This is a genomic window from Pseudomonas sp. TH21, from assembly GCF_016651025.1.
Lineage (GTDB): Bacteria > Pseudomonadota > Gammaproteobacteria > Pseudomonadales > Pseudomonadaceae > Aquipseudomonas > Aquipseudomonas aylmerensis.
Genome location: NZ_JAEKEQ010000001.1, coordinates 4,071,474 through 4,186,816 on the forward strand (window position 1 = coordinate 4,071,474; position 115,343 = coordinate 4,186,816).

The 115,343-nt window shown below is 62.6% G+C and carries 95 protein-coding genes and 2 pseudogenes (2 of these 97 cut by a window edge); 41 read left to right on the forward strand and 56 right to left on the reverse strand.

Going from position 1 to position 115,343, the window contains the following annotated elements; all coding sequences use genetic code 11:
* The 6 genes from bufB to JFU04_RS17950 form a co-directional block, all read right to left on the reverse strand.
* Positions 1–290, reverse strand: the beginning of a protein-coding gene (bufB, locus tag JFU04_RS17925) for an MNIO family bufferin maturase (protein WP_201145187.1). It extends 535 nt beyond the left edge of the window; 290 of the gene's 825 nt are visible here — the first part of the coding sequence; its start codon is at positions 288–290; the stop codon falls past the left edge of the window.
* A gap of 55 nt (positions 291–345) precedes the next feature.
* Positions 346–618: a BufA2 family periplasmic bufferin-type metallophore gene (bufA2, locus tag JFU04_RS17930; RefSeq protein ID WP_016979675.1), complete on the reverse strand. Its 273-nt coding sequence runs from the start codon at positions 616–618 to the stop codon at positions 346–348.
* A 25-nt stretch (positions 619–643) separates the two neighbouring features.
* Entirely contained in the window at positions 644–1,405 is a 762-nt protein-coding gene (locus JFU04_RS17935; protein ID WP_201145189.1) for an alpha/beta fold hydrolase, read from the reverse strand.
* A 13-nt stretch (positions 1,406–1,418) separates the two neighbouring features.
* Complete coding sequence (locus JFU04_RS17940) at positions 1,419–1,832, reverse strand: DoxX family protein (protein WP_065900948.1); 414 nt, start codon at positions 1,830–1,832, stop codon at positions 1,419–1,421.
* A complete protein-coding gene (locus JFU04_RS17945) occupies positions 1,829–2,101 on the reverse strand; it encodes a BufA1 family periplasmic bufferin-type metallophore (RefSeq protein ID WP_106803409.1) in 273 nt (90 codons plus the stop codon). Before JFU04_RS17945 ends, JFU04_RS17940 begins: the two co-directional genes overlap by 4 nt.
* 327 nt (positions 2,102–2,428) lie before the next feature.
* Positions 2,429–3,304 (reverse strand): Dyp-type peroxidase, encoded by an 876-nt coding sequence (locus JFU04_RS17950; protein ID WP_201145191.1) that lies wholly within the window; start codon positions 3,302–3,304, stop codon positions 2,429–2,431.
* 266 nt (positions 3,305–3,570) lie between these two features.
* Between JFU04_RS17950 and JFU04_RS17955 the strand changes: the two genes are divergently transcribed.
* A complete protein-coding gene (locus JFU04_RS17955; RefSeq protein WP_201145193.1) occupies positions 3,571–5,187 on the forward strand; it encodes an NADP-dependent glyceraldehyde-3-phosphate dehydrogenase in 1,617 nt (538 codons plus the stop codon).
* A 138-nt stretch (positions 5,188–5,325) separates the two neighbouring features.
* Positions 5,326–6,387, forward strand: a complete 1,062-nt coding sequence (locus JFU04_RS17960) for an FUSC family protein (protein ID WP_201145195.1) — start codon at positions 5,326–5,328, stop codon at positions 6,385–6,387.
* A gap of 867 nt (positions 6,388–7,254) precedes the next feature.
* Here the strand turns inward: JFU04_RS17960 and JFU04_RS17965 are convergent.
* Positions 7,255–11,805 carry an Ig-like domain-containing protein gene (locus JFU04_RS17965; RefSeq protein WP_201145197.1) on the reverse strand — a complete coding sequence of 1,517 codons (4,551 nt, stop codon included), beginning with the start codon at positions 11,803–11,805 and terminating at the stop codon, positions 7,255–7,257.
* 401 nt (positions 11,806–12,206) lie between these two features.
* Positions 12,207–12,965 (reverse strand): TetR/AcrR family transcriptional regulator, encoded by a 759-nt coding sequence (locus tag JFU04_RS17970; protein WP_065900958.1) that lies wholly within the window; start codon positions 12,963–12,965, stop codon positions 12,207–12,209.
* A gap of 357 nt (positions 12,966–13,322) precedes the next feature.
* Here JFU04_RS17970 and JFU04_RS17975 point away from each other — a divergent pair, with 357 nt between their 5' ends.
* From JFU04_RS17975 to JFU04_RS17990, 4 genes and pseudogenes are all read left to right on the forward strand, one after another.
* Entirely contained in the window at positions 13,323–14,030 is a 708-nt protein-coding gene (locus JFU04_RS17975) for an ABC transporter ATP-binding protein (protein ID WP_120448988.1), read from the forward strand.
* A complete protein-coding gene (locus tag JFU04_RS17980; protein WP_106803405.1) occupies positions 14,027–15,244 on the forward strand; it encodes an ABC transporter permease in 1,218 nt (405 codons plus the stop codon). Before JFU04_RS17975 ends, JFU04_RS17980 begins: the two co-directional genes overlap by 4 nt.
* Positions 15,237–16,714, forward strand: a pseudogene (locus JFU04_RS17985) (TolC family protein). The gene JFU04_RS17980 and the pseudogene JFU04_RS17985 overlap by 8 nt, the downstream one beginning before the upstream one ends.
* Positions 16,704–17,945 carry an efflux RND transporter periplasmic adaptor subunit gene (locus JFU04_RS17990; RefSeq protein WP_201145199.1) on the forward strand — a complete coding sequence of 414 codons (1,242 nt, stop codon included), beginning with the start codon at positions 16,704–16,706 and terminating at the stop codon, positions 17,943–17,945. Before JFU04_RS17985 ends, JFU04_RS17990 begins: the two are co-directional and overlap by 11 nt.
* 879 nt (positions 17,946–18,824) lie before the next feature.
* On the opposite strand, the gene JFU04_RS17995 is transcribed toward JFU04_RS17990, so the two are convergent.
* From JFU04_RS17995 to JFU04_RS18045, 11 genes are all read right to left on the reverse strand, one after another.
* A complete protein-coding gene (locus tag JFU04_RS17995; RefSeq protein WP_201145201.1) occupies positions 18,825–20,219 on the reverse strand; it encodes an FAD/NAD(P)-binding protein in 1,395 nt (464 codons plus the stop codon).
* Positions 20,220–20,231: 12 nt separating this feature from the next.
* Positions 20,232–20,999 carry an ABC transporter ATP-binding protein gene (locus JFU04_RS18000; RefSeq protein WP_201145203.1) on the reverse strand — a complete coding sequence of 256 codons (768 nt, stop codon included), beginning with the start codon at positions 20,997–20,999 and terminating at the stop codon, positions 20,232–20,234.
* Between the two features lie 3 nt (positions 21,000–21,002).
* Positions 21,003–22,343 carry an ABC transporter substrate-binding protein gene (locus JFU04_RS18005; RefSeq protein WP_065900974.1) on the reverse strand — a complete coding sequence of 447 codons (1,341 nt, stop codon included), beginning with the start codon at positions 22,341–22,343 and terminating at the stop codon, positions 21,003–21,005.
* Positions 22,344–22,364: 21 nt separating this feature from the next.
* Complete coding sequence (locus tag JFU04_RS18010) at positions 22,365–23,414, reverse strand: branched-chain amino acid ABC transporter permease (protein ID WP_120448993.1); 1,050 nt, start codon at positions 23,412–23,414, stop codon at positions 22,365–22,367.
* A 4-nt stretch (positions 23,415–23,418) separates the two neighbouring features.
* Positions 23,419–24,300, reverse strand: coding sequence for a branched-chain amino acid ABC transporter permease (locus JFU04_RS18015; RefSeq protein ID WP_065900978.1), 882 nt, complete (start codon positions 24,298–24,300; stop codon positions 23,419–23,421).
* Entirely contained in the window at positions 24,300–25,070 is a 771-nt protein-coding gene (locus tag JFU04_RS18020) for an ABC transporter ATP-binding protein (RefSeq protein WP_065900979.1), read from the reverse strand. The genes JFU04_RS18015 and JFU04_RS18020 overlap by 1 nt, the downstream gene beginning before the upstream one ends.
* Positions 25,067–25,969, reverse strand: a complete 903-nt coding sequence (locus JFU04_RS18025) for an AMP-binding protein (RefSeq protein ID WP_120448994.1) — start codon at positions 25,967–25,969, stop codon at positions 25,067–25,069. Before JFU04_RS18025 ends, JFU04_RS18020 begins: the two co-directional genes overlap by 4 nt.
* 122 nt (positions 25,970–26,091) lie before the next feature.
* Entirely contained in the window at positions 26,092–27,471 is a 1,380-nt protein-coding gene (locus tag JFU04_RS18030) for an LLM class flavin-dependent oxidoreductase (RefSeq protein ID WP_201145205.1), read from the reverse strand.
* The gene (locus tag JFU04_RS18035) at positions 27,471–27,797 is read right to left on the reverse strand and encodes an acyl-CoA dehydrogenase (RefSeq protein WP_065900990.1); all 327 of its coding nucleotides are present in this window, start codon (positions 27,795–27,797) and stop codon (positions 27,471–27,473) included. The genes JFU04_RS18030 and JFU04_RS18035 overlap by 1 nt, the downstream gene beginning before the upstream one ends.
* Positions 27,798–27,809: 12 nt before the next feature.
* Positions 27,810–29,006 carry an SfnB family sulfur acquisition oxidoreductase gene (locus JFU04_RS18040; protein ID WP_201145207.1) on the reverse strand — a complete coding sequence of 399 codons (1,197 nt, stop codon included), beginning with the start codon at positions 29,004–29,006 and terminating at the stop codon, positions 27,810–27,812.
* A gap of 154 nt (positions 29,007–29,160) precedes the next feature.
* On the reverse strand, positions 29,161–29,724 hold the full coding sequence (locus tag JFU04_RS18045; protein WP_065900993.1) for a helix-turn-helix domain-containing protein: 564 nt from the start codon (positions 29,722–29,724) through the stop codon (positions 29,161–29,163).
* A 93-nt stretch (positions 29,725–29,817) separates the two neighbouring features.
* On the opposite strand from JFU04_RS18045, the gene JFU04_RS18050 reads away from it, so the two are divergent.
* The 7 genes from JFU04_RS18050 (at position 29,818) to JFU04_RS18080 (ending at position 36,961) form a co-directional block, all read left to right on the forward strand.
* Positions 29,818–30,747 (forward strand): DMT family transporter, encoded by a 930-nt coding sequence (locus JFU04_RS18050; protein WP_201145209.1) that lies wholly within the window; start codon positions 29,818–29,820, stop codon positions 30,745–30,747.
* Positions 30,748–30,921: 174 nt separating this feature from the next.
* On the forward strand, positions 30,922–33,843 hold the full coding sequence (locus JFU04_RS18055; protein WP_201145210.1) for a monovalent cation/H+ antiporter subunit A: 2,922 nt from the start codon (positions 30,922–30,924) through the stop codon (positions 33,841–33,843).
* Complete coding sequence (locus tag JFU04_RS18060) at positions 33,843–34,187, forward strand: Na+/H+ antiporter subunit C (RefSeq protein ID WP_003192163.1); 345 nt, start codon at positions 33,843–33,845, stop codon at positions 34,185–34,187. Before JFU04_RS18055 ends, JFU04_RS18060 begins: the two co-directional genes overlap by 1 nt.
* Positions 34,184–35,866 (forward strand): monovalent cation/H+ antiporter subunit D, encoded by a 1,683-nt coding sequence (locus tag JFU04_RS18065; RefSeq protein WP_201145212.1) that lies wholly within the window; start codon positions 34,184–34,186, stop codon positions 35,864–35,866. Before JFU04_RS18060 ends, JFU04_RS18065 begins: the two co-directional genes overlap by 4 nt.
* Positions 35,863–36,351 carry a Na+/H+ antiporter subunit E gene (locus tag JFU04_RS18070; RefSeq protein WP_106803394.1) on the forward strand — a complete coding sequence of 163 codons (489 nt, stop codon included), beginning with the start codon at positions 35,863–35,865 and terminating at the stop codon, positions 36,349–36,351. The genes JFU04_RS18065 and JFU04_RS18070 overlap by 4 nt, the downstream gene beginning before the upstream one ends.
* A complete protein-coding gene (locus JFU04_RS18075) occupies positions 36,348–36,626 on the forward strand; it encodes a K+/H+ antiporter subunit F (RefSeq protein ID WP_003211751.1) in 279 nt (92 codons plus the stop codon). The genes JFU04_RS18070 and JFU04_RS18075 overlap by 4 nt, the downstream gene beginning before the upstream one ends.
* Positions 36,623–36,961 (forward strand): Na+/H+ antiporter subunit G, encoded by a 339-nt coding sequence (locus tag JFU04_RS18080; RefSeq protein ID WP_065901007.1) that lies wholly within the window; start codon positions 36,623–36,625, stop codon positions 36,959–36,961. Before JFU04_RS18075 ends, JFU04_RS18080 begins: the two co-directional genes overlap by 4 nt.
* Before the next feature lie 126 nt (positions 36,962–37,087).
* Here the strand turns inward: JFU04_RS18080 and JFU04_RS18085 are convergent, their stop codons facing one another.
* Positions 37,088–37,546 carry an HIT family protein gene (locus tag JFU04_RS18085; protein ID WP_065901211.1) on the reverse strand — a complete coding sequence of 153 codons (459 nt, stop codon included), beginning with the start codon at positions 37,544–37,546 and terminating at the stop codon, positions 37,088–37,090.
* Positions 37,547–37,596: 50 nt separating this feature from the next.
* Positions 37,597–38,265: a signal peptidase I gene (gene lepB, locus JFU04_RS18090; RefSeq protein WP_065901009.1), complete on the reverse strand. Its 669-nt coding sequence runs from the start codon at positions 38,263–38,265 to the stop codon at positions 37,597–37,599.
* Positions 38,266–38,377: 112 nt separating this feature from the next.
* Between lepB and JFU04_RS18095 the strand changes: the two genes are divergently transcribed.
* Both JFU04_RS18095 and JFU04_RS18100 read left to right on the forward strand, forming a co-directional pair.
* Positions 38,378–38,941 (forward strand): dihydrofolate reductase family protein, encoded by a 564-nt coding sequence (locus JFU04_RS18095; protein WP_201145214.1) that lies wholly within the window; start codon positions 38,378–38,380, stop codon positions 38,939–38,941.
* 24 nt (positions 38,942–38,965) lie between these two features.
* Entirely contained in the window at positions 38,966–39,472 is a 507-nt protein-coding gene (locus JFU04_RS18100) for a dihydrofolate reductase (RefSeq protein WP_201145217.1), read from the forward strand.
* A gap of 454 nt (positions 39,473–39,926) precedes the next feature.
* On the opposite strand, the gene cysS is transcribed toward JFU04_RS18100, so the two are convergent.
* Both cysS and JFU04_RS18110 read right to left on the reverse strand, forming a co-directional pair.
* A complete protein-coding gene (gene cysS / locus JFU04_RS18105; protein ID WP_065901022.1) occupies positions 39,927–41,315 on the reverse strand; it encodes a cysteine--tRNA ligase in 1,389 nt (462 codons plus the stop codon).
* 15 nt (positions 41,316–41,330) lie between these two features.
* On the reverse strand, positions 41,331–43,031 hold the full coding sequence (locus JFU04_RS18110; protein WP_106803390.1) for a glutamine--tRNA ligase/YqeY domain fusion protein: 1,701 nt from the start codon (positions 43,029–43,031) through the stop codon (positions 41,331–41,333).
* A 248-nt stretch (positions 43,032–43,279) separates the two neighbouring features.
* Between JFU04_RS18110 and JFU04_RS18115 the strand changes: the two genes are divergently transcribed.
* Complete coding sequence (locus JFU04_RS18115; RefSeq protein WP_003211783.1) at positions 43,280–43,783, forward strand: peptidylprolyl isomerase; 504 nt, start codon at positions 43,280–43,282, stop codon at positions 43,781–43,783.
* Positions 43,780–44,529 carry a UDP-2,3-diacylglucosamine diphosphatase gene (lpxH, locus tag JFU04_RS18120; protein ID WP_106803389.1) on the forward strand — a complete coding sequence of 250 codons (750 nt, stop codon included), beginning with the start codon at positions 43,780–43,782 and terminating at the stop codon, positions 44,527–44,529. Before JFU04_RS18115 ends, lpxH begins: the two co-directional genes overlap by 4 nt.
* 934 nt (positions 44,530–45,463) lie before the next feature.
* Here the strand turns inward: lpxH and JFU04_RS18125 are convergent.
* The 7 genes from JFU04_RS18125 to JFU04_RS18155 form a co-directional block, all read right to left on the reverse strand.
* Positions 45,464–46,993 (reverse strand): DHA2 family efflux MFS transporter permease subunit, encoded by a 1,530-nt coding sequence (locus JFU04_RS18125; RefSeq protein ID WP_065901037.1) that lies wholly within the window; start codon positions 46,991–46,993, stop codon positions 45,464–45,466.
* Positions 46,993–48,213, reverse strand: a complete 1,221-nt coding sequence (locus tag JFU04_RS18130; protein WP_065901042.1) for an HlyD family secretion protein — start codon at positions 48,211–48,213, stop codon at positions 46,993–46,995. The genes JFU04_RS18125 and JFU04_RS18130 overlap by 1 nt, the downstream gene beginning before the upstream one ends.
* A 15-nt stretch (positions 48,214–48,228) precedes the next feature.
* On the reverse strand, positions 48,229–49,680 hold the full coding sequence (locus JFU04_RS18135; RefSeq protein WP_201145219.1) for an efflux transporter outer membrane subunit: 1,452 nt from the start codon (positions 49,678–49,680) through the stop codon (positions 48,229–48,231).
* Positions 49,677–50,150, reverse strand: a complete 474-nt coding sequence (locus tag JFU04_RS18140; protein WP_065901046.1) for a MarR family winged helix-turn-helix transcriptional regulator — start codon at positions 50,148–50,150, stop codon at positions 49,677–49,679. The genes JFU04_RS18135 and JFU04_RS18140 overlap by 4 nt, the downstream gene beginning before the upstream one ends.
* A 213-nt stretch (positions 50,151–50,363) precedes the next feature.
* Positions 50,364–54,035, reverse strand: coding sequence for a translocation/assembly module TamB domain-containing protein (locus tag JFU04_RS18145; RefSeq protein ID WP_201145221.1), 3,672 nt, complete (start codon positions 54,033–54,035; stop codon positions 50,364–50,366).
* The gene (locus JFU04_RS18150) at positions 54,035–55,762 is read right to left on the reverse strand and encodes an autotransporter assembly complex protein TamA (protein WP_106803386.1); all 1,728 of its coding nucleotides are present in this window, start codon (positions 55,760–55,762) and stop codon (positions 54,035–54,037) included. Before JFU04_RS18150 ends, JFU04_RS18145 begins: the two co-directional genes overlap by 1 nt.
* A gap of 64 nt (positions 55,763–55,826) precedes the next feature.
* A complete protein-coding gene (locus tag JFU04_RS18155; RefSeq protein ID WP_065901053.1) occupies positions 55,827–56,477 on the reverse strand; it encodes a GNAT family N-acetyltransferase in 651 nt (216 codons plus the stop codon).
* 169 nt (positions 56,478–56,646) lie between these two features.
* Between JFU04_RS18155 and xthA the strand changes: the two genes are divergently transcribed.
* Positions 56,647–57,459 (forward strand): exodeoxyribonuclease III, encoded by an 813-nt coding sequence (gene xthA, locus JFU04_RS18160; protein ID WP_065901056.1) that lies wholly within the window; start codon positions 56,647–56,649, stop codon positions 57,457–57,459.
* Between the two features lie 114 nt (positions 57,460–57,573).
* Positions 57,574–58,905, forward strand: coding sequence for a substrate-binding domain-containing protein (locus JFU04_RS18165; protein ID WP_201145223.1), 1,332 nt, complete (start codon positions 57,574–57,576; stop codon positions 58,903–58,905).
* On the opposite strand, the gene JFU04_RS18170 is transcribed toward JFU04_RS18165, so the two are convergent.
* Together JFU04_RS18170 and JFU04_RS18175 are read right to left on the reverse strand one after the other, a co-directional pair.
* Positions 58,871–59,671: a hypothetical protein gene (locus tag JFU04_RS18170; RefSeq protein ID WP_201145225.1), complete on the reverse strand. Its 801-nt coding sequence runs from the start codon at positions 59,669–59,671 to the stop codon at positions 58,871–58,873. The two genes, JFU04_RS18165 and JFU04_RS18170, sit on opposite strands and share 35 nt — an antisense overlap.
* Positions 59,672–59,970: 299 nt before the next feature.
* Entirely contained in the window at positions 59,971–61,200 is a 1,230-nt protein-coding gene (locus JFU04_RS18175; RefSeq protein ID WP_029298342.1) for an acyl-CoA dehydrogenase, read from the reverse strand.
* A 151-nt stretch (positions 61,201–61,351) separates the two neighbouring features.
* Between JFU04_RS18175 and JFU04_RS18180 the strand changes: the two genes are divergently transcribed.
* From JFU04_RS18180 to JFU04_RS18190, 3 genes are all read left to right on the forward strand, one after another.
* The gene (locus tag JFU04_RS18180; protein WP_197627627.1) at positions 61,352–62,287 is read left to right on the forward strand and encodes a LysR family transcriptional regulator; all 936 of its coding nucleotides are present in this window, start codon (positions 61,352–61,354) and stop codon (positions 62,285–62,287) included.
* A gap of 135 nt (positions 62,288–62,422) precedes the next feature.
* The gene (locus JFU04_RS18185; protein ID WP_106803382.1) at positions 62,423–62,815 is read left to right on the forward strand and encodes a MerR family transcriptional regulator; all 393 of its coding nucleotides are present in this window, start codon (positions 62,423–62,425) and stop codon (positions 62,813–62,815) included.
* 16 nt (positions 62,816–62,831) lie between these two features.
* Positions 62,832–63,731: a hydroxymethylglutaryl-CoA lyase gene (locus JFU04_RS18190; protein ID WP_106803381.1), complete on the forward strand. Its 900-nt coding sequence runs from the start codon at positions 62,832–62,834 to the stop codon at positions 63,729–63,731.
* Positions 63,732–64,281: 550 nt separating this feature from the next.
* Here JFU04_RS18190 and JFU04_RS18195 read toward each other — a convergent pair.
* Both JFU04_RS18195 and JFU04_RS18200 read right to left on the reverse strand, forming a co-directional pair.
* Positions 64,282–69,441: an NEL-type E3 ubiquitin ligase domain-containing protein gene (locus JFU04_RS18195; protein WP_201145227.1), complete on the reverse strand. Its 5,160-nt coding sequence runs from the start codon at positions 69,439–69,441 to the stop codon at positions 64,282–64,284.
* A gap of 81 nt (positions 69,442–69,522) precedes the next feature.
* Positions 69,523–71,157: an AMP-binding protein gene (locus JFU04_RS18200; RefSeq protein ID WP_201145229.1), complete on the reverse strand. Its 1,635-nt coding sequence runs from the start codon at positions 71,155–71,157 to the stop codon at positions 69,523–69,525.
* A 150-nt stretch (positions 71,158–71,307) separates the two neighbouring features.
* Between JFU04_RS18200 and JFU04_RS18205 the strand changes: the two genes are divergently transcribed.
* From JFU04_RS18205 to JFU04_RS18220, 4 genes are read left to right on the forward strand one after another with little or no spacing between them, the layout of a single operon-like run.
* Entirely contained in the window at positions 71,308–72,471 is a 1,164-nt protein-coding gene (locus tag JFU04_RS18205) for an isovaleryl-CoA dehydrogenase (protein ID WP_065901070.1), read from the forward strand.
* 12 nt (positions 72,472–72,483) lie between these two features.
* A complete protein-coding gene (locus tag JFU04_RS18210) occupies positions 72,484–74,091 on the forward strand; it encodes a carboxyl transferase domain-containing protein (protein ID WP_201145231.1) in 1,608 nt (535 codons plus the stop codon).
* Between the two features lie 15 nt (positions 74,092–74,106).
* Positions 74,107–74,913: a gamma-carboxygeranoyl-CoA hydratase gene (locus JFU04_RS18215; protein WP_065901076.1), complete on the forward strand. Its 807-nt coding sequence runs from the start codon at positions 74,107–74,109 to the stop codon at positions 74,911–74,913.
* Positions 74,910–76,835 (forward strand): acetyl/propionyl/methylcrotonyl-CoA carboxylase subunit alpha, encoded by a 1,926-nt coding sequence (locus tag JFU04_RS18220; protein ID WP_201145232.1) that lies wholly within the window; start codon positions 74,910–74,912, stop codon positions 76,833–76,835. Before JFU04_RS18215 ends, JFU04_RS18220 begins: the two co-directional genes overlap by 4 nt.
* On the opposite strand, the gene JFU04_RS18225 is transcribed toward JFU04_RS18220, so the two are convergent.
* Positions 76,832–77,467 (reverse strand): LexA family protein, encoded by a 636-nt coding sequence (locus JFU04_RS18225; protein ID WP_201145234.1) that lies wholly within the window; start codon positions 77,465–77,467, stop codon positions 76,832–76,834. The genes JFU04_RS18220 and JFU04_RS18225 overlap by 4 nt on opposite strands.
* A 131-nt stretch (positions 77,468–77,598) precedes the next feature.
* On the opposite strand from JFU04_RS18225, the gene JFU04_RS18230 reads away from it, so the two are divergent.
* Together JFU04_RS18230 and JFU04_RS18235 are read left to right on the forward strand one after the other, a co-directional pair.
* Entirely contained in the window at positions 77,599–77,949 is a 351-nt protein-coding gene (locus JFU04_RS18230) for a DUF6124 family protein (RefSeq protein WP_065901086.1), read from the forward strand.
* Between the two features lie 464 nt (positions 77,950–78,413).
* Entirely contained in the window at positions 78,414–79,565 is a 1,152-nt protein-coding gene (locus JFU04_RS18235) for a M14 family metallopeptidase (RefSeq protein WP_201145236.1), read from the forward strand.
* 66 nt (positions 79,566–79,631) lie between these two features.
* Here the strand turns inward: JFU04_RS18235 and JFU04_RS18240 are convergent, their stop codons facing one another.
* From JFU04_RS18240 to JFU04_RS18255, 4 genes are all read right to left on the reverse strand, one after another.
* A complete protein-coding gene (locus JFU04_RS18240; RefSeq protein ID WP_065901089.1) occupies positions 79,632–80,171 on the reverse strand; it encodes a cytochrome b in 540 nt (179 codons plus the stop codon).
* Positions 80,168–81,250, reverse strand: a complete 1,083-nt coding sequence (locus JFU04_RS18245) for a catalase family peroxidase (RefSeq protein ID WP_120449015.1) — start codon at positions 81,248–81,250, stop codon at positions 80,168–80,170. The genes JFU04_RS18240 and JFU04_RS18245 overlap by 4 nt, the downstream gene beginning before the upstream one ends.
* Positions 81,251–81,374: 124 nt before the next feature.
* The gene (locus JFU04_RS18250) at positions 81,375–82,661 is read right to left on the reverse strand and encodes a hypothetical protein (RefSeq protein ID WP_201145238.1); all 1,287 of its coding nucleotides are present in this window, start codon (positions 82,659–82,661) and stop codon (positions 81,375–81,377) included.
* Positions 82,654–84,243 carry an amino acid adenylation domain-containing protein gene (locus JFU04_RS18255; RefSeq protein WP_201145240.1) on the reverse strand — a complete coding sequence of 530 codons (1,590 nt, stop codon included), beginning with the start codon at positions 84,241–84,243 and terminating at the stop codon, positions 82,654–82,656. The genes JFU04_RS18250 and JFU04_RS18255 overlap by 8 nt, the downstream gene beginning before the upstream one ends.
* Positions 84,244–84,441: 198 nt before the next feature.
* On the opposite strand from JFU04_RS18255, the gene JFU04_RS18260 reads away from it, so the two are divergent.
* Together JFU04_RS18260 and JFU04_RS18265 are read left to right on the forward strand one after the other, a co-directional pair.
* Positions 84,442–84,948, forward strand: coding sequence for an RNA polymerase sigma factor (locus JFU04_RS18260; protein ID WP_065901106.1), 507 nt, complete (start codon positions 84,442–84,444; stop codon positions 84,946–84,948).
* The gene (locus JFU04_RS18265) at positions 84,945–85,682 is read left to right on the forward strand and encodes an anti-sigma factor family protein (RefSeq protein WP_201145242.1); all 738 of its coding nucleotides are present in this window, start codon (positions 84,945–84,947) and stop codon (positions 85,680–85,682) included. The genes JFU04_RS18260 and JFU04_RS18265 overlap by 4 nt, the downstream gene beginning before the upstream one ends.
* On the opposite strand, the gene JFU04_RS18270 is transcribed toward JFU04_RS18265, so the two are convergent.
* From JFU04_RS18270 to JFU04_RS18305, 8 genes are all read right to left on the reverse strand, one after another.
* Positions 85,679–86,653, reverse strand: a complete 975-nt coding sequence (locus JFU04_RS18270) for a spore coat protein U domain-containing protein (protein WP_201145244.1) — start codon at positions 86,651–86,653, stop codon at positions 85,679–85,681. The genes JFU04_RS18265 and JFU04_RS18270 overlap by 4 nt on opposite strands.
* A 16-nt stretch (positions 86,654–86,669) precedes the next feature.
* Complete coding sequence (locus JFU04_RS18275) at positions 86,670–88,979, reverse strand: fimbria/pilus outer membrane usher protein (RefSeq protein ID WP_201145246.1); 2,310 nt, start codon at positions 88,977–88,979, stop codon at positions 86,670–86,672.
* Positions 88,980–89,037: 58 nt separating this feature from the next.
* Positions 89,038–89,814 (reverse strand): fimbrial biogenesis chaperone, encoded by a 777-nt coding sequence (locus JFU04_RS18280; protein ID WP_065901113.1) that lies wholly within the window; start codon positions 89,812–89,814, stop codon positions 89,038–89,040.
* Between the two features lie 48 nt (positions 89,815–89,862).
* A complete protein-coding gene (locus tag JFU04_RS18285) occupies positions 89,863–90,363 on the reverse strand; it encodes a Csu type fimbrial protein (RefSeq protein ID WP_201145247.1) in 501 nt (166 codons plus the stop codon).
* Between the two features lie 5 nt (positions 90,364–90,368).
* Positions 90,369–90,905, reverse strand: a complete 537-nt coding sequence (locus JFU04_RS18290) for a spore coat protein U domain-containing protein (RefSeq protein ID WP_065901120.1) — start codon at positions 90,903–90,905, stop codon at positions 90,369–90,371.
* A gap of 20 nt (positions 90,906–90,925) precedes the next feature.
* Entirely contained in the window at positions 90,926–91,450 is a 525-nt protein-coding gene (locus tag JFU04_RS18295; RefSeq protein ID WP_065901122.1) for a Csu type fimbrial protein, read from the reverse strand.
* Positions 91,451–91,551: 101 nt separating this feature from the next.
* Positions 91,552–92,064 carry a Csu type fimbrial protein gene (locus JFU04_RS18300; protein WP_201146424.1) on the reverse strand — a complete coding sequence of 171 codons (513 nt, stop codon included), beginning with the start codon at positions 92,062–92,064 and terminating at the stop codon, positions 91,552–91,554.
* A gap of 117 nt (positions 92,065–92,181) precedes the next feature.
* Positions 92,182–92,445, reverse strand: a complete 264-nt coding sequence (locus tag JFU04_RS18305; RefSeq protein WP_201145249.1) for a hypothetical protein — start codon at positions 92,443–92,445, stop codon at positions 92,182–92,184.
* A gap of 199 nt (positions 92,446–92,644) precedes the next feature.
* Between JFU04_RS18305 and zapE the strand changes: the two genes are divergently transcribed.
* Positions 92,645–93,745: a cell division protein ZapE gene (zapE, locus tag JFU04_RS18310; protein WP_201145251.1), complete on the forward strand. Its 1,101-nt coding sequence runs from the start codon at positions 92,645–92,647 to the stop codon at positions 93,743–93,745.
* 39 nt (positions 93,746–93,784) lie between these two features.
* Positions 93,785–95,089 carry a protein kinase gene (locus JFU04_RS18315; RefSeq protein ID WP_201145253.1) on the forward strand — a complete coding sequence of 435 codons (1,305 nt, stop codon included), beginning with the start codon at positions 93,785–93,787 and terminating at the stop codon, positions 95,087–95,089.
* Positions 95,090–95,173: 84 nt separating this feature from the next.
* Here the strand turns inward: JFU04_RS18315 and JFU04_RS18320 are convergent, their stop codons facing one another.
* Both JFU04_RS18320 and JFU04_RS18325 read right to left on the reverse strand, forming a co-directional pair.
* Positions 95,174–95,881 (reverse strand): YebC/PmpR family DNA-binding transcriptional regulator, encoded by a 708-nt coding sequence (locus tag JFU04_RS18320; RefSeq protein WP_065901129.1) that lies wholly within the window; start codon positions 95,879–95,881, stop codon positions 95,174–95,176.
* A 109-nt stretch (positions 95,882–95,990) separates the two neighbouring features.
* A complete protein-coding gene (locus JFU04_RS18325; RefSeq protein WP_201145255.1) occupies positions 95,991–97,316 on the reverse strand; it encodes an MFS transporter in 1,326 nt (441 codons plus the stop codon).
* 257 nt (positions 97,317–97,573) lie between these two features.
* Here JFU04_RS18325 and JFU04_RS18330 point away from each other — a divergent pair, with 257 nt between their 5' ends.
* Positions 97,574–98,470 carry a LysR substrate-binding domain-containing protein gene (locus tag JFU04_RS18330; RefSeq protein ID WP_106803360.1) on the forward strand — a complete coding sequence of 299 codons (897 nt, stop codon included), beginning with the start codon at positions 97,574–97,576 and terminating at the stop codon, positions 98,468–98,470.
* On the opposite strand, the pseudogene JFU04_RS18335 reads toward JFU04_RS18330, so the two are convergent.
* A pseudogene (locus JFU04_RS18335) lies at positions 98,440–99,299 on the reverse strand (LysR substrate-binding domain-containing protein). The gene JFU04_RS18330 and the pseudogene JFU04_RS18335 overlap by 31 nt on opposite strands.
* A 113-nt stretch (positions 99,300–99,412) precedes the next feature.
* Between JFU04_RS18335 and JFU04_RS18340 the strand changes: the two are divergent.
* The 3 genes from JFU04_RS18340 to JFU04_RS18350 all read left to right on the forward strand — a co-directional run bounded on the left by JFU04_RS18340 (position 99,413) and on the right by JFU04_RS18350 (position 102,176).
* Complete coding sequence (locus tag JFU04_RS18340; protein WP_201145257.1) at positions 99,413–100,567, forward strand: 2-aminoethylphosphonate--pyruvate transaminase; 1,155 nt, start codon at positions 99,413–99,415, stop codon at positions 100,565–100,567.
* Between the two features lie 50 nt (positions 100,568–100,617).
* Positions 100,618–101,445, forward strand: coding sequence for a phosphonoacetaldehyde hydrolase (gene phnX, locus JFU04_RS18345; RefSeq protein ID WP_065901139.1), 828 nt, complete (start codon positions 100,618–100,620; stop codon positions 101,443–101,445).
* 170 nt (positions 101,446–101,615) lie between these two features.
* A complete protein-coding gene (locus tag JFU04_RS18350; RefSeq protein WP_201145259.1) occupies positions 101,616–102,176 on the forward strand; it encodes a cytochrome b in 561 nt (186 codons plus the stop codon).
* A gap of 17 nt (positions 102,177–102,193) precedes the next feature.
* On the opposite strand, the gene JFU04_RS18355 is transcribed toward JFU04_RS18350, so the two are convergent.
* On the reverse strand, positions 102,194–103,108 hold the full coding sequence (locus JFU04_RS18355; RefSeq protein ID WP_201145261.1) for a 1-aminocyclopropane-1-carboxylate deaminase/D-cysteine desulfhydrase: 915 nt from the start codon (positions 103,106–103,108) through the stop codon (positions 102,194–102,196).
* Positions 103,109–103,165: 57 nt separating this feature from the next.
* Positions 103,166–105,205 (reverse strand): NADPH-dependent 2,4-dienoyl-CoA reductase, encoded by a 2,040-nt coding sequence (locus tag JFU04_RS18360; protein WP_201145263.1) that lies wholly within the window; start codon positions 105,203–105,205, stop codon positions 103,166–103,168.
* A 212-nt stretch (positions 105,206–105,417) separates the two neighbouring features.
* Here JFU04_RS18360 and JFU04_RS18365 point away from each other — a divergent pair, with 212 nt between their 5' ends.
* From JFU04_RS18365 to JFU04_RS18375, 3 genes are all read left to right on the forward strand, one after another.
* On the forward strand, positions 105,418–106,548 hold the full coding sequence (locus tag JFU04_RS18365) for a carbon-nitrogen hydrolase family protein (protein WP_201145265.1): 1,131 nt from the start codon (positions 105,418–105,420) through the stop codon (positions 106,546–106,548).
* The gene (locus tag JFU04_RS18370) at positions 106,545–107,579 is read left to right on the forward strand and encodes an AraC family transcriptional regulator (protein ID WP_065901145.1); all 1,035 of its coding nucleotides are present in this window, start codon (positions 106,545–106,547) and stop codon (positions 107,577–107,579) included. The genes JFU04_RS18365 and JFU04_RS18370 overlap by 4 nt, the downstream gene beginning before the upstream one ends.
* A gap of 329 nt (positions 107,580–107,908) precedes the next feature.
* Positions 107,909–108,916, forward strand: a complete 1,008-nt coding sequence (locus JFU04_RS18375) for a transketolase-like TK C-terminal-containing protein (RefSeq protein ID WP_120449031.1) — start codon at positions 107,909–107,911, stop codon at positions 108,914–108,916.
* 37 nt (positions 108,917–108,953) lie between these two features.
* Here JFU04_RS18375 and JFU04_RS18380 read toward each other — a convergent pair whose 3' ends face one another.
* The gene (locus tag JFU04_RS18380) at positions 108,954–109,424 is read right to left on the reverse strand and encodes a MarR family winged helix-turn-helix transcriptional regulator (RefSeq protein WP_120449032.1); all 471 of its coding nucleotides are present in this window, start codon (positions 109,422–109,424) and stop codon (positions 108,954–108,956) included.
* A 146-nt stretch (positions 109,425–109,570) separates the two neighbouring features.
* Between JFU04_RS18380 and aceE the strand changes: the two genes are divergently transcribed.
* Positions 109,571–112,231, forward strand: coding sequence for a pyruvate dehydrogenase (acetyl-transferring), homodimeric type (gene aceE / locus JFU04_RS18385; protein ID WP_120449033.1), 2,661 nt, complete (start codon positions 109,571–109,573; stop codon positions 112,229–112,231).
* Position 112,232: 1 nt separating this feature from the next.
* On the opposite strand, the gene JFU04_RS18390 is transcribed toward aceE, so the two are convergent.
* The gene (locus tag JFU04_RS18390) at positions 112,233–113,015 is read right to left on the reverse strand and encodes a DUF2242 domain-containing protein (RefSeq protein ID WP_120449034.1); all 783 of its coding nucleotides are present in this window, start codon (positions 113,013–113,015) and stop codon (positions 112,233–112,235) included.
* Between the two features lie 89 nt (positions 113,016–113,104).
* Positions 113,105–114,004 (reverse strand): LysR family transcriptional regulator, encoded by a 900-nt coding sequence (locus JFU04_RS18395; protein WP_120449035.1) that lies wholly within the window; start codon positions 114,002–114,004, stop codon positions 113,105–113,107.
* 119 nt (positions 114,005–114,123) lie between these two features.
* Here JFU04_RS18395 and JFU04_RS18400 point away from each other — a divergent pair, with 119 nt between their 5' ends.
* Complete coding sequence (locus tag JFU04_RS18400) at positions 114,124–115,329, forward strand: MFS transporter (RefSeq protein ID WP_120449036.1); 1,206 nt, start codon at positions 114,124–114,126, stop codon at positions 115,327–115,329.
* Here the strand turns inward: JFU04_RS18400 and JFU04_RS18405 are convergent.
* Positions 115,276–115,343, reverse strand: partial view of a GNAT family N-acetyltransferase gene (locus JFU04_RS18405; RefSeq protein ID WP_240435240.1) — the end only. Its footprint extends 457 nt past the window's final position; 68 of the gene's 525 nt are visible here — the last part of the coding sequence; its start codon lies beyond the right edge, outside the window; it ends in the stop codon at positions 115,276–115,278. The genes JFU04_RS18400 and JFU04_RS18405 overlap by 54 nt on opposite strands.

The following is a 115,343-nucleotide window of genomic DNA, read 5'->3' on the forward strand; positions in this document are numbered from 1 at the left end:
TCGGAGACGAACAGCGGGTCAATCTCGTCCACCAGCGCCTTGAGGCGCCGCAGGTAGTCCGGGTCGAGCCCTTCGGCGCTGCCAATCGACATCGATACACCGTGCAGCGCCACCGGGTGCCGCTCGCGAACCTGGCGCAGGATATGCCGTGGCTGGCCGCCTGCGACCATAAAATTTTCGGAGATCACTTCGACGAAATCCACCGGCACCGAGGTTTCCAGGAAGTCGCAGTAGTGCTCCTTGCGCAGCCCCAGGCCGTAGCCTGCAAAGTGCGCGGTCGAATTCGACATGATCGCTTCTCCATCAAAAACGGTGGCGAGGGAGCTGACTCGCCACCCGGGGGCGTTACTTCGGCTCAGTCAGGGTGCCGCCGGCCTTGAGGCATTCGGAAGGGGTCTTGACGATCACGCCTTCGCCCTTGCAACTATTGAGGCCCTTGCAGTCGTTCTTGGCGGTGGCGCACAGGCTGGTGCCCTTGCAGGTGTTGACGCCGTAGCAGCGGCCGGGTTTTTCCTGCTGGTCGGCGGCGCTGGCGGCCGTGGCGAATGAAGCAGACGCCATGGCGATCAGGGCGGCGGCAGCGGCAAGGCTCAAGCGGGATTTGAGTGCAGTGTTCATGGTGTTTTCCTTTTGGGGGTGTGGGTTATTTGATGACCGCAGCCGCGTCTTCGATGACCTTCGCCACGGCTTCGGGCTGGGAGATGTACACCGAATGGCTGGCCTTGATTTCCGTGACCTTGGAGCCGGCACGCTGGTACATCCAGCGCTGCAGCTCGGGGCTCAGGGCGCGGTCTTCGGTGGAGACCACCGCGTAGCTCGGCTTCTTGTGCCAGGCCGCAGCCCACACGGTGCCGCCGAACAACGCCGTGGTCGCCGGAACCTGGGAGGCGGCCATGAAATCGGTGCGGTTGGTGGTCAGGTCGGCGGCAAAGTCGGCATTGAACCGGGCGCGATCAAAGAACAGGTGACCGTCGCGACTCGGCTTGATGTCATCGCTCGGCGCCGGCATCGAGCCGATCAACTGGGCCATGTTTTCGCCGACTTCCGGCTGCAGGGCCGCGACGTACACCAGCGACTTGACCTTGTCGCGGTCGCCGGCAATCGAGATCACCGCGCCACCGGAGCTGTGGCCCACCAGCACCACCGGGCCGACCTGCTGCTCCAGCACTTCACGGGCTTCGGCCACATCGGCGGCGAGGTTTTCGTGGCCCTGGTGCACCACGGTGACCTTGTAGCCCTTGTGAATCAGGATGTCGTGGACCACGCGCCAGCCAGAGCCGTCGACGAACGAGCCGGGCACGATCACCACGCTCTTGCCGGTGCCGGGTTGAGGTGCGTCGGCCGCCTGGGCCAACAGCGGAACAGTCATGGCCATGGCAATGGCCAGGGAAGAAAGCATACGCATCAGGATGTCTCCATTAAGGGTTGCAACGTTTAGCCCGGATCACGCGGTCCAACGACCAGGCCCCACCGCCATACGCCAGCAGCGGCAGCAACAGGCCCGCCCAGGTCAGGTGCACCGGCCAGGCGTCGGGGTACACGAAGACCTCGATCACCAGGGTCATGCCCAGCAGCGCGGCGGCGGCCGGACGGGTCAGCAGGCCCAGTACCAGCAGCAGCGGGAACAGGTGCTCGGCGTAGGTCGCCAGGTGGGCGGCCCACTCCGGCGGGATCAACGGCAAGGCGTATTCCGAGCGAAACAGCGTGTAGGTCGAAGGCTTGAGTTCAAGAAAACCTGTGACCTTGGTGCGTCCCGACAGGAAGAACACCGCCGCGATCCCCAGCCGCGCGACCAGCAACAGCAGTGCCGGTGGCAGCAGGCGCTGGATCACGGCTGCTCCGTCAGGCTGCCGTAGCCTTTGGGCGTCTTGATCTGGGTGCAGGTGCCTTTGTCCACCAGTACCCAGGCGTTGCCCTGGTAGTCGGCGGTGGCGGTGCCGGCGCACGAGGTGCCTTTGCCGGCGGCGCAGTCGTTGGCCCCGGCCAGGGACACGCCGAAGCATTTTTCCTGGGGCTTGGGTTCATCGGCGTGGGCCACCGCCGCAAAGGCGCTGAGGGACAGCGCAAGGGTGGCCGCGAGGGCTGCGTAGGAACGCTTCATCGGTGTATCTCCTGGCTTGACTGAGTGTGACCAGGGCGCGAGTGGCGGTACGTGACCGCCGGCGCCGGCTGGTGGACAGAGTTAAAGCCAGGCGTGTATCCGCTCTGTGTCGCGAACACGCCAGAACGTCATGCCGGTGTATCACCAAGGTCCAGGGATACAGTGGGATACACGGCAGCAGTCATTGCCGTGGTGCGGGGCTGAGGCCGGCGTTTGCGCAGAGGGGGAATCTGCTGGGCGGACGGCCTGCAGAGGCAAGGCCCGGCACACTCAAGGTGTGAACGGGCCTGGCGAATGCGCAGGGTCAAACCCGCCGGCAGCGCCTTTTCAGAGCGGCGCGGTAACCGCCATCGCACTCAGGTCCAGGTGCCCGTCCTTGACCGGCGGGCACCAGTAATAGCCGCCGGTCAACGGCGTGCTGATGCGGTACAACCCGTCGACAATGCCATCCTCCAACCCGCTCATGCGGCGCAGTTGCGCTTCAAACGCATCGAAGGAATGGCCGAACGCGAGGAACATCAACCCCGCCTGGCCGTTCTCGGCCCATGGCATCGAGCGGCGCACCACGAATGCTTCCGGGGTGAAGCTTTCCTGGGCAGTGCGCTTGGTGTGGGCGGATTCGGGGGCGTCCTCCAGCTCTTCGTTGTCGCCATGGCGACGGCCGATGATGTAGTCGCGCTCCTGGGCGGGCAACGCGGCAAACCCATCAAGATCGTGCTGCCATTGCTGGATCGCGGCAAAGCTGGCACCGCTGTCGGTCAGGGCGGCGTCAACGGCGGCGTCGTCGTGTGGGTTTTCGGTGCCGTCCTCGTAGTCGGTGAGGTCAAAACCGGTCTTGAAGCGGAACCCCTCCGTCGATTGCTCCAGGCGAAACGCCGGCGCCAGGGCCTTCTCCAGCGCACGGCTGCGCAACAGCAACTCACCGCGATCCACGCCGTGCAACCACACCCACAACGCCTGCTGGGTCGACGGGTTATGCGCCCCCGGACCACTGACCGCCGGGAATGCACGCAAGCCGTCAATGCGCGCGCCCAGCGCGTTTACCAGCGGTTCACCCAACCCGACCACTGCCGCCGAATCGGCCAGTTGCACCAGCGCGTCAAGCGCAGCGGGCACGGCTGCCAGGGTATCCACGGCAAAAAACAGGTGGCGCGCCTGCAAAGGCACCGGTGCGGCAAGAATGCCCGGCTGGTACTGACTCATGTGAACTCCTTCTGAAAAGCCGCGCAGTTTACCCCAACGCGCGGGGCCAGCGCGGGCTTGTGCTCGAGGTTTTCCAGGCGGCGCGGATCGAGACCCAACTGCGCCTTCAACTGCGCCCACCCCTTGGGCGTGACCTGCACTGCACGGGATGCTTTCGCCCGGCGCAGCCAGCCGGCGGGCTGTTGTAACGCGTCTGGCCCTTGCCATACAGACCTTGGATGGGTGACTCTCTAGTCATGTTTTGCAACTATTCCAGGGGTAGTGACATGACCACCAGCAACCTGCTCGCCCAGTTGTTTCCCGCCTCCGCCACGGACATTCCCGAACAGTTTCGCCTGGCGGCGCCCATTGAACAGCGTGATTACCTGGTAGATGGCCAGTTGCAGGTATGGAACGGCCCATTGGCCCAGGTGCTCAGCCCGGTGCAACTGGGGGACGAGCGGGTGCATATCGGCAGCACGCCGCTGCTCGACGCCGACACCGCCCTCCTCGCCCTCGACGCCGCCGTGCGCGCCTACGACCGGGGCCAGGGTGAATGGCCGACGATGCGCGTGGCCGACCGTATCCAGCACGTCGAAGCGTTTTTGCGGCGCATGCGCGAACAGCGGGATGCGGTGGTCAAGTTGCTGATGTGGGAGATCGGCAAGAACCTCAAGGACTCGCAGAAAGAGTTCGACCGCACCTGCGACTACATCACCGACACCATCAATGCGCTCAAGGAACTCGACCGGCGCAGCAGCCGCTTCGAGCTGGAACAGGACACGCTCGGGCAGATCCGCCGCGTGCCGCTGGGCGTGGCGCTGTGCATGGGGCCTTACAATTACCCGTTGAACGAGACGTTCACCACGCTGATCCCGGCGCTGATCATGGGCAACACCGTGGTGTTCAAGCCGGCCAAGCTCGGCGTGCTGCTGATCCGGCCACTGCTGGAAGCGTTCCGCGACAGCTTCCCGGCCGGGGTAATCAACGTGATCTACGGCAGCGGCCGTGAAACCGTGAGTGCGCTGATGGCCAGCGGCAAGATCGATATCTTTGCGTTCATCGGCACCAACAAGGCCGCCAGCGACTTGAAGAAGCTGCACCCCAAGCCGCACCGCTTGCGTGCCGCGCTGGGCCTGGATGCGAAAAACCCCGGCATCGTGCTGCCCGATGTGGACCTCGACAATGCCGTCAGCGAAGCGGTCACCGGCTCGCTGTCGTTCAACGGCCAACGCTGCACCGCGCTGAAGATCCTGTTTGTGCACGAGGACGTGGTCGAGCGTTTTATCGAGAAATTCAACGCCAAGCTGGCCACCCTGAAACCGGGCATGCCGTGGGAAGACGGCGTCGCCCTGACCCCGTTGCCGGAAGCCGGCAAGGTCGACTACCTCAACGCGCTGGTGGCGGATGCGACCCAGCACGGGGCCCAGGTGGTGAATGCCAATGGCGGCACCTCGCGCGGCACATTCTTCTACCCGGCCGTGCTGTACCCGGTGAACCCGCAGATGCGCGTGTACCACGAGGAACAGTTCGGCCCGGTGGTGCCGATCGTGCCTTACCGCGACCTGGACAGCGTGATCGAGTACGTCCTCGACTCGGACTTCGGCCAGCAACTGAGCCTCTTCGGCACCAATGCCGTGGAAGTCGGGCGCCTGGTCGACGCGTTCGCCAACCAGGTCGGCCGTATCAATATCAACGCCCAATGCCAGCGCGGGCCGGACACCTTCCCGTTCAACGGGCGCAAGAACTCGGCCGAGGGCACGCTGTCGGTACATGACGCGCTGCGCGTGTTCTCGATCCGCACCCTGGTGGCCACCAAATTCCAGGAAAGCAACAAGGCGCTGGTCAGCGACATCCTGCGCAACCGTGACTCAAGCTTCCTGACCACCGACTACATTTTCTGACAGCAGGCTTCTGTAGGCGCTTGGCCTGCGATGCAAACACCTCGGTGCTGCAGACACACCGGGTGGATGCTACGCAGGCAAGCCAACGCCCACAGTGGATCGAGTTAACCCTGACTTTTTGAGGCCCCTTCAATACCGATGAACCTGCCCCTGTTTGCCCGGCGCCTGCTGCGCCCCCTGCTCGACCCCTACCGCCGCTATCGGCATGCCAAGCTGATCCACGCCGTGCGCGTGTCCATCGGCCTGCTGGCAACGATCCTGCTCACCACCGGCATCAACCTGCCCCACGGTGAGTGGGCCTCGGTGACCATGTTGATCGTGATCGGCGGCCTGCAGCACCACGGCAATATCGGCAAGAAAGCCGTGGAGCGCGCCTACGGCACCCTGATCGGCGCCAGTGTCGGCTTGCTGCTGGTGGTGCAACAGGCCTACTTCGGCCTGCCGTTGCTCACCTACCTGTTGATGTCAGTGGTGTGCGGGTTCTTTTCCTACCACGCCATCGGCAAGGGCGGGTACATCGCGCTGCTGTCGGCGATCACTGTGTTTATCGTCGCGGGGCATGGCGACAACCCGATCTCGGACGGTTTGTGGCGCACGGTCGATATCCTGATCGGTATCGTGCTGGCCCTGGCCTTCTCGTTCGCCCTGCCGCTGTATGCCGTGTACTCATGGCGCTACAACCTGGCCAGCGCCCTGCGCGACTGCGCCGCGATCTATAGCCGCATCATCAATGGCCAGTCGGTGACTGACGATGAACACCTGAAACTGCTCAACCGCCTCAACGCGGCGATGCTGCAACTGCGCTCGCTGATGCCGTCGGTGTCCAAGGAAGTGCGCATCTCCATGACCGAGCTGGACGCGATCCAGCGCCACCTGCGCATGTGCATCAGCACCCTGGAGATCCTCGGCAACACCCGGCCCGACCCACGCGATGAACAAGCGATGGCGCGCATGCAGGTGATGTTGAAAGCCGAGCACCGGCAGATCCGGGTGCAACTGGTGGGAATGGCGCGGGCGTTGAAGTCGGGGGTGACGGAACGGCTGGAACGGCCGAGCCACATCACCGGCAACGAACCTGCGCTGGATGCGCCGGTGTACAGTGCGCTGGATGGGTATCGGTTGTTGACGGTGCAGTTGGCGACGAACGTGGATGCGATGCGGGGGCGGCTGGCGAAAAGCGCGAAGCGGTGGGGGATTTGAGGCGATTAAAAAAGGCCGACTCAGGTATGAGTCGGCCATATGATTTTTTCGTGACGTAAAAAAGGGACAGTTCATTGGAAATCGAACTGTCCCGGCTTTTACAGAGTTAAGAGGTAGAGGTCAGATCCTCTGTAGACACCAAGCGCCAAAATTAGCGTTAGCGTCGTAAATGTATTGGCAGAGTGCCGCACGCGCAGTGCTGTCGTAGTAAATTGAATAATTAGCGGCGCAGCCTACTCCTCGGTCATCGCAATACCAATAATTTCTAACGGCTGGCCAAGGTGCATGATATCTACGCTTCATATCATTCTCAGCGGTAATATCCACGGCGAGAGCTTGATTAGTATTCCTCCACGCCAAGGCGGCACCGAAAGAAAGTGCCAAACCATTTTGAAGCAGGCGATAGACATTGCTTACCTGAACAACATAGGAGGCAGTCGAATTGTTTCGATCGCGAGCAGTAATCGTTGATGACCCGTTTGCGTTTCCGATCACGTACCCGGTTGCAGCGTTAACGGCGGCGACATCTGTTTGATGGAGTTCACGCTTGACACCTACTAAATTTCCAGACTTCCACATCCGATCGCTGATATGCAGCGACGAAGCGAAGGCTAGACATTAGAGTGAGCAGGCGTTAGGCCGTGGGATTGTCTAGGAAGCGGTCTGCAAGTTAAGGAGATATGGATTGCTGGTCTTTGAGCGTTTGTAGTGAGGTACTAAAAGCGGATGAAATTGTCGATTAAATAAGCCGTCGCGTTTGTCCGCAATATGAAAGCGGGATATCCCTTGGCTTGTGTAGAGACAAGGTTCTGGGTCTCCCGCTCTTGCCGCACTGTCTCTTTTTTACTTCTCCGTGAGTCTTTTAGTTTACGTGATAGCGATACCATCGTAGACCGCTGTTGCAACCGCTCTTACTTCGGTGCCAGTTTGTATTCCGAGGAGAAAATGTATATTCGGCGGCAAGTAGATTTCTGAGCTCCAAGTTATATCGCGGATAGGCCAGTTGCTTCCAAATATAGCCGTTAGATCATACAGTTCATGGAGCCCTGGAATTCTGCCGTATGGTAGGGCTGCGGCTCGCATTGCGCTATATGTACCTGTCCCAAGAGTATAGCAACTTCTATAAGTACCCATGATCTGGATGTTATAACTAGCGGTCTGTTGAGCGCTATCTATCACAGTGATAGTGGCAGTCCCCAATCCCTTGATCGTTACTCTGCCATTTGTGGCATCTACTGAAGCAATGCTTGAGTCACTGGATGAGTATGTATAAGGTTTAACGCCTCCGCTGGGTAGGCGCACGGAGCCAAAGTAAGCAATGTCTGTGGGCCCGAAATTAACCAACAGAAAACGCAGGTTGGGAATGATTCTGGGTGTTGTATCAAGCACCAGTGCCGGGGGGCGAATGGCAATGAGGCTGTAACGGGTATCAGGAAATGACAGTGCCTTCGCCTTATCCGCACTACCATCAAACGCCACCTCGCACTTGACAGTGACCTCACTGTTATTCGACAAACCGGCCAGCCAACTGCGTAACACCACCTTGTCGACCAATCCATTTGCAGCCTCTGTTGCGTTGATGGCAACGCCATTGAGCACAGGCAAATCGGCCGTCCCGGCACTGCTGCAAGTAATCCACACCCGCTGCCCCGTAGCACTGAAATGCCATTTCGCCACTGCAGCCAGCGCGTTGCCAGTAAATGTGTTCAGATCCAATCTTCCCCCCGTAGCGATGTTATTAATGATTGCGCGTGGCAAGTTCGCCGCAGAAATCGGTGTGACCGTCACGGTGACGGTATCGGATGGTGTGGTCGCGCCGCTACGCGTTACCTCGTACCTGAGGGTGAACGTCCGGTTACTGCTGCCGATATTGGCCGCGATGGCGCCGGAGGGAATCGTGAAGTCAACGGAGCCACTTGTGCTGCCGTCCTTGGCTGCAATGTCGGGAGAGCCCGCAGCACCGTTACCCACCATGAAGACTTTGATACGGTCGGTTCCCTGCATGTCGGGGTAGGACACCCGCACCGTACCGCCATTCAAGGCGCTCAACGGAGCCAGGGTCACCGAGGCACCACTGCCGGCCGCTTGAATCAGCACGGGCAGGGGCAAGTCCCTAAGTGCTAAGCGCACCGTGTAGATGGACTGCTGGAACAGTTGGGCGTTGGCCTCGACAGCGCTGCCGTCAAAGGTCACTCTGCAGGTGACGGTGATCTGTTGATTGTTCGGCAATGCCGCGAGCCAACTGCGCAGGACTGCCTTGTTCGCCAGCCCGTTCTGCGCTTCCGGCGCCGTAATCGCGACGCCATCGAGCACGGGCAAATCAGCTGAACCAGCACTGCTGCACCTCAACCAGACGCGCTGGCCGGCCACACTCAAGCGCCACTTGGCGACAGCAGCCGTCGGGTTGCCGGTAATGGTGCTGAGATCAAGTATGCCGCCACTGGCAACATTGTTGATCAACACTGGTGGAAGGTCTGATGCGTTGATTCGCTGCACGGTTAACGTCTGAATAAAGGAGTCCACCGGTTCGCCATTGATGGTGGCGATATAACGCAATTCGATGGTCTTGCCCACGCTGTCGGCGAGGATCTTCTGGCTGATGGCAAAGTCAACACGACCGCCGTCCAGGCCGTCCTTGGCGGCGATGCTGGCCATGGTGCCATCAGGGTAGATCCAGTGGGGTTGAATTCGGTGCGAGCCATTCATCCCCCCATAGGCGACCGTCACCGAGGCGGTATTTTCGTAGTCCAGCGGGTAAATGCTCAGGTTAGCGCCGATACGGTTGGCGAAGGCCGGCGCCGGCAATGTCGAAGGAATCGCCTGCACAATATGCTCGCGTACTCCAAACAACACCGCCTGATCCTTGCTCAAGCTTTCGGACAAGGTCACCCAGAAGCGGATGGTCAGCCGCGAGCCATCCTTGAGCCGGCGCAGTTTGTCTACCGGCGCAGGCGGGGAAATACCATTCGTCTCGCCAATGGTGGTGACCAGATTGGCCGTGTAGGTGTTCTCGATAAACGGCGTGTCATCAGCATAAGTGCCCTCGTAGGTCATCCACATACGCTGGTTGGCCGCGATGAAGTTCCACACGGAAACACGCGTGCGGGCGGCATCGTTGATTTGCGACAGTTGCAACACCATGCTGTCGCCCACCCCGTCAATGGTCGGCGTAGGCAATCCGGTCAGTGGCAGCAGTTCCAGGTTCAATACATCTGACTCGTAGGGAATGGCACCGCGGAAAAAATGGTACTGCACGCTGATGAGATTGCCGTCCTGGCGAATACCCTTGGCGATAAACTCGCTTGGAATCGGAACGCTCACCTCGTTGGTGGCGGGGTTGCCCTGCACTTCTGTGGCGTAGCTGCCGTTGCCATCGGGGCTGAGCCAGTCGATAAAAATCCGATCGGTCGCATGCATCGGCCGGAATTTCACGATTACGTGGGCGCCCGACAAAACTGCCAACGGGTCGAGACGATCCGGGAAGCGCTGGGCTTCGGCGACTTCCGGACGGTCCAACTCCACACCCACGCCAACGGTGAGGTTCAGCACTTCCGAGCGCAATACCTGCCGGGGTGGTCCGACGCGTTCCAGGCTGTAGCTGATGCGCAGGCTGCCGTTGAGGTTGAAGTCGAGGATGGTGCGGCTGACCGGGAATGTCAGCGGCCGGCCCTGGGTCGCCGCATTGACATGAATGGTGCCATTGGCCGAGCCGCCCAAGGCTGAACCGACGCAAATCCAGTGGTACACGTCACCGTCTCGGGCATCGAGGTAGGGCAAGGTCAGCAGCACGGTCGGGCCGGGAATGCGATCGGGGTTGATATTGTTGCCTTCGGTGCCCTGAAGCTGCGGCTGCGGCATGTCGACAACACGTTCGCCCACTTGGGCACCCACCTCTGCCGATTTGCGCGTGGTGACACCGTCGGTCACCACGTAGTAGAAATAAATCAGGCCCTGGCCGTTGAACTGTTGCAGGTCCTCCTTGCTGACATAACGGCTGCCACCCTGGGTGCCCGCCAGTTGGGAGTCGATATAGGGTGTACCACCGCCGCCGGGTATGCGGTGCTCGATGTACAGGGTTTCCAGCCAGTCGGGGTTGTGCGGTTCGTAGAAAGGTATGGTGACGGTGATGTCATCCTCAGGGTCAATCAAGCCCAGTTCGATTGGGTTGATCGTCACTCCCGGCATTGACACTGGTGTGCCGATCACGGTGACGGTGATGCTGCCGGATTTCCCGATGAAGACGCCGTGGGCATCTTCTATCACGAATGAAACCCGGAAGGAGCCGCCGACGATCTGCTTGATGACATCGTTACTGACCGGGACAGTGGTCAGGTATGTATTGGTCGCGTTCACCGCAGGCAGGGTAAATGGCGGGGTCGAACCATCCGCCAACGTGGCATACAGGGTGGCGATGACCTTGTGTGGCGGATTGGGTGCGGGAATCTGGCGGCCAGTGAAGCACGAGAGGGTAAAGACTGCGTCGCTCTGGGTATCGACATCAACCTGGGTTGATTCAACACTATCGACCATAAAGATCGGCGCTTCCAGCAGGCTGGGGTCCAGTTCGCTCATCAGGATGTAACGCTTGGAGTACGCGTATTTTTCCCCGGACATGTTCTCCACCACGTCCTGCACCCGAAAGCGCAAGGTCAGGGGCCCCAGCTGGCCGCCCTGGAGGATGATGTCTTTGCTGACGAACACCCGGATCGGTCCGCTGCCGGCCGCCTCTGCGGGGCTGACGATGTGTATGACGAAGATGCCGTCCCAGGACAGTTCGATACGGTCGTTCTGGCGGATATGTTCATACGGTTCGATCAGGCACCAGACGCCGCCCTCGGCAATCAACCGGTCAATCGTCGACCCTTCCGGCAAGCCCTCGACGGTCATCACCAGGCCGGTATGCCACTCACTGCCCGGGTCAGTATCAGTGCCGCCGGGGCGAGTGGTCTTGATCAGGATGGTCTGCAACGGCGAGGTGCTCTCCTGAAAGGTGCCGGCGCGCAATACCCGGCCGTACATCGGTATCTCGCCTTCAGGAACATGCTCTCTGGGCACGAACAGACCGTATCTCGGCTCGTCCTCAAGGGCAATATCGGCCGCTACTGCGTTAAGCAGATCATCCAGGTAAAGGCCGTAAAAGTCGGAAAGGCTCCACCCGGTCCACTTTTCAAACACGAAGTAGGCATACGGGGTGACATGGCGGATGGCCAGGCCGTACACGGCGTTTTCCGGGTAAAGGGTGGCGTGCAGTGGGATATGGGGGTAGGCAGAAAAAGGCGGGTCGAGGTCTTCGATCCGCCGGGGGCTGTTGGCCGTTGGGTTGGGGGTGTTGTAGACCACCATGTCCTGTGACAGCAGCAGCGGTGGGGCTTCATCACCGCGGGAATCGGCGGCGGGATCAACGAGTAGATTGGACATGGAACGGACTCCTTGCTGGAGGGGATGCGCGCGGAAGTAGGCGCGCATGAGGCAAGGAAAATCAGACACCCGCAGGGAGTGAGCGTCTACCTGTCAGAATTGACAGTAGCGACGGACGGCAAATCGCTCATGGAAAAATCAGAAAAGCCTCACTGGACAAAACTTCAAACCTTCACACTTTTTCTTACATATTTTTCACGTTTTATTCACATCCCAAGACGTAGGGTAAAGCCTCATCCGTTACAAACGTTGCACATCAAGCCCGCCGCCCCAGCGGGCTTTTTTTGCGCGTTTTTTGCCAGGATCGACTCCCCGGCGAAAAACCCAGGCGCCGCGTTCAGTTTGAAATTGAACGTTATCGCTTTGAGTTTTTCGCCGGCAAACCGGCGTCTACAGGACTATCAGCGCGTAGCCTTGGCGGCCGGGGCTGCCGCTTGCTCGCGAATGGCACGCTGGGTATCCAGCACCTTGGCCAAGGCGTTCTCGGCTTCCGGGCTTTGCTGGGGCACGCGAATCGCCGCGGACACCAGGGTGATCAGCTTGGCCATGACTTCGGCGTCAGTGGCCGGGCGTCCCAGGCTCATGGAGTTCATCAGCAGGCGCAATTCGGTGCCGGCCATGACCCCGGAAATAGCCTTGAGCGCAAATTGCAGGCGCACGCCCAGCTCATTGCGCGGCAGGTCCGGCAGCGCCAGGGCAAAGGCTTCGAAAAAGCGCTGGAACACCGGCTGGTAATGGACCTTGAGGTATTCCTGGATAAACGGCGACGTGTCGCTGTAGACCCGCCCCAGGAACCGGATGAACGAGCGCCCTTCCCCGCTGGCGCTCGCCGGGTCACTGCGCTCCAGGCCCATGGCCGGCGCAAACAGCACCCCGAGCAACGTGTCGCAGTCCAGCGGCCCGTCGGATTCGGCTTCGCAACGCGCCAGCAGTTCCAGGCGCTGCTCGTTGAGCGGCTCGAGGCGCTGCATCAGCAGGGTTTTCATCAGGGAATCCTTGTCCCCGAAGTGATAATTCACCGCGGCCAGGTTCACCTGGGCACGCTCGGTGATCTGCCGCAGCAGCACGGCGTCGTAGCCGTATTTGATGAAGAGAGCCTCTGTCGCATCCAGCAGTCGAGTCTTGGTTACATTTGGAGCGCTGAGTTTCTTCGCGACCATACAAGTTCCACGTGGGAAATATTGTTTTAAAAAATAATTTGATTTTTTATACCGGGGCCGCTGATCGAAAGCAAGTAGTGACACTGCGCCATATGATTGAAAGCCTTTGCCGGCGGGCTCGTTGAGGGTAGTTGAAGGGTTTTTGCCGGGCCTGCAGGCCTGCCGGGGAAATCATTTCAAAGGGTAAAACCGCTCTATATCCATGGCTGGCGAAGCGCGTAGAACACGGTTAGTATTCAAACAATATTTTAAAAACAAGAAATAAAACCAGTCCGTGACGCGTTCCAGGCAGCTCCCGAACTTGTTACAAGGATTTACCGGGGGCAGTGCGGCCGCGTCGAGACTGAAGGCGTAGTCATGATGACAGATACCCCCGCGCACCCAGGCTTGATTTCCCTGCAAGGCATCGGCAAAAGCTATCAGCTGGCCGGTCAACACCTGTCCATTCTCAATGATGTGTGCCTGACGATCGCCAGCGGCGACAGTTGCGGCATTCTCGGCGCTTCCGGGTCCGGCAAAAGTACCCTGCTGAATATCCTTGGCCTGCTCGACCTGCCCAATTGCGGGCAGTACCACTTTGCCGGTCACGATATTTTCAGCGCCAGCCCCGATCAGTTGGCGGCGATCCGCAACCAGCAGATCGGTTTTGTGTTCCAGAGCTTCAACCTGCTGCCCCGCCTGAGTGCCCTCGACAATGTCGCCCTGCCCCTGAGCTACCGCGGTGTGTCGCGTCACGAATCGGTGGAGCAGGCCCTGCGCATGCTTGAACAGGTCGGCCTGGCTGAACGCGCCCATCACCGCCCTGCCGACCTCTCCGGCGGCCAGCGCCAACGCGTGGCGATTGCCCGCGCCCTGGTGGGCAACCCTTCGGTGATCCTCGCCGACGAGCCCACCGGCAACCTCGACAGCACCACCGCCCAGGACATCATGGACCTGCTCCTGGAGTTGAACCGCGAGCAGCAGGTGACGCTGATCATCGTCACCCACGACCCTCACATCGCCGAGCGCCTGGAACGCAAGATCCTGGTACGCAATGGCGTGGTGCAAGAGGCCGGTCGCCTATGAGGGGGCAGGCACAGAGCAGCCTGCGGGTCGAACAGAGTCTCGGCCAACTGCTGCATGAAGCCTTGGTGAGCCTGCGCACCCTGGGTAAACGCTCGATCCTGGCCCTGCTCGGCATCGTGATCGGCAGCTCCTCGGTGGTCGCGTTGATCAATATCGGCCACAACGCGGCGGTGGATGCCGCGATGATTTTCAAGGACATGGGCACCGACACGCTGGTCGCCCAGTTTGCCACCAAGGGCAGCAATACTGCGCCGATGCGCGCCCGCCTGGATCTGGAGGCAGTGCGCCAGGCGGCACCAGGGATCGAACATATCGGCGCATTGACGCTGTTCAGCGGCCCCCTGCTGTTCCATGGACGTACCGTCAATGCCAACTTCGTCGGTAGCACCGACGATATCAAGGACGCGATGCGACTGGTGGTGCGCGAGGGACGGTTCCTGACGAGCTTCGACGCCAATGAGACCTACGCCGTGATCGGTGACCAGCTGTTCCAGGCGTTGAGTACTCCGGGCGATCCGCTGAAATTGGGTGATCGCGTGCGCATCAACGACTACCTGTTTCTGCTGGTCGGCATCCTGCAATCCCAGCCCCGCGCAATGCTGATGCCGGTACAGGCCAACGAATCACTGTTTCTCCCCGCCGAGGGCATGCGCCGCATCTACGCCACCCCGCAAATTGGCAATGTGATCATCCGCGCCGCCCCCGAACAGAACATGGACCTTATTGCTAAGCAGGCGGCAGCAGCCTTGCAAACGCAAACGCCCAATCATGAAGTCGCAATCACGGTGCCCCAGCAAATGATCGATGGCATGACCCGCCAAAGCCGTACGTTCGCCTACCTGCTGCTGGCACTGGGGGCGATCTCCCTGGTGGGCGGCGGCGTGGGGGTGATGAACGTGATGCTGATGAACGTCTCGGAACGCCGCCGCGAGATCGGCATTCGCATGGCCCTGGGTGCGCGCCGGCGCGATATCCGCAACCTGTTCCTGCTCGAAGCCGTGACACTCACGGCAGTGGGGGCCTTGTGCGGCGCGGTGTTGGGTATGACCTGCGCCTGGCTGTACGCGTGGATGTCGGGCTGGACATTTGCGCTGGCCACCGCCGCGCTGCCCTTGGGGGTGGGCAGCACGTTGCTGGTGGGCTTGTTCTTCGGTATCTATCCGGCGGTCTCGGCCTCGCGGCTGCAGCCGGTGGAGGCCTTGCGCGATGAGTAAATGGCTGTGGTTGCTCGCCTTGATCAGCCTGCACGGCATGGCCGCCGACATTGTCATCAAGCCGTCCGCCCCCAGCACCACCCGCAGCGGCTACGACCGGGGCGTGTCGTTGAAGGCCCAGGCCACCGACATGACCCTCGGTGACGCCGTGTACCTGGGCCTGCGCAACAACCCCGCGATTCGCAGTGCGTATCTGCAACGGGTGGCGCAGAAGTTCGATCTGCGCGTGGCCGAGGATGTGTTCAACCCCAAGCTCACCCTCAACAGTTATTACCGCAGCAACCGTGGCTCGGCCGACAACGCGCGCAATGCCAGCGTCGCCCCGGCCACCAGCCTGCTCGGCGAATACGGCACCCGCCTGAGCATGGCCTGGACCCAGCAACTGAACAACGCCGACCGCGCCGGCCGCTACCGCAGCGACGGTCTCGACCTGGCGATCATCCAGCCATTGATGCGCGGCGCCGGCTGGGACGCCACCACCGCGCCGCTGCGCCTGTCTCGCCTGTCGGAACAGGCCAACCGCCTGAACCTCAAGGCCACCGTGGCCCAGACCATCAGCCAGATCATCGCCACCTACCGCGAATTGCTGCGTGCCCAGGAGCAACTGAGCATCGTGCAGGACGCCCTCAAGCGCTCCGGCACGTTGCTGGAGGTGAACAAGGCGTTGATCAGCGCCGGACGCATGGCCGAGTTCGAAATCGTGCAGACCGAAGCCGATATCGCCACCCAGCAACTCGGTGTCGAGGAAGCCCAGAACCAGCTCGACACCAGCCGCCTGGCCCTGCTGCGCTTGCTGGCGCTGGACCTGTCCACGCCGATTCGCGCCACCGAAGCCCTGGAGGCCAGCCCCTGCAGATCGACAAGCGCCAGGCCTTCAACCTCGCGCAGAACCAGCAACCGGAATACCTCGCCGCCCTGCTCGGCAGCCAGCAGGCCGACCTCAACCTGGTGATCGCCAAGGACTCCGGGCGCTGGCAGGTGGACCTGGTGGCCGGCGCCAATCAGGTCCGCGACGCCTACGACAACGATGCCGGCCGCTCCAACAACCGCACTTGGGACAGCTACGCTGGAGTGCAGGTGCAGATCCCCATCGGCGACATCAGCACGCGCCAGGCCGAAGTGCGTGCGCGGGTGAATGTGGAGGATCAGGAGATCCGCATCACCGATGCGCGCCAGGAACTGGAACGCAGCGTCAACGACGTGGTGCGTGACCTCGGCACCCGCTGGCGGCAATACCAGATATCCCAGCGCGCGGTGGAATTGTCGCGGCGCAAGATCGAGATCGAGCGCGAAAAACTCAGCGCCGGACGCTCCACCAACTTCCAGGTGCTGAGCTTCGAGACTGACCTGCGCAACGCCGAGAACGCGCAACTCAATGCGCTGATCGCTTATTTGAACGCCCAGACCCAGCTTGACTTGACCCTGGGCATGACGCTGGAAAGTTGGGAAATCGCCCTCAATGACTACTAAACACAAAGGCCTGTTGGTTGTATTGATCGTGCTGCTGGCCGGCGCGGGGCTGGCCCTGCGCAACCAGACTGAAGGTCCGGCCACCGCCGGCGAGCAATGGTTGGCGGTGAAGCCCGACCCGCTGGTGCACCAGATCGGCCTGGTAGGCAAGATCGAACCCGACACCACCCTGACCCTCACTGCGCCCTTCGATGGCACTGTGCAGGCCAATCTGGTGGAGCAAGGCCAGCAGGTCGAAGCCGGGCAGGTGCTGCTGCGCATGGACCCGGCCATCCTCGAAGTGCAATTGCGCGAAGCCCTCTCCGCGCAGCTCAAGGCACGGCGCACCGTGCAAGAGATGCAGGACTGGGACAGCGGCCCCACCGTCAGCCGGGCCCGGCGCAGCTTGCGCACGGCCGAAATGAGCGCCGGCAACACCCAGCGCAAGCTGACCGAAAGCGAAAACCTGTTCCAGCGCGGCATCATTCCGCGCAACGAACTGGACGACCTCAGGCAGCAGACCCAGCAGCAACAGCTTGACCTCGCTTCAGCGCGCAGTGAGCTGCAACAGGCACTGGACCAGGGCAAAGGCGAATACCGGCAGATCGCGGACATGGAGCTGACCAACGCGACGGTGAAATACGATGCCCTGCACACACTGCTCGAAGGCAAGGAGCTCAAGGCACCGTTTTCCGGGATCGTAGTGCCGCCGCCCGGCAACAACGCCACTCAGGGCGGCGGCGGCAACAACGCACCGGTGCAGGCCGGCAGCAGGGTCAACCAGGGGCAGGTGCTGTTTGGCCTGGCCAATATCGAACGGCTGAAAATCGTCGCCAAAGTCTCGGAGCTGGACATCAACCAACTCCATCAGGGCCAGGCGGTGGAAGTGATGGGCGACGGCTTTGATGGGGAGCGGCTGAGCGGCTCGGTGAGCGTGGTCAGCGGCCTGGCGATTTCCAGCGACGGCCAGGGCAGCGCGCAGTTTCCGGTGACCCTGTCGATCCCCAAGCTGACACCGCAGCAGTTGCAGCGAGTGCGGCTGGGGATGAGTGCGCGCTTGACCATCGTCACGTACAACAATGAACAGGCGATGGTGATTCCAAGCCAGGCGCTCCAGGCGGACATGACCGTGGAGTACCGAGCGGCAATGGATAAACCGGTGGAGCGCGTCAAGGTCACCACCGGGCAATCGACCCCGCAGGGGGTTGAGGTGTTTGGCCTGAAACCTGGGTATGTGAAGATCCCGGGATAAATGAACATTCAAATGTGGGGGGCTGGCTTGCGGTTATCTGCTGATACAGGGGTGGCTGACCCGTCGCTATCGCAGGCAAGCCAGCTCCCACAGTGGAGCTGCGCCAGGTACAGGAATCAGGCCTGCCATAAACCAGTGTGGGAACTGAGCCAGACACAGAATTCAGTCCCGCCACAAATCAGTGTGGGAGCTGAACCAGGCACAGGATTCAGTCCCGCCACCAACCAGTGTGGGAGCTGGCTTGCCTGCGAAGGCGGTGGATCAGCTGCATCATGGTTGACTGACACTGCGCCTTCGCGAGCAAGCCCGCTCCCACAGTGGAGCTGTGTCAGGCACAAGAATCAGGCTAGCCCCTCCAAAACCTGTGGGAACTGAGCCAGGCATAGAATTCAGTCCAGCCCCGCCAAAAACTGTGGGAGCTGAACCAGGCACAGGATTCAGCCCCGCCACAAATCAGTGTGGGAGCTGGCTTGCCTGCGAAGGCGGTGGGTCAGCTGCATCATGGTTGACTGACACTGCGCCTTCGCGAGCAAGCCCGCTCCCACAGTGGAACTGTGCCAGACACAGGAATCAGGCCCGCCACAAATCAGTGTGGGAGCTGGCTTGCCTGCGAAGGCGCCAGACACAGGAATCAGTCCAGCCCCGCCAAAAACTGTGGGAACTGAGCCAGGCACAGGATTCAGTCCCGCCACAAATCAGTGTGGGAGCTGGCTTGCCTGCGAAGGCGGTGGATCAGCTGCATCATGGTTGACTGACCCACCGCTATCGCAGGCAAGCCAGCTCCCAAAGTGGAACTGTGCCAGGTACAGGAATCAAGCCAGCCACAAACCAGTGTGGGAACTGCGCCAGGCACAGGAATCAGGCAAGCCAGCTTCCACATCAGAGCTGTGTGAGCTTGGCAGCCAGCGCCTTGGCCTGGATCGCCACGTCGGTCACTGCCGTGCTCTCCCACCACATCCCGCGCAACGGCGGGCCCATGGCGAACAGGCGCTGGCTGACATTGCCCTCGGCATCCAGCACCGCCCCCGACGCATCCGCCGCAATCCCCAGCGCCAAGGGTCCGGGCTGGATCAACCCGCGTTCGAGCAGCTGCCGCGGCAACGGCCGGGCCACGCGGCGCCAGTCGTATTCGATGCCGCTGGAGTTGATCAGCGCCGCCCCCGACACCTGGCGGATCGCCTGCTCGCCACGCGCGCGCAGGCGGATCGTCACGCCCTCGCCGCCAGGCTCCAGCCCTTTGAACGATGCCGCCCGAATGCGCAACCGCCCTTCCTCCCGCAATCGCGCCACCAACTGCGCGCTCAACGGCGGTGAGCGGTGGTGATGGCTCTCCCACCATGGCCGCACATGCCGCACGAACTGGCGCTTCTCGCGCTCACTGGCCTGGCTCCACAACCGCCCGATATGCGCACGCACCGTGTCCAGCGGCGCCTGCCAATCGATGCCCTGCGCCAGCGCGAGACGGCATTGACGACGGACCTCGCGCAGCAATTGCAGAGGGCTGCGCAGGCTGTGGTCGGCGGCGAGAAAATCCTCCCAGCTCGGCGGCTGGCGGCGCGCATGGGGCAACAGTCCGTGGCGGGAAAAAATCTCGATCGGCCCGCGATGCCCGGCCTGCTCCAAAGACACCACGGCATCGACCATGGTCAACCCGGAGCCGATGATCAGCACGGGGGCCTGCGCGTCGATCAGGGTCATCGCCTGCACATCCCACGGGTCGACCGCAGCGGCATTCAAACCGCTGGACTCGGTCTGTGGCGTACGCGCCGCCGGGAACATGCCGGTAGCCAGCACCGCGCGGGCGCCGCGCAGTTGCTGGCCGTTATCGAGGGTCAGCAGGGTTGAATCGGCGCTCACTTGCAGGTCGACCACTTCCCCGCGCACATGCTCGACAGTCGACGCAGACAAGGCCTTGGCCTCGGCCAGGCGTTGCTGTGCGTACACGCCAAAAAGCCCGCGCGGCGGGAACAGTTCACTGACGGGCACCGGTTGCTCGGCCGACTCCGGCCATCCGCCGGCGGCGATGTAATCGGTGAGCCACTGGGTCAGGTCGTCGGCATTGTCGGGGTCGACGCTCATGCGCGCCGCATTGCCGTTCAGGGTGTGGCCCAGCTCGACCGCGCTGTAGGCCTCGCCACGCCCGAGTTCGGCGCGCGGCTCGATCACCAGGATCCGGCGCTGGCCCGGCAGGCGCAGCAGTTGCACGGCGAGCATCGTGCCGCTCAGGCCGCCGCCGATGATCAGGACATCGGCGTTGCGGATGGTTTCAGTCATGCAGGTTGGCCCTTACTGTTTACCCAGATAAATGTCATGCAAATCGCCCCGCGCCAGCAGTTCAGCGGCGCTGCCACTCACGGCCACGCGCCCAGTATCCAGCACATAGCCATGGGACGCATAGGTGAGCGCGACGTTGATGTTCTGCTCGGCGATCAGGAAGCTCACCTGCTGTTCGCGATTGAGCTGCGCGATGATCTCGAAGATTTCCTGCACGATCATAGGCGCCAAACCCATGGACGGCTCGTCGAGCAGTACCAAAGTAGGACGGGTCATCAACGCCCGGCCGATGGCGACCATCTGTTGCTCGCCGCCGGAGGTGAGGCCGGCGCGGGTGTGGCGTTTGGTCTTGAGCCGGGGGAACCAGGCGTAGATGCGCTCCAGATCGCGCTCCAGGTCCTTGCGGCTCGGGCGCCGCACGAAACCGCCGCTGCGCAGGTTGTCCTCGACGCTGAGCTGGCCGAACACATGGCGGCCCTCCAGCACATGCACCATGCCATCGCGCACGCGCTGGCCGGGCTCGACACCGGCCAGGTCGGCGCCGGCGTACTCGATCGTGCCCCGGCTGACTTCGGCCCGTTCGGCGCGCACCAGCCCGGAGATCGCCTTGAGCGTGGTGCTCTTGCCGGCGCCGTTCGCGCCGAGCAAGGCGACGATACCGCCCTTGGGCACCTCCAGCGACACCCCGGCCACCGCGAGAATCGCACCGTCGTAGATCACTTCAATGTCGTTGACCGTCAGCAGTGACGGGCGTGCGGCGTCGGCGGCGGGCTGGCTCATGGTTTATTCATCCCCGGTGCAGGTACGCGGCGTCAGGCCTTTTTCCTTGGCGAACGCGGCCGACTTCTCATCGATCAGCGGACGCAACAGCGCGCGGTCGGCGGCGATCCACTCGCTGACCAGCGTCCAGTTGGCGCCGTCCCACTGCTGCACCCGCGCCGAACCGCCGCCTTCGTGGTCGCGGCATGACAGCTTGAGGTTCTGCATCAGGCCCAGGTAGCCCATGTCCTTGAGGCGCGCATCATCGATATTCAGGTGTTCCAGGCCCCAGCGGCCTTCTTCGCCATTGAGTGGGCGCTTGCCGAACTTGGCCTGGCCGGTGCGGATCGCTTCCACGGCCACGGCGGCGTTCACCAGGCCGGAGTTGTAGTAGACGCTGCCGAAGTTTTTCAGGTCCTTGAGGTCGCTGTGGCCTTTATCGAGGATGTATTGCTTGAGGCGTTTGTGGATCTCGAAATCCGCGCCGGCCGGGTACGGCGTGAGCGCCAGGTAGCCTTTGGCGGAGGCACCGGCCGGCAGCACGTCTTCGCTGGAGCTGGCCCAGATATCGCCAATGATGTGGTCGACCGGGAAGCCGAAACGCGCGGCGGTCTTCACCGCCACCGGGGTGGACACGCCCCAGGTGCGCAGGAATACCCAGTCCGGGTTGGCCTGGCGCACCTGGCGCCATTGCGCCGACTGCTCGTTGCCGGGATCGGCGACCGGAATCTGGATATTTTCGAAGCCGTATTTCTCTGCGAGCAACTTCAGCGGGCCGAGCGTTTCTCGACCGTAGGCCGAGTCGTGGTAGACCGTGGCGATCTTCTTGCCCTTGAGTTTGTCGAAACCGCCTTCACGCTGGGCGATGTAATTCACCAGGGTCGAGGCTTCGCTGTAGAAGGTCAGCATCACCGGGAAGTTATAGGGGAACACCGTGCCGTCAGTGGCTTCGGTGCGACCGTAACCGAGGGTGATGAGCGGGATCTTGTCGACCTCGGCGCGCTCGCTCAAGGCATAGGCCGCCGGGGCGCCGTTGGGCTGGTACACCGCGACCGGCGCGCCGTCCAGGCCATTCTTGAAGCGCTCGTAGCACTCGATGCCCTTCTCCGCCGTCCACTCGGTCTCGCATTCCTGCCACACCAGCTTCACACCGTTGATGCCGCCTTCGACCTCGTTGATATAGCGCAGGTAGTCGATCATCCCGGCCCACACCTGCACCCCGCTGGACGCGTAGGCGCCCACGCGGTAGGTCGCCAGGGGAATGAATTGCTGGTCAGGCGAAGCCATCGCCGGGGGCACAGCGCCGGCCAGGGCAGCCAGCGCGAAGGCGGCGCCGGCCAGGGAACGTTTCAAGGATGCACGCATGGGAATTCTCTTGAGGGAATGTTAGAAACGCAGCGGCCACTGCCGCACACGGTCACGCAGGTTGTGCAACAGGCGAATCAGCCCCTCGGGTTCCTTGATCAGGAACACGATGATCAACACGCCAAAGATGATTTTCTGCAGGTTCTGCAACTGCCCTGCATCCACCGACCCACCGAACAATGCTTGCCCGGCATGACTGAGGAAGATCGGCAGCAAACTGATGAAGGCCGCGCCGACGAAGTTGCCGGCGATGCTGCCCATGCCGCCGATAATGATGATGAACAGGATCTGGAACGAGCGGTTGATATCGAAGCTGCTGGCACTCGCCGTGCCCAGGTAGGCAAAGGCCCACAGCGCGCCGGCGATCCCCAGGTAGAACGAGCTGACCGCAAACGCCAGGCGCTTGTAGCGCACCACCGGGATGCCGACCACGGCGGCGGCGGTGTCCATGTCGCGGATCGCCATCCAGTTGCGCCCCACCTGGCTGCGCACCAGGTTGATTGCGGTCCAGGTCAGCAGCAGCACCGTCACCAGGGTCAGCAGGTAACGGCCCAGCGGCGTATTGAGGTCGTACCCGAACAACGCCAGCTTCGGCGCCGAGATCGTGCCCGACGAGCCGTAGTTGTAGAACCAGGGGAATTTGACGAACAGCCACTCCAGGAAAAACTGTGCGGCCAGGGTGGTGACCATCAGGTAGAAGCCCTTGATCCGCGAACTCGGCAGGCCGAACAGCAGCCCGACCAATGCGCTGATAATCCCGCCGCCGAGCAGCGCCACCGGCAAGCCCAGTTCCGGCAGGCGCAGCAGGAAGCCATAGGTGGCGAAGGCGCCGACTGCCATGAAGCCGGCCGCGCCCACGGAGGTCTGCCCGGTATAGCCGGTGAGCAGGTTCAGGCCCAACCCGGCGAGGGACAGCACCAGGAACGGGATCAGGATCGCGTTGAGCCAATAGTCATTGCCCCACAGCGGCACGCCGATAAAGGCGACTGCTAACAGGCCGAGCAGGCCCCAGGGCACGCGCCGTTGAACCAGCAACAGCGGCGCGGTGAGTTGAGCAACAGGGGTCGACATGGTTTCAGACTCGCTCGATGGCGCGCTCGCCGAACAGGCCGGCGGGACGGATATACAGGAAGGCCAGGGCCAATACATAAGCGAACCACGGCGTGATGCCGCCGCCGATCAACGGGCCGATGTACACCTCGGCGAGGTTCTCCGCCGCGCCGACAATCAGCCCGCCGACGATCGCCCCGCCAATCGAGGTAAAGCCGCCGATAATCAACACCGGCAAGGCCTTGAGCACCACCAGCGACAGCGAGAACTGCACGCCCTGGCGCGCGCCCCACAGCAACCCCGCCACCAGCCCGACCACGCCGGCCACGGCCCAGACGATCTGCCAGATACGGTTGAGGTTGATGCCGATCGACAGCGCCGCCGTGGTGTCATCCGCCACCGCGCGCAACGACACGCCGATGCGGGTCTTGTTGAACAGCAGCGCGAGCACCGTGACCAGCACCACGGCCACCGTCGCGGCGATCAGGTCGAACTGGCTGAGCATCAGCGGCCCGACAAACAGCGGCACGTCGTCGATGCCCAGGTCCAGCGCGCGCACTTGCGAGCCCATCAAACCCTGGGCCAGGCCTTCGATAATGAACGACAGGCCGAGCGTGGCCATGAACAGGGTGATCTGAGAACGGTTGACCAGCGGGCGCAGCACCAGGCGCTCGATGAGCAACGCGCCGACGATCATCACGATCACCGTGAGCAGCAATGCCAGGGCAAAGGGCACGCCCTGATCGTGCAGGCTGACGAAGGTCAGCGCGGCAAACAGCAGCATCGAGCCCTGGGCGAAATTGAACACGCCGCTGGCCTTGTAGATCAGCACGAAGCCGATGGCGACCAGCGAGTACATGGTGCCGGCGAGCAGGCCGCCGAGCAGGGTTTCGAAGAAGAAGGTCATCAGTGTGCGACTCCCAGGTAGGCCGCGATCACCTCGGGGTTGGCTTGCACGTCCGCCGGCGTGCCGTCGCCGACCTTGCGCCCGTAGTCGAGCACCACCACATGATCGGACAGGCCCATGACCACGCCCATGTCGTGCTCGATCAACACCACGGTGGTGCCGAGGTCGCGGTTTACGTCGGCGACGAAACGCGCCATTTCCTGTTTTTCCTCGGCGTTCATCCCGGCCATGGGCTCGTCGAGCAGCAACAGGCTGGGCCCGGCGATCAGCGCGCGCCCCAGTTCCACACGTTTTTGCAGGCCGTAGGACAGGTTGCCCACCAGCACATCGCGGTGGGCCTGCAGCTCCAGGAACTCGAGGATGCCCTGCGCCCGCTGACGGAACGCTTCGGCTTCACGGCGGGCGCGGGGCAAGCCCAGCGCCTGCTCGATCAGGCTGCTGCGCATGTGCCGCGACAGGCCGGTGAGGACGTTGTCGAGCACACTCATTTTCTTGAACAACGCATTGTTCTGGAAGGTCCGGCCAATGCCTCGGCGCGCTGCACCCAGCGGATCGATGCGGTGCAAGTGCTGGTCCTCGAAGACGATCTCGCCGGCATCGAAGCGATACACGCCGTTGAGCACATTGAGCAACGAGCTTTTGCCGGCGCCGTTGGGGCCGATCAATGCGCAGATCTCACCGCGCCGCACCTCGAAGGACAACGCATTGATCGCCTTCACGCCTTTGAACGACAGCGAGATATCCCGCACCTGGAGAATGGCCTGGGTCATGCGCTTTCCCGTTTGAATTCGGCAAGCCATGTCGGCTCTGTCGTGGAAGTGAGGGGCTGCCAGATGTAGGTGAGGCGCTGGAAGCCGAGCAGTTTGCGTACGCGATTTTTCAGCAGGCGGCGCAGGCCGCTGTGGGGGTGGGCGATGGCCCAGTCGCACAGGCGCCGGCGCCAGGTGCCGTGGGGTGCCAGGCGGCTTTCGATATCCTCGGCCAAAGATTGCAGGCGCGCGGGCGACAGCAGCAGGCCGGTGGGAGCGACTTCACTGCGATCGCGCCGCGCCGAGGCCGGGCTTTCCGGGAACGCCAGGCCGTGCCCGCTGTTCAGCCATTGCTCGAGCACCACCGCCAGGCCGCCCTGCCACTGGGTACCCTCCTCGCTCCACAGCGCGGTTTCGCCGCTGGGTTGCCACCAGCGCTGCACCTGCTGCGCCGGGTCGGTGGGGCCCAGCAGCTGGGCAAAATCGAGTCGATTGGCGGCTGGCCAATGCCGTGCCTGTTGGCGGTCCTGCACATAACAATGGGTGGGACGAATGCGCCATAGCTGCTGGTGCAAGGCTTCGGTGTCGAGGTGATCGGCGAGGGTCAGCACCGGCCCGCCCACGGACTGCGCCGCCAGGGCCAGCAGCAACAGGTTGGGCTCAAATGCACCGCTGAGGGCCAGCCGCGACGACTCGCCGAAACCCTGCTGGCGCAAGCCATCGGCCAGGCGCTCGACATCGCGCAGCGCGTCGATCCAGCGCCAGGCATACCACTGGCCCTGGCGCTTGTGGCGAAGCGCGGTGTGCAGCGGTGTGATCTGCGCCCAATGCTGCAGTTGCTCCAGGGCCTTGGGCAGATTGCCGAGCAGTTCGGCAGGCCATTCCAGGGCCAGCGGACGCTTGAGTTCGTGCACGCTCATAGGGGTGATGCTCCTATTCAAGGGGTGTGCGTGCGGTGGTCCGCTGGCTGAATTATTTGACTCGACACCGCTCTCCTATGGGCGCTGGCTTGCCGGCGCCCACGGGGATCGGCTTGAGTCAGTCAGATTGCGCTGGCCTTAAGGTCGCGATAACCGGCCCCCGGATGGTTCGGCGCCAGCCGTGCACCGTCGCCGAAGAGCTTCTCGCGCAAGGTGCCCTGGGCGTATTCGGTCTTGTACACGCCGCGTTTCTGCAGTTCCGGCACCAGCAGGTCGACGGCGTCGATAAAGGTTTCGTGGGTCAGCGCGTAGGCCAGGTTGAAGCCGTCGACGTCGGTCTCTTCCACCCATTCCTGCAACAGGTCCGCCACGGTTTCCGGGCCGCCGACAAACAGCGGGCCAAAGCCGCCGATGCCCACCCAATCGGCCAATTCATTCGGGGTCCAGACCTTGTTCGGGTCCGCCGTGGAGAAGGCTTCCACCGCCGACTGAATGGCGTTGGTGTGCACGTGCTTGAGTGGCTCATCGGGTTTGAACTGGCTGAAGTCGATGCCGGTCCAGCCGGAAATCAGCGCCATCGCGCCTTCATAGCTGACATAGGATTTGTACTCCTCGAACTTGGCCTTGGCAGCGGCGTCGGTCTCGCCGACGATCACCGTCTGCAGGTTGAAGATGAGGATTTTCTTCGGATCGCGCCCCGCCTCGGCTGCACGCCGGCGGATGTCGGCGACGGTCTTTTTCAGCAGCACTTTGGACGGCGCGGCGACGAACACGCACTCGGCCTGCTCGGCGGCGAACTGCTTGCCACGACTCGACGCGCCGGCCTGGTACAGCACCGGCGTGCGCTGCGGCGACGGTTCACACAGGTGAATGCCGGGCACCTGGAAGTGCTTGCCGACGTGGCGGATCTCGTGGATTTTGCTCGGGTCGCTGAAGATCCGGCGCTCGCGATCACGCAGCACCGCGCCCTCCTCCCAGCTGCCTTCCCAGAGTTTGTAGCAAACCTCCAGGTATTCCTCGGCGTAGTCGTAGCGCGCATCGTGTTCGGTCTGGGCTTTCTGGCCCAGGTTCTTCGCACCACTTTCAAGGTAGGAGGTGACGATGTTCCAGCCGACGCGGCCCTTGGTCAGGTGATCGAGGGTCGAAAGCCGGCGCGCGAACGGGTACGGGTGTTCGAACGACAACGACGCCGTCAGGCCAAAACCCAGGTGTTCGGTGACCAGTGCCATCGGTGCGATCAGCGACAGCGGATCGTTGACCGGCACTTGTGCCGCCTGGCGAATCGCCGCGTCGCCGTTGCCGTTGTACACGTCGTAGATGCCCAGCACATCGGCGATGAACAAGCCGTCGAACTTGCCGCGCTCGAGGATTTTTGCGAGGTCGGTCCAGTACTCCAGGTCCTTGTACTGCCACGAACGGTCACGCGGGTGCGCCCACAGGCCAGGGGATTGGTGGCCGACACAGTTCATGTCGAAGGCGTTCAAGCGGATTTCACGGGACATCAAAGCACTCCGTTGAGGTGGTAGTTGCCGACAACCTGGTATTTGTGGCGCAGCGGGTCATCGAGGCTCGGCGGCAATGCGGTGCGTTGGCCGGTCAGTTCGAATTCGGTGGCGCTGGCAAAAAGCAGGGCTTCGGCGGCAGCGATCTGTGCTTCGGTGATGGCCACCGGGCTCGGGTGGGTCTCGGCGCGTTCGAGCAAGGCGGCGGCCACGTCTACGCGGATCTGCAGGTCGCCGAAGCGGCTGATCACGTAGGGGTCGTCACTTTTCGCGACGGCGCGGCGGGTGCTGTCCAGCAGTTGGCGCGCTTGATTCAGTGCAGTCATGGGTCAGGCTCCTCAGTTCCAGGCGTGGCGTGCGGGCTTCACGCCGTTGAGCACGAAGTTGCCGATCAGGTGGTATTTCCAGCGGGCCGGGTCGTGCAGGGTGTGGGTGCGCGCGTTGCGCCAGAAACGGTCGAGGTTGTGTTTGCCGGTGACCGAGCGAGTGCCAGCCAGTTCGAAGAGTTTGCTGCTGGCGAGCAAGGCGGTTTCCGTCGACAGCACCTTGGCCTGGGCGACGACCAGTGAAGCGTTGGCGACGTTGTCTTCATTCGGCTCGGCCAGCGCCTGGTCCACTGCTTTGCCGGCCTTGGCGAGGATCGCTTCGGTGCCGTGCACGCGCCATTCCAGATCGCCGATGGCGGCGATGGTGAACGGGTCTTGCCAGCCGTGATCCTGTTGGCTGTCGATCCATGGCCGCGCCTGGCGTGCGTAAATCTTCGCCTGCTCCAGGGCACCGAGGGCGATGCCGGTGTCGACGGCAGCCTGGATGATCTGCGAGATCGGGCCGTTGGCGGTGGGTTGGTCGAAAGCCTGGTGGGCGGGGATCACCGCGCTGAGAGGGACGGTGACGCCGTCGAGGGTCACGCCGCCGCTGGCGGTGGTGCGCTGGCCAAAGCCGTCCCAGCTGTCGATCACACTCAAGCCCGGCGCGTCACGCTCGACAAAGGCGATAAACGCCTGGCCGTGTTCGTTGTTGCCGACGGTGGGCACGATATGCGCGAACAGCGCGCCGGTGCAGTAGAACTTCTCGCCGTTGATTTGGGCGGTGTCGCCGTGCACGCGGATCTGCGTGTCGAAGGTGCCGGCGTTTTTGCTCTTGGCTTCGGAGAAGGCGTTGCCGAAACGGTAGCCGGCCAGCACCTTGCCGAAGTAATGGCGTTTTTGTTCCTCGGTCGCGGTTTGCAGCAGGATGTCCACCACGCCCAGGTGGTTCTGCGGGATTTGCCCCAGGGACGGGTCGGCGGCGGAGATCAACTTGATCACTTCGGCCACGGTCACGTAGGACACTTCGGCGCCGCCGTAGGCCTTGGGAATGGTGATGCCCCACAGGCCGCTGGCGGAGAATTCGTCGAGTTCGGCCACCGGCAGGCGGCGCTCGCGGTCACGCACGCTGGCGTCGACGGCGAAGCGTTCGGCCAGGCGCTTGGCGACCTCGATGGCTTCGGCATCCGAGCGGATGATATGGGCAGGGTGTTGAGGATGGGCTGACATGGGCCGACTCCAGGCTCCGATGGGATGCCGGAGTGATTGCAGGAGTCGTGCCTGAATTTAATCGCCAATAAAATCAGCGAGTTGCTGGTGAATCAGGGCGCCAGGGCGGGTTTCAAACCAGCAAAGTGTCCATCCACTGTTGCCTGGCAGACAGTTAGATCACCACGTTGCGCACAAAGCGCACGGCCACATCACCCTGATTGCAATAGGCGTGGACCTGGCGGCTGGCGAACATATAGAACTCGCCGGCCGCGACGTGCCGTTCTTCCTCGTCCAATAGCAGCGTCAGGCTTCCCTCGAACACGAACAGCTGCACACTCCAGCCTTCCGGATCCGGCTCAGGGCTGTAGCGATCTCCCGGTTCAAGGCGCATTTCCCACAGCTCGACTTCGCGACGGGCGTGGGCCCTGGCCAGCAAGACCGCCTTGCTGCCGGGGATATCGCCGGCCCAGGCCAGCTCGTTGATGCGGCTGTGGTCGGGCGCATCCGGGGCCTGGATCAGGTCGCTGAACGCCACGTCCAACGCTTCGGCCACGCGGTCGAGGGTCGACAGGCTGACGTTCTTCTCGCCCGCCTCAATGGCCACCAGCATGCGCCGGCTCACCCCGGACTTTTCCGAGAGCGCAGTCTGGCTCAGGTCGGCGGCATGGCGCAGGCGCCTGACGTTCTGGCTGACGTGCTGCAGGACCGAGGCCCGTTGCGGATTTTCTTTGTGCACTATATTGCTCATAAGGTGGGTGTGCGCAGTATACTGCCCAGCAGTGCGGCGCATTGTGCGGTCCGTGCCTTTCCCTTGCAAGACCGAGCCGCCATGACCGCCGCGAATACCGCCCCACGTTTCAACCGTTTCAGCAAAGCCGAATGCCTCCTGGTGTTTATCACCATGATCTGGGGCGGCACCTTCTTGCTCGTGCAGCATGCAATGACGGTCAGCGGGCCGATGTTTTTCGTGGGCCTGCGCTTCGCCGCAGCGGCCATCGTGGTGGGCTTCTTCTCCCTGCGCACCCTGCGCGGCCTGACCCTGTTCGAGTTGAAGGCGGGTGCCTTCATCGGCACCTCGATCATGTTCGGCTACGGCATGCAGACCATCGGCCTGCAAACCATTCCAAGCAGCCAATCGGCCTTCATCACGGCGCTGTATGTACCGTGCGTGCCGCTGTTGCAGTGGTTGGTGCTGGGGCGCCGTCCGGGACTGATGCCCAGCATCGGCATCATGCTGGCCTTTACCGGGTTGATGCTGCTGACTGGCCCGACCGGGGCCTCGCTCAACTTCAGCCCTGGCGAGATCGCCACGCTGATCTGCGCGATCGCGGTGGCGGCCGAGATCATTCTTATCGGCGCCTATGCCGGGCAGGTGGACGTGCGCCGGGTGACCGTGGTGCAACTGGCCACGGCGTCGCTGCTGTCATTTTTGATGGTGGTGCCGATGGGCGAAGCGTTGCCGGGGTTTTCATGGTTGCTGCTATTCAGCGCCGTGGGCCTGGGCTTGACCAGCGCGGTGATCCAGGTGGCGATGAACTGGGCGCAGCAGAGCGTCTCGCCCACCCGTGCCACGTTGATTTATGCCGGCGAGCCGGTGTGGGCCGGGGTTATCGGGCGGATCGCCGGGGAACGCTTCCCGCCGCTGGCGATGCTGGGCGCGGCGTTGATTGTGGTGGCGGTGATTGTCAGTGAACTGAAGACGCGCGGTTCGAAAGTTGTCGACGCCAAGGCCGAGGTTGAACCGGAAAGCCAGGGTTGATGATTTAAGCGGCAAACGGCAAACGGCAAGAAATATACCCTCGGCTATCCTCTTGTAGCTTGCCGCTGATAGCTGCCGTCTCCGACCTCTGTAGGATCCTGCCACATCTTGCCGTTTGGTGATCGAGAAAGCGGCACGTATGATGCATCCCAAACTCCCGCAGATTAGAAGCCTATGTCCCTGATAGTTCTACTGCTTCTGCCTTTTATTGGCAGCTGTCTGGCGGCCTTGCTGCCGCACAATGCACGTAACACCGAATCCCTGCTGGCGGGCCTTGTGGCCTTGGTCGGCACGATTCAAGTCGCCCTGCTCTACCCCCAGATCGCCCACGGTGGCGTGATCCGCGAAGAATTCATGTGGTTGCCCAGCCTCGGGCTGAACTTCGTGCTGCGCATGGATGGGTTCGCCTGGCTGTTCTCGATGCTGGTGCTGGGCATCGGCACGCTGGTGTCGCTGTACGCCCGCTACTACATGTCACCGGAAGACCCAGTGCCGCGTTTCTTCGCGTTTTTCCTGGCTTTCATGGGGGCCATGCTGGGCCTGGTGATTTCCGGCAACCTGATTCAGATCGTGTTCTTCTGGGAACTGACCAGCCTGTTCTCGTTCCTGCTGATCGGCTACTGGCACCACCGCGCCGATGCACGCCGGGGTGCCTATATGGCGCTGATGGTCACCGGTGCGGGCGGTCTGTGCCTGCTGGCCGGGGTGATGCTGCTGGGGCATATCGTCGGCAGCTATGACCTGGACCAGGTGCTGGCGGCGGGCGAGCAGATTCGCGCGCATTCGCTGTACCCGGTCATGCTGGCGCTGGTGCTGATCGGCGCCCTGAGCAAGAGCGCACAGTTCCCGTTCCACTTTTGGCTGCCCCACGCGATGGCGGCGCCGACCCCGGTTTCCGCCTACCTGCACTCGGCGACGATGGTGAAGGCCGGCGTGTTCCTGCTGGCCCGCCTGTGGCCGTCGCTGTCCGGCAGCGAAGAATGGTTCTGGATCGTCGGCGGTGCCGGCGCCCTCACCCTCCTCCTCGGCGCTTACTGCGCCATGTTCCAAAACGATCTCAAGGGCCTGCTGGCCTACTCCACGATCAGCCACCTCGGGCTGATCACCCTCCTGCTGGGCCTCAACAGCCCGCTGGCCGCCGTCGCCGCCGTGTTTCACATTCTCAACCACGCGACCTTCAAGGCCTCGCTGTTCATGGCCGCCGGCATCATCGACCACGAAAGCGGTACCCGCGATATCCGCAAGCTCAGCGGCCTGGTGCGGTTGATCCCGTTTACCGCGACCCTGGCGATGGTCGCGAGCGCCTCCATGGCCGGCGTACCGTTGCTCAACGGGTTCCTGTCCAAAGAGATGTTCTTCGCCGAAACCGTGTTCATCACCTCGACCGCCTGGGTGGAGTTCGCCCTGCCATTGATCGCGACCATTGCCGGTACGTTCAGCGTGGCCTACGCCCTGCGCTTCACTGTCGACGTGTTCTTCGGCCCGACCGCCACCAACCTGCCGCATACCCCACACGAACCGCCGCGCTGGATGCGCGCGCCGGTCGAGCTGCTGGTGTTCACCTGCCTGCTGGTGGGGATCTTCCCGGCCCAGGTGGTCGGTTCGATTCTCGCCGCCGCCGCCCTGCCGGTCGTGGGCGGAGTGCTGCCCGAGTACAGTCTGGCGATCTGGCACGGCTGGAATGCGCCGATGATCATGAGCCTGGTGGCGATGTCCGGTGGCGTGGTGCTGTACCTGCTGCTGCGCAAGCAGCTCAAGCGCGGGCGCTTCAAGTACCCGCCGATCATCAGCTACTTCAACGGCAAGCGCGGCTTCGAGCGCAGCCTGGTAGTGATGATGCGCGGCGTGCGCAAGATCGAAAAACGCATCAGCACCAAACGCCTGCAGACCCAGCTGTTCCTGCTGGTGCTGGCGGCAGTGATCGCCGGCCTGATCCCGATGCTGCACAGCGGCATCAGTTGGGGCGACCGCCCGAAAATCCCGGGGTCCATCGTGTTCGTGACCTTGTGGCTGCTGGCGATTGCCTGTGCCCTCGGCGCTGCCTGGCAGGCCAAGTATCACCGGCTGGCGGCCCTGACCATGGTCAGCGTGTGCGGCCTGATGACCTGCATCACCTTTGTGTGGTTCTCGGCGCCGGACCTGGCGCTGACGCAGCTGGTGGTCGAGGTGGTGACCACCGTGCTGATCCTGCTGGGCCTGCGCTGGCTGCCACGGCGGATCGAAGAAGTCTCGCCACTGCCCAGCTCGCTGCGCAAGGCACGTATCCGTCGCCTGCGTGACTTCCTGCTCTCCACTGTGGTGGGCGGCGGCATGGCGCTGCTGTCCTACGCGATGCTGACGCGCCAGACGCCCAACGACATTTCCTCGTTCTACTTGAGTCGCGCCCTGCCCGAAGGCGGCGGCAGCAATGTGGTGAACGTGATGCTGGTGGACTTCCGGGGTTTCGACACCCTGGGCGAAATCACCGTGCTCGGCGCCGTGGCGCTGACGGTGTACGCCCTGCTGCGCCGCTTCCGCCCGTCCAAGGAAAGCATGCAACTGCCGGCGCAACAGCGCCAGCTCGCGCCGGACGTGGCCACCGACCTGGTCAACCCGCGCCAGGCCAGCGACACCGCCCTGGGCTTCATGATGGTGCCGGCGGTGCTGGTGCGCCTGCTGCTGCCGATTGCGCTGGTGGTGTCGTTCTACCTGTTCATGCGCGGCCACAACCAACCGGGCGGCGGCTTCGTCGCCGGGCTGGTGATGTCGGTGGCGTTTATCCTGCAATACATGGTCGCCGGCACCCAGTGGGTCGAGGCGCAGATGAGCCTGCGGCCGATGCGCTGGATGGGCTTCGGGCTGTTCTCGGCGACCCTCACCGGGCTCGGTGCGCTGTTTGCCGGGTACCCCTTCCTGACCACGCACACCTGGCATTTCAGCCTGCCGCTGCTGGGCGACATTCATATCGCCAGCGCGTTGTTCTTCGACGTCGGCGTGTACGCCATGGTCGTCGGCTCGACGCTGCTGATGCTCACCGCCCTCGGTCACCAATCCGTACGAGCGCATAAACCGAGCAACCAGGCCAAAGTGGTTGCCGCAACGGAAGGAGCCGCCTGATGGAAGAAGTCATCGCAATCGCCATTGGGGTCCTGGCGGCCTCCGGCGTCTGGTTGATCCTGCGACCACGGACGTTCCAGGTGGTGATGGGCCTGTGCCTGCTGTCGTACGGGGTCAACCTGTTCATCTTCAGCATGGGCAGCCTGTTTATCGGCAAGGAGCCGATCATCAAGGACGGCGTGCCGCAAGACCTGCTCAACTACACCGACCCGCTGCCCCAGGCGCTGGTGCTGACGGCCATCGTGATCAGCTTCGCCATGACCGCCTTGTTCCTGGTGGTGCTGCTGGCCTCCCGGGGCCTGACCGGCACAGACCATGTGGACGGCCGGGAGCCCAAGGAATGACGTGGATGAATCAACTGATCGTCGCGCCGATCCTGCTGCCGCTGCTGACCGCCGCGTTGATGCTGATGCTCGGCGAGAAGCACCGCCCGCTCAAGGCGCGCATCAACCTGTTCTCCAGCATGATCGGCCTGGGTATCGCGATTCTGCTGCTGTACTGGACGCAAAAAGGCGGCCCTGGCTCGATTGGCGTGTACCTGCCGGGCAACTGGCAGGTGCCGTTCGGCATTGTGCTGGTGATCGACCAACTGTCGGCACTGATGCTGGTGCTGACGGGGATCATCGGGGTGAGCGCGCTGCTGTTCGCCATGGCCCGCTGGGACCGTGCCGGCACCAGTTTCCATGCATTGTTCCAGATCCAGATGATGGGCCTGTACGGCGCGTTCCTGACCGCCGACCTGTTCAACCTGTTCGTGTTCTTCGAGGTGCTGCTGGCGGCGTCCTACGGCTTGATGCTGCACGGCTCGGGGCGGGCGCGGGTATCGTCGGGGCTGCATTACATTGCGATCAACCTGCTGGCGTCGTCGTTGTTCCTGATTGGTGCGGCGATGATATACGGCGTCACCGGCACGCTGAACTTCGCTGACCTGGCGCTGAAAATCCCGCTGGTGCCCGAGGCTGATCGCGGCTTGCTGCACGCCGGTGCGGCAATCCTCGCCACCGCGTTCCTGGCCAAGGCCGGCATGTGGCCGCTGAACTTCTGGCTCGCGCCCGCCTATTCCTCGGCCAGCGCACCGGTGGCGGCGATGTTCGCGATCATGACCAAGGTCGGCGTGTACACCGTGCTGCGGTTGTGGACCCTGCTGTTCTCCGGCCAGGCCGGGGCCTCGGCGCTGTTTGGCGGCGACTGGCTGGTGTACGGCGGCATGGCCACGATCATCTGCGCGGCGCTGGCGATGATCGCTGCGCAGCGGCTGGAGCGCATGGCGAGCCTGAGCATCCTGGTTTCGGCCGGGATCCTGTTGTCGGCGGTGGGCTTTGCCCAGCCAAGCCTGACTGCCGGCGCGTTGTTCTATCTGGTCAGTTCCACGCTGGCGCTGAGCGCGCTGTTCCTGCTGGCCGAATTGATCGAACGCTCGCGCTCGGCCAATGACCTGCCGCTGGACGAGGAAATCGACGCGCTGCCCAAGGCCATGGAGTCCTTGCACCCGCGTCCGGGCGTCAACCTCGATGACGAGCAGAAAGCCGTGATCGGCCAGGTCATCCCCTGGACCATGGCCTTCCTCGGCTTGAGCTTCGTGGCGTGCGCCTTGCTGATCATCGGCATGCCGCCGCTGTCGGGGTTTATCGGCAAGCTCAGCTTGTTGAGTGCGCTGGTCAATCCGCTGGGCCTGGGCGTCAGTGTCGATGAGCCGATTCGTCCTGCGGCCTGGGGCCTGGTGGCGCTGCTGATCCTGTCCGGCCTGGCCTCGCTGATCGCTTTCGCCCGCCTGGGCATCCAGCGGTTCTGGACCCCGGAGGAGCGCCCCTCGCCGCTGCTGCGTCGCTATGAGTGCGTGCCGATCTTCTTCCTGCTGGGCTTGAGCATTCTGCTGACCTTCAAGGCCGAACCGTTGATGCGCTACACCCAGGCCACCGCCGAGAGCCTCAACAACCCGGAACACTACGTGATGGCCGTCATGGCAACGCGCCCGGTACCCAGCCCTGAAGCCAAGTCCGCCGCGCTGGAGGTGCAGCCATGAAGCGTCTGTTCCCTGCCCCGTGGCTGTCCCTGGCGTTGTGGGTATTGTGGCTGGTGTTGAACCTGTCGGTGAGCCCCGGCAACCTGCTGCTGGGTGCGTTGCTGGGCGTTCTTGCGCCCTTGCTGATGGCGCCGTTGCGGCCGTTGCCAATCCGTATCCGTCGCCCTGGGGTGATCATTCGCCTGTTCTTGCGCGTGGGCCGGGATGTGATCATCTCCAACCTGCAAGTGGCCTGGGGCGTGCTGACGTGTGGGTCACGCCCGCCGCGCTCGCGTTTTATCAAGATCCCCCTGGACCTGCGCGACGCCAACGGCCTGGCCGTGCTGTCGATGATCACCAGCGTCACGCCCGGCACCGTCTGGTCTGAACTGGCGCTGGACCGCAGCATCCTGCTGCTGCACGTGTTCGACCTGGATGACGAAGCGCACTTTATCCAGCACTTCAAGGATGCCTATGAACGGCCCCTCATGGAGATCTTCGAATGAGCGCCCTGCTTTCCAATGCGATCCTGTTCAGCCTGTTCCTGTTCTCGCTGGCCATGGTGCTGACCCTGGTCCGCCTGTTCAAGGGCCCGTCGGCCCAGGACCGGGTACTCGCGCTTGACTACCTGTACATCCTGGCGATGCTGATGATGCTGGTGCTGGGCATTCGGTATGCGAGTGACACCTACTTTGAAGCGGCGCTGCTGATTGCACTGTTCGGCTTCGTGGGCTCGTTTGCCCTGGCGAAATTCCTGCTGCGTGGGGAGGTGATTGAATGATGCCGTTGTGGATGGAAATCGTTGTCGCAGTGCTGCTGGTGCTCAGCAGCGTGTTTGCGTTGATTGGCGCGCTTGGCTTGCTGCGGATGAAGGACTTCTTCCAGCGCATGCACCCGCCTGCCCTGGCTTCGACGCTGGGCGCCTGGTGCGTGGCGTTGGCGTCGATTATCTATTTTTCGGTGCTCAAGTCCGGGCCGGTGTTGCACGGCTGGCTGATCCCAATCTTGCTCTCGATCACGGTGCCGGTAACCACGTTGCTATTGGCGCGCACCGCGCTGTTTCGCAAGCGCATGGCGGGCGATGATGTACCCGCCGAAGTCAGCAGCCGCCGCTGATTCATCAAGCGAACACAGTAAAAAATGTGGGAGCGAGCTTACTCGCGAATGCGGTTTTTCAGTCAGCACATCAGCGACTGACCTACCGCATTCGCGAGCAAGCCCGCTCCCACATTTGGTTTTGCATCAGACAAATGATCTGATGTGCGCCGCCAACTCCGCTAGCTCGGCATCATCCGCCCGCACAAAATCGTGGGACGAGATATAGCCCTCATAGGCTTCGAAGAACTTCTCCACCTTGGAGCTGATGGGCTTGAAGGTACTGTCCCCGCCCGTCCCATGCATGGGAAACAACTTCGCATGCAGATGATCCACTCCATACCCTTCCAGCATCATCCCCGTACGGGCCACATCCGGAAACGCGCGGTCGATCTGTTGCGCAGTCTTCTTCGCGGCGATAGCAAGCCCGGCCAACACCTCATCCGACTGCGCAAACGCATAGCTGCCGTAGTGCTGCTTGGGGATTACCACGCTGAAACCCGGTGTGTTGGGAAAGATCGAAAGAAACGCCATATGCTGGTCGTCTTCCCACAAGATGTGCGCCGGGGAAGTCTTTTGAACGATGCTGCAGAAAATACACGTCATTTGAATCTCCATCAGTGGCTCTTGTTGCCCTTCAGATAGCACAGATTCCGTTACAAGATCGACGCGCCGAACCTGCGAAACCGTGGCATCCAATCATCGAGAATCTGCGCCGACGCCAGCACGTGATGCGCCCGCCCGATCAATAGCCGACGTGGCACAAAGCCGATGTATCGCGAGTCATCGCTGTTATCGCGGTTATCCCCCAGCATGAAATAGCTGTCGGCCGGCACCACCACTGGCGCGAAATTGCGCATCGCCCGCACCGTCGGCATGAACTGCACAGTACGCTGGCGGTTGGCGGCCAATTCGTTCAGCTTGATCCCAGGTACCGTATGACCTGGGACAATTGGCTCGCTGATGTCCTGCGCATCGCTGTAGGTGGCTGGCGTACCGTTGACCCACAGCACTTCATCGCGCATTTCCAGGGTGTCACCGGGAACGCCGACAATCCGCTTGATCAGGCGCATGCCATCCTTGGGTGACGAAAACGTCACCACATCGCCGCGCTGGGGGTTATCGAGGTGGGCCAGGGAAATATCCGTGAGCGGGACCTTGAGGTCATACGCTACGCGATTGACCAGCACCACATCGCCTTCCAGCAAGGTCGGGCGCATGGAGCCGGAGGGAATCGGATTCCAGTCGGCCAGGGAGGTACGGAAAACGCCGAAGCATATCCAGAAAATGATTGCGTAACGGTAACGGATCAACCAACTTCGCATACATCCTCGCGCGACAGAAAAGGGCATCAGGATTGTTTCTCAGACGCCCGGTTGTGGCACGCGAGGATTAAATGAGTATTAGCGTCAAAGCGCACTAAAAGGAGTTTTCGCCATGGATATCCGCTGTTCCGTTTTTATCGCAACCAGCATCGACGGTTTTATTGCCCGTCCAGACGGTGATATCGAATGGTTGCACCGACCGGAATACGAAACCGCCGAGCTGAACGGCGTGACCTATGAACGCTTCATCGCCACGGTCGATGCACTGGTAATGGGTCGCAAAACCCTGGAGAAAGTCTTGTCCTTCCCGGACTGGCCCTACGAGGACACCCCCGTCATTGCCCTCTCCCTTCAGCCTCTGCAGATCCCTGCGCATCTGGAGGGCAAGGTCGAGGTCTTGGCAGGAGACGTCACCTCACTCGTGGCAACGTTAGCCGAACGCGGTATGAAGCACCTCTATATCGACGGTGGCCAGACGATCCAGGCGTTTCTTGAAGCGGGCTTGGTCAATGAGCTGATCATTACGCGTATCCCGGTTTTGCTGGGGCAAGGCATTCCACTGTTCAGCCAGGTTGGCAGTGAGCAGGAGCTGCAGCATGTTGGCACCTACGTGTCGGACAATGGTTTTGTGCAAAGTCGGTATCAAGTAATGTCAGGCGCTCACGCCGCGCAATAATGGATTTCTCTGAAGGAACAGACCATGAACCCACCCCTCGCATTGGTCGCAGGCATAGGCAGCCGTAATCGCTCCATCGGCAAAGCCGGCGGGCTGTTGCGAATGGTGCCGGATGATCTGCGCAGATTCGCTGCCAAGACGATTGGCAAGCCGGTCATCATGGGCCGAAAAACCTTCGAGTCGGTCATTGCCCTCAGCGGTAGGCCATTGGCCAATCGGCCCAACATCGTGCTGTCCAGAAACCCCGACTATGTGCACGAGCACGCGATCGCCTGCCAATCCCTGGCAGCGGCACTAGAACGCGCAGCCCTCTACACCCCCGAGGAAATTCATATCGGTGGCGGGCCAGAGCTTTATGACCAAGCGATACACCTTGTGGACAGGCTGTACCTGACCCTGTTCAACGATGATCACGAGGGTGAAGCCAGGTTTCCGCGTTTTGAGGATGAGTTCGTTGAGGTCTGCCGCCATGGCGTCCGACAGCACGAGGGCCTTGAGTATGAATGGGTGGACTACGTCAGGCGTAGATAACGACGGCATGAAGCGGCCACGCTAAAAACTGTAGGGGCTGGCTTGCCAGCTCCCACATTTGGATCGGGGACATCTGCGGATCGGCCGCGTCTGCCAACAATCCATTGACTAAATCCTTCTGAAAAACCATAGCCGTCCGTTGAAGGCTATGGCGTGTTTATCGTACCCAGACGCTGCCGGTCAACGCTACGGAGGACCTGGCGTCAGCTCAAGCGCTGGCAAGCATTTGGCTTTTCACAGAAAAATCGGAAACCGAAGAATTCGCGAAGTGGACACGGTAAAAATGTGGGAGCGGGCTTGCTCGCGAAGGCGGTGTGTCAGCCACTGCAGCTGTGACTGACACACCGCCTTCGCGAGCAAGCCCGCTCCCACAATGGATCGAGTGAGCCGTTAAACCGGCATGCAAAAAAACGCCCCGAACCAGTCGGGGCGTTTTCCATTCAGCGTTTACCAATCAAGCCTGATCAGCCAACCGCCACGTCGTCCCACCCTTCCCGTCTTCCAACACCACACCCATCGCGGTCAGTTGGTCACGGATACGGTCGGATTCCGCCCAGTCCTTATTGGTACGGGCGGTCAAGCGCGCCTGGATCAACGCATCGACTTCAGCCGCATCCACACGCCCTTCGGCGCCGGCTTGCAGGAAGTCATCGGCTTCCATCTGCAACACGCCGAGCACGCTGGCCAGCTCTTTCAAGCGCGCCGCCAGGCCCGCCGCTGCATCGAGATCGCTCTCGCGCAGGCGGTTGATCTCGCGCACCATCTCGAACAGTACCGCGCAGGCTTCCGGGGTGCCGAAGTCGTCGTTCATGACTTCGGTGAAGCGCGCCACGAAACCTTCGCCGCCGGCCGGGGCCACGGCGGGCAGACCTTTCAACGCGTGGTAGAAACGCTCCAGGGCGCCCTTGGCGTCCTTGAGGTTGTCTTCGGAGTAGTTGATGGCGCTGCGGTAGTGGCTCGACACCAGCAGGTAACGCACGACTTCCGGGTGGTACTTTGCCAGCACGTCGCGAATGGTGAAGAAGTTGTTCAAGGACTTGGACATCTTCTCGCCATTGATACGGATCATGCCGCAGTGCATCCAGGCGTTGGCGTAGGTCTTGCCGGTGGCGGCTTCGCTCTGGGCGATTTCGTTTTCATGGTGCGGGAACTCGAGGTCGCTGCCGCCGCCGTGGATGTCGAAGGTCTCGCCCAGGCAGCAGGTGGACATCACCGAGCATTCGATGTGCCAGCCCGGACGCCCGGCGCCCCAGGGCGACTCCCAGCTCGGCTCGCCGGGCTTGGTGGCTTTCCACAGCACGAAGTCGAGCGGATCCTGCTTGGCTTCGTCGACTTCGATGCGTGCGCCGATGCGCAGGTCTTCGATTTTCTTGCGCGACAGCTTGCCGTAGCCCATGAACTTGGCGACGCGGTAGTACACGTCACCATTGCCCGGGGCGTAGGCGTAACCCTTGTCGATCAGGGTCTGGATCATCGCGTGCATGCCAGGGATGTGGTCGGTGGCACGCGGTTCCATGTCCGGCTTGAGGATGTTGAGGCGGGCCTCGTCCTCGTGCATCGCGGCGATCATGCGCTCGGTCAGCGCGTCGAACGACTCGCCGTTTTCGTTGGCGCGGTTGATGATCTTGTCGTCGATGTCGGTGATGTTGCGCACGTAGGTCAGGTCATAACCACTGAAGCGCAACCAGCGCGTCACCAGGTCGAAGGCAACCATGCTGCGGCCGTGGCCGATGTGGCAGTAGTCGTACACGGTCATGCCGCACACGTACATGCGCACCTTGTTGCCATCCAGCGGCTTGAAGACTTCTTTGGTCTTGCTGAGTGTGTTGTAGATCGTTAGCACGACAAATCCCTTAAATCACTGGCCCCACGAATCACGCAAGGTCACGGTACGGTTGAATACCGGAGCGCCTGGTTTCGAGTCCTTGATATCCGCGCAGAAGTAACCTTCGCGCTCGAACTGGAAACGGTCTTCCGGCTGTGCGTCGCCAAGCGATGGCTCGGCACGACAACCAGTGAGTACTTGCAGGGAGTCAGGGTTGATGTTGTCCAGGAAGCTGGCGCTGTCCTCGGCCTTTTCAGGGTTCGGCGAGCGGAACAGACGATCGTACAGGCGCACTTCGCACTCGATGCTGGCAGCGGCCGGCACCCAGTGGATCACGCCCTTGACCTTGCGGCCTTCAGGGTTCTTGCCCAGGGTGTCCGGGTCGTACGAGCAACGCAGTTCGACGATGTTGCCGTCGGCGTCCTTGATCGCTTCGTCAGCGCGGATCACGTAGCTGCCGCGCAGGCGCACTTCGCCGTTCGGCTCCAGGCGCTTGTAGCCTTTTGGCGGCTCTTCCATGAAGTCATCGCGGTCGATGTAGATCTCACGCGCGAACGGCAGCTTGCGCACACCGAGTTCTTCTTTCTGCGGGTGACGCGGCAGTTCGAGGTGGTCGACCTTGTCTTCCGGGTAGTTGGTGATCACGACTTTCAACGGACGCAGCACGCACATGGCGCGTGGGGCGTTGGCGTCGAGGTCTTGACGGATGCTGAACTCGAGCATGCCGTAGTCGACCACACCGTCGGAGCGGTTGGTGCCGACCATCTCGCAGAAATTGCGGATCGATGCCGGGGTGTAGCCGCGACGGCGGAAACCCGACAGCGTCGACATGCGTGGGTCGTCCCAGCCGTGCACGTGCTTTTCATCGACCAGTTGCTTGAGCTTGCGCTTGCTGGTGATGGTGTAGTTCAGGTTCAGGCGGCTGAACTCGTACTGGCGCGGGTGCGCCGGCACCGGCAGGCTGTCGAGGAACCACTCGTACAGCGGGCGATGGCTTTCGAACTCGAGGGTGCAGATCGAGTGGGTGATGCCTTCGATGGCGTCCGACTGACCGTGGGTGAAGTCGTAGTTCGGGTAGATGCACCACTTGTCACCGGTCTGGTGGTGATGAGCGTGGCGAATGCGGTACATGATCGGGTCGCGCAGGTTCATGTTCGGCGAGGCCATGTCGATCTTGGCGCGCAGTACGCGGGCGCCGTCCGGGAACTCACCGGCGCGCATGCGGGCGAACCAGTCGAGGTTCTCTTCCACCGAACGGTCGCGGAACGGGCTGTTCTTGCCCGGCTCGGTCAGCGTGCCACGGTATTCCTTGGCTTGCTCCGGGGTCAGGTCGTCGACATAGGCCTTGCCGGCCTTGATCAGCTCGACGGCCCAGTCGAACAACTGGTCGAAATACTTCGAGGCGTAGCGCACTTCACCGGACCATTCGAAGCCCAGCCACTTGATGTCGCTTTCGATGGCGTCGATGTATTCCTGGTCTTCCTTGGCCGGGTTGGTGTCGTCGAAACGCAGGTGCGTGACGCCACCGAACTCCTGGGCCAGGCCGAAGTTCACACAGATCGACTTGGCGTGACCGATGTGCAGGTAGCCGTTGGGCTCTGGCGGGAAGCGGGTGACGATCTGCGTGTGCTTGCCCGAATCCAGGTCCGCCTGGATGATCGGGCGCAGGAAATTGACCGGGACGGCAGGTCCGGCCTTGGAATTCGAGGTAGGGTCGACAGTGGGCTTGCTCATAGGATCCTTGAACAGACAGGTTCGTGGCCGGTTGGGGCCAAGTAAAACAAAGGGCTTATCATAGCCGAAGCGGTCAAGCCGCTGACAGAGCGTGGCCAAAAACTGCTGCATTTAATGCACGGGCGGTAAAAAACCACCTCGAAATTCCTGCCGGGCACGCTAAACTGCGCGCCTTGGCCGCGATTTCGCCAACCTGGTAAGGCGCGCAGGCGTCCAAACCCACGAATTCCCTGAAAAGAGTAGTGAACATGACTCAAGTCAAACTGACCACCAACCACGGTGACATCGTCATCGAGCTGAACGCCGAGAAAGCGCCGATCACCGTCGCCAACTTCATCGAATACGTTAAGGCCGGCCACTACGAAAACACTGTTTTCCACCGTGTCATCGGCAACTTCATGGTCCAGGGCGGCGGTTTCGAGCCTGGAATGAAGGAAAAGAAAGACAAGCGTCCAAGCATCCAGAACGAAGCGGACAACGGCCTTTCCAACGACAAGTACACCGTCGCCATGGCCCGTACCATGGAGCCGCATTCGGCCTCCGCGCAGTTCTTCATCAACGTCGCCGACAACACTTTCCTGAACCACAGCGGCAAGAACGTTCAAGGCTGGGGCTACGCAGTGTTCGGTAAAGTCACCGAAGGCCAGGACGTCGTCGACAAGATCAAAGGCGTGCAGACCACCGGTAAAGCCGGTCACCAGGACGTTCCGGTAGAAGACGTGATCGTCGAGAAAGCCGAGATCGTTGAGTGATATTGCTGATTTCAGATTTGCATCTGGAAGAGGAGCGCCCGGACATCACCCGGGCGTTTCTGGATCTGCTCCACAACCGCGCCCGTGGCGCCCAGGCGTTGTACATTCTGGGGGACTTCTTCGAAGCCTGGATTGGCGACGATGGGATGACGCCCTTCCAGCGCTCGATTTGCGCAGCCTTGCGCGAGCTGAGCGACAGCGGCACCCCGATTTTCATCATGCATGGCAACCGCGATTTCCTCATCGGCAAGGGGTTCTGCAAAGCTGCAGGCGCCACCTTGCTCAAGGACCCGAGTGTCGTGCAGCTCCATGGCGAGCCTGTGCTGTTGATGCACGGCGACAGCCTCTGTACCCGCGACCTTGGCTATATGAAGCTGCGGCGCATCCTGCGTAACCCGATCGTGCTGTTTATCCTGCGCCACCTGCCGCTGCGCACCCGCCACAAGCTGGCGCGCAAGCTGCGCAGTGAAAGCCGCGCGCAAACGCGCATGAAGACCAACGACATCGTCGACGTCACCCCCGAGGAAGTGCCCAGGGTGATGCAGCAGTTCGGCGTGCGCACCCTGGTCCACGGCCACACGCACCGCCCGGCCATCCATAAGTTGCAGATTGGAGACCAGGCGGCCAAGCGCATCGTGCTGGGGGACTGGGACAAGCAAGGCTGGGCCTTGCAGGTGGATGAGCAAGGGTTTCAGCTGGCGGCGTTTGACTTTGTGAACCCGCAACTGGCGTTGCCTGGTGCTTGATTCCCAAACACCGCGCATCCCTTGTGAATTGAGGTCCTAATGTGGGAGCTGGCTTGCCTGCGAAGGCGGTGTGTCAGTCAATTCATTTATCGACTGATCCTGCGCCTTCGCGAGCAAGCCCGCTCCCACCTTTGTTGATCGCGTGCTGTCTCAGGTTGAGGTTGTAAACCCGCAATTGGTGTTGCCTGGCGTCTGATTCCCAAACACCACACATCCCTTGTGAACAGAGATCCAAATGTGGGAGCTGGCTTGCCTGCGAAGGCGGTCTGTCAGTCAATTCATTTATCGACTGATCCGGCGCCTTCGCGAGCAAGCCCGCTCCCACCTTTGTTGATCGCGCGCTGTCTCAGCTTGAGGTTGTGAACCCGCAGTGGGCATTGCCTGGCGCCTGATTCCCAAACACCGCGCATCCCTTGTGAACAGAGATCCAAATGTGGGAGCTGGCTTGCCGGCGAAGGCGGTGTGTCAGTCGATTCATTTATCGACTGATCCTGCGCCTTCGCGAGCAAGCCCGCTCCCACCTTTGTTGACCGCGTGCTGTCTCAGCTTGAGGTTGTGAAGCCGCAATTGGTGTTGCCTGGCGCCTGATTCCCAAACACCGCGCATCCCTTGTGAACAGAGATCCAAATGTGGGAGCTGGCTTGCCTGCGAAGGCGGTGTGTCAGTCCATTCATTTATCGACTGAACCGGCGCCTTCGCGAGCAAGCCCGCTCCCACCTTGTTGATCGCGCGCTGTCTCAGCTTGAGGTTGTGAACCCGCAATTGGTGTTGCCTGGCGTCTGATTTTCAAACACCACGCATCCCTTGTGAACAGAGATCCAAATGTGGGAGCTGGCTTGCCTGCGAAGGCGGTCTGTCAGTCAATAGATTTATCGACTGAACCACCGCCATCGCCAGCAAGCCGGGTCCTACAAGGCTCGGGATGATCCGGGTATCAGTGCCCGGAGGCTTCCGGCCCGGCCTTCGCGCCGAACGGCGGCTTGGCCAGCCATACCAGCAACATCAAGCCCATGAACATCCACCCCAGCAACGTGAAGTAGTCCACGGTGGACATCATGTACGCCTGGCTGGTGAGGATCTGGTCCAGCTGCGCGTACGCCTTGTGCCCTGCCCCACCGAGCGCTTGCAGCGCGTCGCGGGTGGCCGAGTCGTAGGTGGTCATGTTTTCGCTCATGTACGCATGGTGCTGGTCCGCGCGGCGAATCCAGATCCAGGTGGTCAGCGAGGCCGCGAAGCTGCCGCCCAGGGTGCGCAGGAAGGTCGCCAGGCCGGCGCCGTCGGCAATTTGCTGGGGCGGCAAATCGGACATCAGGATGCTCAGGGTCGGCATGAAGAACAGCGCCACGCCAATGCCCATGAACAGCTGCACCAGGGCGATGTGGGTGAAGTCCACTTCGTTGGTGAAGCCGGCACGCATGAAGCAACTCAGGCCAATCGCCAGGAACGCCAGGCCTGCCAGCAGGCGCAGGTCGAATTTGTGCGCGTACTTACCGACAAACGGCGACATCAGCACCGGCAGGATGCCGATCGGCGCCACCGCCAGGCCGGCCCAGGTCGCGGTGTAGCCCATCTGCGTTTGCAGCCACTGCGGCAGGATCAGGTTGATGCCGAAGAAGCCCGCATACCCCAGGATCAACACGATGGTGCCGATGCGGAAGTTCCGGTAGGCGAACAGCCGCAGGTTGACCACCGGGTGTTTGTCGGTGAGTTCCCAGATGATGAACACCGCCAGGGCAATCACCGAAATGGCCGCACCGATGATGATGAAGTTGGACTCGAACCAGTCCAGGTCGTTGCCCTTGTCGAGGATGATCTGCAAGGCGCCGACCCCGACGATCAGGCTCAACAGCCCCACATAGTCCATCGGCTGGTAACTGGTGACCACCGGGCGTTTCTTCAGCTGCGAACGCACCACCATCACCGCGAAGATCCCGATGGGCACGTTGATGAAGAAGATCCACGGCCAGCTGTAGCTGTCGGTGATCCAGCCGCCGAGGATCGGCCCGGCAATCGGGGCCACCACCGTGACCATTGCCAGCAACGCCAGGGCCATGCCGCGCCTCGCCGGCGGGTAGACCGCGATCAGCAGCGTCTGGGTCATCGGGTACAACGGCCCGGCAACCAGGCCTTGCACGACCCGAAAGGCGATCAGCTCGGGCATCGAGGTGGAAATACCGCACAGGAACGACGCCAGCACAAACAGCAGGGTCGCCCACAGGAACAGCTTCACCTCGCCAAAGCGTCGGCTCAACCAGCCGGTCAGCGGCAAGGCAATCGCGTTGCTCACCGCAAACGAGGTGATCACCCAGGTGCCCTGCTCCGAACTCACGCCAAGGTTGCCGGAAATGGTCGGCAACGCCACGTTGGCGATGGTGGTGTCGAGCACCTGCATAAAGGTCGCCAGCGACAGGCCAATAGTGGCCATCAACAGGCTGGGTGGCGTGAAGGAGGCGTTATTGCTCATCAGCGTTGCGCAGCCTTGGGTGCGGCGCTGCTGTTGTCATGGATCAACTGCGTGATCATGGCGTCAGCCTCGGCCAGTTGGCGGTCATACACGTTGGTGGTGAACGAAGCCTTTTGCGGCGCCTGCTGCGCCAGGACCGGGCCGCTCTGGTCGTGCAGGTCGACATTGACCACGGTGCTCAAGCCCACTCGCAGCGGGTGCTTGGCCAGCTCATCGGCGTTGATGTGGATACGCACGGGTACGCGCTGCACGATCTTGATCCAGTTACCGGTGGCGTTCTGCGCCGGCAGCAGGGCAAACGCGCTGCCGGTACCGGCGCCCAGGCTGTCCACGGTGCCGCTGAATTTCACGTCACTGCCGTAGATGTCCGACTCGATATCCACCGGCTGGCCGATGCGCATGTCGCGCAGTTGGGTTTCCTTGAAGTTGGCGTCGATCCACAGCTGGTCCAGCGGAATCACCGCCATCAGCGCAGTGCCCGGCTGGACGCGCTGGCCCAGTTGCACGGTACGCTTGGCCACATAGCCGGTGACCGGCGCGATCAAGGTGCTGCGCGCATTGGTCAGGTAGGCCTGGCGCAGTTGTGCGGCGGCGGCCTGGACGTCCGGGTGCGACGAAATCACGGTGTCGTCCACCAGCGCGCTGGTGGTCTTGAATTGCTGCTGCACGTTGGCCAGGGCGTTTTGCGCCGAGGTCAGGTCGTCACGGGCGTGGGAGAGTTCTTCCTGGGAAATCGCGCCGCCCGCGGCGAGGTTCTTACGACGGTTGTAGTTGTCCTGGGCCTTCTGCACATTGGCTTGCTGCGCCAGCACCTGGGCTTTCATCCCATCGACGTTGCTGTACAAACCCCGCACCTGGCGCACAGTGCGGGCCAGGTTGGCCTGGGCACTTTGCAGGCCGACGGCGGCATCATTCGGGTCGAAGTTGACCAGCACCTGGCCTTCGTGGACCAGGTCGCCGTCGTCGGCGCCGATGCTGACCACGGTGCCGGTGACCAACGGGGTGATCTCGACCACGTTGCCGTTCACATAGGCGTCGTCGGTGCTTTCATTGAAGCGGCCGTAGAGCTCATACCAGCCCCACACGCCCAGCACGCCGAGGATGACGATCAGCGCGAGGCCGATCAGCATGATCTTGCGTTTACGCGGGTTGTTGTCCGTTTTGGGTTGTTCGGTGGCTTTGGGTTGTTCGCTTGCGTTGGTGTTTTCGGCAGTGGCCATGACAAATACCTCAAATTATTCCGTGCGTGTGGCTGGGGTGGTCGCTGCCACGTTGTTGGCGCTGTAGCCGCCACCCAGGGCCTGCATCAATTGAATCGACAGATCGATCTGCGCTGCATTCAGCGTCGCCAGCTGGCGCTGGGCCTGCAGCAACTGCTGCTCGATGCTCAGCACATCCAGGTAGTTGCCGATGCCGGAGCTGTAGCGCTGCACCCCGGTGTCGTAGGACTGCTGGGCAATGTCCGCGGCGTGTTGCTGGGCCTGGATCTGCCGACCGGTGTCACGCAGTTGCGACAGGGTGTTGCCGATATCGCCCAGGGCTTGCACCAGGGTCTTGTTGTACTGGGCCACCGCCAGGTCGTAGTCGGCGTCGCGGGCGTCGAGGTCGGCGCGCAGGCGGCCACCGTCGAAGATCGGCAGCGAGATCGTCGGCGCGATGCTGAAGAAGCGGCTGGCCGACCCGAACATCGCGTCACCCAGCAACGACTCGGCCCCGGCGCTCGCGCTCAGGTTGAGGTTGGGGTAGAAGTTGGCCTTGCCGGCGGCGATATTCTTGCTCGCCGCCTCCACGCGCCAACGCGCGGCGATCAGGTCCGGGCGACGGCCGAGCAATTCGGCCGGCAATACCGACGGCACCGCCACGGCGCTGGGTTTCAGCACGCTGGGACGGGTCAACTCACCGCCACGGTCCGGGCCTTTGCCGAGCAGCACGGCGAGGGCGATCTTGGCGCTCTGCAGTTGCTTTTCCGCATCGATCAGTTGCGACTGGGAGCTGGCTTCCAGGCTTTCGGTCTGCTGGTACTGGTACTGGCTGTCGATGCCGGAGTTGAGCCGACGCTTGCCCAGGTCGAGCATTTGCCGGGTGCGCTTGAGGTCATCATTGGCCAGGTCACGCACGATATGCGCCTGGCACAAATCGCTGTAGGCCTTGGCCACGTTGGCGGCGAGTGTCAGGCGTGCGGCCTGCTGGTCGACTTCGGCGGCACGTGCCTGGCCCAGCGCGGCTTCCCACGCGGCGCGCTGGCCACCCCAGAGGTCGAAGTTGTAATTGAAGCTGGCGCCGATATTACGCACGGTGGCGTAGGCATCGCCCTGCCCCAGCGGGTCCTGATCCTTGGCCAGGCGTGAGCGGCTCACACCGGCGCTGGCGTCGAGGGTCGGCATGCGAGCGGCATTCGCCGCATAGGCAGCGGCTTCGGCCTGATGGGCACGGGCGCTGGCCACTTGCATGTCGGGGCTGTTCTGCAGGGCTTCCTGGATCAGGCCGTCGAGCTGGGGGTCGCCCAGGCTTTTCCACCAGTCGGCGGTGGGCCAGGCAGCACTCGACAGCGTCACGCCGCTCAAGGACTTACCGGCCTGCAAGGTATTGGCGTCGAGGCGCTGGCCCTGGGTGTCGAGGCCGCTGAAGTTGGCGCAACCGGCCATGCTCATGGCCACCAGCACCAGGCTAAGGGCACGTGTGTTCATTCTTTACCTACCCGCTGCAGGGTGATGGGATCACCGGCAGCTATCAGAATTTTCTTGAGGATCTTTTCCAGGGTTTGCAGCTCACCGGGCTCCAGGGCGCCGGCCAACTGATTCAGCGCATCGGCGCCGATGTGCGGCAGCATGTCCGCCAGGCGCTGGCCTTCGGTGGTCAGCACCAGCTGCACCTGGCGGCGGTCCAGCTCGGAACGCTTGCGCCCCAGCAGGCCCTTTTGCTCCAGGCGGTCGAGCATGCGTGTCATCGAGCCGCTGTCCAGGGACAGGTTGCGGCACAGCTCCGCCGGGGTGTCGACGCCGTACTGGGCCATGATGATCAGCACCTTGAACTGCGCGGCGGTGATGCCATGGGGTTCCATATGGGTGTCGATGATGCGGTCTTTGAGCAGTGCGGCGCGGCCCAGCAACAGGCCGAGATGGCAGTTGTGGAAGTTGTCAGGGGTGAAGTGTTTCATCGGAAGTCACCTTATTACTGCCTAGGCAGTGAATGTATGACGAGATGTTACTGCTTAGGCAGCGAATGTCAAATGGAATAATTAGCTTGCTTGCTAATTAGCTGACAGGCGGCAGAAAATCGCAACTGCAGGCGCAGGCTTGCCGGCGATGGCTGTGTATCAGTCAATGAAAAGATCGACTGATGAACCGCTATCGCCGGCAACAGGGGAAGGTCAGAAATCGCGCTTGTAGAAGATATCCAGGGAGCTGGCCACGCCGCTCGCCACTTCCAGGTACACCTTCTTGCTCAGCAGATAACGCAAGGCAATGGTGCTGGCCGGTTCGAACACCCCGACCCCGTAGCGCAGACTGAGTTTCTCGGTGATCTTGCCGCTGGCCACCACCGCCGTGGTGGTGCCACTGCCCTGGGTGTCGAGGTCAAAATCCTGGATACCGAGTTTATTGGCGATGTCCGAGGTCACCCCGGCGCTGCCCATCAGCCCCAGGCCCAAGGCGGCTTGGGCAAGCATGTTGTTGTCTTCGCCGGTGCTGCTCAGCGGACGCCCCAGTACCAGGTAGGACAGCGCCTGCTCCTGGCTCATCGCCGGCTCCGAGAAGATCTGCGTGGTCGGCTGCTCGGCGCTGCCGCTGAGGCGGATACCGGCGACCACGTCGTCGGTCTTGCGGACCGCTTCGATGTCCAGGTAGGGCTGGTCGATCGGCCCGGCGAACAGCAGGCGTGCGCGACGCACATCGAGTCGCTGCCCGTAGGCGCGGTAGCGGCCGTCGTTGAGCCACAGCTCGCCACGGGTGTCCATGTTGTCGCCGATGTGCACATGGCCCTGCACCTTGGCGGTCAGGCCGAAGCCGGCGAAGTTGAGCTTGTCCTCGCCCACCGCGACGTCGATATCCATGGCCATCGCCATCGGTGGCTTGCCCTCCTCGGTCTGACTGCCGACGATCACCGTGTCGTCCGAGACCTTGACCGTCGACGGTGGCAGCTCACGCACGGTGATGTCGCCGCGCGGGATCTGCACCTTGCCGGCAATCGCCAGTTTGTCGTTCTTCAGGCTGATCTTCAGGTCGGGCGCCACTTCCAGCACCGCATAGGGCTCTACCGTGACCGGCAGTTGCGAGCCTTGCAGGCTGAGGTCCACCACCAGCGCCTGGCCCCAGTCGATCTGGCCCTTGAGGCTGCCCTGCCCGGCCTTGCCACTGCGCCAGGCGCCATTCAATTGCACACTCTCGCCGGCAATCAGCGCCTGCACGTTCAGGCCTTCAAGGCTGACCGGCAGTTGCGGCCCGGACACTTCACCGCCCACCAGGTTGACGTTGCCGTTGACCTGCGGCGCCAGCAATCCGCCGGAAATCCGCCCGCTGCCGTTGAGCTTGCCGGTGAGTTTTTCCACCATCGGCACAAACGGCCGCGCCACGGCGAGGTCGAGGCCAGTAAGGCTGAAGTTGCCGGTGATCGGCTTGTTTTTCGGCAGTGGATTGATCTGCGCCTGCAGCAACAGCTCGCCGAGCTGGCCGCCACGGAAGTTCAGCTGGGTGTCGATGCGCTTGGGGTTGAGGGTGGTTTCCAGCTTGAGGGTGTCATAGGGGAAATCCAGCCACTGGTCCTTGTCCTTGACGCGCATAGTGCCGCCGCTGGCATCCACCGAGATCACGCCTTTGGGCCCGCTATCGGGCAGGTCGAGTTGTACGTCGGCATTCAGCTTGCCCTGCCACGCGAAGTCCTTGGGCAAAAACGCCGCCAGGCTGTCGATGGGGAACTGCTTGAGGTGGTAGCGCAGCTTCGGCTCGGGCATCAGGCGCTGGTCTTCACCGCACAGGCTGGCCGCGCCGGACACCCAGCAGTGCGCGGCAAATGTCAGCTTGCCGTCGGCCAGGCGTTCGATTTTTGCCGGGGCCTGCAGCTTCCAGTCCTGGCCCCCGGCTTGCAAATCGCCACTGGCCAGGCGCCCGCGCCAGTTGCCTTTATCGAGGTTGCCATCCAGGGCCAGGGCCAGTTTGACCAACGGACCGGCCAGGTCCAATTGGACCTTCTGGCTCTTAATATCGCCTTGGGCACTGGCCGTGAGGGTGCCGACCTGAGTGTCGCCGGCCTGGATGCCGCTGCCCTTGAGGTCGATCCTGGCGCGCTGGGTGCTGTCCAGGTTGGCGTCCAGGCTCAGGCTTTGCAGGCGATTATCGGCGAATGCCAGTTGCTGGCCCTTGAGGTCGAGCTTGCCTTGCGGCGCCTGGAGGCTGCCGGCCACGTCGAGCCGGCCATTGACCTGCCCGCGCAGCTGCGGCCACAGCTGGGCCAGGCGCGCCAGCTTGATATCGATCTGCCCGGCCAGGCGTTGCTGCAGGCTGCCGCTGCCGTTGATGCGGTTGTCGCCCAGGCGAATATCCAGGTTGGCCAGGGTCCATTGCTCGCCCGCGCCTTCGGCCTTGGCGGCCAGCACGGCGGTTTGCCCGCGCAGGCGGCCCTTGAGGTCGAGGTCGGCGTTGAGCTTGAGCTGTTCGTTCTTGAATTCACCTTGGCTGCGCAGCGGCCCGGCCAGGGTGCCGGGCAACTCGGCGACCCAGTACGCCGGGTTCAACGCCGACAGGTCGAGCGCGGTGTCCCAGGCGATGCCGTCGGCAAACTGCAAGTTGAGGTGGCCTTCGGCCTTGCCTTGGCCGGCGCTGAGTTTCAACTCGGGCAGGAACACTTGTTTGAGGTCGCCGCTGAAGGGCGTGACCACCGTGAACTTGCCAGCCGGGCCGTCGAGGTCGGCCTTGAGATTGCCGAGGTAGTTGCCGTCCTTGTAGGAGACTTCACCGTTGAAGGTGCGCAATACGACCTGTGGCTCGTCGATCAGCGGGTACAGGCGATGCCACGGGAAGTCCAGCCAATCGATCCTGGCCTCGGCGCTGAAGCCTTGTTGCCAGTCCAGCTGCGCCGTCAGTTTCAGGCTCTGGCGGTCACCGGCCTTCAGGTCGAGGCCGGCGATCTGCGCGCCCTTGGCGTCGACCTTGCCTTGCAACAGCAGGTCCACCGGGCCTTTTTCCGCCGGCAGCACGGCCTTGCCCAGCAGTTGGTAGCCGCTGCTCAAGTCGCCTTTGGCGCTGAGGTCGAGTTGATTGAGTTGCAGGGTGTCGGGCAAATCGGCGCTCGGCTTGAAGCCGTCCGCGGTGATGTGCAACTGCGCGGGCAGGTTTTCCGCCAGGGGCTGCAGCTCGCCGCTGAGTTTGGCCGGCAGGTAACCGCTGCTGTCGGCGTCGAGCTTGAGGGTCTTGAGCAAATCGCCCTCGACCTTGAGCGCCACTTTCCACGGCGCACCGCCGGGGGCGTAAGGCAGGCTCAGGTCACCGCTGGCGGTCAACGGCCAGTCGCCGCTGGGTTGCAGCAGGCCAGCAAGGTCCAGCACCAGGTCGTCGCGTTGCAGGTGCACCGAGTCGATCTGCATCCCGGCGGCGGTCCAGTGCGCTGCCAGCTGCAGGCCCTTGAGTTCCTCGCTGCCATTGAACAGCAGGCTGCCGACGCGAACGTCGCCCAATTGAATGGAAACGGGCAACTTCAGATCCGGCAATTGAATCGGCCCGCGGCTCTCTTCGGTGCTCGGCGCAAACTGCAGGCTGACTTGATCCACGTCCAGGCGATTGATGCACACGGTCATGCGCAACAGGCACGCCGGCGACCAATCCAACGTCGGCGCCTTCAGCTCGACACGACTGCCGTCTTGCGCCCACAGCAGATGGTCGGCGCTCCACTGGCCGCCCAAATGCCCTTGGAAATTCTCCACGCTCAACCCCGGCACACGCCCCAGGGCCCAGCGACTGCCGGCCTGGGTGCCGAGGATTGCCCACAGTGCCAGCAACAGCACGGCGAGGATTGCCAGTACGGCCAGCCCCGCTATTTTTACACCACGCATCACAGCTCAGGCCCCATGGAAAAGTGCAAACGAACGCCGCCCGGGTCTTCCAGGGCATGGGCCAGGTCCAGGCGGATCGGCCCCACCGGCGAGACCCAGCGAATGCCGACACCGACGCCGGTCTTGAGGCTGGGCAGCTCCAGGGAATTGAACGAGTTGCCCTGGTCGATAAAGGTTGCGATCCGCCATTTCTCGGCGATGGAATATTGGTACTCGGCGCTCAGGGCCACCATGTAGCGGCCGCCGATACGGTCGCCGCGGTCGTTCTCAGGCGAGAGCGTCTGGTACTCGTAACCACGCACGCTCTGGTCGCCACCGGCGAAGAAACGCAGCGACGGCGGCACCGACTTGTAGCCATTGGTCGCGCTGCCGCCGACCTGGGCCCGGGCCAGGAACCGGTGGTTGTCCCACAGGGTGGTCAAACCCTTGATCATGGCCGTGCCGTAAAGCAGGTTGGTGTCGGAGCCCAGGCCCTCCTTCGCAACCTTGGTGTCGAACTGCAGGCGGTAGCCGTTGTGCGGGTCGATGCGGTTATCGCTGCGCAGGTAGGAATAGCTGATGCCGGGCATGACCAGGTTGCTGAGGCCGGAGTCATTGCCCAACCGATATTCTTCGCGCTGGTATTTGAGCGAGATCACGCGGGTCCAGCCGCTGGGCAACTTGCTGTGCCATTCAGGTCCGAGGGTGAGCAATTTACTCAAGGTGTCGGTATTGGCGATCTCTTCATTCTGGTAACCGCCGGCGAAGCGCAATTTATCGGTGAGCGGCGGGTCCAGCGGAATGTCGTACCACAGGCCGACGTTCTGGCGTGGCGCCGACAGTTCGGCCTCCCAACCATAGCTGTGGCCCTGGGGGTTGACCCAGTGACGGGTCCAGTTGGCCTTGCCGCGCGGGCCGACGTCGGTGGAGAAACCCAAGCCCAGGCCCATGGTGCGCGGCTTGCGGGTTTGCAGGTTGACGGCCACCGGGATCACGTCTTTGCTCGAGGCCGCTGGGGCGGCGTCCACGCGCACGCCTTCGAAAAAGCCGCTGGCCTGCAGGTTCTGGTTGAGTTCGGCGATCAGTTCGGAATCGTAGGGGTCACCGCTTTTGAACGGCACCATGCGTTGCAGCAGGTCTTCGTCAAACGGCGTATCGCCGGCAAAGCTGACCTTGCCCAGGGTGTAGCGCGGGCCACTGTCATAGATGAGTTCGATATCGGCGACGCCGGCCTGCGGGTCAACCGAGAGTGTCTGGCGAGTAAAGCGCCCGCTGAAAAAGCCGTAGCGCGACGCCTGGTTCTGGATCAGGCGCTTGGCGTCTTCGTAATGGCCGTGGTTGAGCACGGCGCCGGATTTGAGGTCGTCACTGGCGGGCACGCGAAACGTCTTGAGGTTCGCGGCAGGACCGTCGACCCGAATGGTCACGTTGCGCAAATGCACCGGCTCGCCGGGGTCGATGGTGAGGATCAGGCGCGGGTTCTTGCCGCCCTTCACGTCACTCTCGATCAGTGGCTGATAGAAACCCAGTGCCTGCGCGGCTTTGCGCGCCTGCTCCTCGGCGCCACGGCTGAACCGCAGCAAGGCCTCTTCATCACGATCGCCCACCCCGCCGATATAGCCTTCGATGTTGGCTTTCAACGCGTCGTTTGATGGCTTGATCCGCACGTCCAATTCGCTTTGTGCGAATGCACCGCAGCTGGTGAACAGCAGAACCAAGCCGCTGGTAAATCTTCCTGGAAACTTCATAGGCGCGGATGCTACACGAGCAAGGGAGACTCTTTGAACTCAGAATTGTCTGAATAATTCTGTCTTAAGCCGTTGCAGCATGTAACACCTGCGGATTGGGGTGGAAAAAAACGTGCTCAAGGACAGGTCCTATAGCGACTTCGCCGATTTCCTCGTAGCCCTGACGCTTGTAGAACTCCAGATAGCGAGAATTCCCCGTGTCCAGCACCACACCGGACGAATGCGGGTCTTCGGCGCACCAATTGTGTACGGCTTCCAGCAGTTGCTCGCCGTAATGCTTGCCCTGGAATTGCGGATGAATGCCCAGCAGCGGCAGCACATGCACCGATTCGCTGGGCAGGCAGGCCAACACCGCCTGATGGTATTCGAGGTAGCGACGGGTGCCGCGCACACCGGTGCTCAACCACATGCGCAGCTGCCAGGCCCAGCTTTCGGTGATCCCCAGACGCCGTTGCGGGGGGGCGATCAACGCAATGCCGATCAGGCGGTCGTTGATGAACAGGCCAATCGCCGGCAGTTTCTGGAAAAAGTGCTGCTTGACCAGCTCGCGCACGGTGGCACGGACCCGTTGTTCATAGCCTGGGCGCTCGGCCTCAAAGATGTAGGCGAACGTCGGCTCATGCCGATAGGCCTGGTACAGCAGGGAGCGGGCCTCGCGGGAATAGCCGCTGTTGAGCAGGCGAATGTCGGCAATGGCAGTCGAGGTTTCAGGCATACAGTCAATCTCCCTGGGCACCACTCAAAAGGTGGCGTTCTTATGGGTACGAACCTACGCAGCACCAGTCGTTCCCAGACATTAGCAGTGCATCTGTCCTACCGCCACGCTGGCCCCCGTCCGACTTGTCCGCTAGCATCGCCCTTTTGCCAGGACTGGACTGCCGACCATGAAAATCGTCTCCTTCAATATCAACGGGCTGCGCGCCCGCCCTCATCAGTTGGCGGCGCTGATTGAAAAACACCAGCCCGACGTGATCGGCCTGCAGGAAACCAAGGTCCACGACGATCAGTTCCCCCTCGCCGAAGTGCAGGCCTTGGGCTATCACGTGTACTACCACGGGCAAAAAGGTCACTACGGCGTGGCGCTGCTGTCGCGCAAAGAAGCCCTGAGCGTGCACAAAGGCTTTGCCAGCGATGAAGAAGACGCCCAGCGCCGCTTTATCTGGGGCACCTTCGCCGACGAGAACGGCCAGCCGGTCACCATCATGAACGGCTATTTCCCCCAGGGCGAAAGCCGTGACCACCCCACCAAGTTCCCGGCCAAGCAGCGCTTCTACGCAGACTTGCAGCAACTGCTGGAAAGCCAGTTCAGCAATGACCAGGCACTGGTGGTGATGGGCGATGTGAATATTTCCCCGGAAGATTGCGACATCGGCATCGGCGCCGACAACGCCAAACGCTGGCTGAAAACCGGCAAGTGCAGCTTCCTGCCGGAAGAGCGCGAGTGGATGGCACGCCTGAAGAACTGGGGCCTGGTGGACAGCTTCCGCCACCTCAACCCGGACGTGGCCGACCGTTTCAGCTGGTTCGACTACCGCAGCCGCGGGTTTGAAGACGAGCCCAAGCGCGGGCTGCGCATCGACGTGATCCTTGCGTCCAATGGCCTGGTGCCACGGGTCAAGGATGCCGGGGTGGATTACGAATTGCGCGGGCTGGAAAAACCGTCGGACCATGCGCCGATCTGGCTTGAACTGAGCTGACCACACGCTCCACTGTAGGAGCCGGCTTGCCGGCTCCTACAGGTGCTCGTCACATGAATGCAATCTTGCTGACTTAATCTCGCCGCACCCCCTTTGGCTTGAGAAGGTGCCGGCATGATGCTGCGCGTTCTGTTAGTGCTGACCCTTTTTCCTTTCTTCGCTGTCGCTGCTTCCCTCCCCGTTCCCGAGCAAGGCCCCGCCTTGCGCATCCAGGGCTCCAACACCATCGGTGCGGCGCTCGGCCCCGCGCTGGTCAAGGGCTTGATGGAACATCAAGGCTTACAGGGCGTGCACAATGAGCCTGGCGATGGCGCCAATGAACAGCGGGTCATCGGCAAGACGCGCCAGGGCAAGACCGTGACCATCGAAGTCGCGGCCCACGGTTCCAGCACCGGATTTGCCGCACTGAAAAAAGCCGGCGCCGACCTTGCAGCGTCGTCGCGTCCGATCAAGGACAGCGAGCTGGTGGACCTCGAACCCCTGGGCGACCTGAAAAGCCCCGGCGCCGAGCAGGTGATCGCCATCGACGGCCTGGCCATCATCCTCAACCCGCAAAACACACTGAACACGTTGAACACCGAACAACTGGCGCAGATCTTTAACGGCGAAGCCAGCACCTGGGAGGCTCTCGGTGGCATCGGCGGGCCCATTCACGTGTACGCGCGCGATGATCAATCCGGCACTTACGACACGTTCAAGGAGCTGGTGCTGAATCGGCGCAGCAAGCCTCTCGTCGCGTCAGCCAAGCGTTTCGAGTCCAGCGAAGCGCTGTCCGATGCGGTCAGCCAGGATCCCCAGGGCATCGGTTTCATCGGCCTGCCCTACGTGCGCCAGGCCAAGGCGGTGGCGATTGTCGACGGCGATTCGCAACCGATGCTGGCGCTCAATAGCCTGATCGCTACCGAGGATTACCCGCTGTCGCGCCGCTTGTTCTTTTACCTGCCGCCGTCCGGGCACAATCCCTGGGCCAAGGCGCTGGTGGACTTCACCCAGACCAGCAAGGGCCAGGCGATCGTCGCGGCCAACGGGTTTATCGCACAGCAGGTGCAGGCGATCGCGGTGCAGCCACGTCCATCGATGCCCGAGGATTATCAGGCCATCGCCCGTGAGGCCCAGCGGCTGACAGTGAATTTTCGTTTCGAGGAAGGCAGCGCAAGCCTCGACAACAAGGCGCGCCAGGATCTGCAGCGCGTGGTGACGTACCTGAAAAGCCATGAAAAGCTGGATAAACAAGTGACGCTGGTGGGTTTCGGCGACGCCAAGAACGACCCGCAGCGCGCCGCGCTGCTCTCGAAGTTGCGCGCGATGGCGGTGCGCCGTGAGCTGGTCAAGAGCGGCGTGGTACTGCGCGATATCCGTGGGTTCGGCGCGCAGATGCCGGTGGCGGCGAATACGGCGGACGAGGGGCGGATCAAGAATCGGCGGGTGGAGGTGTGGGTGTATTGAAGCCAGAGGCAACCCTATGATTCGGCCGCGCTCGGTTCAAAGCACATGCCAAGTAAGCCAGCGTATCCGCGTTGCTTAATGCGGCCTCTCTTCTGCGTGCCGGTTCTAGCTGAAGCCGGCGCATTCGCACATAGGCTTTAGAGTCTGCCGAGCTCATTCCATAATAGGCTGAGCATGTGGGTGCCTTGTTAGTCGCCTTACCCTCGACAATCGCCCTGGCCTCTTTGTCAATTTCAGCGGGTGCCGTCGCCTGAGCCTGACGCAGCAACAGTGGGTTCAACTGCTTGCTCTTGGACATAGAGGCCCACATGTAATCCGCTTCAGATTTTATGTAGTAATGGTCTGAGGTTTTAGCATAGGCATGGGAAACTTCATGGAGTATCAAGCTCGCGGTTACTTCAGTGTCTCGATCAAGTACCGACTGAATATTCAGGTATAAATTGGTTTTTTCTTTAGGTTCCAGTACACACCCGTTATAGGAAATATTCGGTTTATCCTCACCCCCCACAGCCACTATCTTCTGCGGATTATTGGCGTAGAACTCAAGTCCCCGCTCCATTTCCAGAAATTTTCTGCGTAGCGTGTCGACGGTGGACTCAGCGCTACATCCCAGATAACCCTCGATGGTTTCACGATACGAGGCAGACTCCGTCAAGGCTTGCAGCGCGTTACCAAGGATTTCATTTGCGCGGTGAAACCCCTGACGCAAATTGTCAGCCATCAAGGGGGCGGATTTTTCTATGCTCGCAAAACCGCGATAGGTCACGTGACTGTGATAACCCGCCCTGTATTCCAAAAGATGATCATGCAGCTTTCTTCTCAGGGTTGCTTTTTGCCGGTAAGCGCCTGGGGGATTTTTTTGCGGTCCATATCCATCGCAAATGACATCCGTAGTCCGCCCCCTCCCATCACCTGAATCAGCGATGGAGGGTCGGACGACAGAATGGGAGGTTGGGGATACTCTCAGCATTGAGTTTTCTCTAAAAAGTCTTCATCGAAAACTAGATCAATGCTGCCACCAGCGGCTGTAAGCTTTGTCTTTAACCCTCAACAGCCCGTGTGCTTTTACTGCCCGCTGCGCATCAACTCTTTAGGCACATATTTGCCGATCTCGAACTTGCCGATCGCTGCGCGGTGCACTTCGTCCGGGCCGTCGGCCAGGCGCAGGGTGCGTTGCATGGCGTACATGTAGGCCAGCGGGAAGTCGTTGGACACACCAGCGCCGCCGTGGATCTGGATCGCCCGGTCGATCACCTTCAAGGCGACGTTCGGGGCCACCACCTTGATCTGGGCAATTTCGCTTTTCGCCACTTTATTGCCCACGGTGTCCATCATGTAGGCGGCCTTCAAGGTCAGCAGGCGCGCCATGTCGATTTCCATGCGCGAGTCGGCGATCTTGTCGATATTGCCACCCAGGCGCGCCAACGGCTTGCCGAACGCGGTGCGGCTGACGGAGCGCTTGCACATCAGTTCCAGTGCGCGCTCGGCCATGCCGATTGAGCGCATGCAGTGGTGGATACGGCCCGGGCCAAGGCGCCCCTGGGCAATCTCGAAACCACGGCCCTCACCGAGCAGCACGTTTTCATACGGCACACGCACGTTGTCAAACAGCACTTCGGCATGGCCATGGGGGGCGTCGTCGTAACCGAACACCGGCAGTGGCCGGACGATTTTCACGCCGGGGGCGTCCACCGGCACCAGGATCATCGAGTGTTGCTGGTGGCGCGGCGCATCCGGGTTGCTCAGGCCCATGAAGATCAGAATCTTGCAGCGCGGGTCGCAGGCGCCGGAGGTCCACCACTTTTTACCGTTGATCACCCACTCGTCGCCCTGGCGCTCGGCGCGGGCGGCCATGTTGGTGGCGTCCGAGGAGGCCACATCCGGCTCGGTCATGGCGAATGCCGAGCGAATCTCGCCGCGCAGCAGCGGTTCGAGCCAGCGTTGTTTCTGTTCTTCATTGGCGTAGCGCACCAGCACTTCCATGTTGCCGGTGTCGGGGGCGGAGCAGTTGAACGGCTCCGGGCCCAGCAGCGAGCGGCCCATGATTTCGGCCAGCGGCGCGTATTCAAGATTGGTCAGGCCGGCGCCCAGTTCGGATTCGGGCAGGAACAGGTTCCACAGGCCTTCGGCTTTAGCCTTGGCTTTCAGCTCTTCCATGATGGCGGTCGGCTGCCAGCGATCACCTTCGCTGACCTGGCGTTCGAACACCGGCTCGGCCGGGTAAACGTAAGCATCCATGAACGCAGTGACGCGTTCACGCAGTTCCTGAACCTTGGGCGAATAGGCAAAATCCATGAGCAGCTCCCTTCTCTGAGAGGTTGTTTAGGTCATGCAATCGATGCTAGAACAGCGCTGATAATTTACCTAGCCTATTCTCGGCGTGTATTAACATTCATCACCGATATATGATCGGCGTATGGACACCTAACAATAAGAGCGCAACGAAATGAATCTGAGCAAGGTCGACCTCAACCTGTTTATCGTCTTTGACGCGATCTACACCGAAGCCAACCTGACCCGTGCCGGGCAGATTGTCGGCATTACCCAGCCGGCGGTGTCCAACGCCCTGGCGCGTCTTCGGGAAACCTTCAACGACCCGCTGTTCGTGCGCACCGCCCAGGGCATGGTGCCTACGCCGATGGCGCAGAACATCATCGGCCCGGTGCGCAATGCGCTGTCGTTGCTGCGGGTGTCGGTGCAGGAGAGCCGCATCTTCAACCCGCAGCAGGCGGCCAAGACCTATCGCATCAGCATGACCGACCTCACCGAGGCGGTGATTCTGCCCCTGCTGTTCCAGCGCCTGCGCCGCCTGGCGCCGACCGTGGTGATCGAGAGCTTCCTGTCCAAACGCCGCGAGACCACCAAGGAACTGGCGGCCGGGCGCCTGGATTTTGCCGTGGATGCGCCGCTCAATACCGACCCGCAAGTGCGCCACGTCAAGCTGATGGAGGACCGCTACGTGTGTGCCATGCGCAAGGGCCACCCGCTGGCGGGCAAGGACAAATTCACCCTGGATGACTACCTGTCACTGACCCACATTCATATCTCCAGCCGCCGCAACGGCCTGGGCCACGTCGACCTGGCCCTGGGCAAGATGGGCATCCAGCGCAAGATCGCCCTGCGCTCCCAGCATTACCTGATGGCCTCGCAGGTGCTGCAGCAGACCGACATGGTCATGACCGTGCCGGAGCGTTTCGCCCGTCGCCATGAACTGCACTGGTTCAACCTGCCGGTCAACGATGTGCCGCCGGTGGAAACCCATCTGTACTGGCACGAAAGCACCGACCAGGACCCGGCCAATCGCTGGATGCGCGAGCAGATGATCGAGCTGTGCCAACAGGTGACCGCGCATGAGAAGAAGCTCGATGGCAAGCAGGCTTGACCCCGGGTGAGTGGACTTGCTGTGGCGAGCAGGCTTGCCCTGCGTCGGGCCGCGAAGCAGCCCCCTGAGCAATCCGCCTTGACGTAAACGTCAACCTGACATTAGCTTAGCGCCTAGACCTTCTTGAGCGCCCCCATGAGCACCACCTACAGCATCTCCGACCTCGCCCGCGAGCTCGACATCACGACCCGCGCCATTCGCTTCTATGAAGAACAAGGCCTGCTGGCCCCGGAACGCCGGGGCCAGGAGCGCATCTACTCGGCGCGTGACAAGGTCAGCCTGAAGCTGATCCTGCGCGGCAAGCGCATTGGCTTTTCCCTGGCCGAGTGTCGCGAGCTGATCGAACTCTACGACCCCACCAGCGGCAACCATATCCAGCTCAACAGCATGCTCGCGAAGATCGCCGAGCGCCGTGAGCAACTGGAGCAACAGTTGCTGGATATCGAACAGATGAAACTGGAACTGGACACCGCCGAAGAGCGCTGCACCCAGGCCCTCGCACAGACCATGAACCAGGCCGGTCATTAACCAGAAGGTAGCTGCCATGCCCCTCCCCTCACACGTACGCCTGGTGGAAGTCGGCCCGCGCGACGGTTTGCAGAACGAAGCCCAGCCCATCAGCGTGGCCGACAAGGTTCACCTGGTGGATGCCCTCAGCGCGGCAGGCTTGAGCTATATCGAAGTCGGCAGCTTTGTCTCGCCCAAGTGGGTGCCGCAGATGGCCGGCTCTGCCGAGGTGTTCGCGCAGATCCAGCGCAAGCCCGGCGTGACCTACGGCGCACTGGCGCCGAACCTGCGCGGCTTTGAAGACGCGCTGGCGGCCGGGGTGAAGGAAGTCGCAGTGTTTGCCGCGGCGTCCGAGGCGTTTTCCCAGCGCAACATCAACTGCTCCATCAGTGAAAGCCTGGAACGCTTTGCGCCGCTGATGGCCCAGGCCAGACAGCACGGCATCAGCGTGCGTGGCTATGTGTCTTGTGTGCTGGGCTGCCCGTACGAGGGCGAGATCGCGCCGGAGCAAGTGGCGGCGGTCGCGCGCGAACTGTATGCGATGGGCTGCTATGAAGTGTCCCTGGGCGACACCATCGGCACCGGCACGGCAGGCGCCACTCGCAGGTTGTTCGACGTGGTGGGCGCGCAGGTGCCACGCGACAAGTTGGCCGGCCACTTCCATGACACCTATGGCCAGGCCATCGCCAATATCTACGCCAGCCTGCTCGAAGGTATCAATGTGTTCGACAGCTCTATCGCGGGCCTCGGCGGCTGCCCCTACGCCAAGGGCGCCAGCGGTAACGTCGCCACCGAAGACGTGCTCTACCTGCTCAATGGCCTGGGCATCGACACCGGTATCGATCTGGACGCATTGATGCGCGCGGGCCAGCACATCAGCCAGGTGTTGGGCCGGCCTACCGGCTCGCGGGTGGCCAAGGCACGTAACGCCAGTTGAGTAGCGCGGGCGTGACAATGTGTTACCGCACAGCTACACATCGAGTAACACGGGAACATATTTTGTCGCATTTGCCGTAGGCCGTTGCCTACACAAAATCTAAATCATTGATTTTAAAGGGTTTTTTAAAGTTGGCACGGCTTCTGCTATCTCTATGGCATAACAAGAATAAAAAGCGCCAAACCTAATAAAAATAAGACGAAACGACTCTGACATAACAAAAACAACACGGCAGAGACGCAGCTAACAGATTTTTTTGGAGAAGATGTGCTTCGCAGGGTACGGCGTGCCGCAACCCGCAACCGGTTAGAGAAAAATAAAACTACCTCAGGTAGCTACCCACTGGTTGGATCGATAACGAAGAAGCAGATCAGCGCTCAAAAAAATACGTTTGCTCTTGACCCCGAATGGGGGTCGCCAAAAACAGCGGTAAAGGGTAACGGTTGCCAAAAACAACAATAGACCGCCCCTCAATAATAAAAAAAGAGCACGCAACGACAAATTAAAGGGGACCCTCGGGTCCCCTTTGTGCTTTCTGCACGACCATCACTCAGGGCAATGTCCCCTCCTCGTCTGCGGCGTTATCAAGCACCTTGCGTGTCAAGATTTGCCGGGCACGTTGTTCCAGCGCCTGACGTGCGGCACTCACCTGCTCGTGTTCTCTCAAGTAAAAAGCACTTTGCATCGAGCCCGATACCAGAATTTCATCCCGGCGTTTGCCCAACAGACCCGCCAGCCGGTCGGCCGCCGCGTCATAACTTGCCTGCCACACGTCTTGCGTCGCCTGATCTGCTGCACTGTCTTGCTCGCGTTGCAGATCCGACAGTTCATCCAACGCAGTGCTTTTCTTCTCGAGCAGCTCCAGTTCTGGCGCTATCAATGCGTTGAACGCTTGCGAGTAATGGGTTTGAAGGTGCCTTTCCCAAAACGGGCAACCCACAAAAAACACCTCCTGCTTAGTGGCATCCCGCTCCTCCCTGAGCACGGTTGCATAAGCTTCATCAATCGCCGCGGCGCTGACATTGGCCTGGTGGGGGAACAACATCTCACGGGACTTGACCGGTAACCCCAGCCTGTCTGCAAGACCGATGCGATAAGCCAGGATCACTTCGACCTGCTCAGTGAACCCCGGCCCCCTGGCCACGACATCCCGCTGCGCAATGGCGTCCACCAGGTGTAGACGGAACAGTTTGCGGGCAGTGGATATCAGCGCGCCCTCCGCATTCTGCGTTTGCACCAACTCCAGCGCCCTGGCCGCCATCAGCTCGCTTTCCAGGTTCATGAATTCAACCGAACTGCCGTCGCCACAGGTGATGCGACCGTCGGCGATCGAGAATAACGACTGCCGGATACTCTCGGTTTCACTCGCAGCCTCAAGCATGTCCCAGACCCTCTGGGTAATTTCGGGTCGGGCAGTTTGACTGGCGTACTCGGCACTGCGGGTGGTGTCCGCCAAGACGGTAAAAAAATCTGTCGAACCAGTGCAGCCCGACAGCTCATCCCAGATCGCGCCGTACCGCGCCAACTCGGCGGGCGGGACTTCCTCCAACCAACGGTCGCGCGCTTCCTGCGAGGTGATGTGATCGCCCCATTCTTCGCCCATTTCAAGGCGCGCAAGGGTGGCCGCCGACAAGGGATTTTCGTGCACATTGATGCGCTCGCGGTGCTCATAAGCGTATTCAGGCAACGTGGTGATCTGGTTTGAATGCAGATCGATCAAGGTCAGGGCAGGCAAACGCTCGGCGCCGACGGGGAACCGGGTGGTGCCGGTATACGGCAGACGCAGCTCGTTCAACTGGCGCAAGCGGCTCAGATTGGCAGACCAACCCAAATGTCGATTGTATCCAAGGTTCAAACTCTTCAACTGCTGCAGGCTCTCCAGGCGCAATCGGCTCGGCCCGTTCAGCCGGATATCATTGCTGCGCAAGTTGAGTGCGGTAAGCCCTGCCCCGCCGTCTCTAAACACCGGCAGCTGGGTTAAATTATTTTCGCTCATGTCCAGCCAGCGCAAGCCACCAAACGCCTGCAAAAAAGGCAACGATTCGTCTGAAAGCCCCATTCCACATAACTTCAAATTGCCCACATGATCCATATTGGCGGTAATCGCAGGCAGTTCACCCACCGCTTCAGTGGACAGATCGAGGCCGGGGCCGATGAGTACTCCATCTACCAGCCATTGCTGGAACGCAATCCGCTGCCAGGCATATTTGATCGTCGTCGACACTCTGCGCCTGGCACTCGCATAGCCGGAGTCCTCCTCCTGCCAGTTGACCAGCGCTTTATTCAGGTCGGAAAACTCGGTTTCCAGGTGCACCAGCCTCGCCAACAGCACGGCATCCGAGGCACCTTGAAGCCCGAGCAGGCTCTCGACCTCCTCCAGGGGCTTGGAGTACAGCAGCATGGCTTTCATCGTGCAATCAAACGGACGCTGTGCAACGCCGCCCACCGGACTCAACGGATAACCGATGCGCCCATCCGCCAGACGCATCGGGGATTTGAAGCCGGGCCTGATCGGTTGCAGGCCCAGCGCACGCCGGCTTGCCTGCTCGTCCAGCGGCAAGTGCGCCAGTTGCGCTTTCAAGGCCTTGGTGGACGATTGCAACGCTGGCCAGCGGGTGAACCGACCGCCACTGGCAAGCCACAGCGCGCTGAAAAAGGCGTCCTTGTCATAGCGCCAATAGAGTCTTTGTTGCGGCACGCTGTATAACATCCACTCCTTCATGTCGCTGCGGATCAGACGAAGCTGCCTGGGGGCGGTCGTATCGCCGACCCGGTCCAGCACAGCCCCTTCATACGTATCGGCGCGCAGCTCAATACACACCCCATCCAGCTTCCCCGGGATGGCGGCCAGCTTGTGCAGCGCCAGGTGTACGCCGTCCATTGTGAGCGCGTTGTCGAACAGAAGATCAGCCTGTGCGCGCATGACGCGCGCCTTCTGTGCGTAGCGGCGTGCCTCTTCGGCCAACCGCAACGGCAAGCGTGATGTGGGTTCGATGCAGCGTGCCAATTCCTCGGGCCTGGCATGGGCGACTATCTCTTCGGCAGCCAATTTAGGCAGGCTGGGAAAGCTGCGCTGCAGCCACTGGACATGGACATCACTGGAGATATCACCGGCTGACATCTCCAGATTGAACAGCTCAGCCCGGGTGTTTTTAGCCGCTGTCAGCAACCGATCCCGGTACCGTGCCGCCCTGACCGCAGGTGCGCGTTCTGCGCGCATCAGTTGCGCCATGCGTTCTTCGGTGAATGTCGGTTTACCGTCAACCGAACGCTCACCGGGCGTAATGATGCCCAGCATCACCTGCTCCGCGAGTATCTCGCGCTCGACCTCGTCCTCGTCCAACAACTCGCGTATTTCAGTTTCAGTCATTTGTTCGAGCATGGCGGGAAACAGGGCCCCACTGTCGAGATGTTTAGGCTGCAACTTGACCACCTCCCGTGGGTTTCTCACTTTGGCTGAAAGCCACGTCAGATCGCCCTCGGAATCAAAGGCCAGCAGCACCCGCGATTTAGGCCACATGCCATTATCGATCAACAATTTCACTTGCATGTACCAGTTGACGCGGCTGAACACGTTGGGGTCGGAGCTGCTCAACCGGTCGATAAACGCCTGATGCCTGGCGTCGCACTCAAATCGCCGCAGCATGTCCCTGAAGAGCGGCGGCGGCGCCCGGTGCTCGACGAACACCTGGCGCAACTCGTCATCCGACACCCCGCTGAATAGCCGCGCCTGCTCGAGCTGGCTATCGCTCAGGTGATCGACCGTATGGCCAATGCGCCGCAGCAAGGTCTTGCGGTCCCACGTCAGGGGTTGTTCGAACTCATGGACCCAGGCGCCCGTGCCGTTATGGTGGATGCGCGGTGCATAACGTGAATCGCCATCGGGATGCAGAAGCCTGGATTCCCCCTCCGAGCCGGTAACGACCTGGTAGTGGCCACCGTCAGTTGCCGGCAGATAGAGGCTTCCCTCATGGGCATATAGCCCCTGCGCGTTTGGGCGCAGCCCTTTGGGCAAGGCGATCCGGTGCAGGTATTGGCTCGGATTGACACTGTGCAAACGCGTGCGCCCGCCGAGTTCCACCCGTACCAGGCGCTTGATAAATGCCGTGTCTTTGGCAGCCATCAGCACATGGGGCACCGCCAGCCCGGCCAGATCCAGACCCACCGCCGAAAAGTGCGCCCAGGCCGTGCGGGTGTCGCCGTCGGACCACGCTTCAACGCCTTCGCCTATCTCATAGACCATCTGCACGGCCGCGACGACCAGCATGGCCTCCCCCAGGAAGGGCACCACGAAAGACGCCAGATTGAGAATATCCAGCGCCGTGCTGCCCCACGACCAAAGCCAGGCGTTATACGCCCGATCAGTCACCGATTGGGTGGAGGCCACGGCGGCACTGGCGTTGTTCATGATCAGCCGGATACGCTGCATCGCGCAGTCCATCCAGACATCCCGCCATGAGGCGGCATACGTCCCCTGGTCGGTGATGCGACTTTTATTGGCGGCGGCAAAATCTTCATCCACGGCATGCGCCGCGCCGGGGTCGAGCAAGGCCTTGAGCCGGGTAAAAAAACCGTCCTGATGGGCGAGCGGCACAAACTGGCTGAAGAATTTGCGGTATTCAGCCCCGCACAGACGTGTCGTCAAATGGTCGGTAAAGGCTGCTATGTGGTCATAGCGCTTGAGTGGATGAAGCGGATCGCCAGGGATATACACCATGCAGGGCAGCGGCAGGAGTTGGGCATTCCTTGTGTTTTCCCGCCACTCCACCGGCCCGATGACCAGGATGTTCTCGATATAAAGATTGCACAGCCGCAACGGCGAAAACTTGACCGTCTTTTCTGACCATTTACCGGTGGACTGATTAACGAGCAGGCTGCAGATCAACTGGTGTTGCGCAGGCTGGATATCGCCCTTCATCACCGCGATTTCTGCCGCCAGTTCCAATTGGTTTCGATGACTGATGATCAGGCTGCTATATAACTTGCCCGCCGGCTGGTGCTGGGTTGCCGGCGCACTATGGCGGTTGATGGTGGCTCGCAGGTATTCGTAGTAGGAACGCCCCAGATCCAAGTCCCTGCACAGTTGGGCGAACGCGCGGGCCTTGATGTCGAGCTTGAGCGACTTGACATTGGCTGACGTGTGCACCAGCGCGCTTGAATAACGGTGAAAATCGTACCCGGTGATCAAGTGACAGTCCGCGCACACCGGCTCATTCGCCTGGTCCGGGGCAAAGTTGTTCAGCGCCGCTTCCAACAGGCTGACACCTTTATAAGAATAAAACTGCGGGCCCAATTCGCTGACGCGTGTGGTCGAGACCTCAGTGAGCTGCGCGTCGCAGCTGGTTTGCTCCAGTTTGCGCGCATAGAACACCTTCCTGGGGTCCAGCCGTTTCCCGAACTTTTGTTCGATCGCGGCCGCCAAAAGGGGCTCGGCATACTCTGCCGGTGGCTTCAGCTCACCGAGCAGTTGATCCAGTTGGTTCAACGACGCCCGGCTGCGCTTGTGCACCTTGCCCAGGCGGTCCCTGTCAGCCTGCGGGGCCTTTTTGTACCAGTCGGGAATACGCAGGTCCAATGACGCCAGTTCAGTTTTGCGGCTGCCCTGCGCCTCGGTGTACCAGTCGGGAGTATTGTCCTTGATGACACTCAGGTGCGGACTTTGCAGGTCCGACACCCTGTCGGCGGGTGGGTCTGCGATGCTGTCTGTCATGCGTGTAGCCTTCGAGTGGCGAAATATTGCGCCACTCTAGGCAACACCCGCGCGCGGGACGCGGTAGGCATGCACCCCGCATCAGCGGCGGATGTTCAGCTCCTCAATGCTGATCTCGCGCATGCGAAATTTCTGGATCTTGCCGGTCACCGTCATCGGAAACTCATCCACGAACTTGAAGTGCCGGGGCGTCTTGAAGTGTGCGATGCGCCCCTTGCACCAGGTCTGCAGTTCCAGCGCGTTGGCCACATGCCCCGGATGGAACTTGACCCAGGCGACGATCTCCTCGCCGTAACGCGCATCCGGAATACCGATGATCTGCACATCGGCCACCGCCGGATGGGTGAAGAAGAACTCCTCCAGCTCGCGCGGATAGACGTTTTCCCCACCGCGAATGATCATGTCCTTGTTGCGCCCGGCAATGCTCACATAGCCGTGTTCGTCCATGCTCGCCAGGTCGCCGGTGTGCATCCAGCCGGCGTCGTCGATTGCCTCGCGGGTGGCGTCGGGGTTGTTCCAATAACCGAGCATCACGCTGTAGCCACGGGTGCACAATTCGCCGATCTCACCGCGTGCAACCGTATTGCCATCGGTATCGATGATCTTGCTTTCCAGCTGCGGCTGGGTGCGGCCGACGGTGGTCACGCGGCGCTCCAGGTCATCCTCCGCGCCGGTTTGCAGCGACACCGGGCTGGTTTCGGTCATGCCGTAGGCAATCTGCACCTCGCCCATGTGCAGCTCGCTGATGACCCGGCGCATCACCTCGATGGGGCACGTGGCGCCGGCCATGATGCCGGTGCGCAAGGTCGCCAGGTCGAATTCGCCGCGGCGTGGGTCATCGAGCATCGCGATGAACATCGTCGGTACGCCATATAGACCGGTGGCGCGCTCTTCAGCGACAGCGCTCAAGGTCAGCAGCGGGTCGAAGCCGTCATTGGGGTAGATCATGGTGGTGCCGTGGGTGATGCAACCGAGGTTGCCCATGACCATGCCGAAGCAGTGATACAGCGGCACCGGGATGACCAGGCGATCTTGCGCGGTCAGGCCCAGGCTTTCGCCGACCATGTAGCCGTTATTGAGAATATTGTGGTGACTGAGGGTGGCCCCCTTGGGGAAGCCCGTGGTGCCGGAGGTGTACTGGATGTTGACGGCTTGATCGAAGTGCAGGCTGGCCTGGCGAATACGCAAGTGTTCGGGCGGGATGCCGGCGCCGAGTGCCGCCAACTGCGCCCAGGGCAGGAATCCCGGCGGCGGGCTGGGGTCGAGGCTGATAAGCCCGCGCAGGTCGGGCTTCAATTCCTGCAACATGGCATGGTAATCGGAGGTCTTGAACGACCCGGCACACACCAGCCACTGGCAGCCGGACTGCTTGAGCACATACTCCAGCTCACTGCTGCGATAGGCCGGGTTGATATTCACCAGGATCACCCCGAGCTTGGCGCTGGCGATCTGGCTGATGCACCACTCGGCGCAGTTGGGGGCCCAGATGCCCAGGCGGTCACCGGTCTGCATACCCAGGGCGAGGAACGCACGCGCATGCAGATCCACCGCCTCGGCCAGTTGCCGCCAGGTGTAGCGGCGCTGCTGGTGGCGGACAATCAACGCTTCACCATCGGGGTATTGCGCGACGGTGTGATCGAAGGCCTGGCCAATGGTCATGGCCAGCAAGGCCTTGTCCTGAGCGCCACGGCTGTAGCTCTGGTTCGGTTGATCCATAACGACCCCTGTTGTCTTTTTTGTAGGTTGACGTAAACGTAAACTACGATTGACAGCGCCTTAACGCAAGCTTACGTTAACGTAAAGGTGAGCGCCCTTCCCTGGTGCGCCATCCACACAACAACAAAGCTCACATTAAGGTGCCTGTCCATGAGTTACCCGTCCCTGAACTTCGCCCTCGGTGAAACCATCGACATGCTGCGCGACCAGGTGCAGTCCTTCGTGGCCAAGGAAATCGCCCCGCGCGCGGCACAGATCGACATCGACAACCTGTTCCCCGCCGACCTGTGGCGCAAGTTCGGTGACATGGGCCTGCTCGGCATCACCGTGCCGGAAGAATACGGCGGCGCCGGCCTGGGTTACCTGGCCCACGTGGTCGCCATGGAAGAGATCAGCCGAGGCTCGGCGTCGGTGGCGTTGTCCTACGGCGCTCACTCCAACCTGTGTGTGAACCAGATCAACCGCAACGGCAATCACGCGCAGAAGCTCAAGTACCTGCCAAAGCTGATCAGTGGCGAACACGTCGGTGCGCTGGCCATGAGCGAACCGAACGCCGGCTCCGACGTGGTCTCGATGAAACTGCGCGCCGACAAACGCGGCGACCGCTACGTGCTCAACGGCAGCAAGACCTGGATCACCAACGGCCCCGACGCCAGCACGTATGTGATCTACGCCAAGACCGACCTGGAAAAAGGCCCCCACGGCATCACCGCGTTTATCGTCGAGCGCGACTGGAAAGGCTTCAGCCGCAGCACCAAGTTCGACAAGCTGGGCATGCGCGGCTCCAACACCTGCGAGCTGTTTTTCGATGACGTGGAAGTGCCCGAGGAGAACATTCTCGGCGTGCTCAATGGCGGCGTGAAAGTGCTGATGAGCGGCCTCGACTACGAACGCGTGGTGCTTTCCGGCGGCCCCACCGGGATCATGCAGGCGTGCATGGACCTGATCGTGCCGTACATCCACGACCGCAAGCAGTTCGGCCAGAGCATCGGCGAATTCCAGCTGATCCAGGGCAAGGTCGCTGACATGTACACCCAACTCAACGCCAGCCGCGCCTACCTCTACGCGGTGGCCCAGGCTTGCGAGCGCGGCGAAACCACGCGCAAGGACGCCGCCGGGGTGATCCTCTACAGCGCCGAACGCGCCACGCAAATGGCCCTCGATGCGATCCAGATCCTGGGCGGCAACGGCTATATCAACGAATTCCCCGCCGGGCGCCTGTTGCGTGACGCCAAGCTGTATGAAATCGGCGCCGGCACCAGCGAGATTCGGCGGATGCTGATCGGTCGCGAACTCTTCAACGAAACCCGCTGAAGGAGCGCACTCATGGCCACCCTGCACACCCTGCTCAACCCGCGCTCGGCGGAATTCGTCGCCAACAGCGCGGCAATGCGCCAACAGGTCGACGCCCTGCACACCCTGCTCGCCCATGTGCAGCAAGGTGGCGGCGCCAAGGCCCAGGAACGCCACACCTCGCGCGGCAAGCTGCTGCCGCGCGAGCGCATCAATCGCCTGCTCGACCCGGGCTCGCCGTTCCTTGAGCTCAGCCAACTGGCCGCCCATCAGGTGTACGGCGAGGACGTGCCTGCCGCCGGGGTGATCGCCGGGATCGGCCGCGTCGAAGGTGTCGAGTGCATGATCGTCGCCAACGACGCCACGGTGAAAGGGGGTTCCTACTACCCGCTCACGGTGAAAAAACACCTGCGCGCCCAGACTATCGCCGAGCAGAACCGCCTGCCGTGCATCTACCTGGTCGACTCCGGCGGCGCCAACCTGCCGCGCCAGGACGAGGTATTCCCGGACCGCGAGCACTTCGGACGGATCTTCTTCAACCAGGCCAACATGAGCGCCCAGGGCATCCCGCAGATCGCCGTGGTAATGGGCTCGTGCACCGCCGGCGGCGCCTATGTGCCGGCGATGGCCGACGAAGCGATCATGGTGCGCAACCAGGCGACCATCTTCCTCGCCGGGCCGCCACTGGTGAAGGCCGCGACCGGTGAAGTGGTCAGCGCCGAAGACCTCGGCGGTGCCGACGTGCATTGCAAGGTTTCCGGCGTGGCCGACCACTATGCCGACAACGACGAACACGCGCTGGCCCTCGCCCGGCGCAGCGTGGCCAACCTCAACTGGCGCAAGCAGGGTCAGGTAAGCCAACGCCCGCCCGTGGCGCCGCTGTACAGCAGCGAAGAGCTCTACGGGGTGATCCCGGCCGATGCCAAGCAGCCATTCGATGTGCGCGAAGTGATCGCGCGGCTGGTCGACGGTTCGGTGTTCGATGAATTCAAGGCGCTGTTTGGCACCACGCTGGTGTGTGGCTTCGCGCACTTGCACGGCTACCCGATTGCGATCCTCGCCAACAACGGGATTCTCTTCGCCGAAGCCGCACAAAAAGGCGCGCACTTTATCGAACTGGCCTGCCAGCGCGGGATTCCGTTGCTGTTCCTGCAGAACATCACCGGCTTCATGGTCGGGCAAAAATACGAGGCCGGCGGCATCGCCAAGCATGGCGCCAAGCTGGTCACCGCGGTGGCCTGCGCCAAGGTGCCGAAGTTCACCGTGATCATCGGCGGCAGTTTCGGTGCCGGCAACTACGGCATGTGCGGCCGCGCCTATGACCCGCGTTTCCTGTGGATGTGGCCCAACGCGCGCATCGGAGTGATGGGCGCCGAACAGGCGGCAGGCGTGTTGGTGCAGGTCAAGCGCGAGCAGGCCGAGCGGGCCGGCCATGGGTTCAGCGCCGAAGAAGAGGCCGCGATCAAGCAGCCGATCCTCGATCAGTATGAAACCCAGGGTCATCCCTACTATTCCAGTGCGCGCCTGTGGGACGACGGGGTCATCGACCCGCTGCAGACCCGCGACGTGCTGGCCCTGGCCCTGTCCGCCGCACTGAACGCCCCGATCGAGCCGAGCCGCTTCGGCGTGTTCCGCATGTAAATGGAGCTATACCCCATGAGCGACTTCAATACCCTCGAACTGATCACCGACAGCCGTGGATTTGCCACGCTGTGGCTCAGTCGTGAAGCCAAGAACAACGCGTTCAATGCCGAGATGATCCGCGAGCTGATCATCGCCCTCGACCAGGTCCAGGCAGATGCGTCCCTGCGTTTCCTGGTCCTGCGCGGGCGCGGCAAGCACTTCAGCGCCGGCGCCGACCTGGCCTGGATGCAGCAGTCGGCCGAGCTGGATTATCACACCAACCTGGACGACGCCCGCGAGCTGGCGGAATTGATGTACAACCTGGCCAAGCTGAAAATCCCGACCCTGGCAGTCGTGCAAGGCGCGGCCTATGGCGGCGCGCTGGGCTTGATCAGTTGCTGCGACATGGCCATCGGCGCTGACGACGCGCAGTTCTGCCTGTCCGAAGTGCGCATCGGCCTGGCACCGGCAGTGATCAGCCCGTTTGTGGTCCAGGCCATTGGCGAGCGTGCTGCGCGCCGCTATGCCCTGACTGCCGAACGTTTTGGCGGCCAGCGTGCGCGGGAAATCGGCCTGTTGGCGGAAAGCTATCCCCTCGGCGAACTCGACGGGCAAGTGGAACAGTGGATCGCCAACCTGCTGCAGAACAGCCCGGCGGCGATGCGCGCCAGCAAGGACCTGCTGCGCGAAGTCGGCAACGGTGCACTGACCCCGGCCCTGCGCCGCTATTGCGAAAATGCCATTGCGCGAATCCGTGTCAGCGCCGAAGGCCAGGAAGGCTTGCGCGCCTTCCTGCAAAAACGTCAGCCAGGCTGGCAGGCACAGGAGCCGCGTTCATGAGCACATTGACCACCGTGCTGGTGGCCAACCGTGGCGAAATTGCCTGCCGGGTGATGCGCACCGCCAAGGCCATGGGCCTGACCACCGTCGCCGTGCACAGCGCCATCGACCGCGATGCGCGGCACAGCCGCGAAGCCGACATACGTGTCGACCTGGGTGGCAGCAAGGCCACCGAGAGCTACCTGCAGATCGACAAACTGATCGCCGCCGCCCAGGCCAGCGGCGCCCAGGCGATCCATCCGGGCTACGGCTTCCTGTCGGAAAATGCCGGCTTTGCCCGTGCGATCGAAGCCGCTGGCCTGATCTTCCTCGGCCCGCCCGCCTCGGCCATCGACGCCATGGGCAGCAAGTCGGCGGCCAAGGCGCTGATGGAAACAGCCGGCGTGCCGTTGGTGCCCGGTTATCACGGCGAAGCCCAGGACCTCGACACCTTTCGCGCCGCCTGCGAACGCATTGGCTATCCCGTGCTGCTCAAGGCTACCGCCGGCGGTGGCGGCAAGGGCATGAAGGTGGTCGAGGACGTCAGCCAATTGGCCGAAGCCCTGGCGTCTGCCCAGCGTGAGGCGCTGTCGTCGTTCGGCAACGCGCAGATGCTGGTAGAGAAATACCTGCTCAAGCCGCGCCATGTGGAAATCCAGGTGTTTGCCGATCAGCATGGGCATTGCCTGTACCTCAATGAACGCGATTGCTCGATTCAGCGGCGCCACCAGAAAGTCGTCGAAGAAGCGCCGGCACCCGGCCTGAGCATTGAACAACGCCGGGCGATGGGCGAAGCGGCGGTGCGCGCGGCCCAGGCCATCGGCTATGTCGGCGCGGGCACCGTGGAGTTCTTGCTGGATGCGCGTGGCGACTTCTTCTTCATGGAGATGAACACGCGGCTGCAGGTGGAGCATCCGGTCACGGAAGCGATTACTGGCCTGGACCTGGTGGCCTGGCAGATTCGTGTCGCCCAGGGCGAGGCGCTGCCGATCACGCAGGAACAAGTGCCGCTGATCGGCCATGCGATTGAAGTGCGCCTGTATGCCGAGGATCCGGTGAATGATTTCCTGCCCGCCACCGGGCACCTGGCGCTGTACCGCGAATCGGCCCCTGGCCCGGGCCGCCGGGTGGACAGCGGCGTCGAACAGGGCGACAACGTCTCGCCGTTCTATGACCCGATGCTCGGCAAGTTGATTGCCTGGGGCGAGAACCGTGAACAGGCGCGGCTGCGCCTGTCGAGCATGCTCGATGAGTTTGCCGTCGGCGGGCTGAAGACCAACCTGAGTTTCCTGCGGCGCATTATCGGCCATCCGGCATTTGCCGCCGCCGAGCTGGATACCGGGTTCATTGCGCGCCATCAGGAGGAGTTGCTGCCGGTGCCCGGCGCCTTGAGCGACGCGTTCTGGCAGGCTGCAGGCGCGGCCTTCATGCACAGCTTGCCGGCGGCTGACGGGCCTTGGGCGGACAACCGTGGCCTGCGCCTCGGCTTGCCGGCCGAGGTGTCGCTGCACTTGAGCTGCAATGGGCAGGATCGGCTGGTCACGCTGGCGGCAGATGCCGCGCAGTTGCACGGCGAGCAGTTGCTGACCGAGCACCAGGGCGTGCGTCGCGCGCACCTCGCAGTTCGCAGCGGAGACACTGTGTTCCTGCGCTGGGACGGTGAGGTGCACGGCGTGAGCCTGTTCGATCCGATTGCTGCGGTCGACGCCAACCAGTCGCATCAGGGCGGCCTGACGGCGCCGATGAATGGCAGCATCGTGCGCGTGCTGGTGGATGTTGGCCAAACGGTGGAGGCCGGCACGCAGTTGGTGGTGCTGGAAGCCATGAAGATGGAGCACAGCATCCGTGCGCCCCAGGCCGGGGTGGTCAAGGCACTGTTCTGCCAGGAAGGCGAAATGGTTGCCGAGGGCGCGGCGTTGGTGGAACTCGACGCGACGGGCTAGAACTTCGCCGTGGCCTGCACGACGACGCCCAGGATGCGACACGCGTCGGTGAGCAACTGTTTCGGGTAGGTGGGGTTAAGCGGCACCAGGTAACGCTGGCCGCTCTCCTCGAGCAGCTGGCGGAAGGTCGCCTGGGCATGGCCGGCCCATTGGGCAACCACCAGTTTGCCCGGTTCGGCCGCCAACGCCGGGTCGACCAGGATCATTGACCCGGCGCCGATGCTGAGACCGCTGGGCGCGGTCATTGCGTCGCCGCTGACCGGCAGCCAGTAGGCCTCGCCACGGGCGTGGTAATCGGTCAGCTCGAAGCGGGCGGCGCCATAGGCCGGGCGCTCTTCGCGCAGTTCGCACAGGCCTTTCCAGTCGCTGACCGGGTAGCGGAAATACGGGTTGTAGCGGGTCGGCGCAGCCCGGTCCCCGGCGGTCTTCTCGCGGATCTGCAGCACCACTTCCAGATACTCCAGCCCGAGCTCTTCGAGCACCCGGTTCATGTCCGCCAGGCTCGGTACCCGACGCTTGTTGAGCCAATGCCCGATCCCGCCCTGGGACATGCCCAAGCGCTCGGCGAGTTCGACCTGCGTGACCTTGCGGTCTTCCATGTTGGCCTTGACCAACGCTATCCAGTTATCCATGGCGCCAGACGATACGTCACGGATTTTCCAGGGCAATAAACAGTTTGTAGTAATCCATAAAACGACATGAATACGATACGTACTATCATCGAACTCAAGGTTTTAGACACTCACCCCAGAGCACCGCCCTTATGACGACGAGCCCGTATCTCCTGCCTGACCCTTGCGAAAATGCCGACTTGCACGACCTGCGCAGCAGCGGCGCAGCACAGCGCGCATTGGACTTTTACTTGAAAGAAAATATGTCGACGCCAACCCCGGACGGGACGTTCTTCGCCATCAAGCCGGGCATCAGCCAGGAGGAGGCCCTGGTGCACGCCTCGGACCTGTTGCGCAGTGCCGCGGCCACCGCCTACGAATCAGCGAGCAGCCATCAGGGCAACCAACGCGACCTGGCCTTTTCAGTGGTGTATTTGATTGATATGGCGAAGGCGATGGTGGAGCGATCACTGCAAGCGCCTGACGCTCAGGCGAGCGCGTAAGCGGCGCAAAGGAAAAATATTTCTATCACACGGATAAAAACATTTGACTTGCAAATGATAATGATTATTATTGGACCCAGCTGATCGCGAGATCAGTCGATAGACCAAGGGACCTTAGGTCGGACTCTTGGAATATCTCCTCATCAGGCTAATCACGGTTTTTGACCCGGCTCTTTGGCCGGGTCTTTTTTTGCCAGTTTTCCTGGCATGGCTTCAGGCTAATGAAGACTGTGTGTTGCTCAATGGCGCGCATGGTAGCAAAAGACCATCGTCAAAAGAAAGCCGTGCGAGCGCTCTAGCCCAGTTCTCTGCGAAATAGCGCTTGAGAATCAATCTCATAGATTCTAAGCTGCGGCGGCGTCAGGGACGACGCCCCCCCTCCTCCGCAACAATTTTGCGTCCAGTCTTTACCAGACTCGTGTGTAAGATAGCCGCCACAACACTCATAATCAGGCAACCAGACTATGACCGTGGCCTTGACCTCCATCAAGATCAGCACCGACTTCGACAGTGGCAATATCCAGGTGCTCGACGCCAGCGATGCCTACCAGTTGCTGTTGGCGATCAACCCGGATACGCGCAGCCAACATTTCCAGTGGTTCCACTTCAAGGCCGAAGGCATGCACGTGGGCCACACCCACACGTTCCGCCTGAGCAACGCCGGCAAGTCGTCCTACCGCCATGCGTGGAGCGGCTACAACGCGGTGGCCTCCTACGACCATATCAACTGGTTCCGTGTGCCCACACGCTTTGACGGCGAGATCCTGCACATCAGCCTCGAGACGCGCGAGAAGCACGCCTGGATTGCCTACTTCGAGCCCTACAGCCGTGAACGCCATGACGGGCTGATCGCCCAGGCCCTGAGCCGTGCGGGCACCCAATTGCTGGCCACCGGTAAAAGTGTCGAAGGTCGTGATATCCCCTTGCTGCGTCGCGGCAAGGGCGGCGAAGGCCGACGCAAGGTCTGGATCATTGCCCAGCAGCACCCTGGTGAGCACATGGCCGAATGGTTTATGGAAGGCATCATCGAACGCCTGCAGCAGGACGGTGACGCCGAGCTGAAAAAACTGCTGGCGGTGGCCGACATGTACCTGGTGCCCAACATGAACCCGGACGGCGCCTTCCACGGCCACCTGCGCACCAACGCCATGGGCCAGGACCTCAATCGGGCCTGGCAGAGCGCCAGCCAGGAACTCAGCCCGGAAGTGCTGTTCGTGCAGCAGCAGATGGAAAAATACGGCGTCGACCTGTTCCTGGATATCCACGGCGACGAAGAAATCCCCTATGTGTTTACCGCCGGTTGCGAAGGCAACCCCGGCTACACCCCGCGCATCGAAGCCCTGGAAAAACACTTCCGCAGCCACTTGAGCGCCCTGACCCGCGACTTCCAGACCGTTCACGGCTACACCCGCGACCTGCCCGGCGAGGCCAACATGACCCTGGCCTGCAACGCGGTCGGCGAGAAATACGACTGCCTGTCACTGACCCTGGAAATGCCCTTCAAGGACAACGACGACGCCCCCAACCCGCACACCGGCTGGTCGGGCAAGCGTTCGATACAGTTGGGCAAGGATGTGTTGAGCACCGTGGCCGATATCGTCGGCACCCTGCGCTAACCCACGCAGCAGCCAGGCTTGCCGGCGATCGCGTGGTTCAGCACGCATCGCCGGCAAGCCACGGCATCAGTCCCGGGTGCCGGTCATGCTTTGCAGCACACCGTCACGCCGAATCAGCCCATGGAACAACGCTGCCGCCAGGTGCAACAGCACCGTCAGGAACAGCAGATAAGCCAGAAAACCGTGGGCCTTGCGCAACAGCGCAAACAGCGGCGCGTTCGCGCCGACCAGTGCCGGCAATTGCACCGCGCTGCCGAGCATCACCGGATCGCCCGCCGCCGAAATCATCGCCCAGCCCAGCAGCGGCAACACCAGCATCAACGCATACAACACCACGTGAGAGGCTTTGGCCGCCAGCACCTGCCACAGCGGCAAGTCGGCGGGCAATGGCGGTTGACGCGTGGAAAAGCGCACCGCCAGCCGCACGATCACCAATGCCAGGATCGCGATACCCAGCGGCTTGTGCAGGTGAATCAGCCACTCATGCCGCTCTGACACCGAGGCCACCATACCCGCGCCGATAAACAGCATGGCGATCACCATCAGCGCCATCAGCCAGTGCAGCAGGCGCGCCAGGGGCGCGAAAAACCGTGGTTGGGCATTCATGGCTTCGACTCCTGGGGGGCACTGTGCAGCGGGCTGACTTCACCGGCGCGGCGCAGGTACGAGCTGGCGTACGCCGCCGACCGGGCGGCCAGCAATGGGTCGTTGGAGGCTTCAATGCCGCTAGGCAACACCAACGGATCAAAGTTGATGTCACGGCAATCGCCGTCCGCCTGCGGCTGGCTGCTCTGCAACACCAGGGTGCCGGCATTCAGCACGGTATGTTCGCCGGTCCAGGTTTTGCTGGCATCGTCCAGCGGGTCGCCGGGGTTGGCCAGCGTCATGTTCAACTGCCAGCGCAACGGCCCGGCAGCCAGGCGTTGCACCAGGTCTTTCTCGAGAAAATCGTTACCTGCCGGCGCGCTATCCCCCGGCGCATCCTGGCTCTGCGGCACCACGCCCCAACGCACCGCCTGGCGCTTGCCCTGCGCGCTTACCAGGTAAAACGCATTGATACCGTTGTAGGTTTCGGTGGCATAGCTGGCCGAAGGCTTGGCCGTCTTGACCCACGCCAGGAACGCCGCCGTCTCCGGATGCGCGGCGAAAAACGCCGGCATGCTCGCCGGGTTCGGCTTGCCGGTGGCCGGGTCGGGCGCGCCCGCCTTGAGCATCTGGTAAAACGCCTCGGGCGTGCCTACCGGGAACACCGGCATGCTGTTCATCCCGGTGCGCCATTGCTGGCCGTTGGCCTGGCTGAACTGCACGGCGAAACTGCGGATCGGCACGCTGCTGTCCGGCGCATACGGGTTGCCGCTGGGCAAGGCGAAGCGGCCGACCACCGGGGTCTTGTCCGCGTTGAACACCTGGGCGCTGGAATAGGCACGGGCCTCGGCGCTGCTTTCGAAGTAGCCCGCCACGCAGATGCCCTTGGCGTGGTTACGCCGGAATCCGGGGTGCACGCCGTTGTTGGTTTCGAGAGCATTGACCAGGGTTTTCGGCCGCAGGCGTTGTGGGTCGAGGGTGCCATTGACGTAGGCAAATGCCCCGGCCATAACCGCCACCACGCCACCAATACACGCCAGCCTTAGAACCAGGCTGGCGCGGCTGAGTGGCGGTTTAGGCGGTGATGAGTGATCTACCATGAAAAGCTCCAGGGCACATGGCCGCAGGGGAAAAGTGCTATGAGACGAATCCCATGTAGGTTTATTCCCTGTTCACTGTAGTTTTTTTCAAAGCAGATGCACTGCCGGAGTATCGCGCGGGGGTTCAGGAATCCCAGATCGCGCCATAGGCTGGGATGCCCCGGGCTTCCAGCGCCTGCACCACGCGACGGGTCAGGTGCTGGTTGGCGATGCAAATCACCGCCTCCACGTCATAGGTGTGCACGGCGGCGCAGGCCAGTTGCACAAGGTCCGGTTGACCGCGCGCATCGGTGTCCCAGATCAACGCGTCGGGCTCGGCCCGCAGGATTTCGTCGACCAGTGCATCGCCGTAGGTCTGTCGCGGGCTGCGTGCCGACCAGAGCAACCGCACAGGCACGTTGCCCGCCAGCAAATGCGGGAGCACCGGGCCGATGCCGCTGCCGGTGGCGACGTACAGCACCGATTTGAACAGCGTCTCGACATTCGCCACGCCGGCCGTGGTGATTCCCTTGACCCACACATGCGACGGCAAGTGCTCGATAAACCGGCCCGTCCAATCCCCTGCCCGCGAAATGATCAGCCGAAACCCGAGCTCGCCCGGCGCAGGAATATTGGCGAACGAATGCCACTCCAACAAAGGGTTCAGGCTGATGCTGGTGGAGGAGCCGGTAAACGGCGTGGTGTGGGTGAAGCGCACGATAGCCACATGCCGGGATGGCCGCAGACTGTCGACCGGTACTCTGCGCAGGCGCAGCCATGGCAGGGCAATGCTCAGGCTGAGTAGCCCCAGCATCCAGAACGTGCCACTGGCCTGCTGTTCGGTGGAGGCCTGCCACGCCAGTCCCCAGAACAGCAGCAATACACTCCAGCCGGCAAAGCGGTGCACACGTTCGAAGCCATTGTGGAAGCGCCCTCGCACCCATGGCAGCGCCATGGCGACCATCACTAGCAGCAAGGTCATCAGCACAGCGCTCAGCCACAACCAGACGGCCGATACGCTGCCCGGCTCGCGCAACTGCTGCAAGACCTGCACCCCGAACAAGGAAGCGAACCAGCCCGTCGCCGCCACCGCGGCGCCACTGTGCAGCCCACCCACGTGGTAAACCTTCGCCACACGCCGACGCAGCCACAACGGCCAGCGGGTTGGCACCCGCGTCACCCACCAGAACAGCGCATTGATCACGTACTGCTGACGGATCAGCGTGGCCAGCGAGAGGTTGATCAGGACCATGCTCGACAGCGTGTCCACGCCCATGGCCTGCACGCCAGGCCCTAGCCAGACAACAAGGGCATTGGTGAGCATCACCAGGGCAAACAGGCGGTGGTAATAGGAAAACAATGGCTGCGCGGCGAGCCTTCGCCATAACCGCGCCTTGGGCGTCACAACGACCTGGGTCAGGGCATCAAGCATCACCGGTCTCCTTCACGGCCTGGCGTTGACGCGCCCATTGCAGCAGCAGCGCCTTATCCACCTTGCCGCGGCTCGTCAGCGGCAACTGATCCAGCGCGTAGATCCGCGACGGCACGCAGTAATAGGCCAGGCGCTGCTCGCAGTGCCGGCGGCAGGCATCGATATCGACGCCGGCCGGTGACACGAATGCCACCAGATGGCGGTCATCGAGTTTCAGCGTGACCGCCCGCGTGCAGTCTGTGCGGGCTTCCAGCGTGGCGGACACCGCGTCCAGCTCCACGCGAAACCCACGCACCTTGACCTGGTCATCCACCCGCCCGAGGTGTTCGAGCTGTCCGTCGCGGGTCCAGCGGCCAAGGTCGCGGGTGCGGAACATCAGCGCGCCGGCACCGATAAAAGGGTCCGGCCGATAGCGCTGCGCGGTCAGCTCTGGATTGCCGAGGTAGCCTGCTGTGACACCGGCACCGCCGGCCCACATTTCACCGATCTCGCCCAGTGCACAGGCCTGACCCTGAGCGTCAAGGACATACACCGTGTTATTGGGCGTGGGCTGGCCAATGGTCAGCAACGTGCCGGGCACATGCCGGTGCAGCGTATTGACGATGGTGGTTTCGGTGGGTCCACAGCCGTTGTAGAAGTCGCAGTGGCCCGCCCAGTGATCGGCCAGGCCTTGCGGGCAAGGCTCGCCTGCCACCGCAACCACCTTCAGGAGAGGGCACTGCCGAGGCTCGAGGGTGGCCAATATCGACGGCGTTGCGATCAGCACGTCACACTGCGCCGCCGTTGGCGCGATGTGCTTGCCGCGAATCATCAGCGTCGCGCCATGGGCCAGGCAGCCGAGGATTTCCCAGGCAGCCATGTCAAAGCCGATATTGAGGATCTGCCCCACCGTGCGCCCCGGCGCCATGCCCATCCGCCCGGGCTCGGTGAGCAAAATGTTGCACAGATTGCGATGGCTGACACGGACGCCGTTGGGGCGCCCGGTGGTGCCCGAGGTAAACAGCACAAAACACAGGTCGTCAGGGTCGACGGCAGCGCACACCGGCTGATTGTCCTGGGCGATCCAGGGGACTTCGGCCAGGAACTCATCGAGGCACAGGCACTGCGACGCGTGCGTCTCGGGCAGGCGCTCCAGCAGTGGCGACAGGGTCAGGATCAGCGGGCTGGACAACGCTTCAAGGACCAACGCCAATTGCATCGGCGGCACGATCCTGGCGTCTTGCGGCACATACGCCGCGCCGACCTTCATCACCGCCAGCAACCCTACCAGCATCGGGATCGAGCGCTCGACAAACAGCGCCACCGTGTCACCGCGTTTCACCCCCTGCTCGATCAAACGCATGGCCAACCGATTGGCCTGCCGGTCAAGTTGCGCGTAGCTGATGCGCTGCCCCTGGCACACGGCGGCCGTGGCGTCGGGCGCCAGCGCCGCCTGCCTTTCGATAGCGTGGTGCACACAGCCATGTCCCGGTGGGGCCGACGGGCCGCGCGCCCAGCGTTCAAACAGGTCCTGCTGTGCGACGGGCCAGTGCGCAAGCGCCTGTCGGCAAAATTGCGATTTATCCTGTGGTGAAAACGTCATGGACACACCCTCTGCGGTTAACTGCCGACTGAGTGTCGACAGATACAAGGGTGGAGAGAGGGCAGTGCCCGCGATTACAGGCCTACGAACAATACCGAAACGTATAAACCACATAGCGCAAGATTCTTTCGCACGCGGATGGAATAACCTACAGCGGCCGGCGTCTACCTCAGCACAACCGGCTAGACTCCCATTCCCATGCATGCACTCGACGAACAGTTACGTGAACTCATCCCCAGGTTGCGGCGTTTTGCCGTGTCCCTGACCCGTAACGCCAGCAGCGCCGACGACCTGGTGCAGTCGACCCTGGAACGGGCGATCACCCGCTGGGCCGACAAGCGCCTCGAAGGCGACGTGCGGGCGTGGCTGTTTTCGATCCTCTATCGGCAGTTTCTCGATGCGCATCGACGCACCCGGCGTTACGCCCGCATGCTGGAGTTCTTTACCGGTCGGGATGATGCGCAGCCGTCGGTGGAGCGCACGGTCATTGCCCAGTCGACCCTGCAAGCCTTCGATCAACTCAACACCGAACAGCGCGCCCTGCTGTTATGGGTGTCGGTGGAGGGCTTGAGCTACAAGGAGGTCGCCGAGATTCTCGAGGTGCCGGTCGGCACGGTGATGTCGCGCCTGTCCCGCGCGCGCCAGGCCCTGCGCCAACTCAGCGATGGTGAAATAGCCAGCCCTTCCCTGCGGAGACTCAAATGATCAGCCTGCCCCCCAGCGAACGCGATTTGCACGCCTACGTCGATCACCAGCTCCTGGAGAGCGATCGCCGTGTCCTTGAAACCTGGCTGGCGGCCCACCCCGACGTCGCGGCCCAGGTCCACGCCTGGCAACAGGATGCGCAATTGCTGCGCGCGTCCCTCGGCGGGGCCCTGCAACAGCCGGCCAACCCTGACCTGGACCCCGCGCTGATCCGCCAGCGCATCCAGCAGCGCTCGCGCCGCCATTGGGCCACAGCGGCGGTGCTGCTGGTGGCCGTCAGCCTCGGCGGGGTCGGCGGCTGGCAGGCGCGCGAAGCCACCCAGCCGCCGTTGCTGCCGATGGCCGATGCGATGCAGGCGTTCCGTCTGTTTGCCCAGGACGGCATCATGCCCGCCGACTATAACGTCCAGGACGGCGGCAACATGCAGGCCTGGCTGGACCGCTACTTCAACCAGGCCCACCGCCTGCCCGACTTGAGCGCCGCAGGCTTCACCCCCGTCAGCGGGCGCCTGCTTACTACCGAGCAAGGGGCGGCGGCCATGGTGCTGTACCAGGACGCGCAAGGCCGGCGTATCAGTTTCTATATCCGCCCACCGGGTCCGGAAAACGGCTTCTTGCCGCGTGGCAGCCGCAGCGCGGATGGGCTGCAGGCGCAGTACTGGTCCGGCGCCGGCTACAACTACGCAGTGGTCAGCCCGGCGGACCAGCCCGCCCCGCCGATGCAGAAGTTCTAAAAGCCGACGTCGAGGATCACGTTATCCGTATAGGTGCCGGCCGGGGGTGTGGTCTGGTCGGTGTAGATCCTGGCGTTGTAGTTGAACACCTGGGCACCGTTGCTGCCCATGCCATTGCCGGGGTTGACCTCGGCGCTGGTACTCGCGCGGCGCGCGGCGCCGACACTGCCCCACACGGTGGTGCCGGCACTCTGGAAGATGTCGTAGGACAGGTAATTGGCCCCCGAAACCATCCGTCGGCGTCCGGCATTGGCGTTCTGGCCCGGGTCGAGCCCCACCGTGTAGGCGCTGCCCTTGGTGCAGGAAATGTTGATGGTCTGGTTGACCGTGCCGAAGGCACTCACCACCGGCGCGCCGCCGAAGCTGATATTCGGCGCGGTGATCGTGCAGTCGTTGGTGACGGTCATGTTCACCGTCAAGGTGGTCGTCCCCGAATTGGTATCGCGCCCGAGGCAGATGCCCAGCGCGCCAATGCCAGAGCAGTAGCTCCAATCCCAGAAAATGCTCAGGGTTTCGGTATAGATCCCCGCCGCAACGTTACTGCCGGTAATCGTCCCCAGGTACAGCGGCACCGTCTTGGGCGTAGAGCCCCCCAACAGGCCGAGCAGGTCAATGATGCCGTTGCGCGCGAAATCATACTGGGCACCGCGTGTGATCAGATACGCAGCACCGGTGTTGTTGGTCGCGTACAGGTTGTAGCCGATCACATCACCGGTGGGGCCGACCATGCCGGCCGTTGAGGACGTGATGGTGGCGTAGAAGTGGTCATTGGTGGTGAGCAGCGACAACAGCGAACCGGTACAGCGCAACCCGCCGTTGGTGGTCGAAGTGGATTGGGTGGTGGTGCGCACCAGGATCGAACTCACCGAGCCGAACCCGGCCGCATTGGTCGCCACCACCGAACACAACGCCTGAACCTGGGACGCCAACCCGCTCAACACCAACCCCGCTACCACACCCCGCACTTTCACCCGACACCTCCTGTGTCTATCGACAAACCAATGGCCCGATCATCGGCACCTGCTCACTGGATTTCGGCAGGGCAAACTGCACCTGGCAACTGGCGCCGCCGCCCAGGGTCACGCGCAAGGTGTTCTGCGCCGCCAACCGGTCGAGGTACACCAGGCCATCCCAGCCCACCACCGCCGCCGCGCCGCTCTGCTCATGCAGCACGGTCGCGCCCAGCGGCAACGGCGTATTGTGTTCATCCACCAGTTCAATGCTGGCAGCGTTGATCCGGGTCAGCGGAAACTCCAGCAGATAGCCGCTGCCGCGACGCACCGCCACCCGTTGCTCCACCGATGGGCTCAGCACATTGGCCGGCAAGTTCAGCGGATCGATTTCATATTTGCCGCGGTAATAACCGCTGCTCCACGGCACCAGCAGGCGGCCGCTCTGGTCGGTTTCGCCGACCAGTTGGTTTTCATAACGCACCGGGACCTTGGCGTAGCCGTCGGTACTCACCACCACAAAGGCATCGTTGATCCGGTTGGCCGCAAACACATGCTTGTCCATCCACACCAGCGAGCCGCTGGCGTCGGCCCAGCGAGTTTCGGCGTCGCTGCTGCCGTAGACGCCGGCCTGCAATTGCACCGACTGCAGGCGCCAGGTCAGGTCGGCCTGGCGGTAATCCGGGCCCTGGCCATGTGCGTAGCCGAGGTTGTAGCCCACGCCGCCGGGGCCCGGCACCGCACGACTGAAATTGACCCGCTGGCGATTCTCGCCGGAGGTGCTGCGCTCCATGCTCATGCTCAGGCTGCCATCGAGGTCGAACGGGATCACGACTTGGGCCTGCACCGCCCAGTTGCTGTCGCCGATCTCGCGGTTGGCCGACAAGTAAAAGCTGCTGTTGCCCCACAGCGGGCGGTTCCAGGTCAGGTTGAGCAAGCGCGTGCGCGAATCATCGGCGGCGCGGATATCAAAATAACCAGCGCCCAGGCTGCCCCAGCTGTCGAGGTTGAGGCTGGCAGTGACCTGCTCGCTGCGCTTGCTCAAACTGATGTAGGGCGAGTCGATCACGGTGAGGTCGGCATACTGCGCATGCCGTTCCAGCCGTTGGTACGAGAGGCTGTAGCGCTGGCTGCTGTATTGATAGCCGAGGCTGACTTGCTGACCCTCGCGCCCGTCGAAACGGCTCTGGCTGACCGCACTGTTGAGCACGCCAAACGAGCCGAGCCGTACGTTGCCGCCAACGCCGCCCAGGGTCAGGTCATTGGACGCTTCGGCGTGGCTTTCCAGGGTGAACACATCGCTGACGCCATACCGCAGGCTGCCGGAGGTGACACCCTGGCCATAGCGAAAATCCTGCTGCGCGTAGTCGCGGCGCAGGGTACCGGCAGCCACCGAGAAATCCGACAGGCCCTTTTGCAGCAGGCTGCTGGTGACATAGAACGGTACCGTGGTAGACACCTGCCGGCCAAGGGCATCGGTGGTCACCACCACCGCCTCGCCCGCACCGTTGATGAACGGGATATTGGTCAGGGTGTAGGGCCCCGGCTGCACGTTGTCGCTGGACGACTTGAAGCCATTGATAAACAGGTCCACCGAAGACGGCACCGCCGCCTCGCCGGCGAACTGCGGCAAGGGGTAGGTCACCAGGTCCGGGCGCACGCCGAAATCGCGCGACAGCTGCACACCGCCCAGGCGCACCGAATTGCTCCACGGCAAGGCGCCGCTGACCAGGTCGCCGGCCTCGTAGGTCAACAGGCTTTCATCGTCCGAATAGCGCCAGGTGGTGTCATAGCGCAGGTAGCCGTTGTCCAGCCCATTGCCGGCGTTCGCGCCGAAACTGCGGCGGTATTGCCCGGTGTTGGAGACGGTGCCCCAGGTGTCGAACACCCGCACTTCGTTCCAGGCAGCGAGGTAGGTGCCGGCCTCATCGGTGTCGTTCAGGTACAGGTCATAGTTGAGCATCGCGCCGAAGCTGGTCATCGCCTCGGTGCGCGGGTACGCCTTGCGGTTGCCGAGGAACTGCGCCGGCAGCCAGTCCGGCGGCACGCTCAAGAGCAGGCGCTGGCCCTGGCTGTCGTATTCGCTGTGCAGCCCCGGCAACTGGTCCAGGGCCACTTCGGCGGACACCGAGGCGGGCAATTTCATGCCGATCGCCTGCAGGTCAGCGGCGGGCATGTACAGCTGCCCCGCCCGCTGCTCGACCACGATGACCTTGCCGGTGTCCATCTGGTTGACCAGCAATTGCAGGTACAACTGGGCATCGGGCATGGCCTCCAGGCTGGTGGGCGGTGGCGGCAGCTCACCGGCATCGACCCGCGGGATAAACACCAGACAGCAACACCCCATGGCGATCCATCGCACTGTTTGGATACAACGAGCCGACACTCAGCTCACTCCCTGTCTTTTACGGGCCGGGCTTGACGCTCTGTACCGTCGGCGCACCGTTGACTTTAAGCAGTAACTCCTGGCCACTGGCCAAGGGTTCCGGCACTGGCCAGCGCATGGTTGCGCCCGGCAACACGTAGCCCATCAGGCCCTCGGTCACCGGCCGGTTCTGGCCACCTTGCTTCACGGCCACATCCGTCAGCCGTGCATGCACCGCGCCCTGGTTGCGGATCTCGATGTAGGAGCGTCCGCCCTCGGCCACTTTGCGCCAGGTCAGGTCCGGCACGCCGGCGCCCTTGGGGTCGCGCTGGCGCGTCAGGTCTTCCTTGCTCCACAGCCCCGCGCCGTAGGCGAACAGCGGCACCGAGTAACGCATCTGGAACTGGATCGACGCGGCCGTCTTGCCATCCTCGGCGCCCGGCTGCCGGGGCGCGGGGATCTCATCGATGATGATGCGATACGCCAACTCCTGGCCCGGTGGCACGTCCTTGGTACGGGTCAGGCGCACCAGTTGTTTCTGTCCCGGTTCGATACGGGCCACCGGCGGGCTGCCGATCACATCACGCTGGTTCTGGTACTGATCATCGAAACCGTTCTGGCGCCAGGCAAACACGCGGACCTGCAGGTTGGCGGTTTCAGTACCACGGTTTTCCAACCACAGTGCACTGGCCTGTTGATCAGCCTCCAGCACCGGGTCGATCGGCCAGATCAGCACCGAGCTGGCGGCCTGCACCTGGCTTGCGCCCAGCAGGGCCATGGCCAGCAGCCCTTGACGCAGGGACGGGGGTAAACACATAGGCAAGCTCTGCTCCTTAGATTGAAAACCACTTCAATTCACATGTCCCTAGAAGGTCAGCTGGACCTGCACCACATCGCTGTAGGTCCCCGCCGGCTGATTCCCCGGCAGCACCACCCGGCCGTAGATCGGCAGCGTGATGTTGTTCGCATTGCTGTAGGCCACATTCACGCTCTGGCTGATCCCCAGCGCCTGGCTGAACCCCGCATCGCGGTAGAGCTGATAGGCCACCTGCGCCGTGCCGCTGTTGAGCTTGAGGTGCCGGCCGCTGCTGTTGTTCTGCCCACCGTCCACGCTCATGGCCAGGGTCACGCCGGGCGTGCATTGCAACTGCACGCTGCTGGCCAGCGCAGTCGACACCGTGCTGGTGGACAACGCCGAATAGCTGCCGTACGTGAGGTTGCCGTAATTGCTGCCACCGCCTACCACCAGGCAGCCGGCAATGATGCTGGCGCTGACCTGGAAACTCGTACCGGTGACCGCCGCCAGTGGCAGCGGCACGCTGCACGCACAGGCCAGCAGCACAGCGGCGCATCCATGCCCGGCCATCGCACTCAGAAGCTCAATTGCACGGCAATGGTATCGGTGTAGGTGCCCGCCGGCAGCCCGGCTTTACCCACCGCCTTGCCCCACAGGTTGATGGTCTGCGCTGCGCCCGTGCTGGCCGCCAGGTTGATCACGCCATTGGCCGCCAGGAGATTGTTGAAGCCCGAGTCGGTGTAGAGATCGTAGGGCACGAAGTTGGCCACGCCGTCATACAGCGCGCGGGTGCCGCCGGTGGACTGGCCGTCATGCAGGCCGCCCTGGATGGTCACCGTGGGCGTGGTGCCGGACGAACATTGGATCGACACCGCGCCGCCGCCGGCTGCCACCAGTTGTGTGCCGGTCTGCGTGAACAGGCTGGTGGTGGTGCCGAAGTTCAGGCTACCGAAGTTCAGGTTGGTGGTACCCGCACCGCCGTTGACCAGGCAACTGCTGGTCAGGATCAGGCTGGAGCTGATCTGCCCGGTCACGGTGGTGGCGGCCTGCGCACCGGCGGCAAGGGCCAGGCCCAGAACAGGTACAGCGAGACGCAAAGCGAGTGATTGCATGGTGCTTTTCCTCTGTTGAATTACCAATCCAGCGTGACCGTCAGGGTGTCGCGGTAGGTGCCGGCGGGAAGTGCGCTGGTATTCGCCACCACCGCGCCATAGACCGGGATCGGTCCCAGGCTGCCGGCGCTGACGGCGAAATTGCGTTGCTGGCCAATGCGATAGATGTCCGTCCCGGCGGCATCGGCCGTGAGTCGATAGGGAATAGTCTGGCGGCCATTGCTCAGGCGCCGGGTGGTGCCGTCACCGTTGACGCCACCGTCGATGGTCACGGTAAAGCCGCGCACCGAGGCATTGCAGGTGACTTGCAGCGCCCCGCCATTGCCCTCGACATTGGCGTTGAGCGGGCGGGTCCAGGTCGGGCCCTGATTGCCGAAATCGAGTTGGCCCAGGTTGGCAGGCAGGTCCTGGGCACCGGCGCTCACCTGGCAGGCCGGCAGGATCACCAGCCGCGCCTGGATGCTGCCGGTGACGACCGCCTCGGCATCCCCCGCAACCAACAACAGGGGGCTGAGCAACAGCGCGGTACAGGTGAAGTGCTTCATATCGATCCCACTTCCATCAGGATAAAACCAGTTGGCCACCCAACCTTGGGCGACATTCCTTTACCTGCCGAGTCCACCCGGCAGTCACTGCACAAAAATGCTTACCAGGTCACCGTGACCTTCACCACGTCGCTGTAGCGACTCACTGCGGGGATTTGAGCCAGGGGTTCGATGCGCGCATACAGCGGCAACTCCACCGAGCCACTGTCGGGCACCGTGCCGCTCACTGTTTCATTGACTGGCAATGCCACGCGTCGGGCGGCATCGCGGTAAAGACGATAGGGAATCGGCGAGGCATGCCGCTCCCCGGCCAGGTAGCGCACCTCGCCGATGCCACCATGCAGGCCGCCGTCGATACGCACTTGATAAGGGGTGTCCGGATTGCATTCCAGGCGTGGCTGGCGCGTGCTGGTCAGCGCAGCGCTCAAGGGGCCGGCGGGGTTGTCGAGACGGGCGGTGCTGCCGAAATCGAGCACACCGAGCTGCTCGATCCCCGCGTCATGCGTCAGACCGACCAACTGGCAGCCACGCATCACATTGACGCGCACCTCCACCTGCAATTGTGTGGCCAACGCTTGCGCGCTGCACAGCGTGCCTACGATGGCCAAAACCATAGATCCATTCACGGCCTCAATCCTTTTGAGGAATGGCGTACCAGGATCAGGTTAGCAGTGGAGGGCAAAGCTGCCAGTCGCGTCAGAAATACGACTGTCAAAAATGTTGTACGTTTGTTACCAGTTCAGCGTCACCAAGGTGCGCGGGCTGCCATCTTCCTGGGGGGCCTGCTCGGTGCTGACGGTAAATTCGGTGGGGCTGTCGGAGGCAGTGCTGCAGCGCACGAGCGGGCGGCTTGCAGCGCTGCCCGGGCTGACTTCACAGCCGGCAGTGATCACCAGCTGCGCGCTGATCTGCCCGCTGCTGACCACCGCCTGCGCAGGGTTGACCCACAGGCAGCAGGCGCCCACGACCAGCAAGAGGCGATGGATGACGAACATGAATGACCTTGAGGAAACCGCGAGGTAGGAAACGCCGCCAAGGATATCCGAGATGGCTATGTGCCTGCATCGATTTCGGCGCTCAGCCGACGCGCGGTGACCGGTCTCTTTTTGAGATCGCTGGCCGCCACATTTTGTATTGGTTAAATTAGCGCGAGCGCTGCACCCTAACGCCATTCACCCCACGGAACCCTCGCCCTTGGCTGTCCTTCCCCCCGCCCTGCGCCGACTGTTCGGCAAGCCTGCCGCCGCTACCGCCACGTCCGATGACGTGTCCACGTACTTCCAGCGCAAGGCCCGGCGCCAGGGCTACACCCTGAGCCCGAGCCAGCAACAGGTTATCGAGCGCATGGCGCAGATAGCCGCTGCCCTGCAACAGCAGCACACGCCGCGCAGCCTGTACTTGCACGGCGCCGTGGGGCGCGGCAAAAGCTGGTTGCTCGACGGGTTCTTCCAGGCGCTGCCCCTGGCGCAGAAGCAGCGGGTGCACTTCCACGACTTTTTCGCCCGCCTGCATCAAGGCATGTTCCGCCATCGCCAGCAGCCCGACGCCCTTGCGGTCACCCTGGATGAATTGCTCGAAGGCTGCCACGTGCTGTGTTTCGACGAGTTCCATGTCCACGATATCGGCGACGCGATGCTCATCACCCGCCTGTTCAAGGCCTTGTTCGAGCGCGGCGTGGTGGTGCTGGTGACCTCCAATTACCCGCCCGAAGGGCTGTTGCCCAACCCGCTGTATCACCAGCGCTTCAAGCCGGTGATCGAGCTGATCGGCGCGCGCATGGACGTCATGGAGGTCAACGCGCCCCAGGATTACCGGGGCCTGCCACACAATCACGGCCAGCAGCGCTTCACCCAGGGGCCGTTCATCTGGCCCGGCAGCCCGGCGCAGCGTGCGGCGTTCGGGGTGCCGGCGGCGGATTGCCCGGCGCTCACGCTGGCGGTCGGCACCCGGCAATTAAGGGTGCGCTGGCACCAGGGGCGCACCGTCGCCTTCACCTTCAACGACCTGTGCGAGCAGCCCACGGCGGTGATGGACTACCTGCTGCTGTGCAAAAACTTCGACGACTGGATCATCGACGGCCTGCCCCTACTGGGCGATTGCCCGATTGCCGTGCAGCAGCGCTTCATCAACCTGGTGGACGTGCTCTACGACCAGGACAAGCACCTGACCCTGATCGGTGAACGGCCGCTGGCCGAGTGCCTGGCAGGCCAGGCCATCGACCTTGCGCGCACCGCCAGCCGCCTGAACCAATTGCAGCAGGCCAACCCGCAAGCCCTGCCCGACCCGGTATCATGAGCGCCTTCCACGTCCCTTTGCCGAGTGACCGCGCCGTTCATGCATACCCTCGCCCAACTCAAGGCTGGCCAATTGGCCGGTATTACACGCCTGGACCTGTCCTGCGGGCTGACTGAATTCCCGCCGGAAATCTTCACGCTGGCCGACTCCCTGGAAATCCTCAACCTCAGTGGCAACGCCCTGAGCAGCTTGCCCGATGATCTGCACCGCCTGCCGCACCTGCGCGTGCTGTTCTGCTCGGACAACGCCTTTACCGACCTGCCGGAATGCCTTGGCCAGTGCGCGAAGCTGAGCATGATCGGCTTCAAGGCCAACCGCATCAGCCGCGTGCCCGCCGCCGCGTTGCCACCGTTGTTGCGCTGGTTGATCCTCACCGACAACTGCATCGACCAATTGCCCGATGAGCTGGGCGCGCGGCCGCTGCTGCAAAAACTGATGCTGGCCGGCAACCGGCTGAGCGCCCTGCCGCCAAGCCTGGCCAACTGCCACAACCTCGAACTGCTGCGCATCGCGTCCAACCGCTTCACGCGCCTACCCGAATGGCTGCTGACGCTGCCGAGCCTGACCTGGCTGGCCTATGCCGGCAACCCAGTGGAAATGGCCGTGGAGATAGCCGCGGATGACACCACGCCGACCATTCCCTGGACCGAACTGGAACTGGCCGAAGTGCTCGGCGAAGGTGCCTCCGGGGTGATTCGCAAGGCGTTGTGGAAACCGCAGGCGCTACCCGTCGCCGTCAAGCTGTACAAGGGCACGATCACCAGCGATGGCTCGCCGCTGCACGAAATGCAGGCCTGCATCGCCGCCGGGCTGCACCCCAACCTGATCAAGGTGCAGGGCCGCGTGAGTGGCCATCCAGAGGACCAGGCCGCGCTGGTGATGGACCTGATCGACCCGAGCTACGGCAACCTCGCCGCCCTGCCGAGCCTGGCCTCGTGCACCCGCGACATCTACGCACCCGACACCCGTTTCAGTCTCGAGGTAGCGCTGCGCATGGCGCGCGGCATTGCCTCGGTAGCCGCGCACTTGCACCGGCACGGCATCACCCATGGCGACCTGTACGGCCACAATGTCCTGTGGAATGCGGCGGGCGATTGCCTGCTCGGGGACTTTGGCGCGGCGTCGTTCCATGCCACGGCGGACACCCTGGAGACTCGCGCGTTGCAGCGCATTGAAGTGCGCGCGTTTGGTGTGTTGCTGGGGGAGTTGCTGGAGCGGGTTGACGAAGGGTTGAGCGAGGCGACACGCCTGGTGCTGGAGGGCTTGCGGGAGCAGTGCTGCCAACCCGACGTACTCGCCCGGCCAGGTTTCGAGGCGATACAAGCCACGCTGCAAACCTTGTAGGAGCCCGGCTTGCCGGCGATGGCCGTCTCAAACAGGCCATTGCCGGCAAGCCGGACTCCTACAGGGGGGGTTCAACACGCTGTATCAGCCGGCCAGGCCGACGAACATATCCTGCACGTCGTCATGGTTGTCCAGGCCTTCGAGGAAGGCTTCGACTTCGGCCATCTGCTCATCGCTCAAACCCGTCACCGGGTTTTTGGAGATATAGCCCAGCTTGGCCGACAACACGGTGAAGCCCTGCTCCGGCAGCGCTTTCTGCACGGCGTCGAGGTCGGTGGTCTCGGTGATGAACAGGGTGGTGCCCTCTTCCTCGCCGTCTTCGAAATCCTGTGCGCCGGCTTCAATCGCGGCCATTTCCGGGTCAGCGTCAGGGCTGTCCGGCGAAGCTTCGATCAGGCCGACGTGGTTGAAGTCCCAGGCCACGGAGCCGGAAGCCCCCAGCTGACCCTTGCGGAAGGCCACGCGGATTTCCGCCACGGTACGGTTGATGTTGTCGGTCACGCACTCGACGATCAACGGCACCTGGTGCGGGGCAAACCCTTCGTAGGTCACGCGGTGGTACTGCACGGTTTCGCCGAGCAGACCGGCGCCCTTCTTGATGGCGCGGTCCAGGGTTTCCTTGGGCATCGAGGCTTTTTTGGCCTGCTCCACCACCAGACGCAGGTGGGCGTTGGTCGCGGTGTCGGCGCCGTTGCGGGCGGCGATGGTGATTTCTTTCACCAGCTTGCCGAAGATTTTGCCCTTGGCATTGGCTGCCGCTTCTTTATGTTTGACTTTCCACTGTGCGCCCATGACTCACTCTCTTTTCGTCCATCGCGCCGAAACGTCTACTGGCCGGCGCTTTGGGGGCAGAGTTTATAGGGCAAAAACACTCTAATCCACCAAAAAACCGGCCAGCCTGTCAGGTGCGCAAGGGTTTGATCGTGACGTTGCGGTCCGGCACAAAATCGCCGACCTCGGCCAGCACCGCCGGCCTGGCGTTCCAATAGGGCATCAACACCAGCGAAGAAAACAGCGCCGCGCCGGCAAACACGATGAACACCGTGACCGTGTCGAAGTAACCCGGCAGCAAGCCGCCGAGCACCGCGCCCACCGAGCCGCAACCGTTGACAAAGCCTGCCGCCGTGGCGCCGGCCTTGGCGGTGCCGAAGTCGATGGCGGCAGTGCTGCTGATCATCGAGTCCGGCCCGTACAGGGTCAGGCCCATGACAAACAGCAAGGCCATCACCAGCATCACACTGCCGGTGTGCAGCGCGCCCATGAACAACGCGAGGGCCACGGTCAGGGCCAGCAGGCTGAGTACACAGGCGGGCATGCGCCGCGCGCCGAAGAGCTTGTCGGACGCCAGCCCGATCAGAATCGGTCCAAGCAACCCGGCCAGTTCAAATGCGGTCGGCACAATCGCCGCGCCGACCTTGCCCACCGAGGGCATCTGCTCGTAGACGATCACCGGCCCCCACAACAGGATCGCGTAACGCGCCGGTTTCAGCAGGAAATACGCCAGGCCCAAGGTCAGCACCGTGCGGTTGCGCAGGATCGCGCGCAGTGGCTCCAACACGCTGATGCGTTTTGCGGCCGCCCTTTCCTCGGCGGTCATCACCGGCTCGGGTTCGACTGCCGGCAAGCCGACATCTTCGGGCGTGTTGCGCTGGAAGATGAAGAACAACAGCGCCACCACCCCCACCACCGCCGCACTCGAGATAAACGCCGCGTGCCACGTGCCGATCAACGTGTAGGCCCACCACCCGGCAAAGGGCGAGGCCACCAGGCCGCCGAACGCGTAGCACGAACTCCACAGCCCGAGCACCCGCCCACGCTGCTGCGCCGGGAAGAAACTGCCAAGGTTCTTGCACAGCCCCGACCAGCCGGTGGACTGCGCCAGCCCCTGGATCAGCATGCAGGTGACAAAGATCGGCAAGGTCGCAAAGGTGCCCATCACCAGCGCGGCGGCAGCGGAAATCAGCAAGCCACCGAGCACCACCACCCGCGGTCCGAAGCGGTCGGCCAACATGCCCCAGGTGAACTGCCCGACCGCATAGGCCGCCAGGTAAATGCCATCCAGGTTGGCCATCATCATTTTATCGAGGGGGAAACTCGGGTCGTCGACGATCCCCAGCTTGGCCACGGAAAACGCTTTGCGAGTGAAATAGAACGCCGCGTACGCCAGCCAGGTGATGGCGAAAATCTGCACGCGCCAACGCTTGATGCTACCCATTGGGATATTCATGGTGGTTCTGACCTCAGGTGAGTGTGCCGGCAGAATCGAGAAGCAAATGCCTGTTCTTTTTATGGTTGAGCACTGCAATGCCGAGCCGTGGACACGGTGGCATTGGTCAGATGAGACCTGTGTCCCAGGTCCCATGACCGCCGTGGTTGTAGGACTCAACCTACGGCGGTTGAGGCGTATCAAAGCAATGGCTGACTAATAGGTAAAATCGATTTATCGTATTTCAAATATAAGCCCAGCTTGTAAGAGGATCAGCGATGTCGGTGTCCCACGCCCAGCTCAAGGCCTTCCATGCGGTGGCCGTACACGGCAGTTTCACCCAGGCCGCCGAACGCCTGTTTCTGACGCAGCCGGCGATTTCCGACCAGGTGCGCAAACTCGAAGAACGCTTCGGCGTGCTGCTGTTCCACCGCAACAAGCGCTCGGTGCGCCTGACCGATCTGGGCGAGCGTCTGCTGGCCATCACCCAGCGCCTGTTTGTGATCGAAGCCGAAGCCGAGGAGTTGCTGCAGGACTCACGCGCGCTGCTCACCGGCACCCTCACCCTCGCCGTGGATGCCCCGGTGCACGTGCTGCCGCAGATCGCGCGGTTTTGCCAGCTGTACCCGGGCATCAGCGTCAAGATCGAAACCGGCAACACCGACGAATCGCTGTTTCGCCTGTACAACTACCAGGCCGACCTGGCCTTGCTCGGCCGCGATGTCGACGATGAGCGCCTGCTGTCACTGCCGTTGCCCGACGACCAGTTGCTCGCCTTCGTCGCGCGCAATCACCCCTGGGCCGGGCGTGAGTCGATCTGCCTGGCCGACCTGGATGACACGCCGCTGGTGCTGCGCGAAATCGGCTCGGTCACCCGGCAGACGCTGGAGCAGGAAATGAGCCAGGCCGGCCTGCGCATTCGCCCGGCGATCCAGGTCGAAGGCCGTGAGGCCGCGCGTGAGGCGGTGGTGGTGGGGATTGGCGTGGGGGTGGTCTCGGCGGCGGAGTTCGGCGCCGACTCGCGGGTGTACGCCATGCCCATCCGCGACTGCAGCCAGCGCATGAAGGAAACCCTGGTGTGCCTCAAGGAGCAAAGTTCGCGGCGGGTGGTAGCGACGTTCCTGCAGATCGTGCGCGACAGCCTTCAGCCGGGCGCCAACTCGAAAAACGCCTGAATCAAGCGCAATGCGCGGCGCCGCTCCATGCAGCCGAGCATGTGCCGGTTGCGCAGCCCCTCGCCCTGGATTGCCACGGCCTGCACCCGCGGGTCCGGGCTGACTTCCATCGATGAGACCACGCCGACGCCCAGCTCGGCAGCGACGGCTTCGGTCACCGCCTCACGGCTGTCGAGTTCCAGCAGCACCTTGGGCTGCACCCCCGACGCCGCGCACGCCGCGTCGAAGGTGCGGCGGGTGATGGAGCTGGGCTCGCGCAACACCATGATCACCTCGTCGAGTTGCTCCAGGCGAATCCCCTGGACTGCTGCGCCCACGGGTGGCTGGCCGGCACCAGGGCGCAGATCCGCGACTCGCTCAAGGGTTGCAGGTGCAGGCCGCTGCGCGGCTCGACCTCGGTGAGTACCGCCACATCCGCATGCTCGGACAACAGTGCCGCCAGGGTTTCCTGGGCGTTGCCCAGGCGCAGGTTGACGGTAATCCCGGGGTAGCGCGCACGCAGGCTCGCGATCATCGGCATGACCAGGTGCGGGCCGTCCGCCGCCACCTCCAGGCGCCCGGTGAGCAACTGCCGGTTGGCCTCCAGCATCGTCTGCGCTTCGTCGACCAGGCCGAAGATCGCACGGGTGATCGCGGCCAGGCGCGCGCCCTCCTCGGTCAGCTCCACGCGGCGTGCGGTGCGGCGCAGCAGCGGGATCTGGTAATGCTCTTCCAGGGCCTTGATATGCCCGGTCACCGCCGGTTGGCTGATGAACAGCCGCGCCGCCGCACGGGTAAAACTGCCCTCGCGGGCCACGGCATCGAATGCGCGCAGTTGGAACAGGTTCATAGCTATCGGCCTCACTGATAGCTCGCATAACAACAAACAATTTGATTGATGACAAGCCAAGCTGCAATTTAGGCCCCGTAGATTCAACCCCCGATGCCTTGCGAGGACTTGAGATGACCACTGCCGCGCCGATCCTGCTGACCCCTGGCCCCTTGACCACATCGAACCGCACGCGTCAGGCGATGATGGTGGATTGGGGGTCCTGGGATGACCGTTTCAATGCCCTCACTGCCAGCGTCTGCTCGCAACTGCTGGCGATCCTTCACGGCACAGACAGCCACCATTGCGTGCCCCTGCAAGGCAGCGGCACCTTCGCCGTCGAAGCCGCCATCGGCACCCTGGTGCCGCGTGACGGCAAGGTCCTGGTGCTGATCAACGGCGCCTACGGCAAGCGCCTGGCAAAAATCTGCGAAGTACTCGGCCGCGACTTCAGCACCTTTGAAACCGCCGAAGACCAGCCCACTACCGCCGCCGACGTCGACCGCCTGCTGCGCGCCGACACGGCCATCACCCATGTCGCGTTGATCCACTGCGAAACCAGCACCGGCATTCTCAACCCGTTGCCGGAGATCGCCCAAGTGGTCAAGGACCACGGCAAGCGCCTGATCATCGACGCCATGAGTTCCTTCGGGGCGCTGCCGATCGATGCCCGTGAAGTGCCGTTCGATGCGCTGATCGCCGCCTCGGGCAAATGCCTGGAAGGCGTGCCGGGCATGGGGTTCGTCTTCGCCGAAAAACAGGCCCTCGCCGCCGCCCAGGGCAACTGCCACTCCCTGGCGATGGACCTGTTCGACCAGCACAGCTACATGGTCAAGACCGGCCAATGGCGCTTTACCCCGCCGACGCATGTGGTCGCGGCGCTGCACGAAGCGCTGCTGCAATACGCCGAAGAAGGCGGCCTGCCCGCGCGCCATCAACGCTACGCCGACAACTGCCAGGCGCTGCTCGACGGCATGGCCGCACTCGGCCTGCGCAGCTTCCTGCCGGCCGAGATCCAGGCGCCGATCATCGTCACCTTCCACGCCCCGCAAGATGCGCGCTACCGGTTCAAGGACTTCTACGAGCGGGTCAAGGCCAAGGGTTTCATTCTGTACCCGGGCAAATTGACCCAGGTCGAAACCTTCCGCGTGGGCTGCATCGGCCACGTCGATGCGACAGGCATGCAGGCAGCGGTCACGGCGATCGCGCAGACACTGCAAGACATGCATGTGCTCGAACCTGCAGGAGCCGGCTTGTCGGCGATCACCGGCGACGCAGTTCTTCTGTAACCCCTCATTTTCGTTCATCGCTGGCAAGCCAGCTTCTACAGGATTTGTGTATGAACTATCAGAACCCCAACACCCTGCAGGCCGTGATCCTCGATTGGGCCGGCACCGTGGTCGATTTCGGCTCCTTCGCGCCCACGCAGATTTTCGTCGAGGCCTTCGCCGAGTTCGATGTGCAAGTCTCCATCGAAGAAGCCCGTGGCCCGATGGGCATGGGCAAGTGGGACCACATCCGCACCCTCTGCGACCAGCCGCAAGTTGCCGAACGCTACCGCAAGGCCTTCGGCCGCACGCCCACCGATGACGACGTGACCGCCATCTACCAGCGCTTCATGCCGCTGCAGATCGAGAAGATCGCCGAACACTCGGCGCTGATTCCCGGGGCCCTTGACACGATCGCACGGCTGCGTGTGCAAGGTATCAAGATCGGTTCCTGCTCCGGTTACCCCAAGCAAGTGATGGACAAGGTCGTCGCCCTGGCCGCCACCAACGGCTACATCGCCGACCACGTGGTGGCCACCGACGAAGTGCCCAACGGCCGCCCATGGCCGGCCCAGGCCCTGGCCAACGTGATCGCCCTGGGCATTGATGATGTCGCCGCCTGCGTGAAGGTCGACGACACCGTGCCGGGCATCCTCGAAGGCCGTCGCGCCGGCATGTGGACGGTGGCCCTGACCTGCTCCGGCAACGCGCTGGGCCTGACCTACGAGCAGTTCCGCGCACTCGACGCCGCCACGCTGGCCAGCGAACGCAAGCGCATCGAGGCGATGTTCAAAGGCTCGCGACCGCACTACCTGATCGACACGATCAACGAGTTGCCGGCAGTGATCACCGACATCAACCAGCGCCTGGCCCGCGGTGAAATGCCGCAAAGCCACTGATCGAGGTCAAGACAACGGCAATCGCGCCAGGCAAAGCGCTCAAAACCGGCATACAGTTAAGTCACTGCGTCACCCAAGAACGCAATGTTGTCCAGTGATGAAACTGTACCGGTGGCGAGGGAGTTTGCTCCCTCGCCACCGGTTTGCCCTGATGAGTGAGGAACACAGCGATGCCGTGGAAAAATTCCGATACGCGTTACAGCACCATGTCGATCGCGTTGCACTGGTTGATGGTGGTGCTGCTGGCGGTGGTCTACGCCTGCATTGAGCTGCGCGGCCAGTTTCCCAAAGGCAGCGGCGCACGGACGCTGATCGTCGAGATGCACTTCATGTTCGGCCTCACCGTGTTTGTGCTGGTGTGGCTACGCCTGTTTGCGCGCAGCCTGGGGGTGGCGCCGAAGATCGTGCCGGCGCCGCCGCAATGGCAAACCCTGCTCGCCACCCTGATGCATATGGCGCTGTATGCCTTGATGATCGGTATGCCGATTGCCGGTTGGTTGATCGTCAGTGCCGAAGGCCATTCGGTGATGTTCTACGGCATCGAGTTGCCGCCGCTGATTGCCGAAAACAAAGGGTTGGCCAAGGAGATTGAAAGCTGGCACGTGCTGTTCGGCAAGATCGGCTACTGGCTGATCGGGCTGCATGCACTGGCGGGGATCGCTCATCATTACATCCTGCGTGACAACACGGCGTTGCGCATGATGCCCGGCAAGCGAGGGAGCATTCACTAACGCCATCGACTGCTGGATCACACTCGCGGATGCCCTGAGCTCAACGATGGGAAACCCCGGCGGCCTTGCAAGCCGCCGGTGTGGACAAAGATCAGGCGCGTACCACAGACGAAGCGGCGGGCTTCAATCTGCTGCTTCAACACCAGCAACGCCTTGCCGGTGTAGAGCGGCTCCAGCGGCAGGCCACAGGCTTGCTCGGTGGCGTCGATAAAGGCCAGCAACTCCGGATCAACCTTGGCAAAGCCGCCCCGGCTGGCCTCCAGCAATTGATAACCGTGCTGCACCAGCGCCTGTACCTGCTGCGCAACCCCATGGTCATCGGGCACCGCCAGCGCGCCATACACCGGATGCGCGCCCGCCTCCGCCAGCACCAGTCCCGCCAGCGTGGTACCAGTGCCCGCTGCCAGCCACCAGCCGTCATAATCCGCCCAGCCGATGTCGCTCAATTGCGCGCGCACCTGCTCCACCAGTACCGCACAGCCCAACGCCCCCGCCAGTCCACCGCCACCTTCGGGCACCGGGTGCAGGTGTGGGTACTGCTCGCGCCACGGCCCCCAGAAATCCGGCGCATGCCGCGCGCGATAGCCGCCATAGCCCAGCCAGTGCAACTGCATGCCGAAGGCGTTGAGGTCGAGGACGGTGGGGGTGTCTTGCGCATGGCCACGCAGCAGGCCGACGGTGGCAAAGCCAAAGCGCTTGCCCGCCGCCGCCAGCGCATGCAGATGGTTGGAATGCGCGCCACCCAGGCTGATGATCCCACTGGCGCCAGCAGCCCGACCTTGCGCGAGGTGCTCGGTGAGCTTGAACCACTTGTTGCCGCTGATCAGCGGGTCGATGCGGTCGAGGCGCAGCACGGCCAACTCGACGCCGTCCAGCCAATCGAGCTGCACAGGTTCAAGCGGAGCGTAGGGAAGCCAATCGAAGGGGCCCATCGGGAAGGGTCTGCATGCAAAAAGGGGCGGTAGTCTACCACCGCCCCTTTCGTCGTCTTACAGCTCGGCGGCGAGGCGCGAGCCCTGGTTGATGGCGCGCTTGGCATCCAGCTCGGCCGCCACGTCGGCGCCACCGATCAGGTGCACGTTCTGGCCGGCCGCAACCAAGCCGTCCTGCAGTTCACGCAGCGGGTCTTGCCCGGCGCAGATGACGATATTGTCGACCGCCAGCACCTGCGGCTCGCCCTCGGCACCGATGCGGATATGCAGGCCCTGGTCATCGATCTTCAGGTACTCGACGCTGTTGAGCATCTGCACCTGCTTGTTCTTCAGGCCAGTACGGTGGATCCAGCCGGTGGTCTTGCCGAGGCCATCGCCGACTTTGGAAGTCTTGCGCTGCAGCAGGAACACTTCACGCGCCGGGGCGTGCGGTTGCGGCTTGATACCGGCCACACCGCCACGCGCCTGCAACTGGGTGTCGATGCCCCACTCCTTCCAGAATGCTTCGCGGTCCAGGCTGGTGGACACGCCCTGGTGCACGAGGAATTCCGACACATCGAAACCGATACCGCCGGCGCCGATCACCGCCACGCGCTTGCCGACCGGCTTGCGCTCGAGGATCACGTCCAGGTAGCTCAGCACCTTGGCGTTGTCGATGCCGGGGATCGCCGGCGTGCGCGGCGCGATGCCAGTAGCGAGGATGATCTCGTCATAACCGCCCGCCGCCAGTTGCGGGACATCCACGCGGGTGTTGAGGCACAGCTCGACGTGGGTGGTCTGCAATTTGCGCTTGAAGTAGCGCAGGGTCTCGAAGAACTCTTCCTTGCCGGGCACGCGCTTGGCGATATTGAACTGGCCGCCGATCTCGCTGGCCGAGTCGAACAATGTCACCTGATGGCCGCGTTCGGCCGCCACGGTGGCTGCCGCCAGGCCCGCAGGACCGGCGCCGACCACGGCGATCTTCTTGATCTGCTTGACCGGCAGGTAGTTCAGCTCGGTTTCGTAGCAGGCGCGCGGGTTGACCAGGCAGGTGGTCAGCTTGCCGCCAAAGGTGTGGTCCAGGCAGGCCTGGTTGCAGCCGATGCAAGTGTTGATTTCGTCCGCGCGCCCGGCGGCGGCCTTGTTGACGAACTCAGGATCGGCCAGGAACGGCCGCGCCATCGAGACCATGTCGGCATCGCCCTCAGCGAGGATCTGCTCGGCAATCTCCGGCGTGTTGATACGGTTGGTGGTGATCAGTGGAATCTGCACCGCGCCGCGCAGCTTGGCGGTGACTTTGCTGAACGCGCCACGCGGCACCTTGGTGGCGATGGTCGGGATGCGCGCTTCGTGCCAGCCGATACCGGTGTTGATAATGCTCGCACCGGCTTGTTCGATGGCCTTGGCCAACTGCACGATTTCTTCCCAGGTGCTGCCGCCTTCAACCAGGTCGAGCATCGACAGGCGGAAGATAATAATGAAGTTCGGGCCGACGGCTTCCCGGACGCGGCGCACGATCTCCACCGCCAGGCGCATGCGGTTTTCGTAGCTGCCGCCCCAACGGTCGGTACGCTGGTTGGTGTGCGCGGCGAGGAACTGATTGATGAAGTAGCCTTCGGACCCCATGATTTCCACGCCGTCGTACTCGGCAACCTGGGCCAGCAGCGAGCAGGTGACAAAATCCTGGATCTGCTTCTCGATGCCCTCCTCGTCCAGCTCCTTGGGCTTGAACGGGTTGATCGGCGCCTGGATCGCGCTCGGCGCCACCTGCTTGGGACTGTAGGCATAACGGCCGGCGTGGAGGATCTGCATGCAGATCTTGCCGCCCGCCTCGTGCACGGCCTTCGTCACGATCTTGTGCTTCTGCGCCTCTTCGTCGGTGGTCAGCTTGGCCGCGCCGGCATACACCCCACCTTCATCGTTCGGGCCAATGCCGCCGGTGACCATCAGGCCCACGCCGCCACGCGCACGCTCGGCAAAATAAGCGGCCATGCGTTCGAAGCCGCCGGGCTTTTCCTCCAGGCCAGTGTGCATCGACCCCATCAGGGTGCGGTTGCGCAAGGTGGTAAAACCCAGGTCCAACGGGGCCAGCAGGTGCGGGTAGGCAGCAGCGGTCATGGTACAGCTCCACAACGGATCATCACGGGACGTGGCGCACTCGAACGGTGTGCCATCGGTTTATGTCCCACAGACTAAGAGCCCGCCCGCCGGCGCTCAATGACTGAAACTGACAAGTTATTGATCCAAATGCACAGCGCCCCTTGGCAAGCGGGTGCATGGGCCCTACCCTAGTCGGCGAACCCCGCACTCGGTCTGTTGTCTGTTGCCCCATGCGTAAACTTCTAGCTTTTACCGTCACCATGGCCCTGGTTGCCGCCATCGCCGCGTATCTGGTCTGGACCCAGAAGCGCCCCGTGGCGCATTACCTGTCGGACCTGCGCATCACCCTCGCCGTCAACGAAGGCCTGCCTGCCGACCGCGGCAACTTGCTGGGCATCCAGCCTGAGCTGTTTCCCGCCGACTACCAGAGCCTGGAACGCCTGCACCTGAAGCTCGCGGCCTACCTGCAAAAAGCCCGTGACCAGGGGCTGATCAACGACAAGACCATCGTGGTGCTGCCGGAACACATCGGCACGTGGCTGATGCTCACCGGCGAAAAGAACGAGGTGTACCAGGCCCTGCACGTGAAGGACGCGATGAACTGGCTGTCCGTCAGCAACCCCGTGCTGTTCCTGCGCGCCTGGATCAGCGCCACCGGCGACAGCCGCACCGACGACGCCTACCTGCGCATGAAGGCCAAGGGCATGGCCCGCGACTATCAGTTGCTGTTCGGCGGCCTGGCCAAGGAATTTGGCGTGACCCTGGTGGCCGGCTCCATCACCCTGCCCAACCCCAGTGTCAGCCAGGGACAACTGCAGATCGGCTCGGGCGCGCTCTATAACGCCAGTGTGGTCTTCAATGCTGACGGCTTGCCGCTTGGCGATCCGCAGCGCCAGCTCTACCCGATCTACGATGAACGCGGTTTTATCCAACCGGGTGACGAAAACGTCGTCAGCGTGGTCGACACCCCGGCCGGCCGCCTCGGTGTGCTGGTCGGCAGTGACAGCTGGTACCCGGACAACTACCGCAAGCTCAACGAGCAAGGCGCGCAACTGATCGCGGTGCCCGCCTTTGTGCTCGGCCGCGATACCTGGGATCGCCCATGGCGCGGCTTCAAAAGCGTGTCGACGCCGACTGAAATCAGCCTCAAGCCCGAAGAGCTCAGCGAAGGTGAGGCGTGGCGTCGCCTCACGCTGATCAGCCAGTCGCCCGTCAGCCACGCCACGGCCGGCATGAGCGTATTCCTGCGCGGGCAGTTCTGGGACCTGGGCACCGCCGGCCACAGCTTTCTCAGCAACAACGGGCAGATCAACGCCGACGGCGAGGCCCGTGGCGCACGCCTGTTGAATATCTGGCTGTGAAACCGGTCCGGCTGGGGGATCTGTCGGTGGGCTTCGTGCACACCCTGGCAGACGCCATCCACAGTCACGGCCTCGACCCCCAGCCGCTGCTGCTGCAATACGGCCTGGACCCGGCGCGTCTCGCCGAGGCTGGCGCACGCTTGTCGATCCCACGCTATATGCGCCTGGGCCACGCGGCCATCCAGCTCACCGGCGACCCCGCCCTGGGCCTGCGCATGGGCCAGCTCAGCCGCCTGAGCCAGGCCGGGCTGGCCGGGGTCACCGCCGCCCAGGCGCCCAACGTGCGCGAGGCCGCCCGCACGCTGACACGCTTCGAGGCGTTGTACGGCTCCAACTATCGCGGGCAATCGAGCTTTCACGAAGACGCCGAAGGCGCCTGGCTGCGCTTCTATTCCATCAGCCCGTACAACGCCTATAACCGCTTTGTGGTGGACTCGATCATCGCCGGCTGGCTGCACCAATTGTCGGGCCTGGCCCAGCAACCGGTGCAGGCGCAAAAGGTCGAGATCGAATTCGAAGCGCCCGACTACAGCGAGCAATACAGCATGCTGGGCGACAGTCCGATCCAATTTGGGGCCGAGGTCAATCAACTGCGCTTGAGCCAACCGACCCTGGCGCTGCGCAATCCACAGCACTGCCCGAGTACCTGGCAACTGTTGCTGCAATTGTGTGAACGCGAACTGGAGCAGTTGACCCGCACCCGCAGCCTGCGCGAGCGCATTACCCGTTTGCTCGGGCCGATGCTCAATGGCGGCCGGGAACCCGACCTGGAAGAAGTGGCGGCACGCTTGAAGCTGCCAACCTGGACGCTGCGCCGCAAACTGGCCGAAGAAGGCACTCAGTTTCGCGCGATTCTCAACGATACCCGTCGCGATTTGGCCATGACCTACATTCGCGATACGGAACTGGCGTTCGGCGAAATCGCCTACTTGCTCGGTTTTGCCTCGGCCCAGGCGTTTCAACGCGCCTTCAGGCGGTGGAACAACCAGACCCCAGGGGAATTTCGCCGCAGTCAACGGCATTCCGCCTGAAGTCGGTCTTACAGCTCTGTTGCATCGTCTGCGGGTTCCAGCGGGTCCAACTCAATCGCGTGGTACTCGAGCAGTTCTTCCTGGTAATCGTCCATCGTGGACTCCTTGTTTGATTGAAAAGCGGCTGCAGATAAATGACCTGCACTGCCAGCCTAAAGTGCCGTGATGACGAAAAAAAGTCGATGCGATGACGTTCCTGCACGTGCAGATTAAACGTAGCAGCGTCCGGCTGATTTAGCACTTCGCCGTTGAGGTGCGATTGCAATCATTGCAAATGCAATCATATTTCCAGTAGGGTACGAGCCTCTGTTGCCAGGAGCCTTGCCCCCATGCCCGCCTCTACCGCAAACGCCGCGCAGCTGTGCATCAATGCGCTGACCACGACCGAACATGCGCGCAGCTCACCGCTGTATGCCGTGATGACCATGGCCAATACCCTGGAATTGAGTCGCCAGGCCTGGGTGATCCGTGGCCAGTCGCGCTCCCGGCGCGTCAGTAATTGGCCGAGTTGGTTCGCGCGCAACACCGGGGAAAAGCCGCTGTTGTACCTGCACAGCGCCATCTCATCGGCGCAGCTGAGTGCGCTGTCGGACGAGACCGCGCAGCGCGGCATCTTATGCAACGACATCGAGAACCAGCCCTCGCCCTGGCCCCGGGGCGCGCAACCTTCGCTGCCGTTGTGGCTGGCCACCAACCCGCGCTGCACCCCGTATGACCCGGCCTCGGGCGACGAAGCGCGGGCGATTGTGCTAGCGGGGTTGCGCGCGTTGTACGTCGACGGCCAGCCGGGGTTCTATTACCTGGCCCTGCACGACCATGAAAGCGCGGTGCCGATGGCGGAGCAGGCGCGTGAGGATGCGCTCAAGGGCATGTACCCGATCCGGCGTGAAGGCGCGGATGTGCGCCTGCTCGGTGCGGGCCATGCATTGGAAGCGGTGGTGCAGGCCGCGCGCCTGCTGGAGCAGGACTGGAACATCAGCGCACAGCTCTGGAGTTGCCCCAGCTACACACGGCTGGCCCGCGAGGCAGCGGCCGCCGAACGCTGGAATCGTCTGCATCCGGGCGCGCCCAAACGCAGCTGTCACTTGCGTGAGTGCCTGGCGGGAAGTCGCGCGCCGGTGGTTGCCGTCACCGGCTATCCGCAAGCGATTGTCGATCAGTTAAGGGCGCACGTGGATGCACGCTTCGTCGCGTTGGGCGCGGGGTCGGTGCAGGCGGCGGCGCCGAGTCGGGATTGGATAGTGGTATCGGCGCTCAGGGCGTTGGCGGATGAAGGGCGGATCGACGCGCTGCACGTACAGGCCGCGATGAATCGCTATGCATTGAAATGCGCTTGACGGCAGACCGGCACCTACACGGTTTCTTCGTGGGGCTTCAGGTTTTGCGGCGACTGCGGGTCTGGACGCCCGCGTCCATCGCCAGCCCGGCAGTGCGTTCCAGTGCGTCGGCGAAGGCCTGGCGCTGCTCCGGCTCGATTTGCGACAGGAATAACTCGTCCACCGTGCTTTCGTAGATCGCCCACATTTTTTTGCGCAAGACCCGGCCGGCGTCGGTGATCGAGGCAAACGCCGCGCGGCCATCACCGTCGGAGCGCGAACGCAGCACCAGGCCGTCCTTTTCCAGGCGGTCCACCAGGCGAGTGAGGTTGTAGCGCTCGATGGCCAGCACGTCGGCCAATTCGTGCATGCGGCGGGTACCGTCGGGGCCGCTTTCCAGGCCCCACAGCGCGTCGTACCAGGCATAGGGCGGCAGGTCGGCCGCGGCCAGGCGGCGCTCGATTTCACGGATGACCGTCCTGTGGGCCCTGACAAAGCGGAACCAGACATCAGGCTCTTTCGACGACATGCAACACCATCCGGGGAATTTCAAGAAGGTTGCAATAGTAGCTCATCCCGCGCTAGATTCGGTCATGTAGTTGCAATTGCAATTACTTTTGACGGCACTCCCACAAGGAGACCGACACTTGAAATCCGCCTACCCTGGAGCCTCCCATGACCCCGAACAACGCAGTCCGCCGCGATGACGATCCACAGGAAACCCGCGAGTGGCTGGAGTCCATCGAATCGGTGCTGTCCACCGAAGGCCGCCCGCGCGCCCACTACCTGATCGATCAATTGCTGGATTTCGACGTGGCGCGGCATGGCGACTTCTACGGGCGCGTCACCACGCCCTACGTCAACACCATCCCGGTGGACCGCCAGTTGCCCTACCCCGGCAACCTCGCCATTGAGCGACGCACCAACGCGTTTATCCGCTGGAACGCCATGGCCATGGTGTTGCGTGCAGGCAAACACTCAGGTGTGGGTGGGCATATCGCGACTTATGCGTCAGCCGCCGTGCTGTACGACGTAGGCTTTGACCACTTCTTCCGTGGCCGTACCGACACCTTCGACGGCGACCTCGTGTATATCCAGGGCCATTCCTCACCGGGCATCTACGGGCGCGCTTACCTCGAAGGCCGTATCAGCGAAGCCCAGCTGGACAATTTCCGCCGCGAGGCGGGTGGCGACGGTATTTCGTCCTATCCTCACCCGCGGCTGATGCCGGACTTCTGGCAATTCCCCACCGTGTCCATGGGCCTTGGGCCGATCACTTCGGCCTACCAGGCGCGCTTCATGCGCTACCTGGAACTGCGTGGCCTCAAGCAGCATCAGGGCCGCAAGGTGTGGGCGTTCCTCGGTGATGGCGAAATGGACCAGCCGGAATCCCTGGCCGCTATCTCACTGGCCGGTCGCGAGAAACTCGACAACCTGATCTTCGTGGTCAACTGCAACCTGCAGCGCCTCGACGGCCCCGTGCGTGGCAATGCCAAGGTGATCCAGGAGTTCGAAAGCCTGTACCGCGCCGCCGGCTGGAACGTGATCAAGGTGATCTGGGGCGGCGGCTGGGACGCGCTGCTGGAAAAAGACCAGAGCGGCCTGCTGCGCCAACGCATGATGGAATGCGTGGACGGCGACTATCAGAACTACAAGTCGCAGAACGGTGCCTACGTGCGCGAACACTTCTTCGGCAAATACCCGGAGTTGCTCGCACTGGTTGCGGATATGTCCGACGACGAAATCTGGAAACTCTCACGCGGCGGCCATGACCCGGACAAGGTCTACAACGCTTATGCGGCAGCCGTTCGCCACACGGGACGCCCGACGGTGATCCTGGCGAAAACCGTCAAGGGCTTCGGCATGGGCGAAGCCGGCGAAGGCCAGAACATCAACCACCAGCTGAAAAAAATGGGCGCCGACGCCGTCAAGGCCTTCCGCGACCGTTTCGACCTGGAAGTGGCTGACGATCAACTCGACGCAATCCCCTACCTCAAGCCGGCCGCCGACAGCGAGGAAGCACGCTACTTCGCGGCACGGCGCCAGGCGTTGGGCGGCTATGTGCCAGCGCGGCACGCGGCGGTCCAAGCGTTGCAGATCCCCGAACTGAGCGCCTTCGCCACCCAGCTCAAGGACACCGGTGACCGCGCGATCTCGACCACCATGGCTTTCGTGCGCATCCTCGGCACCCTGCTCAAGGATCCGCACCTGGGCAAGCTGATCGTGCCTATCGTGCCGGACGAGTCACGCACCTTTGGCATGGAAAGCCTGTTCCGCCAGATCGGCATCCACTCGGCCGTCGGCCAGCTCTACACCCCACAGGACGCCGGGCAACTGAGCTACTACAAGGAGAGCAAGGACGGACAGATCATGCAGGAAGGCCTGAATGAATCCGGCGCCATTTCCTCATGGATCGCGGCGAGTACGTCCTACAGCAACCACGGCCTGATGACCGTGCCGTTCTATATTTTCTATTCGATGTTCGGCTTCCAGCGCGTCGGTGACCTGGCGTGGGCTGCTGGCGATGCACGGGCACGCGGCTTCCTGCTCGGCGCCACGGCCGGGCGCACCACGCTGATGGGCGAAGGCTTGCAGCATGACGATGGCCACAGCCACATCCTGTCCTCGGTGATTCCGTGCTGCGTGTCTTACGACCCGACCTTTGCCTACGAGCTGGCGGTGATTATTCGCGAAGGCATGCGGCGCATGTACGTCGAACAGGAGGACATTTACTACTACATCACCCTGCTCAACGAAAACTACCCGCACCCGGCGATGCCGGACGGAGTGGAAGACGGCATTCTAAAAGGCATGTACCGCCTCAGCGGTGGCCCCAAAGCCCAGGTGCAACTGATGGGCAGTGGTTCGATCCTGCGCGAGGTCATCGCCGCCGCCGCCCTGCTCGCCGAGGATTTCGACGTCCAGAGCGCGGTGTGGAGCGTGACCAGCCTCACCGAATTGCGCCGTGACGGGCACGCGGTTGAACGCTGGAACCTGCTGCATCCGGACAGTGAGCCGCGTGTGAGTTACGTCGAGCAATGCCTGCAAGCGCACACGGGGCCCGTGGTGGTCGCAACGGACTACATGAAGCTGTTCGCCGATCAGATCCGCCCGTTCGTTCCCGCTCGACGCTTTGTCGCGCTGGGCACCGATGGCTTCGGACAGTCGGACACCCGGGAAACGTTGCGCGCATTCTTCGAGGTGGACCGGCACTTCATCGCGCTGGCGGCCCTCAAGGCGCTGGCGGATGACGGCGTGATCGGTCGGGACAAGGTCAGTGAAGCGATCAAACGCTACGGGATCAACGTCGACAAGGTCGATCCCGTAGCCGTCTGAGTTACTGCGCGGGCGTCGGCAGAGGAGGAATCGCCTCTGTCGGCGGCGGCAGGTCGGGGGTAGTCGCTGCGGGTGCAGGTTCGGCCTGCGGCGCAATCGGTGCAGCCTCGGGAGCCGGCACCACCGGCTCAGAGGCCGCTGGCGCAGCCGGTTCTTCCTTCGGCGCCTCGACCTTTTCGGCGGGTGGCGGTGTCTTGGGCTCCGGCACTCCGAGGTCAGCCTTGGGCTTCTCGGGAATATGCTCGGCCTTTTTCACTTCCTGCGGCAGGAACACGTCCACCAGCGCAAAGTAACGGTCGTAGAACTTCGGCGCAGAGACTGTCTCGCTCGCGACCTTGACCATCGAGTCATCGGTGGAGCCGATTGGCATCGAGACCGACCCCAACACTCCCACACCCAGGCTCGCGGAGTTGTTGACCTTCTTCAGCGCATAGCGATCCTGCAAGGCATTGGCGAACATCGTCGAGTGGTTGTTGCCTTTGCCATCATCGGCGCACACCACGTTGAAGCTGATCTGCAGATGGGTCTCGCCGGTCTGCTGGAAGCTCTTGTTACCGACCACCAGTTTCGGATCGTTGCTGGTGATGATGTAGCCCTGGCTCAGCAAGGCCCGGCGTGCGGCTTCGCAAGCCGCGACATCGGTGACCGGATAATCCCGGGAAAACGTACCGGAGTCGTCGAAATTCTCATGTTCATAAATAGCGGTCTTGGGTGACGAGCAGCCCGCGGCGCCCGCCAACACCAGCGCCAACCCGAGGCTACGCAAGTGAAATGATGTCGACATTGAAAATCCTGAGGAAAACAGTCCGGGCGGTATTGTGCAACAGAACGCGTGCTTGGCGCGCGCATTCCTGTCGGTAAAACGTCACAGGCCTACACGACAGCTGCCGTGGGAAAAAGCCCGGCACACATATGATCAATAAACACGCGTAATTTCGCCGAGGCATGGCGACTTGATGGCCATAGCATCCAGAAACTGCCCCGGTGTTCGAGGTAGTCATCCAGCACCCGTTGCAAACGTCCCTGCGCCACGGCCTGGTTGACCATGTAGTCCGGCAGGCAGGCTATGCCCAGGCCCTCGTGCACCACATGGTTGAGCGACTCGATGGTGGTGCTGACCAACGGTGTACGCAAGGTCGGCTCCGCAGTGCCCGGCGCAAGGCGCAGCGGCCAGTGCTCGAGTTTACCGGTGGCGCAGAACTTGTGGCGCAGGCAGGCATGTTCGCTCAGGTGGTGGGGTTGCAACGGCGTACCATGCAGCTGGAAGTAAGCCGGGGTGCCCACCAGCACCAATTGGTAATGCCCCAGGTGGCGCGCCATCAAGCGCGAATCTTCCGGCTTGCCGGTGCGAATCACCGCATCGAACCCTTCCTCAATCACGTCCACCATGCGGTCGGAAAAATCCACATCCAGCTCGATGTCCGGATAAGCGCGCATGAAGTCGCTGAGCACGGGCATCAGCAGGCCCCGCACTTGCGGCACGCTGATGCGCAGTTTGCCGCGGGGCGTTGCGCTGGCCTCGGTCAGCTCGCGCTCGGCGGCCTCCACCTCGGCAAGAATGCGCCGTGATCGCTCCAGAAACAGCGAGCCTTCGCTGGTCAAGGTGATACTGCGGGTGCTGCGATGAAACAGCCGCACGCCGAGGCGTTCCTCCATGCGTGCAATGCTTTTGCCCACTGCTGAAGAGGACACCCCCAGCACGCGACCGGCGGCGGTGAAACTGCGCGTTTCCGCCACCTGCACGAAAACCGAGAGGCTGCCCAAGCTGTCCATGATCACGCCCTTTTTGATTGCGGACGCCTGAGTCCGATAAGTTCGGAACCTTAGCCTGTTTTTCCGACGTGCACAGCCCCCTACTCTGGCGCCTTGCCCTTTTGCATGGATAGAGTTTGATGACCGCACTCACCGATTCCCCACCCGTTACCCAGCGTGACGCACTGCCGCTCGGCGGTTTGCTCGCATTGGCATCGGCAGGCTTTATCACCATCCTCACCGAGGCCATGCCCGCCGGGCTCCTGCCGCAGATGGGCGAAGGCCTCGGCGTGTCGCCCGCGCTGGTCGGCCAATTGGTCACGCTCTACGCCTTGGGCTCGTTGCTGGCGGCCATCCCGCTCACGCTGCTGACCCGCGGCTGGCGACGACGGCCATTGCTGCTGATTGCCATCGGTGGCTTTGCCCTGGTCAACAGCGTGACCGCGCTGTCCAGCCATTACGGACTGACGCTGGTAGCGCGTTTTTTTGCCGGGGTCTTCGCCGGGCTGCTCTGGGCACTGCTGGCCGGTTATGCCAGCCGGATGGTTGCCCCGCACCTGCAAGGCCGGGCGATCGCGATCGCGATGCTGGGCGCACCATTGGCCCTGTCCCTGGGCGTACCGGCCGGTACCCTGCTCGGCACGCTAGTCGGCTGGCGCCTGAGTTTTGCGATCATGACCGGGCTGACGCTGGTGTTGCTGGTGTGGGCGCGCTGGCAGCTTCCGGACTTTGCCGGCCAACCCGCACAGCAGCGCCTGGGCCTGCGCCAGGTACTCAGGTTACCCGGCATTCGTCCGGTGCTGTGGGTGACCTTTACCTACGTACTGGCCCACAACATTCTCTACACCTACATCGCCCCGCTGTTGGTGCCGGCCGGGATTACCGCCGACGTCGACCGCGTGCTGCTGGTGTTTGGCTTGGCCGCATTGCTGAGCATCTGGCTGGCTGGGGTGCTGATTGACCAGTGGTTGCGCACACTGCTGCTGATCAGTTGTGCGCTGTTTGGCCTGATTGCCGTGGCCCTGGCGTTCTGGATCAACGTCCCCGCCGTCATCTATGTCGCAGTGGCCTTATGGGGCCTGGCGTTCGGCGGACTGCCGGCCTTGCTGCAGACCGCACTCGCGAAGTCAGCGGGAGCGTCGGCGGACGCTGCGCAATCGATGCTGGTGACCGTGTGGAACCTCGGCATAGCCGGCGGCGGCCTGGCCGGCGGCGTATTGCTGCAGGGCTGGGGCGTCTCGGCCTTTGCCTGGGCGGTGGTACTGCTGATGCTGCTGGCCCTGGCCGGCGCCTTACAGGCTGCGCCCCAGCAACTGGCCCGGCCAACCCTCCAGGTTGAAGGTTGAGATTCGCGTATAGC

Bases quoted from the DNA above. Each gene is read 5' to 3' on its own strand.
- JFU04_RS18350 (WP_201145259.1), top strand. From the start codon at position 101,616: ATGCCGTGGAAAAATTCCGATACGCGTTACAGCACCATGTCGATCGCG.
- JFU04_RS18015 (WP_065900978.1), bottom strand. From the start codon at position 24,300: ATGACCTTCTTCTTCGAAACCCTGCTCGGCGGCCTGCTCGCCGGCACC.
- JFU04_RS18225 (WP_201145234.1), bottom strand. From the start codon at position 77,467: ATGGATAACTGGATAGCGTTGGTCAAGGCCAACATGGAAGACCGCAAG.
- JFU04_RS18275 (WP_201145246.1), bottom strand. From the start codon at position 88,979: ATGGGGTGTTGCTGTCTGGTGTTTATCCCGCGGGTCGATGCCGGTGAG.
- JFU04_RS18280 (WP_065901113.1), bottom strand. From the start codon at position 89,814: ATGTGTTTACCCCCGTCCCTGCGTCAAGGGCTGCTGGCCATGGCCCTG.
- JFU04_RS18355 (WP_201145261.1), bottom strand. From the start codon at position 103,108: ATGGGCCCCTTCGATTGGCTTCCCTACGCTCCGCTTGAACCTGTGCAG.
- JFU04_RS18245 (WP_120449015.1), bottom strand. From the start codon at position 81,250: ATGGTAGATCACTCATCACCGCCTAAACCGCCACTCAGCCGCGCCAGC.
- JFU04_RS18125 (WP_065901037.1), bottom strand. From the start codon at position 46,993: ATGAGCAATAACGCCTCCTTCACGCCACCCAGCCTGTTGATGGCCACT.
- JFU04_RS17950 (WP_201145191.1), bottom strand. From the start codon at position 3,304: ATGAGTCAGTACCAGCCGGGCATTCTTGCCGCACCGGTGCCTTTGCAG.
- JFU04_RS18315 (WP_201145253.1), top strand. From the start codon at position 93,785: ATGCATACCCTCGCCCAACTCAAGGCTGGCCAATTGGCCGGTATTACA.
- JFU04_RS18130 (WP_065901042.1), bottom strand. From the start codon at position 48,213: ATGGCCACTGCCGAAAACACCAACGCAAGCGAACAACCCAAAGCCACC.
- JFU04_RS18240 (WP_065901089.1), bottom strand. From the start codon at position 80,171: ATGAATGCCCAACCACGGTTTTTCGCGCCCCTGGCGCGCCTGCTGCAC.
- JFU04_RS18205 (WP_065901070.1), top strand. From the start codon at position 71,308: ATGAGTTACCCGTCCCTGAACTTCGCCCTCGGTGAAACCATCGACATG.
- JFU04_RS18000 (WP_201145203.1), bottom strand. From the start codon at position 20,999: ATGAGCCAGCCCGCCGCCGACGCCGCACGCCCGTCACTGCTGACGGTC.
- JFU04_RS18100 (WP_201145217.1), top strand. From the start codon at position 38,966: ATGAACCCACCCCTCGCATTGGTCGCAGGCATAGGCAGCCGTAATCGC.
- JFU04_RS18095 (WP_201145214.1), top strand. From the start codon at position 38,378: ATGGATATCCGCTGTTCCGTTTTTATCGCAACCAGCATCGACGGTTTT.
- aceE (WP_120449033.1), top strand. From the start codon at position 109,571: ATGACCCCGAACAACGCAGTCCGCCGCGATGACGATCCACAGGAAACC.
- JFU04_RS17995 (WP_201145201.1), bottom strand. From the start codon at position 20,219: ATGACTGAAACCATCCGCAACGCCGATGTCCTGATCATCGGCGGCGGC.
- JFU04_RS18325 (WP_201145255.1), bottom strand. From the start codon at position 97,316: ATGAATATCCCAATGGGTAGCATCAAGCGTTGGCGCGTGCAGATTTTC.
- JFU04_RS18070 (WP_106803394.1), top strand. From the start codon at position 35,863: ATGAAGCGTCTGTTCCCTGCCCCGTGGCTGTCCCTGGCGTTGTGGGTA.
- JFU04_RS18285 (WP_201145247.1), bottom strand. From the start codon at position 90,363: ATGGCCGGGCATGGATGCGCCGCTGTGCTGCTGGCCTGTGCGTGCAGC.
- JFU04_RS17990 (WP_201145199.1), top strand. From the start codon at position 16,704: ATGACTACTAAACACAAAGGCCTGTTGGTTGTATTGATCGTGCTGCTG.
- JFU04_RS18050 (WP_201145209.1), top strand. From the start codon at position 29,818: ATGACCGCCGCGAATACCGCCCCACGTTTCAACCGTTTCAGCAAAGCC.
- JFU04_RS18190 (WP_106803381.1), top strand. From the start codon at position 62,832: ATGCCCCTCCCCTCACACGTACGCCTGGTGGAAGTCGGCCCGCGCGAC.
- JFU04_RS18155 (WP_065901053.1), bottom strand. From the start codon at position 56,477: ATGCCTGAAACCTCGACTGCCATTGCCGACATTCGCCTGCTCAACAGC.
- JFU04_RS18250 (WP_201145238.1), bottom strand. From the start codon at position 82,661: ATGCTTGATGCCCTGACCCAGGTCGTTGTGACGCCCAAGGCGCGGTTA.
- JFU04_RS18200 (WP_201145229.1), bottom strand. From the start codon at position 71,157: ATGGATCAACCGAACCAGAGCTACAGCCGTGGCGCTCAGGACAAGGCC.
- JFU04_RS17955 (WP_201145193.1), top strand. From the start codon at position 3,571: ATGACCACCAGCAACCTGCTCGCCCAGTTGTTTCCCGCCTCCGCCACG.
- JFU04_RS18300 (WP_201146424.1), bottom strand. From the start codon at position 92,064: ATGGTTTTGGCCATCGTAGGCACGCTGTGCAGCGCGCAAGCGTTGGCC.
- JFU04_RS18380 (WP_120449032.1), bottom strand. From the start codon at position 109,424: ATGTCGTCGAAAGAGCCTGATGTCTGGTTCCGCTTTGTCAGGGCCCAC.
- JFU04_RS18040 (WP_201145207.1), bottom strand. From the start codon at position 29,006: ATGTCAGCCCATCCTCAACACCCTGCCCATATCATCCGCTCGGATGCC.
- JFU04_RS18215 (WP_065901076.1), top strand. From the start codon at position 74,107: ATGAGCGACTTCAATACCCTCGAACTGATCACCGACAGCCGTGGATTT.
- JFU04_RS18110 (WP_106803390.1), bottom strand. From the start codon at position 43,031: ATGAGCAAGCCCACTGTCGACCCTACCTCGAATTCCAAGGCCGGACCT.
- JFU04_RS17980 (WP_106803405.1), top strand. From the start codon at position 14,027: ATGAGGGGGCAGGCACAGAGCAGCCTGCGGGTCGAACAGAGTCTCGGC.
- JFU04_RS18180 (WP_197627627.1), top strand. From the start codon at position 61,352: ATGAATCTGAGCAAGGTCGACCTCAACCTGTTTATCGTCTTTGACGCG.
- JFU04_RS18030 (WP_201145205.1), bottom strand. From the start codon at position 27,471: ATGTCCCGTGAAATCCGCTTGAACGCCTTCGACATGAACTGTGTCGGC.
- JFU04_RS18400 (WP_120449036.1), top strand. From the start codon at position 114,124: ATGACCGCACTCACCGATTCCCCACCCGTTACCCAGCGTGACGCACTG.
- JFU04_RS17975 (WP_120448988.1), top strand. From the start codon at position 13,323: ATGATGACAGATACCCCCGCGCACCCAGGCTTGATTTCCCTGCAAGGC.
- phnX (WP_065901139.1), top strand. From the start codon at position 100,618: ATGAACTATCAGAACCCCAACACCCTGCAGGCCGTGATCCTCGATTGG.
- JFU04_RS18020 (WP_065900979.1), bottom strand. From the start codon at position 25,070: ATGACCCAGGCCATTCTCCAGGTGCGGGATATCTCGCTGTCGTTCAAA.
- JFU04_RS18150 (WP_106803386.1), bottom strand. From the start codon at position 55,762: ATGAAGTTTCCAGGAAGATTTACCAGCGGCTTGGTTCTGCTGTTCACC.
- JFU04_RS18140 (WP_065901046.1), bottom strand. From the start codon at position 50,150: ATGAAACACTTCACCCCTGACAACTTCCACAACTGCCATCTCGGCCTG.
- JFU04_RS18255 (WP_201145240.1), bottom strand. From the start codon at position 84,243: ATGACGTTTTCACCACAGGATAAATCGCAATTTTGCCGACAGGCGCTT.
- JFU04_RS17965 (WP_201145197.1), bottom strand. From the start codon at position 11,805: ATGTCCAATCTACTCGTTGATCCCGCCGCCGATTCCCGCGGTGATGAA.
- JFU04_RS18195 (WP_201145227.1), bottom strand. From the start codon at position 69,441: ATGACAGACAGCATCGCAGACCCACCCGCCGACAGGGTGTCGGACCTG.
- JFU04_RS17960 (WP_201145195.1), top strand. From the start codon at position 5,326: ATGAACCTGCCCCTGTTTGCCCGGCGCCTGCTGCGCCCCCTGCTCGAC.
- JFU04_RS18055 (WP_201145210.1), top strand. From the start codon at position 30,922: ATGTCCCTGATAGTTCTACTGCTTCTGCCTTTTATTGGCAGCTGTCTG.
- JFU04_RS17970 (WP_065900958.1), bottom strand. From the start codon at position 12,965: ATGGTCGCGAAGAAACTCAGCGCTCCAAATGTAACCAAGACTCGACTG.
- xthA (WP_065901056.1), top strand. From the start codon at position 56,647: ATGAAAATCGTCTCCTTCAATATCAACGGGCTGCGCGCCCGCCCTCAT.
- JFU04_RS18135 (WP_201145219.1), bottom strand. From the start codon at position 49,680: ATGAACACACGTGCCCTTAGCCTGGTGCTGGTGGCCATGAGCATGGCC.
- JFU04_RS18230 (WP_065901086.1), top strand. From the start codon at position 77,599: ATGACGACGAGCCCGTATCTCCTGCCTGACCCTTGCGAAAATGCCGAC.
- JFU04_RS18320 (WP_065901129.1), bottom strand. From the start codon at position 95,881: ATGGGCGCACAGTGGAAAGTCAAACATAAAGAAGCGGCAGCCAATGCC.
- JFU04_RS18340 (WP_201145257.1), top strand. From the start codon at position 99,413: ATGACCACTGCCGCGCCGATCCTGCTGACCCCTGGCCCCTTGACCACA.
- JFU04_RS18390 (WP_120449034.1), bottom strand. From the start codon at position 113,015: ATGTCGACATCATTTCACTTGCGTAGCCTCGGGTTGGCGCTGGTGTTG.
- JFU04_RS18395 (WP_120449035.1), bottom strand. From the start codon at position 114,004: ATGGACAGCTTGGGCAGCCTCTCGGTTTTCGTGCAGGTGGCGGAAACG.
- JFU04_RS18075 (WP_003211751.1), top strand. From the start codon at position 36,348: ATGAGCGCCCTGCTTTCCAATGCGATCCTGTTCAGCCTGTTCCTGTTC.
- JFU04_RS18260 (WP_065901106.1), top strand. From the start codon at position 84,442: ATGCATGCACTCGACGAACAGTTACGTGAACTCATCCCCAGGTTGCGG.
- JFU04_RS18085 (WP_065901211.1), bottom strand. From the start codon at position 37,546: ATGACGTGTATTTTCTGCAGCATCGTTCAAAAGACTTCCCCGGCGCAC.
- JFU04_RS18025 (WP_120448994.1), bottom strand. From the start codon at position 25,969: ATGAGCGTGCACGAACTCAAGCGTCCGCTGGCCCTGGAATGGCCTGCC.
- JFU04_RS18290 (WP_065901120.1), bottom strand. From the start codon at position 90,905: ATGCAATCACTCGCTTTGCGTCTCGCTGTACCTGTTCTGGGCCTGGCC.
- JFU04_RS18035 (WP_065900990.1), bottom strand. From the start codon at position 27,797: ATGACTGCACTGAATCAAGCGCGCCAACTGCTGGACAGCACCCGCCGC.
- JFU04_RS18145 (WP_201145221.1), bottom strand. From the start codon at position 54,035: ATGCGTGGTGTAAAAATAGCGGGGCTGGCCGTACTGGCAATCCTCGCC.
- JFU04_RS18265 (WP_201145242.1), top strand. From the start codon at position 84,945: ATGATCAGCCTGCCCCCCAGCGAACGCGATTTGCACGCCTACGTCGAT.
- JFU04_RS18305 (WP_201145249.1), bottom strand. From the start codon at position 92,445: ATGTTCGTCATCCATCGCCTCTTGCTGGTCGTGGGCGCCTGCTGCCTG.
- JFU04_RS18165 (WP_201145223.1), top strand. From the start codon at position 57,574: ATGATGCTGCGCGTTCTGTTAGTGCTGACCCTTTTTCCTTTCTTCGCT.
- JFU04_RS18005 (WP_065900974.1), bottom strand. From the start codon at position 22,343: ATGCGTGCATCCTTGAAACGTTCCCTGGCCGGCGCCGCCTTCGCGCTG.
- JFU04_RS18185 (WP_106803382.1), top strand. From the start codon at position 62,423: ATGAGCACCACCTACAGCATCTCCGACCTCGCCCGCGAGCTCGACATC.
- JFU04_RS18235 (WP_201145236.1), top strand. From the start codon at position 78,414: ATGACCGTGGCCTTGACCTCCATCAAGATCAGCACCGACTTCGACAGT.
- JFU04_RS18010 (WP_120448993.1), bottom strand. From the start codon at position 23,414: ATGTCGACCCCTGTTGCTCAACTCACCGCGCCGCTGTTGCTGGTTCAA.
- JFU04_RS18210 (WP_201145231.1), top strand. From the start codon at position 72,484: ATGGCCACCCTGCACACCCTGCTCAACCCGCGCTCGGCGGAATTCGTC.
- JFU04_RS17935 (WP_201145189.1), bottom strand. From the start codon at position 1,405: ATGCGTATGCTTTCTTCCCTGGCCATTGCCATGGCCATGACTGTTCCG.
- JFU04_RS18360 (WP_201145263.1), bottom strand. From the start codon at position 105,205: ATGACCGCTGCTGCCTACCCGCACCTGCTGGCCCCGTTGGACCTGGGT.
- JFU04_RS18365 (WP_201145265.1), top strand. From the start codon at position 105,418: ATGCGTAAACTTCTAGCTTTTACCGTCACCATGGCCCTGGTTGCCGCC.
- bufA2 (WP_016979675.1), bottom strand. From the start codon at position 618: ATGAACACTGCACTCAAATCCCGCTTGAGCCTTGCCGCTGCCGCCGCC.
- JFU04_RS18330 (WP_106803360.1), top strand. From the start codon at position 97,574: ATGTCGGTGTCCCACGCCCAGCTCAAGGCCTTCCATGCGGTGGCCGTA.
- JFU04_RS18375 (WP_120449031.1), top strand. From the start codon at position 107,909: ATGCCCGCCTCTACCGCAAACGCCGCGCAGCTGTGCATCAATGCGCTG.
- JFU04_RS18220 (WP_201145232.1), top strand. From the start codon at position 74,910: ATGAGCACATTGACCACCGTGCTGGTGGCCAACCGTGGCGAAATTGCC.
- JFU04_RS17945 (WP_106803409.1), bottom strand. From the start codon at position 2,101: ATGAAGCGTTCCTACGCAGCCCTCGCGGCCACCCTTGCGCTGTCCCTC.
- JFU04_RS18080 (WP_065901007.1), top strand. From the start codon at position 36,623: ATGATGCCGTTGTGGATGGAAATCGTTGTCGCAGTGCTGCTGGTGCTC.
- JFU04_RS18295 (WP_065901122.1), bottom strand. From the start codon at position 91,450: ATGAAGCACTTCACCTGTACCGCGCTGTTGCTCAGCCCCCTGTTGTTG.
- JFU04_RS18115 (WP_003211783.1), top strand. From the start codon at position 43,280: ATGACTCAAGTCAAACTGACCACCAACCACGGTGACATCGTCATCGAG.
- JFU04_RS18175 (WP_029298342.1), bottom strand. From the start codon at position 61,200: ATGGATTTTGCCTATTCGCCCAAGGTTCAGGAACTGCGTGAACGCGTC.
- JFU04_RS18065 (WP_201145212.1), top strand. From the start codon at position 34,184: ATGACGTGGATGAATCAACTGATCGTCGCGCCGATCCTGCTGCCGCTG.
- lepB (WP_065901009.1), bottom strand. From the start codon at position 38,265: ATGCGAAGTTGGTTGATCCGTTACCGTTACGCAATCATTTTCTGGATA.
- JFU04_RS18060 (WP_003192163.1), top strand. From the start codon at position 33,843: ATGGAAGAAGTCATCGCAATCGCCATTGGGGTCCTGGCGGCCTCCGGC.